This is a genomic window from Pseudoalteromonas sp. NZS127_1 (assembly GCF_015864295.1).
Classification (GTDB): Bacteria; Pseudomonadota; Gammaproteobacteria; order Enterobacterales; family Alteromonadaceae; genus Pseudoalteromonas; species Pseudoalteromonas arctica.
Map to the genome: position 1 here is coordinate 1 of NZ_JADYXO010000007.1, position 115,343 is coordinate 115,343.

At 38.5% G+C, this 115,343-nt stretch carries 107 protein-coding genes and 1 pseudogene; 78 read left to right on the plus strand and 30 right to left on the minus strand.

What is annotated here, in order from left to right:
* The first annotated feature begins 688 nt into the window (after window positions 1-688).
* The 7 genes from I6F50_RS08295 to I6F50_RS08325 all read left to right on the plus strand — a co-directional run bounded on the left by I6F50_RS08295 (window position 689) and on the right by I6F50_RS08325 (window position 9,099).
* Window positions 689-895: a hypothetical protein gene (locus tag I6F50_RS08295; RefSeq protein WP_197175919.1), complete on the plus strand. Its 207-nt coding sequence runs from the start codon at window positions 689-691 to the stop codon at window positions 893-895.
* A 286-nt stretch (window positions 896-1,181) separates the two neighbouring features.
* A complete protein-coding gene (locus tag I6F50_RS08300; RefSeq protein ID WP_165729564.1) occupies window positions 1,182-2,138 on the plus strand; it encodes a phosphotransferase in 957 nt (318 codons plus the stop codon).
* 146 nt (window positions 2,139-2,284) lie between these two features.
* The gene (upp, locus tag I6F50_RS08305; protein WP_007580883.1) at window positions 2,285-2,914 is read left to right on the plus strand and encodes a uracil phosphoribosyltransferase; all 630 of its coding nucleotides are present in this window, start codon (window positions 2,285-2,287) and stop codon (window positions 2,912-2,914) included.
* A gap of 9 nt (window positions 2,915-2,923) precedes the next feature.
* Window positions 2,924-4,162: a uracil-xanthine permease family protein gene (locus I6F50_RS08310; protein ID WP_007580880.1), complete on the plus strand. Its 1,239-nt coding sequence runs from the start codon at window positions 2,924-2,926 to the stop codon at window positions 4,160-4,162.
* Window positions 4,163-4,306: 144 nt separating this feature from the next.
* A complete protein-coding gene (locus tag I6F50_RS08315) occupies window positions 4,307-6,052 on the plus strand; it encodes an HAD-IIB family hydrolase (RefSeq protein ID WP_197175921.1) in 1,746 nt (581 codons plus the stop codon).
* Window positions 6,045-7,265, plus strand: a complete 1,221-nt coding sequence (locus I6F50_RS08320) for a glycosyl transferase (protein ID WP_002958673.1) — start codon at window positions 6,045-6,047, stop codon at window positions 7,263-7,265. The genes I6F50_RS08315 and I6F50_RS08320 overlap by 8 nt, the downstream gene beginning before the upstream one ends.
* Window positions 7,266-7,320: 55 nt before the next feature.
* Window positions 7,321-9,099, plus strand: coding sequence for a sugar phosphorylase (locus tag I6F50_RS08325; protein ID WP_197161345.1), 1,779 nt, complete (start codon window positions 7,321-7,323; stop codon window positions 9,097-9,099).
* A gap of 373 nt (window positions 9,100-9,472) precedes the next feature.
* Here I6F50_RS08325 and I6F50_RS08330 read toward each other — a convergent pair whose 3' ends face one another.
* Window positions 9,473-12,313 carry a TonB-dependent receptor gene (locus I6F50_RS08330; RefSeq protein WP_197175923.1) on the minus strand — a complete coding sequence of 947 codons (2,841 nt, stop codon included), beginning with the start codon at window positions 12,311-12,313 and terminating at the stop codon, window positions 9,473-9,475.
* 571 nt (window positions 12,314-12,884) lie between these two features.
* Between I6F50_RS08330 and I6F50_RS08335 the strand changes: the two genes are divergently transcribed.
* Entirely contained in the window at window positions 12,885-13,274 is a 390-nt protein-coding gene (locus tag I6F50_RS08335) for a cytochrome b562 (RefSeq protein ID WP_197118909.1), read from the plus strand.
* 83 nt (window positions 13,275-13,357) lie between these two features.
* Window positions 13,358-13,744, plus strand: a complete 387-nt coding sequence (locus tag I6F50_RS08340; RefSeq protein ID WP_010553069.1) for an OsmC family protein — start codon at window positions 13,358-13,360, stop codon at window positions 13,742-13,744.
* 62 nt (window positions 13,745-13,806) lie between these two features.
* Here the strand turns inward: I6F50_RS08340 and ykgO are convergent, their stop codons facing one another.
* A complete protein-coding gene (gene ykgO / locus I6F50_RS08345) occupies window positions 13,807-13,941 on the minus strand; it encodes a type B 50S ribosomal protein L36 (RefSeq protein WP_002958669.1) in 135 nt (44 codons plus the stop codon).
* A complete protein-coding gene (locus I6F50_RS08350; protein ID WP_007580864.1) occupies window positions 13,938-14,204 on the minus strand; it encodes a type B 50S ribosomal protein L31 in 267 nt (88 codons plus the stop codon). Before I6F50_RS08350 ends, ykgO begins: the two co-directional genes overlap by 4 nt.
* Before the next feature lie 241 nt (window positions 14,205-14,445).
* Here I6F50_RS08350 and I6F50_RS08355 point away from each other — a divergent pair, with 241 nt between their 5' ends.
* Window positions 14,446-14,715: a hypothetical protein gene (locus I6F50_RS08355; protein ID WP_007580861.1), complete on the plus strand. Its 270-nt coding sequence runs from the start codon at window positions 14,446-14,448 to the stop codon at window positions 14,713-14,715.
* 328 nt (window positions 14,716-15,043) lie between these two features.
* The gene (locus I6F50_RS08360; protein WP_165741646.1) at window positions 15,044-16,006 is read left to right on the plus strand and encodes a sensor domain-containing diguanylate cyclase; all 963 of its coding nucleotides are present in this window, start codon (window positions 15,044-15,046) and stop codon (window positions 16,004-16,006) included.
* Window positions 16,007-16,080: 74 nt separating this feature from the next.
* Here I6F50_RS08360 and I6F50_RS08365 read toward each other — a convergent pair whose 3' ends face one another.
* Complete coding sequence (locus I6F50_RS08365) at window positions 16,081-17,121, minus strand: metal-dependent hydrolase (protein ID WP_197175926.1); 1,041 nt, start codon at window positions 17,119-17,121, stop codon at window positions 16,081-16,083.
* 152 nt (window positions 17,122-17,273) lie between these two features.
* A pseudogene (locus tag I6F50_RS08370) lies at window positions 17,274-17,587 on the minus strand (LysR substrate-binding domain-containing protein); the annotation flags it as partial.
* Between the two features lie 204 nt (window positions 17,588-17,791).
* Between I6F50_RS08370 and dkgB the strand changes: the two are divergent.
* The 6 genes from dkgB to I6F50_RS08400 all read left to right on the plus strand — a co-directional run bounded on the left by dkgB (window position 17,792) and on the right by I6F50_RS08400 (window position 21,343).
* Entirely contained in the window at window positions 17,792-18,607 is an 816-nt protein-coding gene (gene dkgB / locus I6F50_RS08375) for a 2,5-didehydrogluconate reductase DkgB (protein ID WP_197175928.1), read from the plus strand.
* Window positions 18,608-18,685: 78 nt separating this feature from the next.
* On the plus strand, window positions 18,686-18,973 hold the full coding sequence (locus I6F50_RS08380) for a putative quinol monooxygenase (RefSeq protein ID WP_165741650.1): 288 nt from the start codon (window positions 18,686-18,688) through the stop codon (window positions 18,971-18,973).
* A gap of 431 nt (window positions 18,974-19,404) precedes the next feature.
* Entirely contained in the window at window positions 19,405-19,749 is a 345-nt protein-coding gene (locus tag I6F50_RS08385) for a hypothetical protein (protein ID WP_165740778.1), read from the plus strand.
* Window positions 19,750-19,775: 26 nt separating this feature from the next.
* Window positions 19,776-19,934 carry a hypothetical protein gene (locus tag I6F50_RS08390; RefSeq protein ID WP_007378675.1) on the plus strand — a complete coding sequence of 53 codons (159 nt, stop codon included), beginning with the start codon at window positions 19,776-19,778 and terminating at the stop codon, window positions 19,932-19,934.
* 109 nt (window positions 19,935-20,043) lie between these two features.
* Window positions 20,044-20,448, plus strand: coding sequence for a hypothetical protein (locus tag I6F50_RS08395; RefSeq protein WP_197139360.1), 405 nt, complete (start codon window positions 20,044-20,046; stop codon window positions 20,446-20,448).
* A 130-nt stretch (window positions 20,449-20,578) separates the two neighbouring features.
* A complete protein-coding gene (locus I6F50_RS08400) occupies window positions 20,579-21,343 on the plus strand; it encodes a 2-keto-4-pentenoate hydratase (RefSeq protein ID WP_197139361.1) in 765 nt (254 codons plus the stop codon).
* Window positions 21,344-21,352: 9 nt separating this feature from the next.
* Here the strand turns inward: I6F50_RS08400 and I6F50_RS08405 are convergent, their stop codons facing one another.
* A complete protein-coding gene (locus tag I6F50_RS08405) occupies window positions 21,353-22,006 on the minus strand; it encodes a DUF6058 family natural product biosynthesis protein (protein ID WP_197176011.1) in 654 nt (217 codons plus the stop codon).
* Window positions 22,007-22,177: 171 nt separating this feature from the next.
* On the opposite strand from I6F50_RS08405, the gene dapA reads away from it, so the two are divergent.
* The 21 genes from dapA (at window position 22,178) to I6F50_RS08510 (ending at window position 40,726) form a co-directional block, all read left to right on the plus strand.
* A complete protein-coding gene (gene dapA / locus I6F50_RS08410; protein WP_024593027.1) occupies window positions 22,178-23,095 on the plus strand; it encodes a 4-hydroxy-tetrahydrodipicolinate synthase in 918 nt (305 codons plus the stop codon).
* 118 nt (window positions 23,096-23,213) lie between these two features.
* A complete protein-coding gene (locus tag I6F50_RS08415; RefSeq protein ID WP_173585785.1) occupies window positions 23,214-23,927 on the plus strand; it encodes a beta-ketoacyl synthase chain length factor in 714 nt (237 codons plus the stop codon).
* The gene (locus I6F50_RS08420; protein ID WP_197176013.1) at window positions 23,920-24,702 is read left to right on the plus strand and encodes a 1-acyl-sn-glycerol-3-phosphate acyltransferase; all 783 of its coding nucleotides are present in this window, start codon (window positions 23,920-23,922) and stop codon (window positions 24,700-24,702) included. The genes I6F50_RS08415 and I6F50_RS08420 overlap by 8 nt, the downstream gene beginning before the upstream one ends.
* The gene (locus tag I6F50_RS08425) at window positions 24,699-24,956 is read left to right on the plus strand and encodes a phosphopantetheine-binding protein (protein WP_007580830.1); all 258 of its coding nucleotides are present in this window, start codon (window positions 24,699-24,701) and stop codon (window positions 24,954-24,956) included. Before I6F50_RS08420 ends, I6F50_RS08425 begins: the two co-directional genes overlap by 4 nt.
* A gap of 21 nt (window positions 24,957-24,977) precedes the next feature.
* Window positions 24,978-25,223, plus strand: coding sequence for an acyl carrier protein (locus I6F50_RS08430; protein ID WP_002958648.1), 246 nt, complete (start codon window positions 24,978-24,980; stop codon window positions 25,221-25,223).
* A gap of 4 nt (window positions 25,224-25,227) precedes the next feature.
* Window positions 25,228-25,794: a hypothetical protein gene (locus tag I6F50_RS08435; protein WP_165740774.1), complete on the plus strand. Its 567-nt coding sequence runs from the start codon at window positions 25,228-25,230 to the stop codon at window positions 25,792-25,794.
* Entirely contained in the window at window positions 25,787-27,151 is a 1,365-nt protein-coding gene (locus I6F50_RS08440) for an AMP-binding protein (RefSeq protein ID WP_197175930.1), read from the plus strand. Before I6F50_RS08435 ends, I6F50_RS08440 begins: the two co-directional genes overlap by 8 nt.
* Window positions 27,135-27,500, plus strand: a complete 366-nt coding sequence (locus tag I6F50_RS08445; RefSeq protein ID WP_197118917.1) for a thioester dehydrase — start codon at window positions 27,135-27,137, stop codon at window positions 27,498-27,500. The genes I6F50_RS08440 and I6F50_RS08445 overlap by 17 nt, the downstream gene beginning before the upstream one ends.
* Window positions 27,493-28,242 (plus strand): glycosyltransferase family 2 protein, encoded by a 750-nt coding sequence (locus tag I6F50_RS08450; RefSeq protein ID WP_197118918.1) that lies wholly within the window; start codon window positions 27,493-27,495, stop codon window positions 28,240-28,242. Before I6F50_RS08445 ends, I6F50_RS08450 begins: the two co-directional genes overlap by 8 nt.
* A complete protein-coding gene (locus tag I6F50_RS08455) occupies window positions 28,232-29,200 on the plus strand; it encodes an acyltransferase (RefSeq protein ID WP_165740770.1) in 969 nt (322 codons plus the stop codon). The genes I6F50_RS08450 and I6F50_RS08455 overlap by 11 nt, the downstream gene beginning before the upstream one ends.
* Window positions 29,193-30,737 (plus strand): histidine ammonia-lyase, encoded by a 1,545-nt coding sequence (gene hutH, locus I6F50_RS08460; RefSeq protein WP_101216994.1) that lies wholly within the window; start codon window positions 29,193-29,195, stop codon window positions 30,735-30,737. Before I6F50_RS08455 ends, hutH begins: the two co-directional genes overlap by 8 nt.
* The gene (locus I6F50_RS08465; RefSeq protein WP_007580812.1) at window positions 30,730-31,158 is read left to right on the plus strand and encodes a thioesterase family protein; all 429 of its coding nucleotides are present in this window, start codon (window positions 30,730-30,732) and stop codon (window positions 31,156-31,158) included. Before hutH ends, I6F50_RS08465 begins: the two co-directional genes overlap by 8 nt.
* A gap of 23 nt (window positions 31,159-31,181) precedes the next feature.
* Window positions 31,182-31,691, plus strand: coding sequence for an outer membrane lipoprotein carrier protein LolA (locus tag I6F50_RS08470; RefSeq protein WP_101216993.1), 510 nt, complete (start codon window positions 31,182-31,184; stop codon window positions 31,689-31,691).
* 46 nt (window positions 31,692-31,737) lie between these two features.
* Complete coding sequence (locus I6F50_RS08475) at window positions 31,738-33,978, plus strand: MMPL family transporter (RefSeq protein WP_197161318.1); 2,241 nt, start codon at window positions 31,738-31,740, stop codon at window positions 33,976-33,978.
* A gap of 1 nt (window position 33,979) precedes the next feature.
* Window positions 33,980-35,218, plus strand: coding sequence for an NAD(P)/FAD-dependent oxidoreductase (locus I6F50_RS08480; protein WP_197161315.1), 1,239 nt, complete (start codon window positions 33,980-33,982; stop codon window positions 35,216-35,218).
* Window positions 35,206-35,766 carry a DUF3261 domain-containing protein gene (locus I6F50_RS08485; RefSeq protein WP_007580804.1) on the plus strand — a complete coding sequence of 187 codons (561 nt, stop codon included), beginning with the start codon at window positions 35,206-35,208 and terminating at the stop codon, window positions 35,764-35,766. The genes I6F50_RS08480 and I6F50_RS08485 overlap by 13 nt, the downstream gene beginning before the upstream one ends.
* Window positions 35,763-36,932 (plus strand): beta-ketoacyl-ACP synthase, encoded by a 1,170-nt coding sequence (locus I6F50_RS08490; protein ID WP_197161309.1) that lies wholly within the window; start codon window positions 35,763-35,765, stop codon window positions 36,930-36,932. Before I6F50_RS08485 ends, I6F50_RS08490 begins: the two co-directional genes overlap by 4 nt.
* On the plus strand, window positions 36,925-37,380 hold the full coding sequence (locus I6F50_RS08495; protein WP_197161306.1) for a hotdog family protein: 456 nt from the start codon (window positions 36,925-36,927) through the stop codon (window positions 37,378-37,380). The genes I6F50_RS08490 and I6F50_RS08495 overlap by 8 nt, the downstream gene beginning before the upstream one ends.
* Window positions 37,377-38,102 (plus strand): 3-oxoacyl-ACP reductase FabG, encoded by a 726-nt coding sequence (gene fabG / locus I6F50_RS08500; protein ID WP_007580797.1) that lies wholly within the window; start codon window positions 37,377-37,379, stop codon window positions 38,100-38,102. The genes I6F50_RS08495 and fabG overlap by 4 nt, the downstream gene beginning before the upstream one ends.
* Entirely contained in the window at window positions 38,102-39,331 is a 1,230-nt protein-coding gene (locus tag I6F50_RS08505) for a beta-ketoacyl-ACP synthase (protein WP_197176015.1), read from the plus strand. The genes fabG and I6F50_RS08505 overlap by 1 nt, the downstream gene beginning before the upstream one ends.
* A gap of 90 nt (window positions 39,332-39,421) precedes the next feature.
* On the plus strand, window positions 39,422-40,726 hold the full coding sequence (locus tag I6F50_RS08510) for a DEAD/DEAH box helicase (protein WP_002958629.1): 1,305 nt from the start codon (window positions 39,422-39,424) through the stop codon (window positions 40,724-40,726).
* Window positions 40,727-40,757: 31 nt separating this feature from the next.
* On the opposite strand, the gene I6F50_RS08515 is transcribed toward I6F50_RS08510, so the two are convergent.
* Window positions 40,758-42,257 carry an amidase family protein gene (locus I6F50_RS08515; protein ID WP_197175931.1) on the minus strand — a complete coding sequence of 500 codons (1,500 nt, stop codon included), beginning with the start codon at window positions 42,255-42,257 and terminating at the stop codon, window positions 40,758-40,760.
* Window positions 42,258-42,352: 95 nt separating this feature from the next.
* On the minus strand, window positions 42,353-43,960 hold the full coding sequence (locus I6F50_RS08520; protein ID WP_197175932.1) for an NAD(P)/FAD-dependent oxidoreductase: 1,608 nt from the start codon (window positions 43,958-43,960) through the stop codon (window positions 42,353-42,355).
* 194 nt (window positions 43,961-44,154) lie between these two features.
* On the opposite strand from I6F50_RS08520, the gene fdxA reads away from it, so the two are divergent.
* The 4 genes from fdxA to I6F50_RS08540 all read left to right on the plus strand — a co-directional run bounded on the left by fdxA (window position 44,155) and on the right by I6F50_RS08540 (window position 49,463).
* Window positions 44,155-44,478, plus strand: coding sequence for a ferredoxin FdxA (fdxA, locus tag I6F50_RS08525; RefSeq protein WP_002958626.1), 324 nt, complete (start codon window positions 44,155-44,157; stop codon window positions 44,476-44,478).
* A 136-nt stretch (window positions 44,479-44,614) separates the two neighbouring features.
* Complete coding sequence (locus I6F50_RS08530; RefSeq protein WP_197175933.1) at window positions 44,615-46,858, plus strand: carbohydrate binding family 9 domain-containing protein; 2,244 nt, start codon at window positions 44,615-44,617, stop codon at window positions 46,856-46,858.
* A gap of 26 nt (window positions 46,859-46,884) precedes the next feature.
* Window positions 46,885-47,343, plus strand: coding sequence for an Sbal_3080 family lipoprotein (locus I6F50_RS08535; protein WP_007580787.1), 459 nt, complete (start codon window positions 46,885-46,887; stop codon window positions 47,341-47,343).
* Window positions 47,344-47,552: 209 nt separating this feature from the next.
* Window positions 47,553-49,463, plus strand: a complete 1,911-nt coding sequence (locus I6F50_RS08540) for a bifunctional diguanylate cyclase/phosphodiesterase (protein ID WP_165722746.1) — start codon at window positions 47,553-47,555, stop codon at window positions 49,461-49,463.
* A 131-nt stretch (window positions 49,464-49,594) separates the two neighbouring features.
* On the opposite strand, the gene I6F50_RS08545 is transcribed toward I6F50_RS08540, so the two are convergent.
* The 7 genes from I6F50_RS08545 to I6F50_RS08575 form a co-directional block, all read right to left on the minus strand.
* Window positions 49,595-50,296, minus strand: coding sequence for a TorF family putative porin (locus tag I6F50_RS08545; RefSeq protein ID WP_165728043.1), 702 nt, complete (start codon window positions 50,294-50,296; stop codon window positions 49,595-49,597).
* A gap of 9 nt (window positions 50,297-50,305) precedes the next feature.
* A complete protein-coding gene (locus tag I6F50_RS08550; RefSeq protein WP_165728042.1) occupies window positions 50,306-51,523 on the minus strand; it encodes a BCCT family transporter in 1,218 nt (405 codons plus the stop codon).
* 158 nt (window positions 51,524-51,681) lie between these two features.
* Entirely contained in the window at window positions 51,682-53,349 is a 1,668-nt protein-coding gene (betA, locus tag I6F50_RS08555) for a choline dehydrogenase (protein ID WP_197175936.1), read from the minus strand.
* A gap of 11 nt (window positions 53,350-53,360) precedes the next feature.
* Window positions 53,361-54,824, minus strand: a complete 1,464-nt coding sequence (betB, locus tag I6F50_RS08560; RefSeq protein WP_165728040.1) for a betaine-aldehyde dehydrogenase — start codon at window positions 54,822-54,824, stop codon at window positions 53,361-53,363.
* A gap of 1 nt (window position 54,825) precedes the next feature.
* A complete protein-coding gene (betI, locus tag I6F50_RS08565; protein ID WP_010553010.1) occupies window positions 54,826-55,401 on the minus strand; it encodes a transcriptional regulator BetI in 576 nt (191 codons plus the stop codon).
* A gap of 409 nt (window positions 55,402-55,810) precedes the next feature.
* Window positions 55,811-56,116, minus strand: coding sequence for a hypothetical protein (locus I6F50_RS08570; RefSeq protein WP_197175937.1), 306 nt, complete (start codon window positions 56,114-56,116; stop codon window positions 55,811-55,813).
* The gene (locus I6F50_RS08575; protein ID WP_002958616.1) at window positions 56,116-56,373 is read right to left on the minus strand and encodes a DUF3081 domain-containing protein; all 258 of its coding nucleotides are present in this window, start codon (window positions 56,371-56,373) and stop codon (window positions 56,116-56,118) included. Before I6F50_RS08575 ends, I6F50_RS08570 begins: the two co-directional genes overlap by 1 nt.
* Window positions 56,374-56,518: 145 nt before the next feature.
* Between I6F50_RS08575 and I6F50_RS08580 the strand changes: the two genes are divergently transcribed.
* The gene (locus tag I6F50_RS08580; protein ID WP_008169642.1) at window positions 56,519-57,799 is read left to right on the plus strand and encodes a flavohemoglobin expression-modulating QEGLA motif protein; all 1,281 of its coding nucleotides are present in this window, start codon (window positions 56,519-56,521) and stop codon (window positions 57,797-57,799) included.
* A gap of 71 nt (window positions 57,800-57,870) precedes the next feature.
* Here I6F50_RS08580 and I6F50_RS08585 read toward each other — a convergent pair whose 3' ends face one another.
* Genes I6F50_RS08585 through I6F50_RS08600 form a run of 4 tightly spaced genes read right to left on the minus strand, consistent with a single transcriptional unit; the run spans window position 57,871 to window position 62,475 of the window.
* Window positions 57,871-58,674, minus strand: coding sequence for a DUF1338 domain-containing protein (locus I6F50_RS08585; protein ID WP_007580767.1), 804 nt, complete (start codon window positions 58,672-58,674; stop codon window positions 57,871-57,873).
* A gap of 36 nt (window positions 58,675-58,710) precedes the next feature.
* Window positions 58,711-60,177 carry a succinylglutamate-semialdehyde dehydrogenase gene (gene astD / locus I6F50_RS08590; protein WP_197175938.1) on the minus strand — a complete coding sequence of 489 codons (1,467 nt, stop codon included), beginning with the start codon at window positions 60,175-60,177 and terminating at the stop codon, window positions 58,711-58,713.
* Window positions 60,178-60,184: 7 nt separating this feature from the next.
* A complete protein-coding gene (gene astA, locus I6F50_RS08595) occupies window positions 60,185-61,219 on the minus strand; it encodes an arginine N-succinyltransferase (RefSeq protein ID WP_007580762.1) in 1,035 nt (344 codons plus the stop codon).
* Between the two features lie 50 nt (window positions 61,220-61,269).
* Window positions 61,270-62,475, minus strand: coding sequence for an aspartate aminotransferase family protein (locus tag I6F50_RS08600; RefSeq protein ID WP_007580760.1), 1,206 nt, complete (start codon window positions 62,473-62,475; stop codon window positions 61,270-61,272).
* 194 nt (window positions 62,476-62,669) lie between these two features.
* Between I6F50_RS08600 and I6F50_RS08605 the strand changes: the two genes are divergently transcribed.
* Window positions 62,670-63,098 (plus strand): Lrp/AsnC family transcriptional regulator, encoded by a 429-nt coding sequence (locus I6F50_RS08605; protein ID WP_002958609.1) that lies wholly within the window; start codon window positions 62,670-62,672, stop codon window positions 63,096-63,098.
* A 557-nt stretch (window positions 63,099-63,655) separates the two neighbouring features.
* The gene (locus I6F50_RS08610; RefSeq protein ID WP_007580758.1) at window positions 63,656-64,825 is read left to right on the plus strand and encodes a cache domain-containing protein; all 1,170 of its coding nucleotides are present in this window, start codon (window positions 63,656-63,658) and stop codon (window positions 64,823-64,825) included.
* 59 nt (window positions 64,826-64,884) lie between these two features.
* On the opposite strand, the gene I6F50_RS08615 is transcribed toward I6F50_RS08610, so the two are convergent.
* Complete coding sequence (locus I6F50_RS08615; RefSeq protein ID WP_007580756.1) at window positions 64,885-65,817, minus strand: hypothetical protein; 933 nt, start codon at window positions 65,815-65,817, stop codon at window positions 64,885-64,887.
* Window positions 65,818-66,200: 383 nt separating this feature from the next.
* On the opposite strand from I6F50_RS08615, the gene I6F50_RS08620 reads away from it, so the two are divergent.
* The 10 genes from I6F50_RS08620 to rluF all read left to right on the plus strand — a co-directional run bounded on the left by I6F50_RS08620 (window position 66,201) and on the right by rluF (window position 81,764).
* Window positions 66,201-66,503, plus strand: coding sequence for an isoamylase early set domain-containing protein (locus tag I6F50_RS08620; RefSeq protein WP_007580752.1), 303 nt, complete (start codon window positions 66,201-66,203; stop codon window positions 66,501-66,503).
* Between the two features lie 9 nt (window positions 66,504-66,512).
* Window positions 66,513-68,507 (plus strand): 4-alpha-glucanotransferase, encoded by a 1,995-nt coding sequence (malQ, locus tag I6F50_RS08625; RefSeq protein ID WP_197139372.1) that lies wholly within the window; start codon window positions 66,513-66,515, stop codon window positions 68,505-68,507.
* Window positions 68,508-70,715: a 1,4-alpha-glucan branching protein GlgB gene (gene glgB, locus I6F50_RS08630; protein WP_197175939.1), complete on the plus strand. Its 2,208-nt coding sequence runs from the start codon at window positions 68,508-68,510 to the stop codon at window positions 70,713-70,715. It begins immediately after the preceding gene.
* Window positions 70,708-72,771, plus strand: coding sequence for a glycogen debranching protein GlgX (glgX, locus tag I6F50_RS08635; RefSeq protein ID WP_197175941.1), 2,064 nt, complete (start codon window positions 70,708-70,710; stop codon window positions 72,769-72,771). Before glgB ends, glgX begins: the two co-directional genes overlap by 8 nt.
* Window positions 72,764-75,301: a glycogen/starch/alpha-glucan phosphorylase gene (locus tag I6F50_RS08640; protein ID WP_165740240.1), complete on the plus strand. Its 2,538-nt coding sequence runs from the start codon at window positions 72,764-72,766 to the stop codon at window positions 75,299-75,301. Before glgX ends, I6F50_RS08640 begins: the two co-directional genes overlap by 8 nt.
* Before the next feature lie 14 nt (window positions 75,302-75,315).
* The gene (glgC, locus tag I6F50_RS08645; protein WP_002958601.1) at window positions 75,316-76,617 is read left to right on the plus strand and encodes a glucose-1-phosphate adenylyltransferase; all 1,302 of its coding nucleotides are present in this window, start codon (window positions 75,316-75,318) and stop codon (window positions 76,615-76,617) included.
* Between the two features lie 82 nt (window positions 76,618-76,699).
* Complete coding sequence (locus tag I6F50_RS08650) at window positions 76,700-78,235, plus strand: glycogen synthase (protein WP_197175943.1); 1,536 nt, start codon at window positions 76,700-76,702, stop codon at window positions 78,233-78,235.
* Window positions 78,236-78,324: 89 nt separating this feature from the next.
* Window positions 78,325-79,539, plus strand: coding sequence for an HDOD domain-containing protein (locus I6F50_RS08655; protein WP_197139376.1), 1,215 nt, complete (start codon window positions 78,325-78,327; stop codon window positions 79,537-79,539).
* Window positions 79,540-79,569: 30 nt separating this feature from the next.
* Window positions 79,570-80,640 carry a DUF418 domain-containing protein gene (locus tag I6F50_RS08660; RefSeq protein ID WP_197176017.1) on the plus strand — a complete coding sequence of 357 codons (1,071 nt, stop codon included), beginning with the start codon at window positions 79,570-79,572 and terminating at the stop codon, window positions 80,638-80,640.
* An 86-nt stretch (window positions 80,641-80,726) separates the two neighbouring features.
* Window positions 80,727-81,764 (plus strand): 23S rRNA pseudouridine(2604) synthase RluF, encoded by a 1,038-nt coding sequence (gene rluF, locus I6F50_RS08665; RefSeq protein WP_197139377.1) that lies wholly within the window; start codon window positions 80,727-80,729, stop codon window positions 81,762-81,764.
* Between the two features lie 22 nt (window positions 81,765-81,786).
* Here the strand turns inward: rluF and I6F50_RS08670 are convergent, their stop codons facing one another.
* From I6F50_RS08670 to I6F50_RS08680, 3 genes are all read right to left on the minus strand, one after another.
* A complete protein-coding gene (locus tag I6F50_RS08670; RefSeq protein WP_197175945.1) occupies window positions 81,787-82,371 on the minus strand; it encodes a hypothetical protein in 585 nt (194 codons plus the stop codon).
* Window positions 82,372-82,430: 59 nt separating this feature from the next.
* The gene (locus tag I6F50_RS08675) at window positions 82,431-82,688 is read right to left on the minus strand and encodes a MetJ regulator of methionine regulon (RefSeq protein ID WP_197139379.1); all 258 of its coding nucleotides are present in this window, start codon (window positions 82,686-82,688) and stop codon (window positions 82,431-82,433) included.
* 92 nt (window positions 82,689-82,780) lie between these two features.
* Complete coding sequence (locus tag I6F50_RS08680; RefSeq protein ID WP_197175947.1) at window positions 82,781-83,521, minus strand: putative quinol monooxygenase; 741 nt, start codon at window positions 83,519-83,521, stop codon at window positions 82,781-82,783.
* Between the two features lie 344 nt (window positions 83,522-83,865).
* Here I6F50_RS08680 and I6F50_RS08685 point away from each other — a divergent pair, with 344 nt between their 5' ends.
* Window positions 83,866-84,198 (plus strand): PBPRA1643 family SWIM/SEC-C metal-binding motif protein, encoded by a 333-nt coding sequence (locus I6F50_RS08685; RefSeq protein ID WP_197139381.1) that lies wholly within the window; start codon window positions 83,866-83,868, stop codon window positions 84,196-84,198.
* Between the two features lie 109 nt (window positions 84,199-84,307).
* On the opposite strand, the gene I6F50_RS08690 is transcribed toward I6F50_RS08685, so the two are convergent.
* Together I6F50_RS08690 and I6F50_RS08695 are read right to left on the minus strand one after the other, a co-directional pair.
* Window positions 84,308-87,376: an efflux RND transporter permease subunit gene (locus tag I6F50_RS08690; RefSeq protein WP_197175949.1), complete on the minus strand. Its 3,069-nt coding sequence runs from the start codon at window positions 87,374-87,376 to the stop codon at window positions 84,308-84,310.
* 2 nt (window positions 87,377-87,378) lie between these two features.
* Window positions 87,379-88,461: an efflux RND transporter periplasmic adaptor subunit gene (locus I6F50_RS08695; RefSeq protein ID WP_165725477.1), complete on the minus strand. Its 1,083-nt coding sequence runs from the start codon at window positions 88,459-88,461 to the stop codon at window positions 87,379-87,381.
* A gap of 122 nt (window positions 88,462-88,583) precedes the next feature.
* Between I6F50_RS08695 and I6F50_RS08700 the strand changes: the two genes are divergently transcribed.
* From I6F50_RS08700 to I6F50_RS08715, 4 genes are all read left to right on the plus strand, one after another.
* Window positions 88,584-89,486 carry a LysR family transcriptional regulator gene (locus I6F50_RS08700; RefSeq protein WP_197175951.1) on the plus strand — a complete coding sequence of 301 codons (903 nt, stop codon included), beginning with the start codon at window positions 88,584-88,586 and terminating at the stop codon, window positions 89,484-89,486.
* Entirely contained in the window at window positions 89,476-89,781 is a 306-nt protein-coding gene (locus I6F50_RS08705; RefSeq protein WP_197175952.1) for an MGMT family protein, read from the plus strand. The genes I6F50_RS08700 and I6F50_RS08705 overlap by 11 nt, the downstream gene beginning before the upstream one ends.
* A 404-nt stretch (window positions 89,782-90,185) precedes the next feature.
* Window positions 90,186-90,416, plus strand: a complete 231-nt coding sequence (locus tag I6F50_RS08710) for a hypothetical protein (RefSeq protein WP_231609613.1) — start codon at window positions 90,186-90,188, stop codon at window positions 90,414-90,416.
* Window positions 90,417-90,569: 153 nt separating this feature from the next.
* Window positions 90,570-92,021: a flagellin gene (locus tag I6F50_RS08715; protein ID WP_197118941.1), complete on the plus strand. Its 1,452-nt coding sequence runs from the start codon at window positions 90,570-90,572 to the stop codon at window positions 92,019-92,021.
* Between the two features lie 54 nt (window positions 92,022-92,075).
* Here the strand turns inward: I6F50_RS08715 and I6F50_RS08720 are convergent, their stop codons facing one another.
* Complete coding sequence (locus I6F50_RS08720; RefSeq protein ID WP_197118942.1) at window positions 92,076-92,705, minus strand: hemolysin III family protein; 630 nt, start codon at window positions 92,703-92,705, stop codon at window positions 92,076-92,078.
* 185 nt (window positions 92,706-92,890) lie between these two features.
* Between I6F50_RS08720 and I6F50_RS08725 the strand changes: the two genes are divergently transcribed.
* Complete coding sequence (locus I6F50_RS08725; protein ID WP_166376593.1) at window positions 92,891-93,241, plus strand: hypothetical protein; 351 nt, start codon at window positions 92,891-92,893, stop codon at window positions 93,239-93,241.
* Window positions 93,242-93,641: 400 nt separating this feature from the next.
* Entirely contained in the window at window positions 93,642-95,126 is a 1,485-nt protein-coding gene (locus tag I6F50_RS08730; RefSeq protein ID WP_197175953.1) for a cellulase family glycosylhydrolase, read from the plus strand.
* A 61-nt stretch (window positions 95,127-95,187) separates the two neighbouring features.
* Here I6F50_RS08730 and I6F50_RS08735 read toward each other — a convergent pair whose 3' ends face one another.
* Window positions 95,188-96,879: an alkaline phosphatase gene (locus tag I6F50_RS08735; RefSeq protein WP_197175954.1), complete on the minus strand. Its 1,692-nt coding sequence runs from the start codon at window positions 96,877-96,879 to the stop codon at window positions 95,188-95,190.
* 299 nt (window positions 96,880-97,178) lie between these two features.
* On the opposite strand from I6F50_RS08735, the gene I6F50_RS08740 reads away from it, so the two are divergent.
* The 15 genes from I6F50_RS08740 (at window position 97,179) to I6F50_RS08810 (ending at window position 108,460) form a co-directional block, all read left to right on the plus strand.
* Entirely contained in the window at window positions 97,179-97,451 is a 273-nt protein-coding gene (locus tag I6F50_RS08740; RefSeq protein WP_197175955.1) for a hypothetical protein, read from the plus strand.
* A 235-nt stretch (window positions 97,452-97,686) separates the two neighbouring features.
* Window positions 97,687-98,265: an LON peptidase substrate-binding domain-containing protein gene (locus tag I6F50_RS08745; RefSeq protein ID WP_197175957.1), complete on the plus strand. Its 579-nt coding sequence runs from the start codon at window positions 97,687-97,689 to the stop codon at window positions 98,263-98,265.
* A 68-nt stretch (window positions 98,266-98,333) separates the two neighbouring features.
* Complete coding sequence (locus tag I6F50_RS08750; RefSeq protein ID WP_024598117.1) at window positions 98,334-98,957, plus strand: sigma-70 family RNA polymerase sigma factor; 624 nt, start codon at window positions 98,334-98,336, stop codon at window positions 98,955-98,957.
* Window positions 98,950-99,630, plus strand: a complete 681-nt coding sequence (locus I6F50_RS08755) for a ChrR family anti-sigma-E factor (protein ID WP_197175958.1) — start codon at window positions 98,950-98,952, stop codon at window positions 99,628-99,630. Before I6F50_RS08750 ends, I6F50_RS08755 begins: the two co-directional genes overlap by 8 nt.
* A gap of 8 nt (window positions 99,631-99,638) precedes the next feature.
* Complete coding sequence (locus I6F50_RS08760) at window positions 99,639-100,592, plus strand: DUF523 and DUF1722 domain-containing protein (RefSeq protein ID WP_197175959.1); 954 nt, start codon at window positions 99,639-99,641, stop codon at window positions 100,590-100,592.
* Window positions 100,592-101,986 (plus strand): deoxyribodipyrimidine photo-lyase, encoded by a 1,395-nt coding sequence (gene phrB / locus I6F50_RS08765; RefSeq protein WP_197175960.1) that lies wholly within the window; start codon window positions 100,592-100,594, stop codon window positions 101,984-101,986. Before I6F50_RS08760 ends, phrB begins: the two co-directional genes overlap by 1 nt.
* Window position 101,987: 1 nt before the next feature.
* Window positions 101,988-102,416 carry a nuclear transport factor 2 family protein gene (locus tag I6F50_RS08770; protein WP_007580706.1) on the plus strand — a complete coding sequence of 143 codons (429 nt, stop codon included), beginning with the start codon at window positions 101,988-101,990 and terminating at the stop codon, window positions 102,414-102,416.
* Window positions 102,417-102,418: 2 nt separating this feature from the next.
* Entirely contained in the window at window positions 102,419-103,129 is a 711-nt protein-coding gene (locus I6F50_RS08775; RefSeq protein WP_165728008.1) for an SDR family NAD(P)-dependent oxidoreductase, read from the plus strand.
* On the plus strand, window positions 103,126-104,382 hold the full coding sequence (locus tag I6F50_RS08780; RefSeq protein ID WP_197175963.1) for an NAD(P)/FAD-dependent oxidoreductase: 1,257 nt from the start codon (window positions 103,126-103,128) through the stop codon (window positions 104,380-104,382). The genes I6F50_RS08775 and I6F50_RS08780 overlap by 4 nt, the downstream gene beginning before the upstream one ends.
* On the plus strand, window positions 104,375-105,112 hold the full coding sequence (locus tag I6F50_RS08785; protein ID WP_197175964.1) for a DUF1365 domain-containing protein: 738 nt from the start codon (window positions 104,375-104,377) through the stop codon (window positions 105,110-105,112). Before I6F50_RS08780 ends, I6F50_RS08785 begins: the two co-directional genes overlap by 8 nt.
* 37 nt (window positions 105,113-105,149) lie before the next feature.
* Window positions 105,150-106,412 (plus strand): cyclopropane-fatty-acyl-phospholipid synthase family protein, encoded by a 1,263-nt coding sequence (locus tag I6F50_RS08790; protein ID WP_197118949.1) that lies wholly within the window; start codon window positions 105,150-105,152, stop codon window positions 106,410-106,412.
* Window positions 106,390-106,890, plus strand: a complete 501-nt coding sequence (locus tag I6F50_RS08795; protein ID WP_007580697.1) for a DUF2878 domain-containing protein — start codon at window positions 106,390-106,392, stop codon at window positions 106,888-106,890. The genes I6F50_RS08790 and I6F50_RS08795 overlap by 23 nt, the downstream gene beginning before the upstream one ends.
* 54 nt (window positions 106,891-106,944) lie before the next feature.
* Entirely contained in the window at window positions 106,945-107,433 is a 489-nt protein-coding gene (locus I6F50_RS08800) for a chalcone isomerase family protein (protein WP_165725497.1), read from the plus strand.
* Window position 107,434: 1 nt separating this feature from the next.
* Complete coding sequence (locus tag I6F50_RS08805) at window positions 107,435-107,974, plus strand: DUF3833 domain-containing protein (protein WP_024592211.1); 540 nt, start codon at window positions 107,435-107,437, stop codon at window positions 107,972-107,974.
* Between the two features lie 210 nt (window positions 107,975-108,184).
* Window positions 108,185-108,460 carry an HU family DNA-binding protein gene (locus tag I6F50_RS08810; protein WP_002962474.1) on the plus strand — a complete coding sequence of 92 codons (276 nt, stop codon included), beginning with the start codon at window positions 108,185-108,187 and terminating at the stop codon, window positions 108,458-108,460.
* 92 nt (window positions 108,461-108,552) lie between these two features.
* Here I6F50_RS08810 and ilvN read toward each other — a convergent pair whose 3' ends face one another.
* Window positions 108,553-109,050, minus strand: a complete 498-nt coding sequence (ilvN, locus tag I6F50_RS08815) for an acetolactate synthase small subunit (RefSeq protein ID WP_007580691.1) — start codon at window positions 109,048-109,050, stop codon at window positions 108,553-108,555.
* On the minus strand, window positions 109,050-110,774 hold the full coding sequence (locus I6F50_RS08820) for an acetolactate synthase 3 large subunit (protein ID WP_197139392.1): 1,725 nt from the start codon (window positions 110,772-110,774) through the stop codon (window positions 109,050-109,052). Before I6F50_RS08820 ends, ilvN begins: the two co-directional genes overlap by 1 nt.
* A gap of 489 nt (window positions 110,775-111,263) precedes the next feature.
* Here I6F50_RS08820 and I6F50_RS08825 point away from each other — a divergent pair, with 489 nt between their 5' ends.
* Window positions 111,264-114,260 (plus strand): immune inhibitor A domain-containing protein, encoded by a 2,997-nt coding sequence (locus I6F50_RS08825; protein ID WP_197175967.1) that lies wholly within the window; start codon window positions 111,264-111,266, stop codon window positions 114,258-114,260.
* Window positions 114,261-114,317: 57 nt separating this feature from the next.
* Here I6F50_RS08825 and I6F50_RS08830 read toward each other — a convergent pair whose 3' ends face one another.
* Complete coding sequence (locus tag I6F50_RS08830; protein ID WP_007580684.1) at window positions 114,318-115,325, minus strand: isocitrate dehydrogenase; 1,008 nt, start codon at window positions 115,323-115,325, stop codon at window positions 114,318-114,320.
* Window positions 115,326-115,343: the final 18 nt, after the last annotated feature.

Below are 115,343 nucleotides of genomic sequence, written 5' to 3' on the forward strand. Positions count from 1 at the left end.
ATATATTATTAACCTACAAATTAAATTTAATGGCAACATTTTGTTTGTTCAATTAAAGTGGCTGTCTAGTTTATCTGTTTGGCCAGCCTCACAAGAAGCTTATTGTGAAAACTTAAAGCGAAAGCGGCGAGCGAATATCAGTAACTGCGAAAAGCTACTGGCATAAAACGTAAACTACTCAGTAAAACTATTCAATAATAAATCACAACTGCACCATGCAGTCATTTTCATGCGTGCAATTTAGATTAAGAGCGCTAATGACTTATTTGATGGATGAAATGAAAATAACCTGTCGATAAAAGATATATTATTAACCTACAAATTAAATTTAATGGCAACATTTTGTTTGTTCAATTAAAGTGGCTGTCTAGTTTATCTGTTTATCTGGTAAAACACGATGCATTAAGAAGGGTAAGCCCTTTTAACCTAAAATAAAGCCACTCAAGCCCCGTAATTCCTTCCAAAACGCCAATTAAACAATATCAAACACTTCTTTATATTCTGCGTAAAAGTACAGTAATAGATTGAACCAAAATAGGAACTCAGCTATGGTTTGTTTATCAATAAAAACAATTAAAAAACGAGTTAATCTACAGGCTCGTTAGTTTACTAGTGAATTAAAATAGATATGAGTCTAACTAAAATTATATTATTGTCATCTTACTCATTATTCTTTGTTTGTGGGATTTTGACTGGAAGGAATAATATTGAAGATTGGATTGCGTCTTTAATTCTATATAGCATGACTCACTATTATATTTTACCGTTCTGTACGGGTAAGCCAATGTCCTTACCTTATTCAAGTGAAATGGCTAACAAAGATGAAAACGATGGTTACCGTTACTTGTTGTTTGGTATCTCTTTTGTTTTAGCTTTAGCTGTATTAGCAAATTAAATAGATAAGTAAACTAACAAGGCGTTCTAACGGATAATGCTCCTCACCCGTTTTAGTGGACACCTCCTCATCACTTTGATGAGGCTAAAATGCCTAGATATACTCAACCTAGGAAGACATGGTTTTACCCAGTTAATTTCAAAATCAAAGTGCAGTGGCATAGTGATTTTGGCCACTATTTACATACAAACTTGTATAAAACCAAGTGGGGATTTTTTATGCCTTAATTTTATTAAAAACGCCCACTAATGTTAAACTACAAAAAATTTAATTACTTAATATTACCATGGCATTTTACATTCCTTTATTACAACCACATTTTAAGCACATTGAAATTGGCGATACGTTAACATCACTTTGGAGTGGCTGTGGCAGTATTGTGCAGTGCCAGCTTGATGATAAAGCCTGTGTTGTTAAAGCTATTAAAATACCCAGCTATATACACCACCCTAAAATTAAGCAAAGCGAATTTGCGCTTGAAAGAAAGCAGTATTCCTATAGCGTTGAATACACTTTTTATAAGCTTTATAGCCAGCATTTACCAGCACATGCGCAAAGTATTGAATGTATAAGCGCAATTAATAAAGGCGATGAATATGCGCTGGTGTTTAAGGACTTCACCAAACATGGATTTACTCAAGCGGGGCAGCAACATGTTAAAGCTATATTAAAATGGCTTGCACACTTTCATGCGTTTAACTTAAGTAAACCCGCAGATGGATTATGGCAGCAAGGCAATTACTGGCATTTAAGCACGCGCCCAGATGAGTTTAATAAATTAAAAACAACGGATGATAAAAAGTCCGATATTAAAAATGCTGCACATAAAATAGATGAGCAACTACAACGTTGTGCGTACAAAACGCTGATTCATGGCGATGCAAAACTTGGTAACTTTGCAGCAAATGAGAGTGGTAAAATACTCGGTTATGATTTTCAGTATATAGGTGCAGGTTGCGGGATAATTGATGTAATGTATTTTATGACCAGTTGCTTAAGTGATGCACAATTACACGAAAGCGCTGATGAGTATCTTGCTTATTATTTTGATAATTTAAAGAATGCTATTGCTACTTATCACCCTTTAGCACCTGCCGATAAAATAGCTGACGATTGGCTCGCTTTATGGCCTGCTGCATGGGCTGACTTTTATCGATTTTTATCTGGCTGGAGCCCTGAGCATCAAAAAATAAATAGTTATATGCAACAGCAAGTAAACAGCTGGTTAGCGAGTAACATTTAATAAACACAAAGGGTTAATGGCTTGCATAAATATCAAGCAAAACAATACATTTTGGCACGATGTATGAAAATCTCTTTAAAACTACAGGTCAAATGACCTTTTTTAATATAAAATACCGCAAATTCTTCTATCACTAGGTTTACATCATGGCTATTCACGTTATTTCTCACCCTCTTGTTCAACATAAATTAGGCCTAATGCGCGCGCATGGTATTAGCACTAAAAGCTTTCGTGAATTGTGTTCTGAAGTAGGTACTTTATTAACCTACGAAGCAACAAAAAACCTACAGTTAGAAGATAACGAAATTACAGGCTGGGATGGCAATAAATTAAAAGTAGAGCATATTAAAGGTAAAAAAATTACCGTAGTGCCTATTTTGCGTGCTGGTCTTGGCATGATGGACGGTGTAATGCAGTTATTACCAGCGGCTAAAGTAAGTGTTGTTGGTCTTGAACGTAACGAAGAAACACTAGAGCCAGTACCATATTTTGAAAAGTTAGTAGGTAATATTGATGAGCGCTTAAGCTTAGTTATTGACCCTATGCTTGCAACGGGTGGCTCAATGATTGCCACAATCGATATGCTTAAAAAAGCAGGCTGTAAAGAAATCAAAGTAATTGTACTAGTTGCAGCACCAGAAGGTGTTGAAAGAACACTTACAGCTCATCCAGATGTAGAAATATTTACAGCCTCAGTGGATAGCCACTTAAACGAAAAGGGCTATATTATCCCTGGTTTAGGCGATGCGGGCGACAAAATATTTGGTACTGTTTAGGAGTCTTAAGTGCAAAATAATGACACCTTTTCAATAAAAACTATTTTAACGGGCGCGCAAATGCTGTTTGTAGCATTTGGTGCGCTGGTATTAGTGCCGCTTTTAACGGGCTTGGATCCTAATGTTGCGCTTTTTACCGCAGGCATTGGTACCTTGCTGTTTCAGGTAGTGACTAAAGGCCAAGTGCCTATATTTTTAGCGTCATCATTTGCCTTTATTGCACCTATTATTGCCGCTGTGCAAATGTGGGGCGTGCCGGCCACTATGGGCGGCTTAATGGTGGCGGGTTTTGCTTATATGCTTTTAAGTTTATTAGTGAAATTTAAAGGCGTTGCAACGCTTCATAAAATTTTACCACCTGTGGTTGTAGGCCCAGTAATTATGGTTATTGGTTTAGCGCTTGCACCTGTTGCTGTAAATATGGCGATGGGTAAAAGTGGCGACGGCAGTATTCAAATTATTGATTACACCAGCGCTATTTATATTTCGTTGTTCTCGTTAGTGGTTACGCTTATTTTTGCAGTATGGGGAAAAGGCGTATTTAAGCTTATACCTATACTAGCAGGGGTTGTAGCGGGTTATTGTTTATCGCTTGGTATGGGCGTTGTGCAATTTGACGCAGTGACTAACGCACAGTGGTTTGCTGTACCAAACTTTACTTGGCCTGAGTTTAAATGGCAGGCTATTTTGTTTATGGTACCTGTAGCAATAGCACCTGCAATTGAGCATATTGGCGATATGATGGCTATTAGCCAAGTAACCAATAAAGACTTTTTGAAAAAGCCTGGGCTTCATCGTACTTTGTTTGGTGATGGCCTTGCGACTTCTGCGGCATCATTATTTGGTGGCCCGCCTAACACTACTTACTCAGAAGTAACGGGGGCAGTTATGCTTACCAAAAACTTCAATCCTAAAGTAATGATGTGGACAGCTGTTATTGCCATTATTTTAGCGTTTGTAGCTAAAATGGGATCTGGTTTGCAAACTATTCCTGTGCCAGTAATGGGCGGAATTATGATTCTACTTTTTGGCTCTATTGCTGTAGTGGGTTTAAATACATTAGTTAAGTCGGGCGATGATTTAACAGCACCACGTAACTTAAGTATTGTTGCACTTATTTTGGTGTGCGGTATTGGCGGTATGCATATTGGTGGCAGCCAATTTAGTTTAGAGGGCGTAAGCCTTTGCGCTATTTTAGGAATAGTACTTAACTTAGTATTACCAAAAGCAGAGCCTGAAAAAGTTTAATTTTGCACATTAGCTAAATAGATTGCACCATAATAGCGCATTTATAATGCGCTATTTTTTTAACCTATTAATAAATATATAAAAATAATAATGGTCTAGTATCTGCATTTAACTCCCAGACGCATTGTATGCAAAGGAGTAACTATGTCAGAGGCCAATATTGTGGATATAACCCCGTTTTTAGCAAAACACCAACTGCCTTTAAAGTATCAATATTTGAGTGAGCAATATTTTGTTCCACTTGCGCATGACATCCTCGAATCTAAAAAAACAAATACTCCTATTTTTGTTGCCATAAATGGATGCCAAGGCTCAGGAAAAACAACACTCGCTGATTTTTTAGTTACCTGGTTTTCTAAAAACACACCGCTTAACAGTGTTGCATTGTCGATTGATGACTTTTATTTAGCAAAACAAGCACGTACTGAGCTTGCCAAAGATGTACATCCTCTTTTTACTACTCGCGGAGTACCGGGCACTCACGACGTAGCTTTAATGAATAGCACAATAACTAATTTACTGGCAGGAGAGGTAAACGTACCGCTTCCACGTTTTAATAAACACGAAGACGACTGCGTGCCAGCAAGTGATTGGCTAACAAACGAAAAGCCAGTTGATATTGTTATTTTAGAAGGGTGGTGTGTAGGCAGTGAGCCACAACCGCTGTTTTCATTGAGTGAGCCGCTTAACGAGTTAGAGCAACAATTTGATAAAGAGGGCGTTTGGCGCCGCTGTATAAATAGCTGTTTGGCAAACGAATACAAAGCCGTTTTTAACCTAATTGATTATACCGTTATGCTAAAAGCACCGAGTTTTAGTGATGTTTTTACATGGCGGCAAGAGCAAGAACAAAAGCTAATAGCCAAAAAAGGTGAAGGCTCAGGCACCATGACTAACGAGCAATTGGTGTATTTTATTTCTCATTTTGAGCGCATTACGCGTGAGAACTTAAACACACTGAGTGCTAAAGCAAACGCTTTAATTGAACTTGATAGCAATCGCGATATTAGCGGTATGCACCTAACAAGTGATGACACCCTTCAACCTATTATTTTTACAGATTTGGACGGTACATTACTCGATCACGCCGATTACAATACAAATAATATCAGTGAGTTATTACAGCAGCTGCAAAATGCGCATATTCCTGTGGTGTTTAATACCAGCAAAACTTTTTGCGAAGTTATAGAGCTTAAAAACGATTTAAATATTCAACAGCCTTTTATTGTTGAAAACGGTGCAGCGGTATTTATTCCAGAAGACTATTTTGAATTAAAGCCAATTGGTTGTAAAAAAGTAGGCGCGTACTGGTGTTATGCAATGGCAAAGCCGTTATCGAGTTTATTAAAGGACTTAAATACTTTAAAGGCGGATTACAAAGCGCATTACAAATTGTTTAGTGACTTATCGAGTGAGCAAATATCAGAGCTTACTGGTCTTAGCGATGCACAAGCAAGACGCGCACAAACTCGCGATTATTCAGACCCTCTTTATTGGTATGGCAACGACGAATTACTCACAGCCTTTGTAAACGATGTTGAAGCACTCGGCTACGATATAAAAATTGGTGGGCGCTTCATTCATATTGCCAAAAATACCGATAAAAGCGCTGCACAGCAGTGGTTAGTTAAACAGTTTACCCATCATTTCAGAAAGCCTCTCACGGTCATAGCACTGGGTGATAGCGATAACGATAAGCAAATGTTAGAGCATGCAAATATCGCCATTATTATCGCTAATCCGGCGAGTAAAAAACCGGTTAAATTGTCGCACAATAAAGCACGATACTCTCAATCGCCAGCACCGCTGGGCTGGATTGAAGAAATAACATCGTTGCCGTGCATTAGCAGTATTTTAAGTATTTCTGAGGAGCAAACATCTCATGGCTGATTTTTATCAAAATGGCATTATTACAACATTACATAATATTGCCGACAGACCAATAGAAGATCTAGAAAAAGAGCTACTTACTTTTAGCAAGCAGCGCCCAATGGGATTAATACTTCCTTCGTTATTTAGTGAACTTGAAGGCCCTGCGCTGCAAAATATAGTTAGCGAGTTGCGTGAAGTACCGTATTTGTCACAAATTACTATAGGCTTAGATAGAGCCGACGAAGCACAGTACCGCCATGCACTTGGTTTTTTTAAAGAGCTAAACCAAAACCACAAAGTATTATGGAACGACGGCCCTCGCTTACAAGCACTTGATAAAGAATTACAAGAGCTAGGCGTTGCACCGCGTGAGCTGGGTAAAGGCCGTAACGTGTGGTACTGCATGGGCTATAAATTAGCAACAGCGGAAGTGGAATCTATCGCGCTGCATGATTGCGATATTTTAACCTACGACAGAAGCTTACTTGCTCGCTTAATTTACCCCGTTGCGCATCCGCGTTTTAACTATGAATTTTGTAAAGGATTTTACCCGCGCACTGCTAATGGAAAAATTAATGGCCGTGTATCGCGCCTATTAGTAACGCCATTGCTTCGCTCGTTTAAAACAATTCTAGGCAATACCGACTATCTTGAATATATGGACTCATTTAGATACCCACTTGCAGGTGAGTTTTCGTTTAGACGCGATGTATTAAACGATATTCGCATTCCAAGTGACTGGGGCCTTGAAATAGGCGTACTGAGTGAAATGTATCGTAACTATTCACATAACCGCTTGTGCCAGGTAGATATTGCTGATAATTACGATCACAAGCACCAAGAACTTTCACTTGATGACCAAAGTGCAGGTTTGTCTAAAATGTCGATTGATATTACTAAGGCATTGTTTAGAAAGCTGGCAACTCAAGGTGTCACTTTTACCAGCGAAACAATTCGCTCACTAAAAGCAACGTACTACCGTATCGGTCTAGATTTTATTGAAACCTATCACAACGATGCGTTAATGAACGGGCTAACGCTTGATGTACACCAAGAAGAAAAAGCAGTAGAAATGTTTGCACAAAATATTATGGAAGCAGGCCAACACTTTTTAGAAAACCCAATGGAAGCGCCATTTGTACCAAGTTGGAACCGTGTTGTATCAGCAATGCCAGACGTACTTGAGCGCTTAAAAGAAGCCGTAGAACTAGATAACGAAGAATATAGTTAACCTGTACGCAGGTTAACTAGCCTATAAGTCTAAATAATAAATATTAGGGGCGCATGTGATTTCAGTTAGCGAATTATTTTTACAACGAGTAGAGCAACATCTTCATATTATTTATGAGGGAGTTGAGCTGCCTTTATCGGTTACTGAGCTTGCTCAGCAACTTATTAAAATTATATTAGGTAGCAATGCACTGCGCGACCCGACTCCCCATACAAACAGATGGGATGAGCAAGATATAGTATTGATTGCTTATGGCGACTCTATTATTAAACACGACGATAGTGAGTTTGCTGTATCAAGCCCAATAGAAGCACCGCTTAAAACGTTGCACCGCTTTATAAAAGAGCAGTGCGATATGCAGCTAAATGCCCTGCATATATTGCCATTTTACCCGTATAGCTCAGATGAAGGCTTTGCGGTAATGAACTACGTGCAAGTGAATGAGTCGTTAGGTGATTGGGGAGATATTCAAAATATCGCTAAAGACGTAAAGCTAATGGCAGATTTAGTTATTAACCATTGCTCAAGCAGAAGCGTATGGTTTGAGAACTTTTTAAACGATTTACACCCGGGTAAAGACTACTTCAAAACGGCGAGCTTAACGGATGATTTAAGCCAAGTTGTACGCCCGCGAACCTCATCGTTATTAAATACTGTAACTACGCCAAGCGGCGAAAAACATGTGTGGTGTACGTTTAGTCACGATCAGGTTGATTTTGACTTTGGCAATCCTGATGTACTTAAAGAGTTTGTGGGAATAATTAGGCATTATTTAGACAATGGCGTGCGTTTGTTTAGGCTTGATGCGGTTGCATTTTTGTGGAAACAGCTTAATACAAGTTGCATTAACTTGCCGCAAACACATGAAGCAGTAAGGCTAATGCGAACACTTATTGAGCACGCAGAGCCCAGCGTAGTTATAATTACCGAAACCAATATTCCAAACCAAGAAAACCTATCGTACTTTGGTAACGCTAACGAAGCGCACAGTATTTATAACTTTGCATTGCCGCCATTGTTGCTACACACATTACTTAGCGGCGATAGCACAGCAATTAAACATTGGATGATGAGTATGCCGCCTGCGCAAAATGGTACTGCATACTTTAACTTTATAGCCTCGCATGATGGAGTAGGGCTCAGACCCATTGAAGGTTTACTACAACCCAGCGAAGTGGCGTCACTAGTAAGTACAACCATGCAGTTTGGTGGTCGTGTATCTATGCGTACAAGTAACGATGGCACACATACACCGTACGAGCTAAATATTGCTTTATTTGATGCACTACAAGGAACGCACAATGGCCCCGATAAGTTTGGCCTTGAGCGATTTATGTGTGCTCACGCAATTATGTTTGCACTTGAAGGTATCCCAGGGCTTTATATTCATAGTTTGTTGGGTACAACTAACGATTACGACCGATTTGAAAATTCACAGCATAACCGCGCTATAAATCGTCATCGTTGGCAAGAATCAAAGCTACTGGCTGCAATTGGTGAAAAGTATAGTCATCATCATAAAGTGTTTAACGGCATAAAAAGCTTATTGGCAGTACGCAAAAAGCAGAGTGCCTTTCACCCCAATGCTACACAGTTTACGCTACATTTAGCAGGTGGGTTGTTTGGTTTTTGGAGACAAAGCATTGACAGGCGCCAAAGTATATTTTGTGTTTATAACATTAGCGATAAACCACAAACACTCACATTGGCCGACTTAAACTTAATTAACACCCAAAAGTGGTTTGATTTGGTGGCAAATAAAACGATTGAAGAAAGCCAATTAACGATAGAGCTAGAACCATACCAAAGCGTGTGGCTGAGTAATATTAAATAAGACCTATTAAAAAGGCTCGCACTGCGAGCCTTTGTTTTAACTAGGGCGTGTTGATCTTTGTGGATTGAAACTTGTTCAATCTAGGGGCGATTAAATCGCGACGCGAGGTTTGTAACCTAGTGGGCTAAGTAAAAACCGAGCAAAGCTTCCGCGTCCTGCTCACGCCCCTTACCTACATCCATGTAGGCAACAAAGAGTTAATCGTCCCTAGAAAGAACCCTTCGGGCAGCGCATGTTTGGTATTTATGCTGCGTTATCGCCTATTTATGGGGAATAACCACACTACATAGGCTCTGCCTTGCCTAAAAACCAAACATACTGCTGCAAATTCACCCACCAATGATCAACACGCCCTAATAAGTTATTTTATTAATTATAAGCTGTAGCTTAAGTTAATGTAGCCAAAGCGGCCAATGTTATCGTAACTTGCGCTACCCGCGCTTGTACCACGTGAACCGTACGGAAGTTTACGGTTAAATACGTTATCAACACCTACTTTAACGCCTAAACCGCTATCGAAGTTATAACCAACAGTCATATCGGTAATAAAGTATTTACCATAAGACATTTGATTACTTGGGTTAGGGTTGTTTTCAAGTTCAAAATTTGTGTATAGCTCTACTTCACTCAAAAAGCGTGTTTCAACTGTTGAGAAAAAGTTATCCATAACATAACTTACAGATAAGTTAGTTTGCCACTTAGCTTCACCTGTAGTACCTGCGTATTCAATGTAGTTACTAGGGTCGTCTTGGAACGGGTAATCTTTACGTTCAATTAAGTAAGTACCAATTAAGCGTGTTTTAAAGCTACCTTCAAACGCGTCAAAATCGTAACCTAGTTCAAAATCTATCCCTGATGCTTTTTGGCCAGCAACATTTAATACAGAGTTTTGAATTAAAGTAATTTCACCATTAGCATTACGTGTGATTAAGTTACAGTACTGATTGTTTATACCTGTTGCGCTATCTACACAGCGATCAAGAATGTCTTGCGCGTTAATTGTGTCAATTGCATCTTCAAGTTCAATTTCCCAGTAATCAATAGTAAGTAGCGCGTTTTCTAAAAACTCTGGTTGGTAAACAATGCCTACAGTTGTACTTGTTGACTCTTCGCCTTTTACATCGCGGTTACCACTGCTTAAACCATCTAAAGAGGCTGAATCGTAATCTGAGTTAAAGTCACTCGCTACGCCTAATGCGGCACAGTTTGCAGTACGTGTTGCACCGTTTGATAAGTCACCTAAGTTTTCAGCGCGACACGGGTCGTCTACATTGTAGAAAGTTTGGCTTGCTGCACCAAATACTTCACTAATGTTTGGCGCACGAAGTGCTGCAGATTGAGTTACACGTACACGTAGCTCATCATTTACAGTCCAATCAAGGCCAAGTTTCCAGCTAGTTGCTTCGCCAATCGTACTGTAGTCAGCATGACGTACTGCTGTATCAAACACTAAATCTTGAATAAGCGGTAAATCAGTTAAAATTGGCATCGTCGCTTCAAAGAATACTTCGCGAACATTAAACGAGCCCTTATCTTCGCCCAGTGCGTTAAAAAAAGTACCTTCAGCGTTATCAGGCTCTTTAGTTTCGCTTTCTTCTTTACGGTACTCAGCACCAAATGCAACACCTACATAGCCCGCTGGTAATTCAAAAATAGCGCCATTAGCAAGTGAGCCAGAAATAACAGTTTGCTTAATAGTTGAAGTGCCAACAGATACCGTATTTATGTAATCAATCGCTTGTTGAGATGGTGCGCCAAACCCCATAATATTTACAGGAACACAGCCATCAGCTTGGGCTGCAGCACTACGACATACTACGTTACCATTTGTATCTTCAACTGCATCAAGTGCATTAAAGTAGTTGGCTACAATCATGTTAGCGCCATTTTCGCGCTCTAGATCAGTTTGGCCGTATACTATTGAGGTATCTAATTCCCAATCATCAAATACTGTGCCTTTTAAGCCGGTAACAAAGCGCGTTGTTTCACGCGTATTGTTTTCAATGCGGCGGCCAAGGTCGGTCATCATGCGGTTAACCATGATCGAATCAACACCTTGCTCTTCCATACGTGCTTTAATGGCTGGGTCTAGGTAAGGGTTGTCGATTTTGATGCTGTTTTCATCGTCAAAGAAGAAAAACGCAGGTTGACCTATACTTTCGCCTTGGCTATTTACGTATTTTGCATCAAAGTAAACGTTTAAGTCGTCGGTAACATCGTAGTTAACTTTAAAGTTTACGTTGTAGCGCTCAAACTCAGGTTGAATCTCTTCAAATTGACCAAGATTAAACGAATCACAGTTTGCACACGACAAGCCATCTACATTATCACCTATGTATAAGTTGCGAGCGCTGCTGCCGGCATTAAAGCTATTAGTATATCCATCTTCAAGTGCATAAACACCGGCGTTATTAATAGCGTAATAACCTGCATTAGGCGTTAAAATTTTATCAGGGAAAGCTGCGCTATCTTTGTTTTCTTCTGTTTGGGCTTGATTACGTAAACTACTAAACGAAGTGCTAGTCCATGGGTGGTCAAGTGCGTTTAATGAATCCTGGCCTGAGTACTCAATAGCAAAAGCTGCATTACCACGATCGTTATCAAAGTTAGAGCCGTATGAAAACGTCGCTTTTTCGTTGTTGTAGCTGCTTAAATCGGCAAAACCACGTGTAACGCTAAAGTCCATGCCTTCAATGTTGTCTTTTAATATAAAGTTAACAACACCTGTTACCGCATCAGCACCGTATACAGCAGATGCACCACCAGTAATTATCTCTACACGTTCAACCCATACACTTGGAATAGTGTTGGTATCTACAGATTGAGAGCCTGCAGAGCTTGATACATGACGCTTGCCATTTACAAGTACCAAAGTACGATCTGTACCCATGTTACGTAAATCAAGAATATTTAAACCCGCAGTACCAATAAACCGGCCTGAGTTAGCCATAGAATATGTATTGCCAAGTGCAGGTAAGTTATTTAGCGCTTCACCAATGTTTACAGCGCCAGTGTTCATTAGCTGCTCGCCACTGATGACTGTAACAGGTGCAGGCGCAATAGCACCTTCACGTAAAATACGTGAACCCGTTACTTCAACACGTTCAATTTTTGTTGCTTGCTCATCTTGTGCAAGCACAGAATTACTTGCTGTTGCAGCAGCAGTAATTAATGCACATTTAATGCTAGTAGAAAGTAAGTTATGACGTTTCATTTGATTCCCAGAGAACATTTTTAGTAATTAAATACAATGTAGCTTTATTATGAGGGCGGCGATTATTGCATGCTGATTATTTTATTAAAAGTAGCTAACTCACTGTAAAGTAAGTAACTTGAAATAACCTGAAGAAATTTTGTTGTGTTTTTTGGTATTAATTACAAAAGCTTTTTAAATGATTTACTGAGGTTTTTTACATTTAGTTTTTCTTATGTATTTTAGTTATTAACATTGGTTTTTATTTGTTAAATTTTCAGTTGTTTTTTAAGTCAACTTTTTGCGGTTTATAATTATTCATATATAAATTTTTATTTATTTGAAGTTGCCAGTGAGTGTTATATGTACTTATTTGTAAAGGTTATGTGTGTTATTACTCTTTTAAAATGATTTTTATTAGATGTTTTTTATTCAAAAAAAATCGTTATTTGAATATTTTTCACTATTGCAGCTTTAAAATGATTAATTTGTAAACCCCCTTTACAGTTCAAAGTACTCATAACAGCTCGTAAAGTTACTTTACTACGTAAACTTGATACAATTTAGGTGTTTTTAATTAATAGGTTTGACCATGAAGTATTTAGTAATTATTTTTACCTTTGCGTTTAGTTCAATGTCTTTTGCGCAGCAAGAAGTCGATCTTGAAATAAATATGAAAAATACGGGCCTTGCTTATAAACAAGCAGTGCAGGCAACTCAACTTAGTGAATTTAATACTGCGATTGATGAATTTATAAAGCTAGTAAAAGTAAGTAAAACAGCTAAGTTTTACAAAAAACCTGAGCAGTCATTGCAGGGCCTTGATAAAGTGATTGCTCAAGCTGAACTTGCAAAAAAGGCAGCAAACGAGCAGGGGCTAAGTGCGGCAAAAGAACCACTGAAAAATATAGATAACTTACGTAAAAAATATCATGAGTTACACGAGCCTCCAGGGTTCTTTGAATTACTGTTCGGTTCATAAACCTAGACACTATGTATCTTTAGTAGCTACTTTTAAGCTAATTGCGTTAAAGGTATCTGCAGCAATAAATATAAGGAAACACAATGGAAATTTCAGTTTCAATGTTAGAAGGCCAAAAGCAAAGCGCTAAATTTGGCGACCTAGAAGTAATAAGCGATCAAAGCGTAAACGCTGGTGGCAATGCAGAGTATCCAGAACCGTTTGATTATTTTTTAGTAAGTATGGTTTTATGTGCAGGTTTTTATGCGCGTAAGTTTTGCGAGCAGCGTGATATTTCAACGCAAGGTATGACGCTTACTCAAAATAACGAAAATGTAGATGACAACGGTAAAAAGCTATTTTCAATTGAGATTAACTTACCTGATGGTTTCCCTGATAAGTATAAAAAGGCGCTTATTGCAGCTGTAAATACCTGTACGGTAAAAAAAGTAATTCAGGCAGTGCCAGAGTTTTCAGTAGTGGTAAAATAGTCCCTCTAAATTAGGTAGCTTAAGCAAGCTACCTAACTATATGTTGAGCATCCCCGTTTAACTTATTTCTTTTTCATTCCTTGTACTGCTTTAAAGCGTGGGTTGTTTTTACAAATTACAAATACGCGGCCTTTGCGTTTTACAATTTGACACCCCGGACGTTGCTTGGCACTTTTTAGAGAGCTTAATACTTTCATACCTTTTCCTTTTTAACAGTCGATAAACTTTTAAAACGACGATTAAACTGCGCAACGCGGCCATCTGTAGCGGTTGTTTTTTGCTTGCCTGTATAAAATGGGTGCGAGTCACTTGATACATCAATAGGTACGTATGGATATGTATTACCGTCTATTTCTACTGTGCGGCTCGTTTTTATGGTTGAGCCAATAATAAAGTAAGAATCGGCAGCGGTATCGTGAAAAGCAACCACGTGGTAATCAGGATGAATATTTGGTTTCATAATACGCCTCAATAAATGATATGTGATAGTATATCATTTTAATTTAACGTATTTATTCCCCCATTGCAAATTATTTAAATGTTCCTCAAAAAGGCCGTAATTGCTGGCTATTTGCGCAAACAAATCAAAAAATAAGCACTTGAATCAAAAATGCTGGCTATTGGCGTTTAGGCTGTTATAACTATATTTAAGAGTTAAAACGTTAACAAATACGGTTATAAAGTTATTACAGAGGTTATGTATGAGTGACGCAACACAACAACAAGAACAAATTGATCAAGGGGTAATGGAAACCCTAAGAGAGCGCGACCACAGTACCTTGGCGCAACAAGTAAATCCTTTAACCTGCAACCATAACGATATTGTAGAATTACTAGCGCGGTATATGGCACTAAGCGAGCAAGAAGATGATGAGCTGTTTGATGATTGGTTTGATAACCTAACTAAAGAGCAACATACTGTTTTAAAAGTATTTGAAGTTTACCGCGGACAATATGAGCACCAAAATTAAAGTATTTATTTTTGTAAGTATGCCAAATCCAGTGGTTATTTAAATAAAACTAAATAGCCACTACTACTTTTTCATTAAAGGGTAGCTATGTTGTATCAACCACTAATCCCACTTGCTTAAATCATAATTTTTTGCGGATTGAATCTTATCTTTATTTAGGCACGACTTACTGATATTTATAAATATTTATTTATTGCTATTTTTAGGTAATGTTCTAGTTTGAATAGGCAGACTGTTTATAATTTAAATAAGTTTATCGGATTATAAACTCGAAAATATTCGCTCCAGTTTTGTAATTTATAAAATATTTAAAATTAATAGAGCTTTAATGATTAAACCTGAGATTCCAAATAACGAAGCTGAGCGATTACACGCGCTTAGAGCATTAAAAATTCTAGATACGTCTCATGAAGAGCGCTTTGATCGTGTTACTCGTATTGCCAAGCGTATGTTTAATGTTTCTATTTCATTGGTTACTTTGATTGACGAAGACCGCCAGTGGTTTAAATCAAGGCAGGGGCTTGATGCGCCTGAGCTTCCTCGCGAAACCTCATTTTGTGGCCACACCATAAATCAGGACGAGTTATTAATAATCCCAGATACAGCAAAGGACGAAAGGTTTTTTGATAATCCCTTTGTTACAGGCGATCCTAAAGTACGCTTTTATGCAGGCTTTCCTTTAAAATTAAGGGAAGGAGTCATTATAGGCACTTTGTGCCTTGCCGATAATAAACCTAGACAACTCAATGATGAAGAAAAACAATTACTAAGAGATTTAGGCACGTTAGTCGAGCGAGAAATTCAATCAATTCAACTAGCCACAATTGATGAGTTAACAAGAATCTCTAATCGACGTGGCTTTTTAAACCTTGCCGAACATACGCTAAATGTATGTAGGCGAAACAAAGTATCAATGTCGTTTATATTGTTTGATCTCAATAAGTTTAAACAAATTAATGATATTTATGGACACCACGAAGGCGATTTTGTATTAAATAAATTTGCACAAATTATGCTTAGTTCATTTCGTGATTGTGAAGTCATAGGTCGACTTGGCGGAGATGAATTTGTTGCGATGTTAAGCGACTCAGACGAGACAAAAGCAGAGTTTGTTTTACAAAGGTTTGCGGATGCAATAGCGCATGCTAATAATACCTTAAACAAGCCATACAAAATTGATTACAGTGTAGGAGTAACACACTTTAAACACGATACAGGTAAATCAGTTGAGGATATGATTCAAGATGCTGATGTTGCAATGTATCAGCAAAAAAAGCAGCAATCACTTTAGTGAACTATTTAGTTTAATTGCTGCTTGAACTTCACTTAACTTCCTCATGCTAGTACGAATTTTATAATATGCCGTTATTCGCTATTGCAGTCATTTTTTGCTGCGGGTGATGCTAAAGACACATTTGGTTGCCAAACCCTGTTCCATATTTTATGAAGATTGTTTAAGTTTGGTCTTTGACTTATTTTTTCAAAGTTACCAATGCTCACTTCTGAATCATTTTTTTGACCCACTACAAAATTAAACACATAGTTGCACTCCATGCCCATACGTAAATCAGAAAGTACAATATTGCTTTGCTGTTGGCGCACCGAATAAAACCCTCTAGTAAACCACTGCAAGCGTTTTATAGCCCATTCATCGCTAATATTATTTAACAGTGAAGGCGTTGTTTGATAAGCCGTTAATGTTACATCGCTGGGCGCGTCAAATACTGATGCATAACCTTCGTAGTATTGTCCGTCAGACATCACAACAATACGCCACAGCAAAGTGGTTAGCGGAGCAGGCGTACTAACATACGCATTTACTGGTATTTGTCTGTTGTTGAGAGCCGTTTTTACTTTGTCATCAATATTTACTTTTAAAATTAAAGCGCAAAATAAATATAGACTACTTAAAACTAAAGCCGCTGCATTTACACGATAAGCCGTTGCTGCTTTTATTTTGGGTATTAGCGTACATATTACGCCAATTAATAAAGGAAGCGTGTAAGCGGGGTCAATAATAAACACACTAGAAACCGCAAAGGGGTACTCAGTAAAAGGCCAGAGTAGTTGTGTACCGTATACCGTTAGGCTGTCTAATAGGGCATGTGTAGATAAACTTAAAAATACTAGCCAAAACCAGCGCACTTTATAAATTTGCATTCCCGCGTGTACTTTTAATATTAGCCATACAATGAGCGGGCTAATTAATAAATGTATTAATAACGAATGGCTAAAGCCACGGTGATAAGTAAATGCTTCTACAGATCCGCCATATGGCAAAAATACATCTAAATCAGGGAGCGTGCCTAAAATTGCTCCCCATAAAACGGCTTTTCGACCTATTTTATTGCCTAACACCGCATAACCTACAGCACTGCCTAATGCTACCTGCGTTAAAGAATCCATTTTAATTAATACCTTTAATTACTACTTTTGTTATTTATACTTTTCGATTATTAAAAAGCGTCAAAAAATCGGTTAAAACATTTAATAAGTAAATCAATATACAGAGCTTATAAACTAAGCCTAGGCTTTATAAAATCTAAAAACGCTGTAATTCAAGATGATACCGTACTATTTTTTATAATACATGGCTTGTATAATTTCTCGGTTATTTGGCGAGCTAATTGCATTGGGTAACACTTCAACTAATTTACCTGTTTTTAGGTCATTGCCAATCATAAAGTGAGAAAGTAACGCAACACCTTGGTTTGCAATACACCGCTGGCGCACTGTTTCACCGCTGCTTGCGCTAAGCGAAAACGTAAATAAAGCGGGCTTTACTAACGGCCAGGTATTTAATTTAGGGGAGTCACTAAAACCAATTAACTTATGATTTTGTAAATCATCAATTTGCGCAATTGCTGTTACGCGTTACAGCGGTATGCATGATAAACGTGAAATTCAGCAAGTATAAAGTCTTAGCTGTTAAGGTTGAAACTAAAATTAATGACCTCATACCTGTTATGAGGTCATAGATTTTTAAGTGACAGTCGTAATAAGAAGTAAAAGGTGTATTTCGTAAAGCTTCAGTGAAGTTTGTATTTCAAAACCGATTATTTTATAAGGATAAACCATGACACAACGTGTAATAGAAATGCCAGAACTCGGTATGGGAACATTCCGCTTAGAGGGTGACACTGCCTATAACTCAGTAAAAATGGCGCTAGAAGTTGGGTTTCGCCATATTGATACCGCACAAATTTATGGCAATGAAGAGCAAGTAGGTCAAGCTATAAAAGACAGCAATATTCCGCGCAGTGAAATATTCTTAACCACCAAAGTGTGGAATAACAAATTAAATAAAAGCGACTTTATTCCAAGCGTTAAAAAGTCACTTGAAAAGCTACAAGTTGATTCGGTCGACTTACTGCTAATTCATTGGCCATCGCCTGCTAACGACGAGCCAATGAGTGAATATCTTACTGAATTATTAAAAGCAAAGCAGCTTGGTTTAACTAAGCACATTGGTGTATCTAATTTCACTATTGCAAACTTAAATGAAGCAATGCAAACGCTTGACTCACGTGAAATATTTACCAATCAGGTTGAGGTACACCCGTACTTAACTAACACTAAATTACGTGCTTTTTGTGCCCAGCACGATATTCATGTAACAGCTTATATGCCATTTGTTGTAGGTAAGGTGCTTAAAGATCAAACCATTATCGACATTGCTAAAAAGCATGATGCAGGCCCGGCACAAGTTGTTTTAGCATGGGTTAACGCCAATGGCATGACGACAATTCCATCATCAACTAAGCGTAAAAACTTGGAAGATAACTTTAACGACCATGTTAAATTAGATGATGAAGACATAGCCCGCATTGATGGCTTAGATTGTGGCGACCGACAAGCAACACCAGACTTTGCGCCGCAGTGGGATCAGTAAACTTACCTCAAACGCAAAGTTAAACCAAATATTTTAAGGTGTAGATTGTCTATACCTTAACTTTTATAAGGAATACACATGTTAACGGTTATAGCTGCACTGTCGTGCAAAAATATTGATACAGATGTAATGCTTACAGCACTTGAAAATTTACAAAAGTCATCGCGCCAAGAAGTAGGGTGCTTACGTTATGAATTATCGGTAAAAAGTGATGCTGAGCATACTGACTATGTAGTTAGCGAACAATGGGCGTCTGATGAGCACTTTGAAGCGCATAAAAACGAGCCACACTTTAAAGCGTTTGGTACGCAGGTTACTGGGCTTTTAACCAATAGTAGTATTGATGTATATAGAACAATTGGTTAAGCAGTTTTATACCACTTAGCTAAACTACATAACTAAGTAAATACTCAAATAGGTGCTGTTAACTTACATCACCTTTTATTCTTACACTTTAACCAGCCTAAATACTCTACTTCCCCAATATATCAATGAAATCTATTAGAACTCTTTTTTGTTAATTTGCAGTGTGGCGAAATCTAAAGTGCTCCATAAAATTATTAAAAGTCGTTTTTTGTATCACAAATTACTCTAATAAATGGCTTATTTAATTTATTGTTTACATTAAAGTTCTCTGGTGTAAATATAGAAACACTCATAGGCACTATTAAGTGCCTTAGCACATGGAAAGTATAGTGAACGATGTAACATCAATCACTAGAAAATAGCCAGCTAAAAAATCACAGCAAATAAAGCCTTAACAGCTTTAAGTTGTATCAATTTATATGGAAATAATAATGAAAAAATTAATCGCAATAGTAGCGTTGTTAGGCTTTGTTTCATTTGCACAAGCTAATGACAGTTTTGTAGTAAATGCCAAATTTTATGATAATAAAAATTTAATTGGTTCACCTGTTTTAGTAGTAAATTCAAACGAAGAGGCATCAGTTTCAGTTGATAACTCGTATAGTTTTGCTCTTACACTAACGCCAATTGATGACTCGACCGTAAGCTTAGCAACCGACCTGAAATTAGGTGAAAAACATATGGCACCTTCTTTAGTCGTTGAGCTGGGCAAAGAAGCAAGTATAAATATTGATGGTAAAGAGTTTTCAGTTTTAGTAAATAAATCAAGCAGCTAATAAGTTAGAATCGAGGAATATAATTAATGAGAAACTCAAGAAATGAAATAGTAAAATATGGAGTCTCTTTTGGTACAGCCCTAGCAATTGCTATTTCATGGAGTGCTAACGAGTCTGTGTTATGGGCAATTTTGCATGGTTTTTTATCTTGGTTTTATGTTATTTGGCATGTAATTACGCGATAAGTGTTTTCGCGTGTGCACGGATTGATTATGTAGACCGCGGTCAATGTTAATAGTCGAGTAATTACCATTTAAAACGATTAAGTTAAAAATATAAAAGGAATAATTAATAATGAAAGGTGCGGGTGGAAGCTCTGGTGGTATTGGGCATTTTTTTATTGGTTTGATTATGATGTGCGGTGGCTTTTATATGCTGCTAAACGCAATTTCGGTGACCTCTAATTTTGGACTAAGTTCTCGTATTTATAGTGTTAATGCTTTAGGTGGCTTTGGCGTTACAGGCGGCATGGTTATGATCCCCTTTATTTTTGGTGTGGGTCTGATTTTTTATAATTCTAAAAATATTTTAGGCTGGGTGCTATCGCTAGGATCGTTAACCGCACTAATATTTGGCGTTATATCGAGTGTTCGGTTTAGCATGCGAACTATGACGTCGTTTGATTTGATTGTTATTATAGTTTTAGCGTTTGGTGGCTTGGGGCTGTTTTTACGCTCGCTTAAATCTATTGATACTTAAATAATTACCACGCTTTGTTTTAAATACAATTTTAATTATAGGCATTTAACACGATGTACTAATGCCTAAATTAATAATGTAATCCTTCCTATTTACTGATTAACCAGTAACGTATTTTAAAGAGATTTATGTGAACAACTCAATACAGCTAAAACTAATTGCTACTCACTTAATGGCACAAAGAGAAGAAAACCCAGCACGTTCAAACTTTCCTAAAGAGTTGGTATTAGACTCGACTGACGATGCAATAGAAGTACAAAAGTTGATGATTTATTTAAATGATCAAACTGTATATGGCTGGAAGTGTATGCTGCCTTTAGATGATGGCTCAATTATATTAGCACCTCTTTTACATGCACCTATAAAACAAGCTGAAAATTGCCCACTGTATACAACAAAAGATAAAGCGCTGATAGAACCAGAAATTGCATTTATTTTGCAAAGCGATTTACCAAGTAATAAAACCTATACAAATGAAGACGTGGATACTGCATTTGCCAGCGCCCACTTAGCACTTGAGCTTATTCAAAAAAGGTTTGATGAAGACACTCCAAGCACTCACATTGAAAAGCTGGCCGATGGTTTATCTAATCAAGGCGTGTATTTAGGCCCAAAAATAGATAAAGCCAAAGCGTATAACGCAAGTAGTGTAAACATTAACGTTAAGCAAATTGAAGCTGAGTTAAGCTTGGCGGGTATTCACCCTGCAGAACTTGCGCAACTTCCACTTTATTGGGCGGTTAATTACTTATCAGCCAAAGGAATCAACTTAGAAGCAGGGCAAGTGTTTATAACGGGCTCTTACTGTGGTGTTGTTGAGCTTAATACCGATCAGTTAACCACGATTAGTTACGAAGACTTAGGGTCATTTAGCACTACGTTTTTATCAAAGTAAATTTAAACGTTATTTAATAGATAAATCGTACTTTAAAATAAGCGCATCTATGTAACGGGTGCGCAATGTGTGTTGTTTTTCATGGTCGGCGCCGTGTCCTAGTGCTTTGTTTAAAAGCTTCATGGCTGGGTGTAGTAGCGCTCTTTCGTCTTGGTTTAAACTCGCTTTACTGCGCAGTTCGGTAATGTCGTCAACTAATAACCTGCCAATATCTACCGAGACTATTTCGTCTATTAATCCATTTTGAGTAAGCACGCCGTACTTACTGCATAAAAACTGTTGCCAAATTTGCTGCAAGTGCTCGTCTATTTCGCAGCCAAATAGCTCTTCGCTAAACGTAAATCCTTGCTGAGCGAGTTTAGTTAGGCTTGCAGTATATTGCTGTGCAAAATAATTAAAAGCATGGCTTGATGATTCTATTTTTTGTTTTAAAAGACCTTGACCCCAATTAACACAGCCGCGCGGGTAATAGTCGTCATACTCTTCGCATTCATACAAACCTGAATATGAGCTGCAGCTAAGTTGACTTTTAATACAGTAACTTGGTTTTGGGAAAACACTTCGCTCTTGCCAAGCTAAAAGTGTATCTGCATCTATATTTAATGCTTGGCACAGTTCATCGGTGTTATAAAAATGAGTTGCTAAGTAGTCAGATAAACGCATAAAGCCTCTGGTATCGTTAAAGATAAAATACTGTTCATATATACAGTTATTCATTTTGTATTACCAAACTTAATAACACAAGAAATTTTATAATTAAATGTAGGCTTACACCTCCAAAAGTACCGGCAATTATGTTACAAATAGCGCAAGTTTTATAAATAATGATTTTTTATGCGCACCCTAGACCAAATTAAACAAGCAAGCCTTATTACAGCTATTAAAACGCCATACTTAGCAAACGGTGAAATAGACCTAGCAAAGTACGATGAACTCGTAGAAATACAAATTGCAGCAGGCGTTGACGGCATTGTAGTTGGTGGCACAACAGGCGAAGGCCAGTTAATGAACTGGGAAGAGCATTTAATGCTTATAGCGCACAGTGCAAACAAGTATGGTGACAAACTGGTTATTGTCGGTAATACCGGTAGTAACAACACCCGTGAAGCGATTAAAGCAACTAAATATGGCTTTGCCAGCGGTATGGATGCAGCACTGCAAATTAATCCATACTACGGACGTACGTCTATTGCGGGTGTTAAAGAGCACTTTAAGCGTGTACTTGATATTGGACCTGCCTTTATTTACAACGTAGCAGGGCGAACAGGTCAAGACCTAACGCCTGATATTATTGAACCACTCGCTAAACATGAATATTTTATTGGTGTAAAAGAGTGTGGCGGTAATGAACGTATTGCCCATTATGAACAACAAGGTATTGCATGTTGGTCGGGTAACGATGACGAAAGTCACGATGCGCGCCACACACATAAAGCGCACGGTGTTATTTCGGTTACTTCTAACCTTATACCTGGTTTGTTCCGTCAGTTAATGGATACGCCAAGTAGCGAGCTAAATGCGTCGTTACAACCATTGATGAACTGGTTGTTCTGTGAACCAAACCCGATTGCAATTAATACCGCATTGATGATGACTGGCGCAGTAAACCCAGTATTTAGATTACCGTATTTACCGCTTAGTGATGAGCAGCAAGCCCAAGGCGAAGTGTTAATTAATGAGTTAAATAACAACGATGTTGTTGGCGGCACAGCTAAGTGTATAAAGCAGGACGATATAGCCCTCCTTTCCTAGCAATATGAGCAAGCACTGAACAAAGTGTTAGTTCAGTGCTTTTTGTTAATGATTATTTACTTCTATTGCTAAAATCGGTAAAATTCCTTCCCTTATATCTTATAAAATATGCAGAGCTGTGAAATTTGTTGTTGAAGAACTCGCTATATGGATAAAGCCCGAACAGCGACAAATAAAAGAGAGTAATTGGTTTGATTCCTCCGTATTAAATCTTAGTTGGGTGCCTGCTATGCAGCGACGCCGAATGACTTCCTTTATTAAAATGGCACTCTTTAGTGCTCATCAAGTAAGCACTCAAGGTAACTATGTTAATTTACCGAGTGTTTTTTCTTCTCGCCACGGTGATTTTCACAAAACGTCTAACTTACTTATTGATGTAGTAAATGATCAGCCACTGTCGCCCACTGGTTTTGGGTTAAGTGTGCATAATGCCGCATCGGGACTTTTTGGGATAATACAGGGTAATACAAGTGCTACAAATGCTATAGCTGCAGGAGCCGAAAGCTTTATTTATGCACTCGTAGATGGCTTTGTAAGACTTGCTGATAACGATCAGCAACACATGTTAATAGTTCATACCGACGAGACTCTCCCCGATATTTACGCTCAGTACGCCGATGAACAGCAAATAGCACACTCTATTGGTTTAATAATAAGAGCGCCGCAAAAAGGCGAACCCCATTTTAGTTTAAACAAAGTATTTAATACGGGCATGGAAAAAAGCGACTTACCAATGAGTATTCAATGCGCTAAAGCTTTGTATGAGCGAAGCAATACATTACTTGTTCATAACACGCTTGAGCACGATTGGCAGCTTACATACCATGCTTAAAAATGTACAAAGGTTATGTGGGTTGATTTGGCGGATTATTGCTACTGCATTTTGCTTTTCAGTTTTTGGGGTTGGTGGTTTACTATTAGCCTTTATTGTTTTTCCTGCTCAGCGCCTATTTCAAAGTGACTCAGTTAAACAAAAGATTAAGGCTCGAAAAACAGTACATTACAGCTTCAAATGGTTTGTTAGTTTAATGCATGTAACGGGCGTTATTCGATTTCATGTCAACGATAAAGCAAAAATTGAAGGCTTAAAAGGGCAACTGATATTAGCAAACCATCCTTCTTTAATTGATGTTGTTGTTTTAATTTCGGTAGTAAAAAATGCAGATTGCGTAGTAAAGGCGCATTTATTTAAAAATCCTTTTATGCGCGGCGTTATTAAAAGCACCGGCTATATAAGTAATGACGATCCGCAGGAGCTATTACGAGAATGCGAGCGCAGTTTGCAAAAGGGTAATAACTTAATTGTATTTCCTGAAGGGACACGGACAGAGCCTCACAAAACATTAAAGTTTAAACGAGGCGCTGCAAATATTGCAATTAGATGTCATGCGCCCATTACTACTTTTTTAATTAAAATGAAGCCAAACACTTTAACCAAAGGCACACCTTGGTATAAGGTCGCGCCATATCAGGCGCATTTTACAATGGGGCTTGCGAGCCAGCAGTTTAATTGTGCAACGTACGACAGCGATATGCCTGCGATGCAATCACGCCAATTGACTAAAGATTTACAACATTATTTTACACAAGAGCTAAAAAATATATGAGCGAATTAAAAGAACAAATAAAACAACTGATTATCTCAAGCCTTGACCTTGAAGACATGACCACTGCTGACATACAAGATGATGACGCTTTATTTGTAGATGGCCTAGGACTAGACAGCATAGATGCATTAGAGCTTGGTCTTGCGATAAAGAAGCAATTTGATGTGAAAATAGATGCAAACTCTGATCAAACTAAAGCGCACTTTGCCTCAGTTAATTCTTTAGCAAAATTTATTGAACAAGCACGTTCTTAATATATAAAAGTAGGAAGAAAGATGAAAACCGCTGCTGAAATTTATGATGTATTACACGGCATTTTAGAAAACGAATTTGAAATAGACCCAGAAGATATTAGCTTAGAGGCTAACCTGTACCAAGATCTTGATTTAGACAGTATTGATGCAGTTGACTTAGTTGTAAAATTAAGAGAAATCACAGGTAAAAAAATTGAGCCTGATGCCTTTAAGCTTGTGCGCACAGTGCAAGACATAGTCACCGAAATAGAAAAGTTAGTTAACTAATACTATGTTAAAAGCAGTTTTAACAACGTTAATTATGATTTGCTTGGCTTGCTACCCTATTATTGTGTACGTAGGCCTTACGCGTTTTAATAGTCAGATTATTACAGTATTACTGCTATTTTTACTCGGGCTTAGACTTTGGTTAAGCAAAGCCCTGTTTGATAAAATGCCGTGGTTAAAGCCCGCTACATTTTTAGCAGCCATTACTATTTTGATTTCCAAGGTAATGGATAGCGACTTAGGGCTGCGTTTGTATCCCGTAATCATTAATTTAGTTATGTTAGTTGTGTTTGCGTATTCTTTGTATAAAGGGCCTTCTATTATTGAAACCTTTGCGCGCATTACTGAGCCCTCACTTGATGAAAACGGTGTAATTTATACAAAAAAAGTAACGCTAGTGTGGTGTGTGTTTTTTGTATTAAACGGTGGTATTGCCCTGTACACCAGTATTTTTAGTAGCCTAGAAACCTGGGCTTTTTATAATGGTTTTATTGCTTACTTAGCTATGGGCACATTGTTTGCTATAGAGTGGCTAGTCAGACAAAAAGTAAAAAGGAACGCCGGTGTTTAATGCTTTTCAAAGTAATGCGATAAGAACATGTTTTAATCATACTGATAATGATATTTCGGAGCGTCAGTTTGTTAGTGATATAAACGAAGTTTTAGCAAAACTATCAACGTTAAATGCTAAATCATCGGTTGTTTTATACACCACAGACACCTACAAATTTGCCGTGTACTTATTTGCTTTGGCACTACACGGAAACACAGTGATTTTGCCGCCTAATGGGCAACCTGCAACGTTAAACTCCTTGCTTAAACAAACACCTTTTTTTATTGGTGAGTCTGAATTAGTAGCCGATTTAGAGGCTGATTTTTTAGATATAGGCACCTTAGTCAATCAACCTCACTTTGTATCTATTGAAACAATTAAGTGGCCTCAAGAAGGCACAATTGTTTTTTACACGTCGGGCTCGTCGGGTAAAGCAAAGCCAATTGTAAAAACGTGGCAGGTAATAAATAAAGAATTAAGTACATTAATTAATAGCTACGCATTGATTGATAATCCTATTTTTATAGCGAGTGTTTCGCATCAGCATATATACGGCTTATTGTTTAGATTATTGTGGCCATTACGTGCAGGAAAGGTTGTAAATACAGAACTATTGCATTACCCAGAACATATAGCTACAAAGCTCAAGTTATTTAAAAAAGTAGTGTTTGTTTCAAGCCCAGCGCAGTTAAAACGGTTATGTATTGATAATGTTTTAGTGGATGATAAGTCTCATTTACAATGGGTTTTTTCATCAGGTGGACCGCTATTAAACGAAGATGCTGTATCGTTGTTTACGCAATTAAATAAACCAGTTACACAAGTTTTTGGTAGTACCGAAACCGGTGGTATTGCATATCGACAAGTTACTTCACTTGAAAAGGTTAGCCTTTGGCAGCCATTTTCGGGTATTAAAGTACGGGCTTTGGACGATCAGCGTTTAATTTTAAACTCACCGCTCGTTCGCGACAAAAATTACCCTTTAGATGATAGAGGCGAAGTACTTAAAAATGGTCAATTTAGATTATTAGGCCGATTCGATCGAATTATAAAATTAGAAGAAAAACGATTAAGTTTAGATGAGCTAGAACAACATTTGTGTACTAGTGAGTGGGTAAGTGAAGCTAAAGTAATCGCCTTGCCTGGTGAGCGATTAATTGTAGGCGCTATTGTTGTGCTTACGCATAAAGGGCAGATATTTTTTAATGGTGACGGTAAGTTAGCTACAAATAATTTATTAAAAGCGCATGCATTAGCGCGCTTTGAGCGAATTTGTATCCCTAAAAAGTGGCGTTTTGTAGATCAATTACCATACAACTCACAGGCAAAGTTAAATTTAAAAGCATTGGAGAGTCTTTTTGCAAAAGTTGACTAAAACACAGCCTGATTTACTGTCTTGTGAAAAAGCAGAGCAAAAGTATAAATTAAGCTTACTAGTTCCTCATGATTTAGATTATTTCAAAGGACATTTCACTGATGGCCCAATACTCGCAGGTGTTGTGCAATTAGACTGGGCTGTGGCTGCAATTTGTAAATATTATAATGTTCAGCAATCTGTTAAAAATGTTGAAGTATTAAAGTTTCAGGTAGTGATTACCCCAAGTATAACAATCGAATTATTGCTTGAGCAAAAGGCAGAGAATAAATATACCTTTTCGTATAATTCAAACAAAGGACAGCATGCATCTGGCCGTGTTGTTTTTGATAGCCTAATAAATGAATAATTTTTGTATTGTTATCCCAAATTATAATCACATTACGGTTATTGATGATGTACTGAGCCAATTATCGTCATTTAATCTTCCTATTATTATGGTTGATGACGCAAGCAACGTCGAAGCTAAAAATGTGTTTAGTAAGCTTGATGCAAAACACGCGCAGTTGAGTGTAGTTACCCACGACGATAATCAAGGCAAAGGCGGCGCGGTACAAACCGGCTTAAAGCAAGCATATAAGCTAGGTTTTTCGCATGCGATACAGGTTGATGCTGATGGTCAGCATGACTTATCTGATATTGAAAAACTAATAGCGCTTTCAAACGCTCAGCCTAAAGCGCTTATAAGTTGTTGCCCAATATATGACGATTCAGTGCCTAAACACCGTTATTTAGCACGTTATTTAACGCATGTTTGGGTATGGATTGAAACGTTAAGTTTTACAATTGTAGATTCGATGTGTGGCTTTAGAGTGTATCCGCTTGAGCAAAGTACAAAGCTAATTGATGAGGTATCGCTTGGAAAACGCATGGATTTTGACCCCGAAATTTTAGTGCGTTTATATTGGCGCAATGTGCCTTTTGTATTTTTACCTAGCCAAGTAATTTACCCCGAAAATGGGCTTTCTCATTTTCAGCCATTACACGATAACGTGCGTATTTCGTGGTTACACACCCGCTTGTTTTTTGGAATGTTGATTCGCTCTCCTGTGTTAATTTGGCATAAATTAAAGAGGCGTTATGGCCGCTAAACACTGGTCTAAAATGCAAGAACGCGGTAATTTTTTAGGTATTCAAATACTGTTATTTGCTCATAAATTACTGGGTAGAAAAGGGCTGTGGATTGTTTTGTTTCCTGTGGTCTTTTATCTTTTTTTAACAGGAAAAGTAGCGCGTGTAGCATCTAAAGCGTTTTTAGAGCAAGTTAATGTTTACCAAGGCTGCAAACAACCTGTTACGTTTAAAATGCAATTAGCGCACTTTTGTAGTTTTGCAGATAGCGCATTAGATAAAATTGATGCTTGGCTTGGGCGAATAACCCAACGTGATATTAAATACACGAATGAGCATTTATTTGCTGAGCTAGATGAGCAAAATCAAGGGGCTATTTTTATAGGTTCTCACTTGGGTAATTTAGAGGTGTGCAGGGCACTTAGCCAGCACCGCAGCAGTAAAAAAATAAATGTACTGGTGTTTACCCATCACGCTGTTGAATTTAATAAAATGCTTAAAAAGATTAACCCAGATGTGTCGGTTAATTTAATACAAGTGACTGATATGGGGCCTGACTTAGCTATTTTACTAAAAGAAAAAGTAGAGCAGGGAGAAATAATCGTTATTGTTGGCGACAGAACAAGCACAACAACGGCTTCTCGGTCGGTACAGGTGCCTTTTTTAGGCAAAAATGCCCCATTTTCACAGGGGCCTTTTATATTAGCCGCGCTGCTTGATTGCCCTGTTTACTTTTTGTTTTGTTTAAAAGATAAAAAAAGCAAAAAGTATCAAGTGATATTTGAACATTACAGCCAATCATTAAAAATGCCTCGACGAGAGCGACAGCAGGCGCTAACACTTATTATTACTGACTATGCACAGCGTTTGAGTTATTACGCAGCTTTATATCCTTATCAGTGGTTTAATTTTTACGATTTTTGGAAAAGTGATCAGCAGGTAGTGCGCGATCAATCAATGGAGAACAAGTGTGACTGAACAAAACATACAGCTTTTTGGCAATCAGCGATTATCAATTGAAGATATTGTTCGAGTTGCCTTTAATGAAACACAAGTGCAATTAAATAGCTGTGAAAATTTTAGCGTTAAAATTAATAGCGCTTTGCGTTTTTTAGACACACTTTTAAAAGAAGATGGCGTGATTTACGGCGTTACTACTGGTTACGGTGATTCTGTAACGGTGGCTGTACCTCTTGATTTAGTTGATGAATTACCTCTGCATTTAACTCGCTTCCACGGCTGTGGACTCGGGGATGTATTTAATAAAGTGCAAGGGCGTGCAATTTTAGCGACCCGCTTAACATCACTTTCACAGGGCTACTCTGGTATTAGCTGGGAAATGCTGCACCTACTTAAAGATTACTTAAATAACGATATAGTGCCTGTGATCCCGCAAGAAGGGTCAGTAGGTGCCAGTGGCGATTTAACACCGTTATCTTACGTTGCAGGTGCGATGGTAGGCGAGCGTGATGTGTTTTACAAAGACCAAGTACGTAACAGTGCTGAAGTTATGAAAGAAGTTGGCTTAGAACCACTAACACTAAGGCCAAAAGAAGGTCTTGCCGTTATGAATGGCACAGCGGTAATGACTGCATTAGCGTGTTTAGCGTTTGATAGGGCTAATTACTTAGCTAAACTGGCGAGCCGTATTACTGCATTATCAAGCTTAGCGCTTAAAGGAAATAGCCATCATTTTGATGAGATATTATTTTCAGTTAAGCCACATCCTGGGCAGCAACAAATTGCACGTTGGATAAGAGACGATTTAAACCATCACGATCACCCTCGTAATGCAGACAGACTTCAAGATAGGTATTCAATCCGTTGTGCACCCCATGTTATTGGTGTGCTGCAAGACAGTCTTCCGTTTTTTAGGCACATGATAGAAAACGAGCTTAACTCAGCAAACGATAACCCAATAATTGACGGCCAAGGTGAGCATGTATTACACGGCGGGCATTTTTACGGAGGCCATATTGCAATGGCAATGGATAGCATGAAAACAGCCGTTGCAAACCTTGCTGATTTAGCCGACAGACAAATCGCTTCTTTGGTTGATACTAAGTACAACAATGGGCTACCTTCAAACTTGTCTGATAGTGCACCAGAGCGCCGTTATATTAATCATGGTTTTAAAGCGGTTCAAATTGGCTGTAGTGCTTACACAGCAGAGGCATTAAAGCTAACCATGCCGGCCAGCGTTTTTTCTCGCTCTACGGAGTGTCATAATCAAGATAAAGTGAGTATGGGAACTATTGCGTCTCGCGATTGTTTACGTATTTTACAGCTAACAGAACAAGTGTTAGCAAGTACGTTATTAGCAAGTATTCAAGGTGTTAGATTGCGTATAAAACAAGGCGATCTTGAGTTTTCGACTTTAACGCAAGATATGCAAAACATGTATACCGATATAACTGATTACTTTGAAAACCTCACTGAGGATAGACCAATGGAAGCCGTGCTAAGGCAAACAATAGGGTATATTCAAACTAAACGTTGGGCGTTGTATGAATAGTAAAGGTGCATTATTAACGCATGTTGTAGAAATTGAAATTCCATTTCATGACTGCGATCCAATGAATGTTGTATGGCATGGTAACTACCCACGTTACTTAGAAGTAGCGCGCTGCGAGTTACTGCGTTTATTTGATTATGATTACCCACAAATGCATGAATCGGGCTACGCGTGGCCTATTGTTGATATGCAAATAAAGTATGTCGCCTCAGCAGTATTTACTCAAAAAATTAAAGTAGCGGCTTATTTAAAAGAATACGAGAATAGACTACGGATTGATTACGTAATCACTGACTCGCTAACTAATAAGCGCCTTACTAAAGCCTCAACCACGCAAGTTGCGGTTGAGGTTAGCTCCAAAGAAATGCAATTTGAATCACCCGCTATTTTATTTAATAAGTTAAAAGCGGTTTTGAATTAAATTTTTATTTTATAGGCGATTAAATGAATTTTTTAAAATGTTTTACATTGAGCATAGCCATTAGCTTTTTGCTGTTTTGCTCTGTAGTAAATGCAGCAGCTATTAAAGGTGAGTTTAAGCAATATAAGCAATTTAATGGATTTGCTAAGCCTTTTATTTCGTCGGGTGTTTTTTCGTTAATTGATGAAAAGCTAATTTGGCAAGTGAAAATGCCTGTTGAGAGTATGCTCATAATAGAAAACGGCAAAGTGCTTGCACAAAATGCCAATGGTGAGTTAATACCACAACCCGGTAGCGAGCAATTTGTAGGATTACTGAGTGACTTACTTAGCGTAAATATGAGTGCTCTGGAAACACGTTTTGACATTGCTAAAATGCAAGACAGTTGCACACAGTTAATACCAAAAGAAGCGATGCTACAGCAATTATTTAGTGATTTTATTTTATGTGAAACTGCTAAGCAAGTGAGCAGTATTACACTAAATGAGCACTCAGGAAATAACACAAAAATTGAGTTTACTTATTCCAAATAAAATTATGTTTTTAAATAATGCAGTGGTTAATTAAGGGAATAGTGCAGTGACAAAACGAATTACCGTTATTGTAGGGTGGTTTAGCAGTTTAATTTTACTTTTTGCTGCAGCTTTTTGGCTGTCTAAACCAACGTTTAGCGCCGATATGTTTAGCTTATTGCCAAAGTCGCACTCCCAAATTGCACATGCGGAAGATGTTTTTTTTCAGCAAAATGCTAACCGTATTATGTTCTCGTTTGCAGGAAATAATAAAAATAAAGCATTTGATGATTTCCAAAAATGGCTCGACGATAATGCAATTAAAAGCACATTTAACTTTCCGTCCGTTAACGATTTAGCGCAAACATTCTCACCTTTCAAACATGCGTTATTAAGTGATACTTACAAGCAAACATTAAGCAAAAAAACAACGTTTGAACATTATTACCTTGAGCAATTAAATCAGTTAGGCAACCCATTTGTAAGTGCTACCTTAAGCAAAGATACAAGTTTGAGCCTAGCGGCATTTATAGAAGATAACTTAAAACAAAGCCAATTGTTTACGCTTGAACAAGGTCGTTTAACTCGACGTTTAAAAGGCGTTGAATACCGTGTCATTTTGGCAAACTTAGCGCCCGAAAATTTAGGGGTTAATAAATCAATTGATTTAGCTGGCGCGATAATTAAACAGATCAATATACTTAATAAAACCTACCCTGATTTAAGCATTACTTACTCTGGTGTGCTATTTCATACGGCTGAAAATGCTAAACAAGCTAAATACGAGATGAGCCTGTTTGGTGGCATTAGCTTATTAGCCCTTATTGCTATGGTATTTTGGGTGTTTAGGCGTTTAAACAGTATTTTATTAGCAAGCTTTACCGTACTGAGTGCACTTATTGGCGGCGCTATCGCTATGGTGTTGCTGTTTAATACTATTCATTTATTAACGCTTGTTTTTGCAGTTACCTTGATTGGTATTGCCATTGATTATGCATTTCATGGTATGACTGATTTAGCCAAAAAAGAGCATGAAAAAGGCTACAGCAAAGGGACACAATCTGCGCTTTTATTGTCTCTTATTACGACTACGTTGGGTTATTGCTGCTTACTAGGTGCGCCACTAACGTTATTATCTCAAGTTGGTGTGTTTGTTATTGCGGGTTTAGTGAGTGCTTGGCTATTTACAGTTTTAGTTTTGCCATTGTGGCAATCTACACTCACGTTATCGCCTTCGAGTTTATTGATGAGTCAAAAGCTCATTAAGGTTTTTTTATACTGCAATAGTTTAAAAAAACCAATACTCATTACGTTATTAGTCCTTATAAGTGCGTTATTTTTAATAAAACCTATTAGCTTTAATGATGATGTAAAGCTATTAAATGCAAGCTCCGAACATTTAATGCTAAACGAAAAAAAGCATTTGTTATTACTTGGGCAATGGGACACCCAAGTTGTTTTTATGTTTGCAGATAGCGACGAAGCGCTATTACAAAAGCAAGAACAGTTTTTAAAACGCTTAACCCAACTAAACCCTAATTTTAAACATAATAGCATTAGCCATTGGTTGCCTAGTTTACAAAAGCAGAGCGATAACCAAGCCTTGTTTGAACAGGCTAAAAACAAAGGGACTTTGGATATTGCAGAGCGCGTTACAGGGCAAGCGTTAGTAAGTACAAAGGCACCGTTACTCACTTATGAAACACTCGCCACGAGTACATTTAAACCATTACTGCTTTCTCAAATGGTTGTTGAGTCAGAACAATCGATAACGTGGGTGTCTATTTCGGGTATTTCATCTGATCAACTAATTAATGAGGTTGAAAAAAACAATGGAATTTACCTTTATAATAAACCTAAACAAATTAGTGCTTTATTAAGTGATTACCGTGAATATTTACTATTAAGCCTAGTGCTTGCGGGTTTTATTAGTTGGCTGCTTTTTAGTTGGCGATTTACGATTAAGATAGCGCTGCTGCAGGTGACCATTTTATCTGTTGTGGTGTTGAGCATGCTTTGGGTATGTAATGCGATTCAAGGTAGCTTGTCGTTATTTAATTTACTCGGTGCGTTACTTGTTATTGCCTTAGCAATTGATTACCTCGTTTTTTATCAAATAAATAAGTTAGAGCCCAAAAATGTGTTAGCGATTAGCTTATCGGCTGCGTCATCAATGTGGGTATTTGGCATGTTGAGTGCATCTGATACACCCGCTATTTTTAGCTTTGGGCTGAGTGTAATGGTAGGGATTTTAGCTATTTACTTTTTATCACCGCTGAGTGTTTTAAAGCCTCAAAAGGAACAATAATTTGAATAACCTTGAGCAGTACGATGTTGTTGTTATTGGCGCTGGGCCTTCGGGTGCATTGGCTAGTAGTCTTTTAGTTCAAAAGGGATGGCGGGTACTGGTACTTGAACAGCAGGTGTTTCCACGTTTTTCAATTGGTGAAAGCTTACTGCCGCAATGTATGGCGTACTTAGAAGACGCGGGTTTAATCGATACACTACATGACAATGCAGCGGCTTTAGGTTTTCAGTTTAAAGATGGCGCTGCTTTTCATCGGGCAGGGCAAAATACAACTATAAATTTCACTGAAAAATTTACTAAAGGCCCAGGCACTACGTATCAAGTGAAAAGAGCCGACTTTGACAAATTATTAGCAGACAAAGCACAAGGACAAGGCGTAGAAATCAGATATAAGCACACGGTGGTTGACTACTGTGATGAGCCAAATGGTGCATCATTAGTGGTACACAATGAACAGCAGCAAGCTTATCGCGTTAATGCCCGATTTGTATTGGACGCAAGTGGCTTTGGGCGTGTATTACCAAAATTGTTAGATTTAGAGCTTCCTTCTAACTTTCCTGTTCGAAGCGCTTATTTTAGTCACTTTAAAGACAATATTAGTGATACAAGCTTCGATCGAAATAAAATTTTGATTACCGTACACCCTCAATATTCAGACGTGTGGTATTGGCTTATTCCCTTTAGTGATGGTACTGCGAGTATTGGGGTTGTGGCCCAGTCAGAGCGTTTTAATGATGATGAATCTAGCGATTTACTAAATCAATTTATAGAGCAAGACCCTTATTTAAAAACACTATTAGCACAGCGTGAGTTATTAACTCCAGCAAAAAATATAAAAGGCTACTCGGCAAATGTGAGTAAGTTATATGGTAAGCACTTTGCTTTATTGGGTAATGCGGGGGAATTTTTAGACCCGGTATTTTCATCAGGTGTAACAATTGCACTCAAATCTGCAAATTTAATTGCCCCACTTGTTGATCGCTATTTAAAAAACGAAGTCGTCGATTTTGACGCTCACTACGCACAGCCATTACAAGCTGGGGTCGATTGTTTTAGAACATTTGTAACAGGGTGGTACGATACGCGTTTTCAGGATGTGATATTTTACTCTGAACAAAATACTCAGGTGCGAGAAATGATTAGTGCTATTTTAGCGGGTTACGCATGGGATACAAATAACCCATTTGTTGCACAAAGTGAACGCCGTTTAAATGTGTTGGCTCAGTTATGTCAAAATTAATTAAGTATGCGGTGTGTAGTGTATTTATATTTGCTGTATTGAGCGCATGTACGAGTTTTACAGCATCTAAAAATAGAGTGTATCTATCACCTAATATTCAATTAAATATTAATAGCGTGCCAGCACAAATGTTTGATAAGTCTTGGCAGCATGTTTTGTATATTACGAATCAGCAAAAAACACACACTGTATTTGCCCAATTAGCTATAAATGACAAAGGTGCAATTAAGTTATTGTTAATGACAGTGCAAGGCTTTCCGATTATGGAGCTTGAAAAACCTTTAAATGGCCCAGTAAAAACACGAAATATGCTGGCGGTAGAAGGGATAGACCCTCATTATATTTTGGCGGATATTGCATTAGTACATTGGCCAGTAGCATTTTTACAAAAGCAGTTAGAGGGTGCTTTAATAGAGCAGGTTGGCTCTAATCGGCAGGTATTTAACGATGAGGGTACATTTATCACCATTGACTATAGTGATGAGTCGACAACGTTGAACAATATTTTACATCAGTATCAAATAACATTTAAAAAGGTAGAACAGTGACATATTGGCTGAATGATTTAGGCATTGTGAGTGCGATGGGCATAGGCCAAGATGCAACCACAACAAGCTTAAATAAATATAACCCTGCAACTCCTTTATTAACTTTAAATAAAAGTTTAAGTGCTGAGCAAACTCCGCTGTATGTCGGGCAAGTTCAGTCTATTGCTTTATCAAATAATAAACGTATCAATACATTTATTGATCTAGCTTTAGAGCAGATTAAGCCAACCTTAGATAAACTTTCGCATATTAATAAGTCGCGTATCGCAATTGTAATGGGTACTAGTACATCAGGTATTCATGATGGCGAAAGAGCGCGTAAAAGCTATGAAAGTACAAAACTCTGGCCTGATGACTTTAGTTACAGTGATCAAGAGTTAGCAACACCCGCTCATTATATTGCACATAAAATAGGGGCTCTAGGGCCTTGTTACAGTATTTCTACTGCGTGCACGTCGAGTAGCAAAGCGTTAATTAGCGCCCGAGCTTTGCTAAATGCTGATTTAGCCGATGTGGTAATTTGTGGTGGTGCGGATAGTTTGTGCCAATTAACAATTAATGGCTTTGACTCGCTCGCTTCTTTAAGCTCGGGTTTATGCCAGCCTTTTTCTAGCACCAGAGACGGCATTAATATTGGTGAAGGGGCCGCTTTATTTGTAATGACTAAAAATAAGCCAATAACAAATAACGGCGTTATGTTACTAGGCAGTGGCGAAAGCTCAGATGCGCATCATATGTCAGCCCCCGATCCTAATGGGATGGGCGCCCAAGCCTCAATGGAAAAAGCACTAAAAAGCGCAAAGTTATCCTGTGGTGATATTGATTATATTAACGCTCACGGTACGGCTACTGTAAAAAATGACGAAATGGAAGCACTTGCAATTAATCGCGTGTTTGGCAACAATACCCCGCTTAGCTCAAGTAAGCATTTAACAGGGCATACTCTTGGTGCTGCAGGTGCCATTGAAGCCGGTATATGTTGGTTATTATTAAAAGACAGCGGCCAACATATGCTGCCGTATAATGCGATTAAAGAAGGCAGTGATTTGGCTGATATAAAAATAATAAAACAAGCGTTTAAGCCCGCTCTTAAATACTGCTTATCTAATTCATTTGCGTTTGGCGGTAATAATGCCAGCTTAATATTGGGAGTTAACGTTGACTAATTACCCTATAGAGCAAGTAGTCCCGCATGATGCGCCTATGATTTTAATAGATAGCCTTTTAACACACAGCGAAGATGAAGCTCAATGCGGCGTTACTATCACTGAGCAAAGCCCTTTTTTTAGTCCTGTAATTAACGGCGTACCTAGCTATATTGGTGTTGAGTACATGGCGCAGTCTATTGCCGCTTACGCTGGTGCGTTAGCGAATGATGAAAATAAACCTGTAAAAATTGGTTTTTTAATTGGCACGCGAAAATATCAAACTTATCAACCGTGTTTTAAAAACGGCAGTAAGCTGACTATTGAAGTGAAAAAGCTATATCAAGAAGAGTCAGGTTTAAGTGTATTTGAATGCCAAATACTCGCGTGTGAAACTCTACTTTGCCAAGCAAAAATCAATGTATTTCAGCCTGAAAACCCGTTGGAATTTATAAGAGAAAATCAATGACAAAAAGAATTTTAGTTACGGGTTCAAGCCGTGGTATTGGTAAAGCTATTGCGTTAAAACTTGCTGAGCAAGGGTTTGATATTGCAGTACATTGCAGAGCGGGTGTTGAGCAAGCTCAAGCAACATGCGATGAAATTAATGCATTAGGTAGAGCCACCAGTTTATTACAATTTGATGTATGTGACAGAGAGCAGGCCAAAGCACAAATAATAGAAGATATAGCTCAGCATGGCGCTTATTATGGCGTGGTGTGTAATGCAGGTATTACTAACGATATGGCATTTCCTGCTATGCAAGGGGAAGACTGGGATTGTGTAATACGTACAGGCCTTGATGGGTTTTATAATGTAGTACACCCAACTGTAATGCCTATGGTACAAAGCCGTAAAGGTGGGCGAATAATTACAATGTCATCGGTGTCAGGTATTGCAGGTAACCGAGGACAAGTAAATTATAGTGCAGCAAAAGCCGGTATTATTGGGGCCACTAAAGCACTTGCATTAGAATTGGCAAAACGCAAAATCACAGTTAATTGTGTGGCACCTGGTTTAATAGAAACCGCGATGACTGATGAATTACCTATTGATGAAATGATGAAAATGATACCCCTTAAACGCATGGGGAGCGTTAAAGAAGTTGCGGGAACAGTCGCTTTTTTAATGTCTGATGATGCAGCTTACATAACACGCCAAGTGATTTCGGTTAATGGTGGCATGGTTTGATTAAACGCGTTGTTGTAACAGGGATGTCGGTGGTCACTGCATTGGGCGATGATTGGTCTGAATTCAAACAAGCCTTAATTAAAGGCGAAAATGCTGTTGTTACTATGCCAGAGTGGGATATAGCTGACGACCTCAATACTCGTTTAGCCGCGCCAGTTAAACACTTTGAGCGACCAAGTCATTACAAACGAAAACAAGTCCGTTCAATGGGGCGAGTGTCACTTATGTCAACTCGTGCTACTGAATGCGCACTTGAACAAGCCAAATTACTCGAGCACGAAAGTCTAACAGATGGCTCTACGGGCATAGCGTATGGCTCATCTACTGGCTCTACTGAGCCACTACTCGCCTTTTCAAATATGATGGAAACGGGGTCGATGTCAGGTGTAACAGCCACGAGTTACATTAAAATGATGGCGCATACTGCCCCTGTAAATGTTGGTGTGTTTTTTGGTTTAAAAGGGCGTGTTATAACAACAAGCTCTGCTTGTACATCGGGATCTCAAGGAATAGGCTTCGCCTATGAAGCGATTAAGTTTGGCCGACAAAAAATAATGGTGGCTGGTGGAGCTGAAGAGTTATGTATTACTGAAGCCGCCGTATTTGATACGCTTTATGCAACATCTACAAAAAATGAAACACCAAAACAAACACCAAGACCTTTTGATAAAAATCGCGATGGCTTAGTGATAGGCGAAGGCGCGGGTACACTTATTTTAGAAGAATACGAACATGCAAAAGCGCGCGGAGCAACAATATTAGCTGAGGTGGTTGGTTTTGGTTGTAATTCTGATGGACAGCACGTTACTCAACCAACATCAAAAACAATGCAACTAGCGATAGAAATGGCACTGCAAGATGCCAATTTAGAACCAGAAAAAATTGGTTACGTTAATGCTCATGGTACATCAACAGATAAAGGTGATATTGCCGAGTCTCACGCAACGTTTAAAGCATTGGGCAGCAAACCTATTAGCTCGTTAAAAAGTTATTTGGGGCATACATTAGGTGCTTGTGGTGCAATAGAAGCATGGGCAAGCATTAATATGATGGCTGATAACTGGTTTGCACCAACAATTAATTTAGATAACGTTGATGACGAATGTGCTCAGCTTGATTATATAAGGCATCAAGGGCGTGAGATTAATACCGATTACGTGATGAGTAATAACTTTGCGTTTGGTGGTATTAACACCTCTTTAATATTTAAACGCTATAAAGTAGATTAAACACGTTAAAAGATAAGTTATGACTAACTGTTAGCTCGTTTTTACTGTATAATTTGCGACCCTTGATAATGTGGCCGTAGGTTATACAGCATGAATTTTAAATCTTTTAGTTTCGCTCCTGAAATCATCCAGGCGTTGGACGAACTTAACTATCACACCCTTACGCCCATTCAGCGCGCAGCAATTCCTGCTGTTCGTAAAGGTAAAGACGTTTTAGCCAGTGCACAAACTGGTACCGGCAAAACTGCCGCGTTTGCTTTACCTATCATCCAAAAATTGGTTGAGTCTGAACTCAGCACAACTAATGCACCTCATGCATTAGTACTTGCTCCAACACGTGAACTTGCAGAACAAATTGCAAATAATTTTAGAGATTTTGCAAAGCATACATCACTTAAAGTCGTTAGCTTATTTGGTGGTGTTAGCACTGCCGGCCAAGCAAATGCTTTAAAAGAAGGTGTAGATATTGTTGTTGCAACGCCAGGTCGTTTATTTGATCATATTCGTTTAGGTAACTTAAGCCTTGCAAGTGTTAAGCACCTTGTTCTTGATGAAGCTGACCGTATGCTTGATATGGGCTTTATTGAAGATATGCAAAACGTTATTAAAAGCTGTGCAGAAGAGCGCCAGATTTTACTTTTCTCTGCTACATTCCCTGCAGCAATTAAACAATTTGCATCTAAAGTATTGAAACAAGCTGAAATAGTGCGTGTTGATCAAACTAACAGTACAGCAAGCACGGTTGAGCATGTTGTCTACCCAGTAGAAGAGCGTCGTAAGCAAGAGCTACTTTCTGAATTGATTGGTAAGAAAAACTGGCAACAAGTGCTTGTCTTCGTAAACATGAAAGAAACAGCTGATGAGCTTGTTAAAGAGCTTAACCTTGATGGTATTCCGGCAGGCGTTTGCCACGGTGATAAATCTCAAGGTAACCGTCGTCGTGCTTTACGTGAATTTAAAGAAGGCAAGGTACGCGTATTAGTGGCTACAGAAGTCGCTGCTCGTGGTATTGATATTGATGGCTTACCTCGTGTAATTAATATTGATTTACCTTGGCTTGCAGAAGATTACGTTCACCGTATTGGCCGTACAGGTCGTGCTGGTCGCCAAGGCCAAGCAATCTCATTTGTTAGCCGCGAAGAAGAAAATACATTATTTGAAATTGAAACGTTAATCGGTCAAAAAATCAAACGTGTATATTTAGAAGGTTACGAAGTAAGTAATCGCGAAGTGCTAATTGATAAAATTGGTAAAAAGCCAGCGCATTTACGCCGTACACGTTCTAACAAGTTATCAGGACAAGCAACCGGTGAAGCGAGAGCAGTAAATCGCTCACGTATTTCAAGCGTTCGTAAAAGCTTAAAAGGCGAAAAACTGTCACTTAAAAAATCATAGTTAACGCCGTTTAGTTTAAAAAAACCTGAGTTTACTCAGGTTTTTTTGTGCCTGGTGATAACACCTCATCAATAATGTTTGCGTATAAATAAGCCGCTTGCTCGTCCTCTTTATTTGCTATTATGGACAAACCAACCGGTAAACCACTTACTTTGCCGACCGGTAGGGTTATGTGCGTTGTGCCAGCAATAGCAGATAACGAACTACTACTGCCATTAAAATTATCACCATTAACTAAGTCAGTTTTCCAGGCGGGGGATACTGTAGGCGCTATAACAATATCAAGCTTGTTGTTTTTATATACATTAACAATGGCTGTCGTTGCTAAAGTGCGATAGCGTTCTTTAGTCTCTTGGTATTTTTGTTTTTTAGTTAAATCAATAGCCTGCGATTGAACTAGGATATCTTGCTCAAAATGGGGCATTTCTGTTTTTTTATTTTGAATATTAAAATTAACAAGTGCTTTTAGGCTCTTAACAGCCACTTGTGTTGGAGTGCTTGCGAGGTAGTGATTAATTTCGGCTTTGAAGTCATAAAGTAAAATATAGTATTCATCAACAAATAGCGTATCTAAGTTATCAGTAATATCTACATTAATAACAGTGTGTCCAGCCTGTTGTAATGCTTGTAACTGCTTGGCATAAAGGCGCTGCGTTTCAACTGTAAATTTGTCGCTAGGCAGTGCACCAATAATAAGTGACGATTTTGATTTTATATTACCTGTTTTTAATTCAAACCCTGTAGTTGTTGCATCAAGGGAGTCCTCACCTTGCAAAACAGATAAAACCAGCAGCGAATCTTTAAGAGAATGCGCCATCGGCCCTACTGAATCTTGGCTACTTGAAAGAGGCACAACACCTGAGCGTGATACTTGGCCCATACTCGGTTTTATTGCATAAACTCCATTTACTGAAGCTGGGCACGTAATTGAACCGTCTGTTTCAGTCCCTAATGCTATGGGCGCAAAGTTAAGTGCTACCGCAACAGCAGAACCTGCGCTAGAACCACATGGGTTACGTGTTACATCGTGCGCATTATGTGTTTGTCCGCCTACGGCACTCCAGCCTGAAGATGAATAGGATGAACGAAAATTTGCCCACTCACTTAAATTAGCTTTACCTAAAATTATAGCGCCCGCATTACGTAGTTGTTTAACAACAAAAGCATCATTATTAGTAACGTTATTTTTAAGTGCTAAAGAGCCAGCCGTTGTAGGAAGTGTGCCTTTAGTTTCTATATTATCTTTAAGAAGTACAGGTATTCCATGTAATGGCCCAGCCCAAGTTCCATTGACGGCAAGTTCATCTAACGTTTTAGCTTGAGCAATCGCTGTAGGCTCTAAACTAATAACCGCATTATAGTGTGGATTAAGTTTATTAATTCGGTCTATATAATTTTGGGTGAGTTGCTGTGCATTAATAGAATTATTTTTATATGCACTGTGAATTTCATCGATGGTTTTTAGTTCTTGTGCTTTAGCGTTAAAAATTGCCAATACACTAAGCAACGAAAAGGTAAATGTTTTTATCATTATTGAGGTGCTTAAGGTGTTATTATTTTCTATACATTTAGCACAAAAAAGCCTCACAAAGTGAGGCTTTTCGATAAACAGCTTAAAAAAGAGGTTTAAGCGTTTTCTAGCATAGACAGTGCGACCGCTTCAGCCGCTTTAATACCATCAATACCCGCTGATAAAATACCGCCAGCGTAGCCTGCGCCTTCACCTGCAGGGTAAAGCCCTTTGGTGTTAATACTTTGGAATGTTTTATCACGCTTAATACTAATAGGCGACGAAGTACGTGTTTCAACGCCGGTTAATAAACCGTCGTTAGTTGAAAAGCCACGAATTTGTTTATTAAACGCTGGTATCGCTTCGCGAAGAGCATCAATAGCAAATTGTGGTAACACTTTACTCAAGTCAGTTAACTTAATACCGGGTGTGTAAGAGGGTTGTACTTCACCTAAGTTTTCTGATGATTTACCTTTCAAAAAGTCGCCAATTAACTGGGCTGGTGCATCGTAGTTGCTACCACCAAGCTCATACGCTTGCTCTTCAAGTTTACGTTGTAAGTCTATTCCAGCAAGCGGATTACCCGGGAAATCTTGCTCCGGTGATATGCCTACCACAATAGCGCTGTTAGCGTTGCGCTCACTTCGTGAATATTGGCTCATACCGTTGGTAACAACGCGGCCCTCTTCAGAGGTTGCAGCGACTACTGTGCCACCTGGGCACATACAAAAGCTGTAAACTGTGCGGCCATTGTCGCAATGATGAACAAGTTTATAATCGGCAGAGCCTAAAATTGGGTTTCCTGCATTTGTGCCAAAACGACATTCATCGATCATTGATTGTTTATGTTCGATTCTAAAACCGACTGAGAATGGCTTTGCTTCAACATAAATCCCTTTTTTGTGGATCATATCAAACGTGTCACGTGCGCTGTGACCAACGGCTAATACAACATGGCGAGTGTTTAGTTGCTCGCCATTTGAAAGCGTTAAACCTGTTACTTGCCCGTCGTCTAAATGAATATCGTCAACACGTGTGCTAAAGCGAATTTCGCCGCCTAGTTCTATTATACGAGCGCGCATTTTTTCAATCATGGTGACAAGTTTAAACGTACCAATGTGTGGCTTACTTACGTATAAAATTTCATCGGGTGCGCCTGCTTCTACAAATTCAGTAATGACTTTACGACCGTAATGTTTTGGATCTTTTACTTGGCTGTATAACTTACCGTCTGAGAATGTACCTGCGCCACCTTCACCAAATTGTACATTTGATTCGGTATTAAGTGTGCGTTTACGCCAAAAGCCAAACGTGTCTTTTGTACGTTCACGTACCTCTTTACCGCGCTCTAATATAATGGGATTAAAGCCCATTTGAGCAAGTAATAAGCCTGCAAATAAACCACAAGGGCCAAAACCAATCACAACAGGGCGCTCTGTTATATTTTCGCTGGCGTGGGCTACAAATTTATAGTTTGTGTCTGGCGCTACTTTTACATGTTGGTCTTTTTCAAATGCCGCGAGTAGCTCGGCTTCGTTATCAACTTCTATATCGAGTGTATAAATCAGTAAAATAGCTGATTTTTTACGTGCATCATAACCACGCTTAAACACATTAAAACTGTGCAATTGTTCTGGTTGGATTTTTAGTTTATTTACAATTGCTTGACCAATTGCATCTTCGTCATGATCAAGTGGCAGCTTTATTTCGGTTAAACGTATCATTTATATCTCTTTTAGGTGTCATAGCGGGGTATTATTACCGCTCACAATAAGGGGATGCAGGGCACAACGGGTGTGCAAACATAAGGCGCGTATTTTACGTTAAAATAGGGTGATATGGCACTTATTTATTGTATTTTTGGAGTGGATGGGTATGATCCACAACTGTTGTTTAAAATCTTAGGTATTAAAATAGTATGGCGTTTGTAGTCACCGAAAATTGTATAAAATGTAAGTACACCGATTGCGTATCAGTGTGCCCGGCAGATGCATTTTTTGAAGGCCCTAATTTTTTAGCAATTAGCCCGATTGATTGTATCGATTGTGGTTTATGTGTCCCTGAGTGTTCAGCTGATGCTATATATCAAGAAGATGAATTACCAGAATCTCAAAAAGAGTTTACTGAATTGAATGCTGAACTTGCACTGGTCTGGCCGCGCATTACAGAGGTTAAACCTGCACCAGAGGACGCTGATGTATGGAATGGTATAGACGATAAACTTAAACTACTCGAAACATAATACGTAACAATTAGTTACTCCTTTATCATTAAATAGTTAATTTTTTATTTCAAAGTATTAACAAATGTACCTGGATAAATTACAATCCCCAGCTTAAGTTACTCCCTATGAGTAATTACAGTCTAAATGGATGTTTATGCAGTACTTTATAATTATAATAAAAAAGTTTACCTTCCTATTTTTAAGTTGCGTTTTATTACTCTCAAGCCTTGATGTAGCGGCTGGTAAACAGCAAGTATCCTTATCTCGTATTGATTCAAATATCACTATTGATGGTGTTATGGATGAAGCGCACTGGCAAAATGCGACACGTATACCTCTACTCTACCAAGATGAGCCTAACGAAAAAGGCACACCTCCTGTAAAAACTGATGCCTTTATTTACGAAGATGGCACAAACTTATATGTTGCCTTCATTGCAGAGGATCCAAACCCTGAACAAATTCGTGCATCACTTCGTGATCGCGATACGCTATGGGAAGACGACGTAGTCATTCTTGTTATTGATACATTTAATGATGAACGCAGTGGTTATGAATTTCATGTAAATCCCCTTGGTGCACAAGGCGATATACGAATGACCGACACCGATGGATGGAGTTCTGATACCTCATGGAATGCTATTTGGGATAGCGCAGGACAAATTAACGACAAAGGTTACATTGTTGAAATGCGTATTCCTTTTAAAGCACTGCGTTTTCCTGAAAATAAAAAAGAGCTAACGTGGGGTTTTTCAGTCATGAGAAACTACCAACGTGATGTTTTATATCAGCTATCAAATATGGGATTTGATAGAAATATAAAATGTAGCCTTTGTCAGTTTGATAAGTTAGTGGGTTTTAGCGATATTGAATCGAGTAAAAATATTCAATTAACACCTACATTGACAGCACTTCGTAACGATAATAAATCTGAATTACCGGGTAACTGGGATAATGGCGATATAGATACCGAAGTGGGCTTAGATTTGCGCTGGGGTTTAACCAAGGACGCTGTTTTAAATGCGACTATCAACCCAGATTTTTCGCAAGTAGAAACAGACTCTTTAGAGCTCGATGTAAATACAACCTTTTCTATTTATTATGCTGAAAAACGTCCTTTCTTTTTAGATGGAGCTTCTTACTTTAAAAGCAGCTTATTTGAGCTTTTATATACACGTACAATTGCAGAGCCTACTTTAGGTGCAAAATTAACGGGTAAAACGGGTGATCATAGTTATGCGTTAATGCTCGCTGATGACGACAATAGTAATATTTTACTGCCAACGAATCAGGGCTCTGGCTTTGCAAGCTTAAACGAAAAAACGAATGCTGCCGCAGGGCGTTATCAATATGACCTAGGTCAGCAGGGTACTATTGGCCTTTCAAGCACGCACAGAGAAAGTGATGACTATCACAACACTGTATTATCAGTGGATGGTAGCTACTGGTTTAATCAATCGGATACTCTTTTGTATCAAGTATCATCTGCTGATACACGTAACTCTGAATTTTTAATTCAAAATTATAACTTATCTGAAACTCAGTCAGATGAAGCATATGCCCTGGAACTTACCCGCGATAAACGTGATTACAAATTATTTGCATCTTATGAAAATATTGGGCAGGACTACCGCACCGATTTAGGTTATCAAGCTAAAGTTGATTATGAAAAAGTAGGCTTTGGTGGCGGACAAACATGGTACAGAGATGAATCTGATTTACTTACCTCATGGTCATACGAAGCTGACTGGGATAAAACGTGGGCGCAAAACGGCGACTTACTTGAAGAAGAATACGAAGGCTTTTTAAGCTTTAAAGGCCAAAAGCAATCTATTTTTGAAATTGGTTTAGTGCACCGCTATGAAAACTATAACGACAATTTTTATAATCAAAATATTGGTTTTATTTATACGGGCTTTAAACCCTCTAAAGATTTAAAGCTTTCGTTATATATTGAATACGCTAGCCGCATTGATTATGCAAATGAGCAATTAGGCGACGCGTTTGACACTCAAACCCAAGTGGTGTGGGACATTAACGACCATTGGCAGCTCGATGTAAAGCATAACTACAGTCAATTAGATAACCCGCAAGGGGATCGCGTATTTACTGCTAACTTAGTTGATTTTAGACTTCATTATAAATTTAGCATGCGTTCAATTCTTAAATTAATTTTACAATTTGAAGACATTGATAGAGACGAAAACGCCTACTTTTATCAAGTTAGTCAAATCAATAAAGACTACGGCAGCCAGCTTGTTTACTCATATAAAATTAATGCGGAAACACTGTTTTATTTGGGTTACTCAGATAGAGGTTACCAAGACGATTCTCTTAAAAATATTGAGCGAGATCAGCGTACATTTTTTACAAAAGTTAGCTATGCATGGCAGCTTTAAATATTAAAAATAAAAAAGGAATAAATATGAATACGTTAAAAATAACAGTTGCAGCAGCAATGGTTGCCACCTTGGCCGGTTGTGCTGCAAAGCAAGACATTACTCGATTTGAAACAAACATACCTAAAACAGTATGTATTGCTGAACATAAGGCTGTTAAAGCTGGTGTTATAGATGCAATGAAAAAAGGTTTTGCAAAGCATGATGTTGAAACTCGGGTAATTCCAGCCAATTATGTATTGAAACACCAAGACTACCAGACCGAATTACCAGGTGCGGATACGACAGGATGTAATGCAGTGGCTTACTACGTAGCAAATTGGCGTTGGGATATAGCGCTCTATATGGCATACGCAAATATTTGGATTAAAGACGTTGAAACGAATGAAAAAATAGCACAAGCATCTTATCGCACCGGTGGTGGATTGGATAAGTTTATAGACGCTGAAGAAAAAATTATAGAGCTTATTGACGGTATGTATTAAATTTTAAACAATTAGAACCTTTTTGTTTATTTTTATTAATCCCACCTATACTATATCAAATATAATTAGTTAATCCGTTATTGTTACAATTTTTTGTTATTCTAATGGCTTAGGGTTATATCAATGCTTGCGTAGTACTAAATGCAAGCGATATAATCCGTTTTTGGTAATAGGTTTGATAGGAGAAGCAAAATAGATGGATTTTTTTTATGAGTAAACTTAAGCCGCTCGGTTTTATTTTCCTAATCATAATTCTATTTTGTTTTTGCATAAACATAGAGTTAACGAATCAGATTAATCGTATAAATTTATTTAGTACCAGTATTGATATACGAAATTTCGAAATAACGAATACCACTCTTGATATGGCTCCTTGGTATAATCCGATCTTAAATGGCCATTATATAATTGAGCAGCCCACAGCTGATTTTTTGCTTATTAAAACCACTGACACTCAGTTTGTAGCTGCTGATTCAAGTAAGTTAATTATAATGACACTTGCATCACCTATTAATTTTTTACTTTTATGTATCTTAATATTTGGCTCTGGCCTGTACTTACGCAGAGAGCGTAGAAAGCGTCATTATAAAAATCAAATAGCGGAGCTTAATCTTCAAGCCAATAGCTTACTCACTGCATTTAATTTGCAAGTAAAACCGGCAGAGAATCCTTTGGGTGTAAGCAGCTTAAGCCAATCAATAAATAGTTTAAATACGCATGTGGCTAATTATGTAAAACAAACTCAAACCAGTATATGCCAAGATAAACTGACGTTATTAATTGACCGTCATGCATATATTGAACATATCGACAGACAAATTAATCATGCTAATCAAGAAGATCTTAAGTGTGCGCTCCTGTTTATAGACCTTGATGGTTTTAAACAAGTAAACGACTCGTTTGGTCACAGTTTTGGTGATGAAATATTAGTTCAAGTTGCTAGCCGACTTGCGAATGTTTTACGCCACCATAAATTAAGTAACATAAATAGTGCTAACCAATTAGAGCAAAACTTATCAAGGTTAGGAGGAGACGAGTTCTCCATTTTTATAGAATTACTTGATGATAGCGATAGAGTTGTTGAAATTGCTAAGCACGTACTAAGTGAGCTTGAAAAAGACTTTGTGCTTGGCAATAAAATAGTAAAAATTAGTGCCAGTATTGGTATTGCGGCTTACCCAGAAAGTGCATCAACGCCTCAAGCGCTTTTACAATTAGCCGATGTAGCTATGTATAGAGCTAAAAGTGATGGTAAGGGAATATTTAAAGTTTACTCGCCAGAAATGGGTAACAAAATGCGCCGTTACCATTATTTACTTGAAGAGCTGCGTTTAGCGGTTGCGTGTAAAGATTTTTACTTATCTTTTCAGCCAATTGTGCATGTTGAAGATTGTATGATTGATTATTTCGAAGCACTTACCCGATGGGACCACCCAGTTGAGGGCATGATCCCCCCTTCAGAATTTATTCCAATAGCAGAGGAGTCTAATTTAATATTAGAACTTGGCGATTGGATTATGCTTGAATCATGTAGGCAAATGGCTGCATGGCACAATGCAGGTATGCGTAAAGTAAAAATATCAGTAAATGTTTCGGGCATTCAATTAAAGCACCGTGACATTTATGATTGGATAATGAAGAAGCTCAAAAAAACCGGTTTACCCGCTACGTCTTTAATGCTTGAAATTACAGAATCAACATTCATTAAAGCCAGTCCAAGAATTATTAAAGAGCTAAGTAGGCTAAGAGAAGAGGGTATCACTATTGCTATTGATGACTTTGGTACAGGTTTTAGCTCGTTGAGCACATTAGCAGATTTACCAATTGATGTTATTAAAATTGATCGCTCGTTTATAGCTCAAGCTAATAAAAGCCAAAAATATAATGATATATTAAATACAATTAGTGAGCTTGGACAAAAACTTGGCCTTAAAATTGTAGCTGAAGGCGTTGAAGAAATAGGGCAGTTTGAACTTGTTAAAAAAATGGGTGTGAGTTCTGTTCAGGGTTATTTAGTAAGCCGACCTGAGTCATCAGCTAATGTAGGTAATAAAGTATTACGCAATAACACCAGTAACCTTTCAGCATCGGGTACAAGTGCTTGGGATATTGTTAGTTAGTTAGTTAGTTAGTTAGTTAGTTAGTTAGTTAGTTAGTTAGTTAGTTAGTTAGTTAGTTAGTTAGTTAGTTTACAAATAAAAATGCCACTCTAAGTAGAGTGGCATTTTTTGTTTAATCAGTAATTATTGTATTAAAGATCAAATGTGCGTGAAACAGCAAGTACGATACGCTCATCAGCATAATCGTAATCTAAGCTTGTGTTTTCAGCGGCCACTTCAATACCAAACCCTTCATAACTAGTTTGATATGCTAAACGGTAATGGTTGTATGATTTTTTCTCGTTTACGTCCCACGCCCATTTTTGTCCATCAAGCGAGTTTGAAATATCAAAGCTTGCACGTAGTGCATGATTTGGAGCCAGCTCATAGGTGTGTGCAATCATTGAGATTACATGGCCTCCACCTTGACCAAAGTAATCCCAGCTGTACCAAAAATTAAGCTCAGTTTGGCCGTACTCACTTGCGAAACCAAATTTAGTGTAAGCCTCAGCGTAGTTGCCATCGCTGTTATTACCTTGATAAGTGTAATACGCAATACCGTAGTCAACGCTAAATTGCTCATCAAGTTGTACATACTTACCTACATAGGCATCAAGCTCAAAATCAGTGTCGTCACCAAAATCTACATTTGAAGCCCATACACCTGCGTAAACACCACTATCAAAGGCGTAGTCCAAGCTACCTTGAATTGCAGGGTCGCTATCAGTTTGGCTCACACCATTAAAAGTGTAGTCAGACGCTGCCGTGATTGTTGTTGACCAATCAGCTGCTGCAGTCGTTGATAAAAGTGCAAATGGTAGTGCTACTACAAGTTGTTTTAGTTTGTTATTCATTATTAATCCCTAGTGTACTGTGTCTATTTTTGTGTAATCAATTGCGTTTGCTTTTGGTGAGCTATCTATATTCGTTACTGTTTTAAATTTACTGTAACAAATGAAGCCAGCACAGATAAAGAACAAGCCAATAACTAATGCGCCTACCCATTGAATTTGTAAAAATTCTAATTTAAACAATAGTGTAAGTAGTGATAGGGCAACAACATTTCCGATTATGTATTTCATTTTGCCAAAACGCTTTACGGTAAAGTTTAGGTTATCTGTATATAAACGCACTAACGAATCGAGAGAGTTAATTACAAATATGATACCTACAAATACCATGGCAAAGTTTTTAATACCTTGAGTAGGGATGCCCGCCTCATGGTAGTGATAAAGTACGCTAAACCAAATCGCAATCGGAATAGAAGGGAAAATCAACATCGCACCCAATACTTGGTATGTTTTAAGTCCACCAACAAAGCGTGATGTAAATTGACCAATCATTATGCTCCACGCAAACCACCAGAATAAGTAAAACTCATGGTAATCATTAAGCGGTAAAACAAATTCATTAATGTTGGCAAAGTAAGTACCAATAGAGCCTAAGTTATTCGTAAATGCTGACATTTGACTATCACCAATTACAAATGCGCCAGCCCACATAAAGGCGATTAAAGCTAAAAATAACCACGTAGTAGAAATACTTAAAATACGCACATATTTAATATCAGTACTTGAGTAAACCGCAAAACAGATAGCCGCAAACACAATTAAATAAAACTCAGAAACTATGCTTGTTCCATCACCTAATTCGGGTAAATACCACGGTAGGTTTGTAAGCAGTAAATAAGCGGTAAATGCACATGTACCAATAATTACAACATTATTGATAAATTTAACCCAAGGAATTTCGAAAAATTTCACTTTAGGTTCTATTACACAGAAATAAAAGCACGTAAGAAAGTAAAATCCCCAGATCAAAAATCCCCAATAGCCAAACTCAATAGCTAGTGGATTTGCAAACGCGTATTCTGGGCTTGCTTTTATGTCTGCATAACCTGCAAACTCAGTTAAAGGAAACATGATAAGGCCAACATCTAGGCCAGAAGTAAATAGTATTGCTATAAACGTAAAGGTTCGAACTGGTGTTACACCTACTACGCGAACATTACCCCATTTAATTAAAATAGTGATAATGGCAAGTAAGGTAAAAATGATCCCTGCATTAAGCCAAATAGTCATTGTTACCCTCCAGTAATGAATAAAAATAATTCATAAGCACTCCGTATTTTATTGTTTTATTCTCGCATTAACACAACGTAACCTATTTACATCGTGTGCCACTGCAAGGCACGCATTGGTTTAGCCCGACGAGACTAAACCTAAGCATGTGGCTAAAGTTAGATCTCCGAACTACGTTGTGTGTCTTGCCAGTTTGTTGTTATGGCAACATTCACATCCGATTTCTGTAATGGGTCTTTACCTAAAATTATGTCAGCTGCTTTTTCGGCAACCATAATAGTAGGCGCATTCAAGTTTCCGTTAGGAACAGTTGGGAATATAGATGAGTCAACAACACGTAGTCCTTCAATACCATGTACTTGCGTATTTGAGTTAACAACGGCCATATCATCTTCACCCATTTTGCATGAGCAAGAAGGGTGGTAGGCACTTTCTACGGCTTGGCGTACAAAGGCATCTATTTCTTCATCTGTTTGAATATGTTTACCGGGTTGAATTTCTTCATCGCGGTATTCATCAAAGGCACTTTGCTCGATTATGTCGCGTGTTAAGCGAACGCACGCTCTAAAGCCTTCAATATCGTCTTGGTGTTCAAGGTAATTAAATAAAATGGTTGGTGGTTGCTCAGGATTAGCAGAAGCAATAGTCACACTACCGCGACTTTTTGGTTTGTTATGACCAACATGTACCTGAAAACCATGACCTGCAAATGCACTTCTACCATCGTAACGCATAGCCGCTGGTAAAAAGTGATACTGAATATCTGGCCATTCAACACCTGGTTTTGAGCGAATAAACGCACACGATTCAAAATGATTCGTTGCCCCTAAGCCCGAACGCGTTAATAACCAGCGCGCACCAATCAACCCTTTTGAAACAATGCCTAGCTTGCCGTTAAGCGTGATAGGTTGCTTACACTTGTATTGAAAGTAAAACTCAAGATGATCTTGTAAGTTTTGACCAACACCTGGTAGATGATGCTGTACTTCAACGCCTGCTTTTTCAAGCGCTTGAGTATCACCAATACCAGAGAGTTGTAAAATATGTGGAGAGCCAATTGGCCCTGCACTTAGTACAACGTCTTTTGCAGCATGTGCAGTTTTAACGTCGCCATTTACTTTGTATTCAATGCCAGTGGCTTTTTTGCCATCTAAAATCACGCGTTGTGCTAGTGCACCGGTAATAATTGTTAAATTACTACGCGATTTAACAGGGTCTAAATACTCACGAGAAGCAGAGCTGCGCACGCCGTCTTTTACGGTCATGTGCATTGGGCCAAAACCTTCTTGCTGCGACGCATTATAATCATCTGTAGAAGCATAACCGGCTTGTACACCTGCTTTGATAAAGGTACGGTAAAGCGGGTTTTTCATTTCGTTGCCGTTATTAACGCCAAGCGGGCCTTTGCCACCACGGTAAGTATTTTCACCAAGGTAAAAGCTTTCTGCTTTTTGAAAATACGGTAAACACGATTGGTAATCCCAGCCGTTTGCACCGTGTTGCTGCCATTCGTCAAAATCTTTTGCGTGGCCACGTACGTATACCATGCCATTAATAGATGACGAGCCGCCTAATACTTTGCCTCGAGGACAATGCATTTCACGGTTATCTAAATGAGGCTCAGGTTGCGTATGAAACTGCCATGCGTATTTGTCACTATTCATAGGAATAGATAACGCGGTTGGCATTTTTATAAAAATACTTTTATCGCTACCGCCAGTTTCAAGTAGTAACACGCGGTTGCTTGAATCTTCAGATAAACGGTTTGCTAAAACACAACCCGCCGAACCCGCGCCAACAATAATATAGTCGTAATGATTACTCATAGTAGGGCGCCTTAAAATGGGCTTTCTATGTCGGCCATACCAACATAAATAGACTTAGTTTGCGTGTATTGATCAAGAGTTTGTATACCATTTTCACGGCCAATACCCGATTGCTTATAACCGCCAACCGGCATTTCAGCAGGTGAGTTACCGTATGCATTAATCCAACAAATACCGGCTTGTAACTTATGAATCACGCGGTGCGCACGTTTAATATCGCTAGTAAATACGCCTGCAGCTAAGCCTAGGTGAGTCCCGTTAGCGCGTGCAATAACATCGTCTTCGTCGTCAAAAACAAGCACGCTCATTACAGGGCCAAATATTTCTTCTTTAACGATAGTCATATCGTCATTACAATCAATAAACACAGTCGGTGCTACAAAATAGCCATTAGGTGCAGATTTAGGTGAAAGCGTTGTACCACCGGTTAATAGCGTTGCACCTTCTTCGATGCCTTTATTAACGTAGCTCATTACTAGTTCTTGGTGCTTTTTAGAAATAAGTGCGCCAAAGTTAGTATTTAAATCTTGTGGGTCGCCAGCAATAATGTTTTTCTCAGTGCGCGCTTTAAGCTCATCAATAAACTGCTGATATACATTTCTATGAACGTAAATACGTGTACAGTTAGTACAAATTTCGCCTTGCGTATAAAAGTTACCTAACATAGCAGCGCTAACCGCTTGCTCAATGTTGGCATCATCAAATACTAATAGTGGAGATTTACCACCAAGTTCCATCGTGACATCTTTTAAAGTACCGGCAGCACTTGCTACTACTTTTTTACCTGTGCCTACTTCACCCGTAAATGATACTTTATCAATATCGCTATGCTGCGTTAGCCACTGGCCTACATCGCCCGCGCCTTGAACAACATTAAACACACCTGCAGGTACGCCAGCTTCAACAAAGACTTCTGCAAGTTTAAGTGCGCCAAGTGGTGTTTCTTCAGATGGTTTGAATATAAATGCATTACCAGCTGCAAGGGCAGGGCCCGACTTCCAACACGCAATTTGTAGTGGGTAGTTCCATGCACCAATACCCGCACAAATACCTAATGGCTCTTTACGTGTGTAGTAAAAGTCATCACCAACCATTTGTTGTTGGCCTACTTGTGCTGGCGCAAGGCCTGCAAAGTATTCAATTACATCAGCGCCGGTTTCAATATCAACACAATTTGCTTCTTGCATTGGTTTACCGGTGTCAAGTACTTCTACAAGTGCCAGCTCATCGTTGCGCTCGCGTAAAATAGCCACTGCTTTTAATAAAATGCGGCTACGTTCAATGGGTGTCATTGCTGACCACTGAGCAAAACCTTGCTTTGCACTGGCAATGGCTGCGTTTTGAATAAATTCGTCGGCAATTTCTACTGCGTAAATAACCTCGCCCGTTGCTGGGTTTGTTACATCAAATGTTTTGCCGTTCTGGTTTGCAAGAAAATGGCCGTTAATAAAATTTTGATAGACAGGTGTAGTCACGCTAGGCTCCATATTGCTTGATAAGTGAAAGTACATAGCTTTTTGCTAACTTTTCACTGTGTTTAAACTGATTATTGTCTGATTTACTCAGCACTGCTCTTAACCATAGGCCATCGATCATTGCGGCGCTAAGTTCTGCAGCTTGCTTTGCTTGCTCAATAGGCATTAATTGCTTAAAAGAAAATGCTAAATTACTTTGCAAGCGTTTACTGTTTACGTTTTGTAGTCTGTGTAATTCTTCATCATGCATCGATTGCGCCCAAAAACTTAACCACGTTCGGGTTGTATCATTACGCTGTTGTACAAGCGCAAAGTTGGCTTCGATAATAATCATTAAACGTTCAATGGCATTCGTTTGGTTATTTACTTTACTTATTAAGCCTTGTTTTAAGCTTGTTAGTAAGTATCTAACAGTGGCTTCAATTAACCCCTGCTTACCACCAAAATAATGACTAATAATGCCTGACGATAAACCGGCATTTTTACTAATGCTGTTTATAGTTGTGCCTTGTAGTCCATTAGTTGCAACTGACTCTATAGTCGCGTCAATTAGCTGCTGACGTCTGACAGGTTCCATTCCGACTTTAGGCATAATTTTTATTAATTGAACGTTCAATAAACATAAGCTTAAGGTAATAGCTCTAACAATTCAAGGCTGAAGTAAATATCTAGATGCCAAAATGTAGATTAATCATTAATAAAAGCGCAACTAATGCGATAAAGAAGATAAGGTTTTACTTTGTTTTATTTTATTTAAAACAAAGGCTTGTGAATTTTATTTTGAAATTAAATAATAGTAATGATTTGTTTACAGCAATAAATGAATAAAATGATCAATAATCATTAGTGCAGTAATAGTTAGAGTACTAATAGTATTAAATTAATACAAAAGCGGGCTAAACCTGCAATTGCTTAGTGCTCTAATAAATTTATATAGAGAGTAGATTTTGTAGTTTTATCGTTTTAAAGCGCTTGGTTTTGAAGGGTCAGGCATTATTAATAACGCCTTTAAAAAGTAGGGGGTAACGTCTTAGTCTATTGCCAATATAGTCATCAGCTAAAATTTGCTGGCAAATAAAGTCTATATCTTTGCTTGCTTCAAAAACCCAATCAAAGCGCTCTATAGCCAATAAAAAACCACGCTTTAAATGAGTTTGAGCACGGTATTGTTCTAAATTGTCTTGAATAATTGAGATTTTGCTTGGATCAGCTTTAAGCTCTTCTACTACTTGGTTTATAAAAGTAGCATTGAGCTTACTGGTAGGGCGGTTCCTGAGTTTTCGTGGGTGCATTAGCTCTCGTTAGCAATGTTATATAATTTTTTCAAAAAATCATCTTTATGTTTTTCATGCTCATAATCTAGATGATAAGTATTATGAAAACCAAAGCGTAATTCAACACCGCTTCCCTGCAAATATACAGTGTAACCATCTACATCTGAATAAGCAGTAACGCCTTGATAATGTTTACCTTCGTCAGTCATTTCGCCTTTTTGAATGATGCGTTCATACACGGCTAAAATCTGTTTGTTGTCAATTTCGTTTTTCATACTTCACCCTTTTATTTAATACCTCATACGATAATGATATGAGGGTCGATCATCTTAAAAACAATAGCTAAAAATGTGTGATATTGCTTTGTAATTTCGCTTTTTTAAATTATGCTCAAAACTCATTTATTGTTGAGCTTAGAGCATGATAGACAAGGCGTTACTACTAAAAACTCGTGAGTTATCGGATCAATTAATTGCATTGCAAACTCCAATTAGGATACTCGATGCTATTAATTGGGATAAACAAACTAAAGAGGAGTTTTTTAGACAGAAATGTCAAAAAAACCCACTCATCGATCGTGCATATTATCAACAGCGCGACCTTGGTTTTGTACCTAGCGAGTTACGCCAAGCATTTTCTACTTTGCACCGTAACATTATTAACCAATTGGGACAGTTAAATCCGATTGCTCAATATATGGGAAAAATGTGCACCGAGTATAAAACGGTATTAAGTATGCTTGAGTATCGTGGAACGCCAGAGTTTCATGACTTATCGGTGGAGTTATTTGGTCACCCTAAAGACTTATTCCATGCTGGTGAGCCCTCACTTTCTGAGCTAGCTAATATGCTAGATAAACCGCTGCAAAATTTACTTATAGCCGACATACTGCCTGACGACCCTAAAAATATTGATGCTGTTGATGCTGTGCGTATTTTGTCTGAGCAAGTAAATGCCAGTATGGCAGGCATAAACGTAGAGGTAATGCTTAGCGATGGTATTGTCAGTGATGCAGCCGCAGGTGCTAATAATATAAAGCTTAATCAAGATGTTAAGTTTTCTCAGCGTGAACTTGATATTTTAGAAGTTCACGAAGGGTGGATACACGTAGGTACCACTCAAAATGGTTTAGCACAGCCGTATTTAACATGTTTGAGTAAAGGCACGCCTAGCTCAACTATTACCCAAGAAGGCTTAGCAGTATTAACCGAAATTATTACTTTAAAATCGACACCAAGGCGTTTATCTAAATTAGTTAACCGTATTCAAGCGGTTACAAAGGTAATAGATGGCGCTGAATTTGTAGATATTTACCGTGACTATGTAGCGCAAGGTTTATCAAAAGATGACAGCTACACACTCGCGCAGCGTGTATTTAGAGGCAGTACGCCAACAGGCCTGCCTTTTACAAAAGATATTGCCTACATTAAAGGCTTTGTACTGGTTTATAACTTAATACGCGTGGCGATACAGCTTGGTCGAATCGATAGACTCCCTTTATTACTGGTAGGTAAAATATCGATAGATGATTTTAGATTAATATCGCAGCTTCATGATTTAGGTGTAATTGAGAGCCCGCAATTTGTGCCACCACACTTTAAAGACTTACGCGGTTTGGCAACTTGGTTGAGCTTTGGCCGCTTTATTGGCGATTTATCGTTTGAAAAGTTAGAAAACGATTATAAACCGTTATTTTTATAATTAATCAACATAACTTACCGACATAAAAAAAGCCCATAACGGGCTTTTTAAATAAAGTATTTTAGGTTTTGCTATCGAGCGTTGGTGCTTTCAAATATTTTGTCAGCTGAGGCTGCAACAAAACCAGTATAAAGCTCACCGTCGGCTTTAGGGTAACGAATAGCAAACTCATAAAAACAGCTAGGGATGCTCATATCACCGTCACTAAAGGTAACAGAGTATTCATCAGCAAGTGTTGACGATTGCTCTAGTAACACCTCTGGTGAGCCTTTAACTTCGCCGCCTGACGTATTAAGCGAAAAGCCGGCGTCTTTTAGGGCTTGGTTAACATCATGAATGTTATCAAACTTAGCAAGCGTATTAATATTTACGGTAAAGTGATTGGCGCGGTAACCCCACGCCGACATCCACGCTGCATATTCGCTTTCAGCTAGCAGTTGTTTGTAAGTATCGGTGCTTACTTGCCAATGCGTGCCTGAATACAAAAAGTTATCAGCAGTAACAGCACTTTCATCAATTTTATCAACCATGTCGGTTACGATGGCTTGTAACTCAGGCGAGCATTTTTCTACTAGTAGCTCAGAGATAAACACTTTTGGCTGATTCGGATCGCTATGCTCGTAGTGCTTTGCGTAAAGTTTTTTAGCTTCAAAGTGGTACTCACCACATTCTTTGTAACCAATAGCTAAAAAGTGAGCAGCGAGCTTTTCAAGACCCACTTTTTCAATATTAAACGTACGCAGCGCAATATGATCGTTAATAATGTCATCTTTTTGCGTTGACCCTAAAAGGTCATGAATTTTGTCTGCCGATGGTGTTACGTTTAAGTAGTTTTTCCAAAGGCTCTCAAATAATGTGTTTACATCAGTATGCATGTTAAATCCTTAAATCTAAAATTTTGGTTTTATTGCTTATTCAATTACCAAGCCTGGCGCTAGGGTTTGCGGTAAGCTCACTTTGTCTGACTCAACAGATGCTACAGGGTATGCACAATAATCAGCGGCGTAATAGGCACTTGCTCTGTGATTACCACTGGCGCCAATACCGCCAAATGGAGCTGCACTTGAGGCACCCGTAATAGGGCGGTTCCAGTTAACAATACCTGCACGGATGCGCTTTAAAAAGTGAGTGTAATCATCTTCACTGTCGCTAAGTAAACCTGCAGATAAACCAAAGCTTGTGTTATTGGCTTCAATGATTGCGCTGTCAAAGTCGTTGTAACGATACACTTTAATAAGCGGTCCAAAATGTTCTTCATCTGGCATGTCGGTAATGTTTGTTACATCAATAATACCCGGGCTTACAAAACCGGTGCCTGATTTTAATTGCTTAAGTTCAACAAGGATTTGCGCGCCTTTTGACACTAATTCACTTTGCGCAGCGACCATGCCTAATGCTGCTTTTTCGCTTATCATTGCACCCATAAAAGGCTGCTCTGTAGCAAAACTGTCGTCTACAACTATGTTTTTAGTCGCGCTTATTAGCTTTTCTAAAATAGCATCGCCATTGAGCGATTTTTCAATAAATAAGCGGCGTGCACACGTACAGCGCTGGCCTGAGGTAATAAAGCCTGATTGAATAATATCGTGCACAGCAGCGCTTACATCACTCACGTCTTTTACAATAAGAGGATTATTACCGCCCATTTCAAGTGCTAAAATTTTGCCAGGGTGTCCTGCAAACTGCTTATGTAGTAAGTGACCTGTGTTTGAGCTACCAGTAAAAAACAATCCATCTATGTCTTGATGAGAGGCAAGTGCTTTACCTGTTTCAATTTCACCTTGCACAAGGTTAATAACACCTGCTGGTAAGCCCGCTTTTAGCCAAAGTGAGAGGGTGAATTCTGCAACGTGCGGCGTCAGTTCTGATGGCTTAAATATCACGGTGTTGCCTGCTAAAATTGCAGGAACAATATGCCCGTTTGGTAAATGCCCCGGAAAGTTATACGGACCAAAAATAGCCACAACGCCATGCGGTTTGTGTCTAATAAACGCTTTAGCACCTGGCATTGGGTTTTCGGTTGTACCGGTACGTTCATGGTATGCTTTTACAGATATAGCTACTTTGCCTGTCATTGCGCCCACTTCGGTGCGGGTTTCCCATAATGGCTTACCTGTTTCGCGTGCAATTATGGTCGCAAATTCTTCACTGTGTTCTTTTAATTGAGCTGCGAAGTTTTCTAAAATGGCTATACGCTCTTCAAGCGGCTTATCTGCCCATTGTACCTGTGCTGCTCTGGCTGCTTTTATAGCTGAATCTACTTGCTGGGCGTTTGCGCCATTACCTTGCCATACCACATCGCCATTACTTGGATTGATTGACTCAAATGCTGGACCAAGGCCCACATGCCACTGGTTATTAATTAGGTGTGTATTCATAAATAATTTACAGGCGGAAAAATCGCGCTGCATCTCCTTGACTTAAATTAAGTGCTTTAGCCACATCTTGGCTAATGACGAGAGTATGTTTTGCATGATTGTAATGTGCGTCTTTGGTAAATGTTGCTCTAAAGCCACTTACGCCTTGATTACATACAGCCAGCGTATCAGAGCTATTTTGTGATATGTGATCAAGCTCACCAATAGTAATAGGGCAAACTTGAGAGTCGCGAATGCTGCGAATATTACCAAGCTTTGCTTCAACCGTTGGGCCTGCGTCAAATAAGTCAACGTAGCCTCTGTGCTCAAAACCTTCTTTTTCTAATAATTTTAGCGCAGGTTTTGTTTTTTCATGCACATGCCCAATAACTGCTTGGGCTTTTTTGCTAAGCAAGTTCACATAAATAGGGTATTTAGGCATTAACTCGCTAATAAATACCTTATCGCCTAAGCCAACTAAGTGATCCGCTTCTGGAAATTCAATACTAAAAAAGTGCTCTTGCAGCCATTGCCAAAAAGGAGAATGGCCGTCTTCGTCGCTAACACCGCGCATTTCTGCGATAACAGTATCGGCAAAACGCTCGCTATGCTGAGCCATAAATAAAAAGCGTGAACGCGATAAAAATCGACCTGTTAAACCTTTACGGCTATTTTCGCGCAAAAATAATGTGCATATTTCAGAGCAACCTGTGTAGTCGTTACACATGCTTAAAATATCAACGGTGTTATATACATTTAAAGTAGGCGAGTGGTGTACTGTTTTACCTAAATGATAATGATATAAAGGCACCGATAAACCTACCGCGGCTTCTATAGCGGTTGTGCCAATAACGTCACCTGTTTCACTGTCCTCTAAAACAAATAAATAGCTTTCATCAAGTGGCTGGTTAATGTTTTTGGCAAAGCTTTTTTCAGCACGTTCAATTTTTTCTTTAAGCTGTGCATCGTCCACAGGTAAAGAGGTGAACCCATGACCGGACTCAATCGCTATTTGTTTAAGCGCGTCAAAATCATTGGCAGTAATAGGACGTAATACTTGCATTTATTGCTTGCTCCAATAGCACGCCAGTAGGCGTGCTAATTTAAACTATATTAACCGTTTACTACATCGCTAACGGCTTTTTCAAAGCGCGCTAAGCCTTCTTTAATATCTTCAAACGGGATAACTAAAGACGGTGTAAAGCGAATTACATTCATGCCAGCTACAAGGTTCATTAAACCATTATTAGCACTGGCTACTAAAAAGTCGCGTGCACGTCCTTCAAATTTGTCATTTAGTACTGCGCCAATTAATAAGCCTTTACCACGTACTTCGCTAAATACGTTGTATTTTTCGTTGATTGCGTTTAATCCGTCACGGAATAATTGCTCCCGCTCTTTAACACCGTTTAGTACGTCAGGTGTATTTACTGTATCAAATGCCGCTTCGGCTACCGCACAAGCAAGTGCGTTTCCGCCATAAGTAGAACCGTGAGTACCAATTTTTAAATGCTCAGCAATTGGTGTACGAGTGATCATAGCGCCAATTGGAAAACCACCACCCAATGCTTTTGCCGTTGTTAAAATGTCAGGAACAACGCCTAAACCTTCATAAGCGTATAAATCGCCTGTGCGACCAACACCCGTTTGTACTTCATCAAAAATAAGTAACGCGTTATGTTTAGTACAAAGTTCACGTACTTTTTTAGCAAATTCATCTGTTGGTGAAATAATACCGCCTTCACCTTGTAATGGTTCCATCATAACAGCACATGTTTTATCGCTGATCAGCGCTTCAAATGCTGCTATATCGTTAAAATCACAATGTACTATGTCAGCAGGTTTAGGACCAAAGCCGTCAGAATATGCAGCTTGCCCGCCCACAGTTACTGTAAAGAATGTGCGACCATGAAAACCTTTATTAAATGCAATTATTTGCGTTTTTTCAGCGCCATATACGTCCAATGCATAACGACGCGCTAACTTAAGCGCTGCTTCATTGGCTTCTGCGCCTGAGTTTGCAAAGTAAACTTTATCAGCAAATGTTGCTTCAACCATTTTTTGAGCTAAACGAAGTGCTGGCTCATTAGTCATAACATTTGATAAATGCCAAATTTTTTCACCTTGCTCTTTTAATGCTTTAACTAATGCAGGATGACAGTGACCCAAACAGTTAACGGCAATACCACCAGCAAAATCGATAAACTCGTTATCATTTTGATCCCAAACGCGTGAACCTTCACCACGAACTGGAATGATTGCTGATGGATTATAGTTTGGTACCATTACGTCGTTAAATAAGTCTCTTGTTACTTGCATTTTTACACCTAAATTTAATGGGCTTAGATAAAAGATTAGTTGCTAACTCAAAGAAGAATATAGCCTTTATTCTTCAGCAAACACGTTATTATTTCTTGTAGAGGTCATTATCGAAGGTTAGCTATTAAAATTGCAGTGCTATTTTGTGAAAAATGATTAAAATAAAAGACAAAATAACGAAGAAAATAACCATTATGATAACTCCACAAGATGAAAAGCTACTTTCTGTACTAAAAACAAATGCTAGAGCGAGTATTTCTGACCTTGCTCGTATGCTTGACTTATCTCGTTCAACGGTACAAAGCCGTATGCTCAAACTAGAAGAAACGGGTGTAATTAAAGGCTATAGCGTTGATTATGGTGACGACTACCTCAGTAAAATGGTATCAGCTCATGTGTCTATAAAAGTAAGACAAAAATTAACAACTAAAACAAATATCGAGCTTAAGCAAATTGATGCAATTTCGCAGCTCTATGCCATAAGTGGTGAGTTTGATTTAATTGCTGTAGTACAGGCTCAAAATTTAGAGCAGCTTAGCCATTTACTAGACGATATAGGAAATCTGGATGGAGTAGAGCGCACAACATCTTCTGTTATTTTAGAAACTAAATTTAAGCGCTAGAGTCAGTGAGTTTTTGTTTTAGTCGTTAAGTGAACACTCGGTATACTTTAGGTAAGTAATAGAAAGGCTAGGGTTTGTTGATCTTTCAAGGTTGAATTTCAGTAGCCTGTTTAGTATTCAGGCAAGGCAGAGCCTATGCAGTGTGGTTACTCCCCATAAATGGGCGATAACGTAGCATTAATGCCAAACAGGCGCTGCTCAAAGGGTCCTTCCTAGGCGCTATTTACTCTTTGCTCGGTTTTTACTTATTCTTACATGGATGTAAGCCATTAGAACAACGCAGGAGCAGTTATTGAGCCCACTAGGTTACAAATCTCGCGCCGCGATTAAATAGCGCCTAGTTTGAACGAATTTTAATCCTCAAAGATCAACAGACCCTAGATATAAATGCATTAATTTAAATATTTAAGTGTACTTTTTATAAGCTAATAGCAGTAGAGCATAGATTTAAATATTGAAGCCATTGATAAGATACAAAATTTTGTAAGGAGAATTTATGCTTTTTTAATATGGATGACTATACTCATTTTAATTTGTACAATATTTAGTAATGGATTATGCCTGCATATTTTTTTACCCTCTTATTGGGTTTAACTGAGCCTCTTCAGTTTGGAACAAACTTACCCACCACTGCACCTGATAATGCAGTCAACCAAGTTGAGTGTATTTTATTTGAAATGGGAGCCCCTTTTCAGCTACAAACCTTGCCATGGTTACGTGCACGTCGAGAAGTAAAGTTAGACCGCTTAGATGGTTATTTCACAACTCATTTAATGCCTGAAATGAAGGCCTATGGGCGCATATCATCCCCCATCTTTTTAGAAAGCTGGTACTGGTTTACTCATCCAGAGAGCATTAATAAACCAAAAAATAAAATGCGTTATGGTGCAGTAAGAGGGAGTTATCAGGCTAATTGGTTTAAAACTCAGAATATTATTGCTGAGGTAGAAGTAAATTCATTAGAAGAAATAGTAAATGTTATGCACCATAAGCGGATTGATAGAATTCTACTTGATTTAGACGATTTTGAATTAGCAGCCTCTAAGCTAGGCATTAATGAAGATGAGTATCAAAGAGAATTTTTTAGGTATGTGCCTTTGGGATTATTTGCTTCGCATTCACTTATTAAACGCTTCCCTAAATTTATGCAGCAGTTTGATGAAAATATAAATACTTGCGCGCAGGCTCCATTTTCACTATCAAAAAGTGAAGAAAAGCAAATACTTGATAGGTTGTCCAGTAGTGCTAAAACCTTACTAAACTTACCTAGTTTAGTAGAACAAGTTCAAATAAGTAATGAGTCTCCCTTAAGTGAATCTGAAATTAAAAAACTAGACCGGCTATGGATAAAAGAAAGTAAACAAGTTGAGCACCCTGATGGGTTAACTATGCTTAATTTACCGTTATCTAAAGTATTTAAAAAATGGCAATTACAATTTAAAGGTGTTGTTACTGAGCTGATATTGACTGATAACCAAGGAAAAAACATCGCTATTAGTAAGCTAACCAGTGACTACTGGCAAGGAGATGAAAATAAGTTTACTAAAATATTTAAACAGTCAAAAGATTTTAACTTTGATAGCGTCACATATGATGCATCAACACATCATTTTCAAGTTCAGCTAAGTTTTCCTGTTTTAGATGATAATAATAGTCATATTGGAGTGTTAATTTTAGGTGTTGATGTAGAAAAAGCACTTCATTCGTCAAACGCAAAGAGTAATTAACTCATTACCTTTCACATAAGTTAGCTAAGCTTTAATGCTTCAGCTTAGCTAACTATATGCTATGGAAGTGTTTTTTCTGAAATAGGTTTTTTTCTTATAACTTCTTTTTTGGCTTTATCAAGCTTTATAAAATAAGCATTACCGCCTATGCCTTTAAACTCTTCATCTGTAAATACAATCGTATTGTCATCAAAAAAGGTGACTGCTTCTTTTTGAGTAACAATCCCTAAGTCTATTTTTGATACATCACCAGAGAAAAACTTATCACCTTCAAAGTTTTCAAATAACCAAAGACTTGTTGAATCAAGTAAGACTAATTTTTTACGATCGGGGCTGAGCGCCGCAGAGGTTATCCAGCATAGTTTTTCAAGCGTGGTACACGTTTTAAAAGAGTCAATTAGCTCAGCATCAAAATTTGCTGCATGATCGCCCACTTTATACACTTTAGTAATACCATCGAAAGGTTCTGTGCGGTTTTTAGTAAATAAATATAAATGACGACCTAGTGCTACAAATGCTTCTAAATCAAAATTGCGGTCATTGGGTTTTATTGGACTGCCATCCATTTCAGGGTAGGTAAACTTAATTATTTCGGCTTGGGTTGTGTTTGTTTTTATATCTATAGGGTTTTCTATTTTATAAATAGTGAGCCATCTACGATCATTTTTGTTATTACCAAAATCCCCTAAAAAAAAGTGCCCAAATTTGTTTTGGGTCATGTCTTCCCAATCAATGTTTTTAGCGTTTTCAACCAAAATTTCTTTGGCGATAGAACCATCTTTGTTAAGGCGGTAAAGCTTGGGTTCGTTGCCTCCGTCGTTAATAGCCCATAGACGTTTTTGTTTATCAAATTCAATACCTGAGATTTCTTTTAATTTAGGATCAACTGAGATTTCTTTTTTACTATAAAGGGTATAGATTGAAGAACCAACAAGTGTGGCTATTATTAAAAAGATGATGGCTATAGTTATTAAAATGCTTTTTTTCAACATGAAAATTATGATATTTCAGAGTATTAAGATGCTGTGTATTATCGCTGATGAAAGTACAGAACAAAAGAATTTTATAAATTTAGGCAATACTTTTGGATTATTTAACTTTAAATTCGATTAAATAAATAATATGTGATGTACGCTTAGTTGGTTCAAATATTGCTCTGTACTACTGAGCTTTTTAAAAAAGATTGTTTATATACTAACCGCACTTTTTAAGTGCAGAAAAAATGAATTGTTGCACTGTAATAATGCGTAAATAAAGTTTTGGTTAACTTACAACGTGTTTAATGATTTTGAATGGAATCCACATCGCCTTTTTGTTTAGTTGTATGGCCTGTGGCAAAGATTAAGTACCCTTTTTGGTTTAGTTGGAGCCTGCTATGTTGAATAAACGTTTTTTTAAAACAAAAGATGAAGCTGAAGTAACCTTTGAATTTTCTCATCCAGAGGCAGAAGAAGTTTGCTTACTAGGCGAATTTAATGATTGGCAACCTGTGCCAATGAAGCTTAATAAAAAACAAGGTGTGTTTAAATTTAAGCAACGCTTACCTATCGATCAACAATTTCACTTTCGTTATTTAATAAATGGAGACATTTGGGATAACGACCACCAAGCTGATGGTTATATTGGCAATACATTTGGCACAGAAAACAGCATAGTAAATACTCAACGCATTAATTAAGGCGATTCAATGGATGCTCTTTCGCAGTTGTTTTACCTGCATGGTATTGGCTTTGAATTTACTAAGTATACAGGTGAACAGGTGTTCTTTAGCGAAGACACGCGTAAACGTGCTTTGCAATGTTGCGGTGTTGATACAAATAACGAAGCCGAAATAACTCAACTAACTTATGATTTAGATGCATCGCTTTGGCTGGATTTAGTACCCAGTGTGAGTTTGGTTGACCAAAAAAAATGCGCTTTAAAGCTTCGTATAGACGAACGTCAGCAGTATTTAGCCGCCAACATTAATGTCCCTTCTCTTGGGATTAATATAGCGGTTGAGAACCTTTATAATTTGGCAGTTACAGGTGAATATTACTTACATGGCGTTCGCTATATTGAGCTGGCACTACCCATAGATAATATGCCAATTGGCTATCATGACGCCAATGTTCAGGTAGGTGAGCAACACGCTATTACACAAATTTGGTGCGTGCCTGAGCAAGTCTATCAAGTTGAAGACACAAAGCGCACAGGGTTATCTATTCAGCTTTACACATTAAAAAATAAAGCGCATTTAGGTATTGGCGACTTTGACGATTTACTAACGCTTACAAAATTATGCAGCTCGCAAAATATGGATTACATATTACTTAACCCACTGCATTTGTTATTTGCTGATATGCCAGAGCGTGCAAGCCCTTATAGCCCTAGTAGTCGGGCTTTATTAAACCCTCTTTATATTTCTATAGTATTAAGCGAAGACGCACAAAATAACGCAGTTCTACATGACCTCATGCAACGAGACGATGTAATTACACTTATAAAAAGTAATGATCAATTTATAGATTATGAAAATGTAAGCCGTATAAAGTATGCGTTATTTGAAGCGCTTTATAATCAGTTTGAATTAACGGCAAGTGATGAGCGTCGCCAAGCGTTTACTGATTTTTGTAATACTCATTCAACTACGTTAAATACCCTCGAATCAGACAACTTAACATTTGATTATTACCTGCAGTGGCAAGCGCATATGCAATTGGCACTGTGTCAAAAAAGTTGTGCAGAGCGAGGTATGGCTATTGGCTTAATAAACGACTTAGCTGTTGGTTGTGCTGGCGATGGGGCCGAGTTTAAAAATCAGCAGTCGTTGTTTAGCCAAGGTGCAAGTGTAGGCGCTCCACCTGATCCATGGGCCGAAGCTGGCCAAAACTGGGGGCTTCCAGCACTAAATCCTCAAAGTCTTAGTAATAATCACTACCAATTCTATCGCTCGCTCATTCGCGCAAACATGCAAAATGTAGGTGGACTTAGAATTGACCACGTAATGGCTATTAGGCGCCTATGGTGGTGCTTTGAAAGCAATAGTGAACAAGATGGCTGTTATGTTTACTACCCGTTTGAGCACTTACTCGCCATTTTAAAAATTGAATCACATATTAATCAGAGTATTGTTATTGGAGAAGATTTAGGCGTTGTGCCGCCAGAGGTAAGGCAGGCTTTGGCATCTAGCGGTATTTTTTCTAACAGCTTATTTTATTTTGAAAAACAACACAGTGGTGAGTTTTTATCGACTGATGAGCTAGCAACACAGTGTTTGTTAATGATAGCCAATCATGATGTACCGCCTTTTACAGGTTGGTGGCAGCATGCTGATTTAAATATTAAGCAACAATACAAGCTTATTACTTGCAATGAATACGAGCAATTAAAGCAACAACGAATAGAAGAGCAACATAGGATACTACGATTTATTAATCGCCATACCAATACAACCGAGCTTCTATTACATAGTAATTCAGTCGAAGTATATAACGCACTAGCATTATGTTTGGCGGGTTCTCAATCGCGTTTATTTGCAATACAAATAGATGATTTAGATGAGCAGAAGTATCCGGTTAATATCCCCGGGACAGACAAAGAATATCCTAATTGGCGACGTGTATTAACGCATACCAGTGAAGAAATTTTTACCAAAAATGCCTCACTTTTAGCTGCTATCGATTCAATAAGGAAAGGTTAAATGAGCAGTACAACTAATGAAAATAGTTACGATGCACAGGTGCATGCATTAAATACAGGACGATTTAAAGACCCATTTAGCTTTTTAGGGGCACATAAAACGGATGCTGAGGTTGAAATTCGTTTTTACTTACCTTGTGCAATAAGTGTGAGTGTTACATTAAACAATAAAAGTATTAAGGCGCAGCGCTACCAACAAAGTGACTTATTTATAGTCAAAGTTGATGCGCTGCCCACTGCGCCTTATCAATGCATTGCTCAGTACACAAATAGCAGGACTACCTTTTATGATGAATACAGCTTTGAAAGCACACTTGATGCAGAGGCAATGTATTTATTTAACGAAGGCAGCCTTGAACATGCGTACTCTCATTTTGGTGCACATTTTAGCACTCAACAAAATGTAGAGGGTGTGCGCTTTTGTGTATGGGCGCCTAATGCTGCAAGTGTCTCTATTATTGGTGAGTTTAATTTTTGGCAAGCTAATCGCCACTTTATGCGTTTTCATCCTGCAAGTGGTGTATGGGAGCTATTCGTACCAGGCCTTAAAGCCGACATGTGCTACAAATTTGCAATTACCGCCCAAAGTGGAGAAGTACTCGAAAAAGCCGACCCCTATGCATTTAAAATGCAACAAGCACCGGGTACTGCAAGTGTACTGCAGTATAAACCAGAACCTATAACGCTCGGCGCTCAGGCACTTCAAAACAGACAAAAGCGTAATCATATTGATGCGCCAATTAGTATTTATGAAGTGCATTTAGGCTCATGGCAACGCGCTGAAAACAACCGCTATTTAAGTTACACAGAGCTTGCTGACAAACTGGTTAGCTACGCCCTTGAAATGAATTTTACCCACCTTCAACTTATGCCAATAAGTGAATACCCGTTTGATGGTTCGTGGGGTTATCAGCCTGTTGGTTTATTTGCACCTACCAGCCGTTTTGGCGATTACAACAGCTTTAAATACTTTGTAGAGCAATGCCACAAAGCTAATTTAGGTATTTTACTTGATTGGGTGCCTGGGCATTTTCCCAGCGATCCGCATGGCTTACATCGATTCGATGGCACTCATTTATATGAGCATGCCGATAAGCGCCAAGGTTTTCATCCTGATTGGAATACCTACATTTATAACTACGACCGCCCTGAAGTTAAAAGCTTTTTGATTTCAAATGCTATGTATTGGTTACATCAATTTGGTTTAGATGGTCTGCGTGTAGATGCCGTAGCCTCTATGTTGTATTTAGATTACAGCCGAAAAGAAGGCGAGTGGATTGCTAATTGTTACGGCGGGCGCGAAAACTTAGGTGCGATTGAGTGCCTAAAGCAAGTCAATATGCGCAGCTATAAAAACAACCCAGGCATTATGATGGTGGCTGAGGAGTCAACAGCGTGGCCGGGCGTCACCCAAAGTGTTGAGCACAACGGCTTAGGCTTTGGCTATAAGTGGAATATGGGTTGGATGAACGATAGTTTGCATTACATGCAGCACGACCCTTTATACCGTCAGCATCATCATCACGAAATGACTTTTTCGATGGTATACGCTTTTAGTGAAAACTATATATTGCCATTAAGCCACGATGAAGTAGTACACGGTAAAGGCTCGTTAATTGAAAAAATGCCAGGCGATGATTGGCAGAAATTTGCAAATTTACGCGCTTACTACGCATTTATGTGGGCACACCCGGGTAAAAAACTCTTGTTTATGGGCGGTGAAATTGCACAGCGAAAAGAGTGGGGGCACGATCATTCTATCGATTGGCATTTACTTGAGCACCAAAGCCACAGCGGTATAAAGCACACCGTAAAAGCGCTCAATACCGTTTATAAAAACCAACCCGCGTTGTATGAGTTAGATTCGAGCGCGGCTGGTTTTACCTGGATAGATAACAATAATAATCAGCAGAGCATTTTAAGCTTTGTTCGCTATGCTAAAAACGCAAAAGACTTTGTGGTTGTTATTGCTAATTTTACCCCCGCGTCATATGAAAACTACGTTATTGGCGTACCGAGTAAAGGGCGTTATAAAGTTGTTTTAAATACAGACGATACTCAGTTTTTTGGCTCTGGCGTTGAGGTAACTAAAGATTCATCGCAGATAGTTCAGGCAATAAATGAATCAAATCATGGCTTTAAACACAGTATTTCAATTGCCATTGGTGGCTTAACAACTATTTACTTACAAAAGGTTGATGATGAGTAACCAATTTGATGTAGCCCCCGGTAATGTAGAACCGCTAGGTTCTAGTGTTATTAATAATGGGGTTAACTTCGCGCTTTATGCGCCAGGTGCAAGCCAAGCCTATGTGTGTTTGTTTGATAAAAGTGGCCATTCAGAAATCCTAAAAATGGCGATGAATATCAACGAAGGGGGTATTTGGAGTATTCATATTTCGCCATTAAGCGCAGGCGCACTTTATGGTTTTAGAGTGGAGGGTGAATATAACCCTAAAAATGGTCAATTATTTAACGAAAATAAGCTACTTATAGACCCGTACGCAAAAGACTTGTTTGGTGAGTTTACTTGGAGCGAACGCCATTACGGGCAAATGCCAATTGGTACTAAAAGTTGCGTAAATAATGCGATTGATATACCTAAATCAAAAGTAGCGGCTCCGACTTTCTATGCGGATAAAAAGCCAAACCACCGTTGGTCAAACACGGTTATTTACGAGTGTCATGTTAAGGGCACTACGTGTCGTCATCCTAAAATCCCCAAATCTCTTCAAGGAAAGTTTTTAGGGATAAGCCACCCAAGCTTTATTGAGCACTTACAAAGCTTTGGAGTTACAGCAGTTGAGCTTTTACCTGTTCATTCATTTATTAGTGAGCAATTTTTAACAGGGAAAGGGCTGCAAAACTATTGGGGTTATAACACGCTGAACTTTTTTACCCCTCATAAAGACTATTTGGTAAACGACGATATAAACGAGTTTAAGCAAATGGTGCAAGAGCTTCATGCAGCCGACATAGAAGTTATTTTAGATGTTGTTTATAACCATACAGCAGAGGCGGGGGCAGATGGCCCTATATTATCGCTAAGAGGCTTTGATAACTTAGCGTATTACCGCACAGTAGAAGGGCAGCCTGATGTATATATAAACGATACTGGCTGTGGGAATACCATAAATATTGACCACCCTAAAACACTGCAACTGGTACTCGACAGCCTTCGTTATTGGGTTGAAGTAATGGGAGTTGATGGTTTTAGGTTTGATTTAGCGACCATTTTAGGGCGGTCGAAAGCAGGCTTTAGCTCTGCACATACTTTTTTACAAGTGGTAGCTCAAGACCCAGTGCTAAACAAGGTTAAGCTAATAAGCGAGCCGTGGGATATCGGCCCTGGTGGCTATCAGTTGGGTGCATTTCCGCCGCCGTGGCGAGAATGGAACGATCAATACCGCGATGTAATTAGGCGTTTTTGGCAAAGTGAAAAAGGCATTATAGCAAGCGTTGCAAAACGTTTGCATGGATCGTTTGATATTTTTGAGCACAGCCAGCGCGGACCACTCAATAGTATTAACTTTATAACGAGTCATGATGGTTTCACGCTTGCTGATTTAGTGAGTTATGAGGAAAAACATAACGAGGCTAATGGTGAACAAAACAGAGATGGGCACAGTGCAAATCATTCGTTTAGCTGCGGAGTTGAAGGCTTTACCAGTGACTCAAAAATAAACGCACTGCGCTTACAACAACAAAAAAACTTTTTACTTACTTTGATACTCTCAAAAGGTGTACCCATGATTGCCGCTGGCAGCGAAATGGCGCACTCGCAAGGGGGTAATAACAATGCTTATTGCCAAAATAATCGTACGAGTTGGCTTGCCTGGAAAGATTCTCAGCTTAATCATTCGCTAACACGATTTATTGATGACGCGTTAAAAATTAGACGCGCACACCGTGCGTTTAAACACAGTGTATTTTTAGATGATATAGACGAGCGTTTTACCGTTAAGTGGTTTACCGAACAAGGTAAAACCATGACCGACGCGAATTGGCATGAAGATACCAGGCAGTTTTTAATGTATAGCTTACTTGATAAGCAAAATAATCATGCATTACTGATGGTATTTAATGCCAGTAAAAAAACAGTTTTTTGCCAAATGCCGCCTTCGCCTATAAATGCACCGTGGCAAATGGTTTTATCAAGTGTAAATAATGCATCTGTGAGTAGTAATGAAGATGCGATGGTTGAAATTACAGCACAAAGCAGCTGGGTTTTTAGTGCCAATTTAGAGGATGTAAGTCATGGTTAAACAAAGTGATCAAGTATGTGTAGTAAAGGGCTGGCAAGAAGGTCCTGTTATAGATGAAAGTACGCTTAAAGATGACTTAACACGGCATTTTTATTATACCCTCGGCCGCGATAAGGTCGGCGAATCAAGACTGTATTTATACCATGCTTTAGCGCTGACTATTCGCGACAGACTTGTTGCCCGCTGCAGAGAAACGAATCAACAAATTAAGCAAGAGAAACGCCGCAAAACGGCTTACCTTTCTCTTGAATTTTTAATGGGACGTGCGCTAGGTAATGCAATACTAAACCTAGATTTAGACGACCAAGTTGCTGCTGCATTACAAGAATACTGCACAACAGTAGAAACGCTTGAAGATGCCGAGCACGACGCAGGTTTAGGTAACGGTGGTTTAGGCCGCCTAGCTGCTTGTTTTTTAGATAGTTGTGCAAGTCTAGCGTTACCTGTCATTGGTTATGGCCTTCGTTACGAATACGGCATGTTTAACCAATCAATCAAAGATGGCAATCAAATTGAGCAACCAGATAATTGGCTACGCGAAGGACACCCGTGGGAGCTAAGCGCACCAGAGCACGCTAAACGTGTGAAATTTGGCGGCTACGTGCAAAGTTACACAGATAAATTTGGCCGAGAGCATCGCCAGTGGATGAGTTCACAAGATGTATTAGCAGTCCCTTACGACGTTCCTGTCCCGGGTTATAAAAACAATATTGTAAATACGTTACGCTTGTGGAAATCAGAAGCGACGGATGAATTTAACTTAACCGAATTTAATGCCGGTAGTTACTCAGAAGCCGTTGCACAAAAAAACCTAGCTGAACAAATTACCATGGTGCTGTATCCAAATGACAGCAGCGAAAATGGTAAGGAGCTTAGGTTGCGCCAACAATACTTTTTATCATCTGCGAGTATTCAAGATGTAGTAGATCAATGGGTTTCTCAACATGGCGAGAGTTTTAGTGACTTTGCTGATTTTCATGTTTTTCAGTTAAACGACACGCACCCAAGTATTGCCGTTGCAGAGCTGATGCGCATTTTAATTGATGATTACGAACTTGACTGGAACGATGCTTGGCAAATCACTACTAAAACAATGGCCTATACAAACCATACGCTACTTCCTGAAGCGCTTGAAAAGTGGTCAGTTTCGTTATTTTCAAAGCTATTGCCACGTATTTTAGAAATAGTTTACGAGATAAACGCACGCTTTTTAGCACAAGTAGCACAGCAATGGCCGGGTGATGTTGAAAAACAACGTGCCTTATCGTTAATTGAAGAGGGCGACGAGCCGCAAATTCGTATGGCTTATTTAGCCATTGTAGGTAGTTACTCTGTAAATGGCGTAGCAGCACTGCATACCGAACTGTTAAAAGCGGGCTTATTTAAAGAGTTTTACGCGCTTTGGCCAGATAAGTTTAATAACAAAACAAATGGTGTTACCCCAAGACGTTGGCTTGCACATTGTAATCCCGTTTTAAGTAAATTAATCAGCGAAAAAATTGGTCATGACTGGGTTAAAAACTTTTCAACAATTAGCGACCTACGTCGCTTTTACGATGACAAAGCATTTCATGGGCAATGGCAAAATGCTAAACGCGAAAACAAACAGCGTTTAGTTGATTTAGTTAAGGCGCGCTGCGATGTTGATTTTGACGTATCGATGATGTTTGACGTACAAGTAAAACGTATTCACGAATACAAACGTCAGCTATTAAACATACTTCATGTGATTCATTTATATGACCGTATTCGCCGTGGTGATACCCAAGGGCTTGTTCCTCGCTGTGTTTTATTAGGTGGTAAAGCAGCACCGGGTTATTACATGGCTAAAAAAATTATTAAGCTTATTAATAACGTGGCAGAGGTTATAAATAAAGACCCGTTAGCAGCCCCGTATTTACGCGTCGCCTTTTTACCTAATTACAACGTAACCGCTATGGAAGTTATTTGTCCTGCAACCGATTTGTCAGAGCAAGTATCTACCGCAGGCAAAGAAGCGTCTGGTACTGGCAACATGAAGTTTATGATGAATGGTGCATTGACGATCGGCACGCTGGATGGTGCAAACATTGAAATTAGAGACGCCGTTGGTGCAGACAACTTCTTTTTGTTTGGGGCACAAGCTCATCAAATTGATGATATTAAGTCACGTTACAATCCTGAGCATTTAATCGCGCAAAATAGCGATTTAAATAATGTAATGCAACTACTCGAAAGCGGCCATTTTAACTTGTTTGAACCATGCTTATTTGACGATATTACAAATGCAATTAAGAGCCCGCACGATCCATGGCTTGTTGCGCACGATTTTGAAAGTTATGTAGCAGCTCAAAAAGAAGTTGATAAAGCTTACGCAGATCAAACCTACTGGACACAAATGAGTATTTTAAATACGGCAGCCAGTGGAATGTTTTCAAGTGATAGAACCATAAGCCAATACAGTGAAGACATTTGGCATTTAGAACCCCTCAATATTAGTGAAACAGACTTAACGACAACTAAAAGCCATGCCACTAACAGCCTAGACTAAATGGAGAGAGTATTATGCCCAATTATGCAAATCGCTACATAAGTAGCCTAACCAGAGAAACTTACGCGTTAATACTGGCAGGGGGTCGCGGTTCTCGCCTGCATGAGCTAACCGATTGGCGAGCAAAGCCAGCAGTTTACTTTGGTGGTAAACATCGAATTATTGATTTTCCACTATCAAACTGCATTAACTCGGGTGTGAGACGCGTTGGTATTGCCACACAATATAAATCGCATTCATTAATTCGCCATGTAAACCGCGCGTGGGGCCACTTTAAAAAAGAGCTGGGTGAGTCGGTTGAAATACTCCCTGCATCTCAGCGCCAAGGTGATGATTGGTACTGTGGAACCGCAGATGCTGTTTTTCAAAACATAGATATTATTCGTCACGAACTCCCTAAATATGTGATGATTTTGTCTGGAGATCATGTGTATCGCATGGACTATGGCGCTTTATTGGCTGAACATGTGCAAAAGGGCGCAGATATGACAGTGTGTTGTATTGAAGTCCCAGTAGAGGAAGCCGCAGATACGTTTGGTGTAATGACCGTTGATGAAGAAAACAGAGTGTGTCGTTTTGATGAAAAACCAGCAATGCCGAGCTCCGTACCCGGCAAGCCAGGTACATGTTTAGCATCAATGGGGAATTACATTTTTAATACTGAATTTTTGTTTGAGCAACTTAAAAAAGATTCTGAGAATGAAGGCTCTGGCCGAGATTTTGGTCACGATATTATTCCAGCAATTATAGAAGAGCATAATGTATTTGCTTTCCCATTTAGAGATCCAAACCAAGAGGGGCAACCTTATTGGCGCGATGTAGGTACACTAGATTCGTTCTGGGAGGCTAATATGGAATTGGTAATGCCAGAACCACAACTTGATTTATACGACCCAACGTGGCCAATATGGACATATCAAGAGCAACTACCACCTGCTAAGTTTATTTTTGATGACGAAGATAGGCGCGGTATGGCATTAGACTCAACTGTGTCGGGTGGGTGTATTATTTCGGGCTCTGCGGTTAGAAAGTCACTCTTGTTTTCTAATGTCCACGTTCGCTCATTTTGTACCATTGAGCAGTCGGTAATTTTACCCGGTGCGGTTATAAATCGAGGTTGTAAAATTAAGCGTGCGATTATAGATAGGAGCTGTGAAATACCAGCAGGTCTCGAAATCGGTTTTGACAAAAAAACAGATGAAGAAAATGGCTTTAGAGTATCTAAGAAAGGCATCGTTCTTGTTACTCGTGATATGCTCACTGAGCTTGCAAAAAAGTTAGAGCGCCAAGCGCGTGAGAATAAAAAGCTAGCGTAAAATACGTTAAATATTAAGCACGACAACAAAGCTTGCTCATTCATGAGCAAGCCCACACAGGTCTAAAGGAAGTAGTAAATTAATGCATGTATTAATGGTTGCAGCAGAAAATGACGCGTTACCAGGCGCAAAAGTAGGCGGTGTGGCAGATGTAGTACGCGATGCCCCAAGGGCGCTCGCAAAGCAAGGTATAACGGTTGACGTTGTTATTCCTGACTACGGGTTTGAGCCGCTTGAGCGTATTTATATAGGTGAAGTAACCGTTGCATTTAATGCTCAACCGCATGTATTAACAGTTTTTGAAGTACAACAAGCCCAAAATAATGTAAGCCAAATTGTTATTAGCCACCCGCTATTTAGTGAATTAGGTAGTGTATATTGTAACGATGCACCGGGGAGGCCTTTTGCAACTGATGCGACAAAATTTGCTTTATTTAATGCAGCTGTCTGCGAAGCATTATTACAAGGTGTATTAAAGCGCCCTACAGCGCTACATTTACATGATTGGCACAGCGCCTGCGTTGCAGTTTTACTTAAGTTTGAGCCACGTTATAGCTCACTTAATACCTTACCGATTGCCTACACAGTGCATAATATTGCACTGCAAGGTATAAGACCTTTTAAACACGACGACTCAAGCTTAGAGGCATGGTTTCCGTCACTTAGTTATAATGGCCAGCAACTATGCGACCCGCGTTACCCTCATTGCTTTAATCCTATGCGCAGTGCAATAAATCTTTGCGATAAAATACATGTTGTATCACCAACCTACAGCCAAGAGGTTCTTGAACCTAGTAATTACGAGCATGGTTTTTTTGGTGGCGAAGGGCTTGAGCAAGATCTGCAAAATGCAGCAAGCCAAGGTAAGCTTGTCGGTATTTTAAATGGCTGCGAATATCCAAGCAATGCACTTGAAGGAGCAACTCTCGCTGATTTTTATAGCCAAGCAGAGAACACTTTATTTACTTGGATGGCTAATAGCGAGCAGTTACAAAGCGGCTATTATATTGCTCATCAACGACTACAACAATTTAAAGCTGTGGCTAATGATGGGCCACTAGTCACAAGCGTTGGCCGGCTTACAGAGCAAAAGGTTTTGTTATTGTGCCAGCAGGTAAATGGAACTTTAGCGATTGATAAAGTGTGCCAAGTAATTAATGAATATAACGGCAGGCTTATTGTTTTAGGCTCGGGTGACAAAGAACTCGAGAGCATATTTACAAAAGCAATGGCACGTAATTCCAATCTTTTATTTTTGAAAGGTTATGGTCAAGGTGTTGGCGATTTAATGTATCAATTAGGTGACTTATTTTTAATGCCAAGCTCATTTGAACCTTGCGGTATTAGCCAAATGCTAGCAATGCGTGCGGGGCAACCGTGTTTAGTTCACAGTGTTGGCGGACTAAAAGATACAGTTAAACACCACGAAAATGGTTTTAGCTTTAATGGAGATACGTTAGCAACGCAAACGAGTAATTTAATTAGCTGTTTAGACGAAACTCTCTTAATTAAAAAGCAAAATCCTAAAAAGTGGCATAAAATTAAGCACAGCGCAGAGCAAATGCGTTTTTCGTGGCCACAAGTGGCAACTGATTATATAACAACCTTATACCGGTAAATCGTTGCTGTACTTTAAAGTTTAGTGACAAATGTACCTGCTTAGGGTTTAATTACTTAGTATTATATAAAAACTAAGAAGTAGGTAATGTGTCTGTATTTGTTGCAAGGCAAGCAATATTCAATAGAAGTAAAAAAGTAGTAGCCTATGAGCTACTTTTTCGTGATAGTCCTAAAAATTATTTTCCTGATATTGCCGAAGGCCAAGCAACAGCAAGGCTTATTATGGAAAATCAACTTAACTTAGGCACACGTCATATTACATCAGGTAAAAAGGCGCTCATTAATATAGGGCCGGAATCTTTAAAACTCGATTTATGTGCTTTTTTACCATGCCAAGATGTTGTAATTGAGTTACTCGAAACCATCGAACCCACCGACGATAACTATGAACTATGCCGAGGTTTATTTCATAGTAACTACAAACTTGCACTCGATGACTTTGTATATAAACCACAGTGGGATCGTTTTTTAAAGCTTGTTAAACTCATTAAGTTTGATATTGCAATTACACCTCTTAGCGAAATACAGCCCATAATTAATAAGTTACAAGCGCATAAACAAATAAAAATACTAGCCGAAAAAATAGAAACCCAAGACGATTACAAGCTCGCCTTTGATATGGGGTTTGATTATTTTCAAGGCTATTTTTTTGCAAAACCCACCATGATCAAACAAAATGACATTGACTATAACTATGGTTTAGTCGTCGCTATTTACGCCGAGATAATGAAAACAAGTCCAGATATAAAAGCTATATCGGGTCTGTTTGAGCTTGATGCTGCACTTGCATATAAATTACTGCGTTTAATAAACAGCGGTGTGTTTCCTATACAAAGCCAAATATCGTCACTCAAGCAAGCGCTTGTGTATTTAGGGCATGAACGCCTTAAAAAGTTTGTGAGCCTTATTGTTACTGCTCATACCGCAGGTAAAAAACCGGCAGAGCTAATGCAAGTGTGTGTTGTACGCGCACGTTTTTGTGAGTTATTAGCAAAAAAGGTTAATAAGAGCCAGTCAGGCGAAGCATTTTTAACCGGATTATTTTCACTGCTCGATGCAATCCTTGATCAACCCATGAGCTTACTTGTTGAAAAGCTCCCTTTTCCTGATGAAATAAAAACGGCATTATTAGGGGATAAAAACACACTGTATTATATTTTAAATGTTGTTAAAGCATACGAAACAGGAAGCTGGTGGGCACTTGAGCAAGCGGTACTTTTGCTAAATATAGATAGTGCTATACTACCTCCACTTTACCAGCAGTCAGTCGATTGGGCTGACAGTTATAAGAATAATATTTAACGGATAATAGCTTTAATGCGCAATTATAATATGGACTTTATTCGCGGCGTTGCCGTGCTTGGCCTAGTTTACATGAATGCTTACGCCTTCGGCCTTTTTGAATACGGGTATACCTCTTTAACTAATCCTCCTGTTAGCGACTCAATTATTCACACCTTTAGCAGCGTGTTTGTAGATGGGCGTTTTAGAACGCTGTTTAGTTTGCTTTTTGGCGCCGGGCTTTACATTCAATGGCAACGTTATAAGTCTGAGGTGCAATTAAAAAGTAGGCTTTATTGGTTAATACTCTTTGGTTTAGCGCACGGGTTTTTACTTTGGGCAGGTGATATTTTATTTGTTTACGGTGTATCTGGCTGGTTTGTTATTAAATATTTAGAGAGTGATAGCAACGTACTTTTAAAAAGAGGACTTGAGTTTATTTTGTTATCGGGTGTAGCTACCGTGCTTGTTATATCTAGCGTACCCGATGAAGTGATTTACCGCGATTCAGCACAGTTTATAGATTTATATAACCCACACTATATTGATTACTTTATTAGTAACCTCGCCATGAACACATTGATGCTTGTTATGGTGCCAATAATGATAATGTGGATGTGCGTGGGTCTTATGCTCATTGGTATTTATTTATATAAACAAGATGTTTTTAGTAAAGGCTTAACGACTCAGCAATTAATAATTTGCGTTGCAATAACCATTATTTTTTGTGGTGTTAGGCTTTATGCATCACAGCTTAGTGGCAGCTTAGGGTATGGAGTGCAAGAATTTGTAAATATGTTTGCGGCGCTAGGTATGGCTACGCTTTATATTCATTTAATTGTTAAATTTTGCAATAACAAGGCACACGTCGGCACGCTTATTCAACAAGCAGGGCGCTTAGCATTTACTTTATATATTAGCCAAACACTCATCCAATTATTGTTATATAAAGTGCTATTTACGCACTGGGTACTCAGTTTTGATCGTATTGATTACTGGTTAGTAGCAACGGGTTTAGTTGTGCTGCAGCTCATATTTACCTTTATATACAGCCGCTATTTTAATCAAGGTCCGCTTGAATATGTATGGCGTAAATTAACGAAAGCAAAAATTAGTGCTTAAACGTCTATAAATAGTAAATTAGGGGCGAAAAAATAGTGTGGGTGGTTTACACTACTCGCCTTAAAAATTACTACGCTATAAGTGCCATGACCGAATTAAAACGTTTAAATAAATTTATTAGTGAAACAGGATTTTGTTCACGCCGCGAAGCCGATAAATATATTGAGCAAGGTCGTGTCAGCGTTAATGGCTACTCACCAGAAATGGGCGTAAAAGTAGCCGCTACCGATGTTGTATTAATTGATGGTAAGCCGCTTAAAGCCACGCCAAAGCGCGTTTACATTGCCTACAATAAACCCGTTGGTATAACGTGTACTACCGAAAGTAAAATTCAAAGTAATATTATTCGCGCGGTAAATTATCCTACGCGTATATTCCCAATAGGGCGCTTAGATAGACCGTCTGAAGGGCTTATATTTTTAACTAACGAAGGCGATATCGTTAATAAAATTTTACGTGCGGGCAATAATCACGAAAAAGAATACGTTGTTACGGTAGATAAACCGCTTAATCGTCAGTTTGTTACAAAAATGGCGAATGGCGTGCCTATCTTAGATACCGTTACTAAAGAATGTAAAGTAACGCAAAGTGGCCCCAAAGAATTTAAAATAGTACTTACTCAAGGTTTAAACCGTCAAATACGCCGCATGTGTGAATACTTAGGCTACGAAGTTGTAACCTTAAAACGTACGCGCATAATGAACGTAACACTTAAAGGTTTAAAAGTAGGGCAGTGGCGTCACTTGTCAGATATTGAAATGGCGCAAATAAACGATTCGATTTCTGATTCTGGTAAAACCCAAGAGCACTCGCTTGATACTAATAAGCAATCAGAAAATAATGCACCTTTAGCACCTAAAAAACGTGATTTTCAGGGCGAAAACCCACGACGGTTTAATAATGGTGATCGAAATAATGAGCGTAGTACTGAGCGAAATACAAATCGTAACTCTGAGCGCAGCAACGCTAACGGAGAGCGCAAAAATGAGCGCAGTAATACTCCTTACCAAAAGCGTTCTACAACGTATGTGGGTAAGCCAAAAAGCATTAAAGAGAACAAGTCGTCTAATGCTAAATCAGACTCAAAACCAAGCTCGGACCGTATTCTCAGTCTAAAAAAATAATGTGCAGCTAAGTGGTATTCTACTACCACTGTATTTCTTGTACTATATTACCAAGTGGGCTTTTAACGCCCACTAAGTTTACGTTGTTATTTTGCAAACCCACCAATCTACCTTTATCTAAATACCATCTAAAAGTGTGCTTTTTATAGCTTTTTAAATCCAGTACAGTCAGTTTTGCGCAACTGTATTCATAATCAGTTGGACAAGTACCTACTTCGAGTAACTGATATTCTTGCTGCCATATATTATCACCGTATTTATTAGCCAGTAACTTTACTGAAATACATACTGACGTCCACAACCATAAGTAAATTAAAATAAGTAAACCGATTGGTATAAATACTGAGCGGAATTTCCCGTGTTCAACAATATAATCTTTAACCGTATGTTTAAATTCAAAGTTATTATTGTATTTTTTATATAGGTGCCTAAATAAAGCAACTGATAACACGATTGTCATTATTGGAAATAACGTAAATGTTAAAGTGTTATATATACCGTTGGGAATAAAAGCGGGATCGGCTTGTTCATCCCATGCAAGTAAAACCAGTGGAGGAGCCGTTGCTAAAAGTAGCAGAGCGCTGTTGAATAGTTGTTTAAAGGTCACGGGGTATTCACTTATAAAATGCTGCTTGTATAAAGCCCAAACTAGCGCTTAATGTTTAGCTATTGAATGCTAAAGCCAATATAAAATAAGAGTATACCTAAATAAATTGTAATCGCCGATAACGAGTTTTTAGAGCGCAGGCGCTTAACAAGGTCGCGAGTGCCATCGAACATACCGGAAATAACCAGTAGTATGCCCCCTGTAAAACGGTAGTTGTTTAAGTTCACGTTACCATTATCGTCACTTATAAAGCGTAAATAACCAAAAAGTATAAAAAGACTGCCCGCTATTAATACTGCAATTTTAAAGTTTTCCAAGGCTTTTCCATAATATTGAGTTAGATACTAAAATGCCACTGAGTTTAGTCAGTGGCATTTAACTATATTACGAATTTAGTATTTATCCATATTTACTTTGCAAAACCACCTAGAGGCTTTAATAGAAGTGGTGACAGTGCAGCATGTTTATCGGTTAGTTCTTTAGGTAAATCACCCAAATGAACCATACGTGTTGGTGTTGCTGCAGCAATCCAGCGCTCTGCATGATCATCCCAGTTTTGGATGTGTATGTGCGAGGCTTCTAAATCTCTAAAGCGCTCATAAACAATAATATCGCCATCGTCAGACATGTAATATTGGTAATTTAGTGTACCAGGCTCTGTTTTTGCACGTTCTACTTGTGAATTCATTACTTCACGAAAGGCATCTAACTGGCCAGGGTTTAGCTTGGCTTCAACAATCCAGCCAAAATTATCAAATGTCGTATCACCGTTTTTGTTAATTTGACTCGTTTGTTCTTCTTCGCGAGAAAAGCCACCAAATGGTTTTAGCCAAAGAGGGCTTAAAGCCGCATGACGCTCACGAACATCATCAGGTAATTCGCCTAAATGCACCATGCGTGTAGGTGCAGCAACCGCCATCCAACGTGCTGAATGATCGTCCCAATTTTCAATATGTTCGTGTGAAGAGTCTGCATCAGCAAAGCGTTCGTAAACTAAAACATCGCCAGCATCAGACATATAATATTGATAATTTTTAGTGCCAACTTCATTAAGTGCGCGATTAACTTGTGAATTCATCACCGCTTTAAAGTTTTCAAGTTCACCAGCATTAAGTTTAGCTTCTACTATCCATCCAAAATTTTTAAACATGACTTTCTCTACTTAAATAAATTGCCTCTGTATAAGTGAGGCTAAAAAGTTAAAGGCAATTTCTATCGCCCTAGTTAGCATACCTATCGCTTAATTGGTAAGTGCTTAGATAACGAAGCTAAGTGTACAGAGTATTTAAATGTTGATAATAATCGCATTTATTTAATCAGTTTATAGTAAATGTATATAATAGTGGTTAGCCTATTTTGCAGGCCATTTAAATTTTTAAGTTAAAATTGCTTTATAGACGTGTTGTTAAGCTATTTACAAGTACACTTAGTTATATGAAGGGTAAGCTGTTAAGATGCGCCGTCTTAATAATGTAGAAAGGTTATAGAAGTAACATGTCAAAATTTTTCTTTATGGGTAAGCCCGACATAATGGGTAAAAATAACAGTAATGGATTTGCGCCAAATCGTACTGCAAAGGTAGGCACAGAGTTGCACCCGTTAACGCTAATTGTAAACTCAGCTGAACGACAATCGGAAATAGAAGCAATACTAGAAGAGCATTCGCTGTTTGCTTCAATTGAAGTTAAAGCAGACGTACCAGAAGATATTCGCGAACTAGACTTTGCGCTTAGCAAGTCAACACCACAAGTATTTGATAAAGTACCAGAGCGTAACGCACCTTGTGAATGTGGTAGCGGCAAAAAATATAAGAAGTGTTGCGGTTAGTTTCTTAACAACTAAATATGTAGCCTTTCTTTTTTCATCGGTATTAAATAAAAATGCCACTGACCTTGAGCCTGTGGCATTTTTTAATGTTAACCAATTATATGTTTAACTACTTACGTGGCTCGTAATCAATTCTAAATATAACCGTGTACAGTACAGGCACTACAATTAAAGTCAAAATTGTAGCAAAGCCCAAACCAAACATAATTGTTACCGCCATTGACTGAAAAAACACGTCAAATAGCAGCGGGATCATACCCAAAATAGTAGTTATAGCTGCCATTGCAACTGGTCGTACACGGCTCACACCAGAGTCAAACACGGCTTCATAGGGCGATTTACCTTCCCTTAATTCAAGATTTATTTGATCAACTAATACAATACCGTTTTTAATTAGCATACCGCTTAAGCTTAACAAACCAAGTAGCCCCATAAAGCTAAACGGAGCATTCATTGCTAACAAGCCCGCGCTTACACCAATAATAGCCAACGGCACAGTTGCCCAAATAACAAGTGGCTGTTTAAGTGAGTTAAAAAGTAATACCGTGACTGCAAACATCGCTAAATAACCCAGCGGTAATGAGCCAAATATTGCTTTTTGCGCCTTGCTTGATGACTCAAACTCGCCGCCCCATTCTAGTTGGTAACCACGCGGTAGTTCCATGTTTTCTATTGGGCCGCGAATACGCGCAAATAGTTTAGCGGGTGTTTCGTCCCCTAATACATTATTATCGGCCATTACTGTAATAGTACGTTTGCGATCGCGGCGCATTATTAGGCTGTCTTCCCACTGCACATCAAATTCGTCTACAACTTGAGTCACTGGTACAAATACACCAAGAACTGGGCTGTATATTTGAAGGTCGTGTACGCTTTCTACGTTTAAGCGCTCGTTAGCAGGAGAGCGAGCAATAATGGGTAGCAATTGCGTGCCATCGCGATATACGCCCACTTGTTTACCCGATAAGCTCGTTAGTAATACATTGTCTAAGTCTGATTTACTAATGCCTAATCGACGTGCTTTTTGCTCGTTAAATTGCGGGCGAATCATTTTAGTACGTGCGCGCCAGTCATCACGAATATTATAGGCGCCATCGTCGCTACCAATCAATTCTTCGGCTGTAGCAGCGAGTTGTCTTAAAATAACAGGATCAGGGCCCGAAAAACGTGCTTCTATTTTTGCATCAGTAGAGGGGCCAATTTCCATCGGTTTAATTTTAAGCTGTGCAGAGAGTGCATGATTGCTTGAGTAATCACGCACTGTTTGCATTACAGTTGCTACGGCTTCTCTGTCGGCAACACGAATAATTAATTGCCCGTACGCGGGATATGATTTTTCTGGCGCGTAGGTAAGCATAAAGCGCGGTGCACCTTGGCCTGTTGTACTTGTTACTTCTTCAACAAGGTCTTCTTTTTGTAAAAACTCTTCAAGTTTTTTAACGCCCTCAAGGGTTGATCGAATATCAGAGCCTTGCTCTTGCCAGTAATCTACATAAAACATAGGTGTATTAGAGGCAGGAAAAAACGACTGTTTTACAGAGCCAAAACCAATAACCGCAGTACACAGTAAAACAACCATTAATATAAGCGTGGTTTTTCTAAAGTGCAGCGCTAAATCTAAAATCGCTTTGTAACCATTAAAAATAAAGCCTTTGTATGGGTCTTCATCTTCTTGGCCTTCTTCGTTTTTAAATTCGTTTTCTTTAAACATTAAATTGGCAAAAAATGGCGTTAGCGTAATGGCTGTTATCCAGCTTAATAAAAGCGAAATAAACAACACCCAAAACAAGCTACCGGCAAATTCACCACTGGCATCAGAGCTTAAACCAATTGGCGCAAATGCAGTTACTGCAATAACTGTTGCACCTAGTAAAGGCCATTTTGTTTGCTCAACAATATTAACAGCCGCTTTGAGTTTTGTTTGGCCACGTTTGAGGTTTATCAGTATGCCTTCGGTGACGACTATTGCGTTATCGACCAGCATACCAAGAGCAATAATAAGTGCCCCAAGCGATATACGTTGCAAGTCGATAGCAAACAACTTCATAAATATAAACGTACCCAGTACAGTAAGCAGTAAAATACCACCAATTAAAATGCCGCTTTTTAAACCCATAAATAACAGCAGTACAACAATAACAATCGCAATGGCTTCAAGTAAGCTGATAATAAAACCATCAACCGATTTTTGAACCTCTTGTGGTTGGTTGTATACCGAATTTATGTGAATACCATGAGGGCGTTGATATTCAAGTGATGCTAAATGCTCGTCTATGTTTTTACCCACATCAACCACGTTAACACCCGACATAAACGACACGCCAATAAGTAAAGCTTGCTGAGAGTTATAACGAATAATGTTATTTGGTACTTCTGCGTACTCTCTGTAAACCTTTGCTACATCGCCTAAGTAAATAAGCTCATTGGCACCTAATTTTGAAATTAATAAGGTTTCGAGCTCTTTTACATCTTTAAATTCACCAGTAGGATGCAAGCGAATTGATTCATCGCCCACGCGAATTTTACCCGCGTTAGATACCGTATTTTGCGATTGCAATAACTGGAATATATGGCTTGGCGCAATACCTAATTGAGCGAGTTTACGCGTAGAAACTTCAACCATTACTTGCGCTTGTTGTTGCCCCGCAACGGTTACTTTACTAACACCTTTAACCAATACCAGTTCGCGCTTTAAAAAATCGATGTAATCTTTAAGCTCATCATACGAATAACCATCGCCGGTTACCGAATACATAACACCGTAAACATCGGCAAAGTCGTCCAAAATAGTGCTTGGGTAAACACCACTAGGTAATGACGGAGAAAGGTCGTTAATTTTACGACGCATTTCATCCCAAATTTGGCGAAGCTGCTCTTTACGATAATTGCTTTTCATTTCTACAGAAATTTGTGATTTACCGTTAGATGAAATAGACGTAACGTAATCAACATAAGGCAATTGCTGAATCGCGTTTTCAATCGGAAAAGTAACTTCTTCTTCAACTTGTTGCGGCGACGCGCCAGGGTACATAGTAATAACCATGGCTTTTTTAAGCGTAAACTCAGGGTCTTCTAGTTGCCCTAAATCAAAGTACGACACACTACCGCCAATTAATAGCAGCAGCGTAAACATCCAACTGATTACTTTTTTCTCTATGGAGAGTTGTGCAAAGCTCATAATTATAAGCCTCGCTCTTTATTCCATGCTCTTACTTTCATGCCTTCTTTGAGTGAATGCACACCGGCTGAAACCACAATTTGGCCTTCTTCAATACCACTTAATACTTCAATACCATCGCGGTGCAACTGGCCAACCTTTACAGCTTGTTTATGCACTTGGCTAGTTTTTGAATCAAAAAGCCATACGTAGGCGTTATCTTCAATTGATTCTTGCGGCTCAGAAAACACCGACTCGATAGGTAAGATTGTATAAGCAACTTGCGAGCGCGTTACTTTACTTAAATCAATAAGCACGCTACCCGTCATACCGGCTAGTAAATTAAAGTCCTCAGGTACTGGTAGCGAAAATACAACTTTATAAGTAAGTGTTGCAGGATCTGCTTGGGTATCCCACTCTTTAATATCAAGTATGTATTCTTTGTCGTCAAAGCCATCAAACTTTACAGTAGGGTGGTAATCGGTGCCTTTTTTAAAGCGAGCGACTATTTTTTCAGGAACCTGAATTTCTACGTCCATTAAATCGCGTGTTTCTAAGCGTAATATATTTTGCTTTGCTTGAATATTTTCAAAGTTTTTAACAAAAACCTTAGCGACCGTGCCTGAAAATGGTGCGCGTAGTTCACTGTATTCAAGGTTCGTTTGTGCAATTCTAAATGCAGATTCAGCAATTTGCATATTAGCAGTGGCTTGATCTAATTCTGATTGGCTGGTGATTTTTTTCTCAAACAATTGCTCAATACGGCCAAGTTGTGATTTTGCCAATTCAAAGCGCGCTTTGCGCTCATCAAACTGCAACTGAAAATCTTCAGGGTCCAGTTTTGCTAATAAATCACCTTTTTCAACGTGTTCACCAGCAAGCACAGGAAACTTAATAAGTTCGCCGTTTACCCTAAAAGCAAGGTACGAGCCTTGGTTTGCAACAACTTCAGCAGGAAAACTACGAATGTTAATTTGCGTATCATGACCTATGTTGAATAATTTAACAGGGCGAATAGGCTCTTCTTTAACTTGTTGTTCTGGCTCAGAACAGGCTATTAAGCTAAGTAAGGTCGTTGTTAATAAACATAGACGAAAGAGTTTCATGTCTTCTCCGTTGCAATGATGGCAAAATAATTAAGTGCAGCATACGCTGCAAACATATAAAATAAAAATCATTAAATTTTAGAAACTCAATAAGTTTTATTTATGATGTTGCAGAGCGGTATATGAAGCTGAATCAATTAATAATTTTAGATGCCATAGTGCAAAGCGCAAGCTTAAGCGGAGCAGCATTAAAGCTACATAAAACGCAGCCCGCGCTTACACTCGCAATTAAAAACTTAGAAGCCAAAATAGGGTTTGAGTTACTAGACAGAAGTAAGTACCGATTGCAGCTTACTGAAAAAGGGCGTGTTTTTCACCGCGAAGCGCAGCAACTACTGCATGCCAACGACGAGCTAGCACAGCTCGCTAAAGAATTGGCATTAGGTAATGAGCCCCAATTTAGAATTTGTTACGAACAACTTTGTCATATGCAGAGTTACAACGAGATCATAAGTAATACTTTTAGGTTATTTACCAGCACAGAATTTAGCTTAACAAGCGGGAAGCGTTTTATTTCATTAGAGCAAGTAAACAGTGGGCAAGCTGAATTAGGTATTGGCCCGTGGTTTGATTTATTTCATGCGACAGGCGATTTAGAAAGTGTACCCATAGGCAGGCTTGATATTGGCATTGTGAGCGCTAAAGGCGTACTTCCTCGAAAGCTCACCTATAGCGAACTGCAAACGTATCCGTGTTTAGCCATGTTTGAAAGTGACTTGAGTATCGACAGCGACAGGCTATCGTACTCGAAAGGCTCCGCCATGATGAAAATTGATGATGTATCTACCCTAAAATCGTTTTTACTCTCAGGTGCGGGTTGGGCAATGATGAGCCTAGAGCACTGCGACCCTGAAATAAAAGCAGGCTTACTTCAAGAAATACACATAACTGACCGAGAGCATAAATTTAGCGCGCAAATTAGAGCCTTTAGGCAGCATGCAATGCACCACGGCCCTGTAGCGCGTACTATCTGGGAGCAATTTAAACAATTAAGTAAGGAATATTCTAACAACAATGGATATTGATAAAGAAACACTTATTTATACTGTTATCGCAGGCATACCAATAGGTAAAGTAGCAAGCTACGGGCAAGTTGCAGCTCTTGCGGGCTACCCGCAAAACTCACGGTTGGTTGGGCGCTTATTAAAAGTGATGCCAAACGACTCAGTTATACCTTGGCACAGGGTAGTGAATGGCCAAGGTAAAATATCATTCCCTGCAGGTAGCGAAAAATACCAAGAACAGCGCGAAAAGCTACTATCAGAAGGTGTGCTGTTTAAAAACGACAAAGTGAATATGCGCGAGTGCCGGTGGGAGTGATGTGACTATTATTGGCGGATAAATACCAGCAGCTGTCCTTCAAGGCGTGAATCTGAAACTTTGTTGGGTGGCGCCTTCGGCTTAACCAACCTACATTTTGACGTAGGTCGGATAAGTGGCGAAGCCACGCCATCCGACAAAAATGATGAATTTACTAGAAACAGCCCAACTTACCGCGTTGATGACACTGAAGATTACTTTTTAAAGCAAAATATCAGTTTTGAGTGTTTTATAACTTGGGAGTTAAGTGGGTGAGCAAAGAGATGGACGGCTTTGTGCTAACTGCAGACGGTCAGATGTCATAATGTCTGAAGTCAAGATTTGATAACCATATAGAAAGCTCTTTGAGTTTTCCGATACAGTTGTGTTAACCAAAACATAAACTGTACCTCGAGGAACTTAGTATGAAACTATATGGTGGAATTGACTTGCATTCAAATAATAGTGTGATTGCTATTATTGATGAACAAGGTGAAACGCTTAGCTGTAAGCGTTTAAATAATGACATGTCTGTCATTTTATCTTTTTTAGCCCCTTATAAAGACAAGCTAGCAGGACTTGTTGTTGGATCAACATTTAATTGGTATTGGTTAGTTGATGCATTAATGGATGATAAGCTTTGTTGTTTTGTTTAATACTGATTCATCATACTTCACATCTCCTTCAACACATGCTTAGAGAGCCTAATTGTTTTTTATTTTAAGAACTTTTAAAGATAAAGCTTTATAGTGGCTTAAATAATGCGTGTATTTTGTATGAATCATGCTGAAACTTAAAAGGACGTTTTAATGGCGCTATCAGTAGTAACAAATACAGCATCACTCAACGGGCAGCGAAACCTTAATAAATTCGGTAAAGACCTTGAGGTTTCAATGCAACGTCTATCTTCAGGTATGAGAATTAATAGTGCAAAAGATGATGCAGCTGGTATGCAAATATCAAATCGTTTGACTTCCCAAATTAATGGTATATCAGTTGCTCAACGCAATGCCAATGATGGAATATCTATATCGCAAACTGCTGAAGGAGCTATGGAAGAGTCTTCGAGTATCCTACAGCGAATGCGAGTATTGTCTTTACAATCTGCGAATGGCTCAAATAATGGAGATGATAGGGCTGCACTACAAAAAGAAGTGACAGCGTTGCAGCAAGAAATAACCCGCATAGCGGAAACTACTCAATTTGGAAGTATTAGTTTACTTGATGGTACGTTTGGTACAAAGCAGTTTCAGGTAGGTGCTAATGCAAATGAAACAATTAATTTAAATTTGAATGATGTTTCTGCTGACGCTATTGGAATTTATAAAATTGAACCAATTTATTTTCCTGCAGCACCATACCCTTTAGATACAATTACATCGTTGAGGTTTTCAACTTCTGATTTATGGACCTTAAATGGCGAAAGTATCAGTATTCCAGCAGGTACTGGAGCTAGTATTGTTGCTGACGTTATTAACAATAGTGGTGCTGATGTACTTGCCTCTACAAAGTTAGAAGCTCGGATAGAAGGACTAACTTCAGCAGATGATGGTGTTATGAGCTTTAAGAAGGGAGGCATAGTTATAGATAGCTATGATCTGAGTAAATATAGCGGTAACTTTGACAGATTAATGGAAGATCTTCAGTCTGATGGTTATGAAGTGATAGAAAGAGATAATGTAGCAGGGGCTACATCCACTTCATTTGATGTGTTCGGTGTTGATGTTGATGGCTTAGATATGACATCATCTCCAACAGTTAAGCTAGGCCAACTTGTTGATGGCGCTCCAGTTGGTGCTCTACAGTCACCAGTAAACCCTAACAATGGAGCATCTGTTTTCTCTAAATTAGAATTGTCCTCTTCAGATGAAATTAGCGTCAATGGAGGAGATGTTAATCGTTACTTAAATGTACCTCAAACTGGTGGAGTAAGTATATTAGATCATGTTGATGACATAGATATCTCAGGTGAAAACTCTGATGGGGCACAATCAGCTATCGAGGTAATTGATGCTGCTTTAAAACAAATAGATGCAAATAGAGCAAATTTAGGTGCAATACAAAATCGACTTAATCATACGATTAATAATTTAGCAAATATTTCTGAGAATGTTTCTACTTCCCGCAGTCGTATACAGGATGCCGATTTTGCTATTGAAACAGCTATAATTACAAAAAATCAGATATTACAACAAGCTAGTACTACGGTTCTCGCTCAAGCAAATCAGGTTACTCAAGCAGCCATTAATTTACTTGGCTAAATTACGTAGTCATAAATTTGAGCTATTCGAATTATACAAGTAGTTCTAGCTTATTTAATAAACGTAATTGCTAATTGAAATATAATGGCAAATACACCCAGCAATAACGAATAAGTGCCAAATAGCGTGGCTAAATTGGGTGCTTTTAGCGCTGTAGAATAATGTACCCAAACTATAAAAAATACCGCCGGCAAGTAGCCAGTAAAGTGCTTTTACATCAACACTAGAATAAAGTGGATATACAATAGCTAGTGCAAACCAGCCCATGAGTAAGTAGGTGGCGAGTGATATTTTTTTATTGCCGTTGCGTACAAATACTTTGTACGCAACGCCTGCTAGTGCCACCGCCCAAATAAATGTAAGTGTTGCCCATGACCAAGCACCGGTTAATGAGATTAATAAAAAGGGAGTGTAGGTGCCGGCAATTAATAAGTATATGGCGCAGTGATCGCACTTTTTATAAAAGGCTCTTAAGCGCGGTTGAATACTGGCATGGTACAAAGTGGATGACAAAAACAGCACAAATAGGCTGCTGCCATAAATTGCAGTACTAATATACGCTTTAGTGCTGGTGGCTTGGCTAAATAAATCCCACATAACAAACGCGGCAAATATAATACCGAGTGCATGGCTGATTACGTTTAATTTCTCTTCTTTACGGGAATAAGGCGTTTCTAACGACATAACTGTTCCTACCACTATTGGAATTAATTTCAGTGTACAACTGTACGCTGAAGGTTTCAATCTTAGCTGTGAGTAATTCTAAATAACTTTATTTGATACGCTACTTTATCTTTTACTTGATTTTAAAGAGAATTAATTCACTATGTTGGTGTCTAGTGTAATACATATTACGAGCTGAAATAACCATGAAACAAGATCTAAAAGCTGCTTTACTTACCGCCATTGTTTATCCTGGAGCGGGGCATTTTTCTTTAAAAAAACACCTTATAGGCGCTATTTTTGCGGGCGTATTTTCTGTTCTTTTAATTTTAACCCTACAAGATATATTTGCGATTGCACAGTGTACTGCAAATGAAATTGTAAACGGAAAAATCCCCATGTCGGTTACGGCCATTTTAAAAGCTGCGCAACAACCATCTGACGCTTGCGCTCAACTCGCTGAATATAAATATTTACCTTTAATGATTATAATTTGGGTGCTGAGCATGATGGATGCATACCGTTTGGGCAGAAAAGCGCTGCCCACTAAAAAATAAGCCACTTAATTAGAACTCGGTTTGGTTGGCTTATTAATTTTCTTCCCGCATATTTATCCCTGATATTTAGCTATTATTGATGACGGTAATAATTATTATTACCGCCTTTTCATTTTTATACATATTTTTTGTAACCGAAATTTTTTGCCCGCATCATGTAAACATCGTGTAAATGCCTGTATATACCCAGTAAAATCCTCAAACCTCGTTAAATCGCTCACTTGTTGATATTTAGTTAACTAAAATCCTTATCTTTGTACCTTTTTATTCATTTAATGTTAATAAATAAATGGTACTTTCTGCTCGCCAAATTAACTTTATTTGACTATTAAGTATTGGTTTGGTGTCAATTTATTACGTCAAGCAATGACGACTGATAATTTCAATTTAAGGAAATACGATGAATAACAGTTCAAATAATCACAAAAGAAAGGATTTTAAAGTGGCGAGCTTATCGTTAGCTTTATTATTAGGATGCTCAACAATGGCCAATGCCGCTGTTGAAAAGTTAACGGTGAGTGGAAATCAAATTCTTGCAGGTGGGGAAAGCACAAGCTTTGCAGGACCTAGCCTATTTTGGAGTAACACGGGGTGGGGCGCTGAAAAATTTTATACAGCAGAAACAGTAGCAAAGGCAAAAACTGAATTTAATGCAACATTAATTCGTGCCGCTATTGGCCATGGTACGAGTACTGGTGGTAGTTTGAACTTTGATTGGGAGGGCAATATGAGCCGTCTTGATACTGTTGTAAACGCAGCTATTGTTGAAGATATGTACGTTATTATTGATTTTCATAGCCATGAAGCACATACCGATCAAGCAACTGCAGTTCGCTTTTTTGAAGACGTAGCTACCAAATATGGGCAGTACGACAATGTTATTTATGAAATTTATAACGAGCCGTTACAAATCTCTTGGGTTAACGATATTAAGCCTTACGCAGAAACAGTTATTGATAAAATTAGAGCAATCGATCCTGATAACTTAATTGTGGTTGGAACGCCTACGTGGTCGCAAGATGTTGATGTGGCATCACAAAACCCAATTGATCGCGCCAATATTGCTTACACTCTGCATTTTTATGCTGGCACGCATGGTCAATCGTATCGAAATAAAGCACAAACAGCACTCGATAACGGCATTGCACTATTCGCCACAGAGTGGGGAACAGTTAATGCTGATGGCAATGGTGGTGTTAATATCAATGAAACCGATGCATGGATGGCATTTTTTAAAACAAACAATATTAGCCACGCTAACTGGGCTTTAAACGATAAAAACGAAGGTGCTTCGTTATTTACTCCAGGCGGTAGTTGGAATTCACTAACATCGTCAGGCTCTAAAGTTAAAGAGATCATTCAAGGTTGGGGTGGTGGTAGTAGCAATGTTGATTTAGATAGCGACGGAGATGGCGTAAGTGACAGCCTTGATCAGTGCGATAATACTTCCGCAGGTACAACGGTTGATAGTATTGGTTGTGCAGTAACTGACAGCGATGCCGATGGAATAAGCGATAATGTTGATCAATGCCCTAATACACCTGCAGGTGAAACTGTTAATAATATAGGTTGTGTTGTTGAAGTAGTTGAGCCACAAAGCGATGCGGATAACGATGGTGTGAATGATGATATTGATCAGTGCCCAGATACACCCGCTGGTACAAGTGTTGATACAAACGGATGCAGTGTTGTAAGTTCAACAGATTGTAACGGTATTAATGCATACCCTAATTGGGTGAACAAAGATTACTCAGGTGGTCCGTTTACTCACAATAACACTGACGATAAAATGCAATATCAGGGTAATGCATACGGCGCAAATTGGTATACAAACAGCATTCCAGGAAGTGATGCTTCGTGGACGCTTCTTTATAGTTGTAATTAAGCGCGTTTAATAAAGTAAACGAAGAAGGTAAATGATGTATTTACCTTCTCTTTTTATAAAATCAGCCTTTATAAACACTTTGGTGTTGAGCAGCAATGTTGTAACTTGGGGAATCTATATTATCTATATAGCGCCAATCGGTTGTGATTTGCTCTTTAGTAATAGTCAGTAACATATATCCACGGTGTGATAAGTCACAATAATTTAAGTCGTTTATTAGCAATGAAAGCGAGTCAGCCATTTGCTTTGCTTGTGCTGTATTAAGCGCTAAATAATGCTCCATACCCGGGGATGTAACACCAGGTGTTGCAAACTCTACTCCTACGCTTTCGCCTTTTGCATTTTTTAATGTGCCATGCCACGCATTGTGCGTATCACCTGCAACCACTACTAACTTTTTATTTAATGCAGTAACGCTTTTGTATAATGCTTCGCGCTCGATTGGGTAACCATCCCATGCATCTAAGTTGTAAGGCATTAAAGTATTTACGCGTGCTAGTTGCTCAGGAGTTACCACTTTATTGGTTAACACCGCTTTTTTAATAGCGACTAGCTCTTTTAATACCTCGGGTATTTTAGTGCGATCGGATTGCGAAAATATTTCAGTAGGTAGCCACATTTTAGTCATCAACACTTGCTGACCTAATACTTGCCACTTTGCATTTGATTGAGTTATTGCACTCGTGAGCCAGTTTAGTTGTGTGTTACCTAGTAACTGCCTTTTTGGACTATTTAAATCGCTAGCAAAGCGCGCAACATCCATTTGTTTGGTCTCTGGATTTTTGTAGTCACTGTAAGCGAGTTGTTTATCGCGTGCTATTACGCGCGTATCTAGCATGTGTAGGCTTATTAAATTACCAAAATCGAAGGTGCGGTATATTTGCGGGCTTTGCTCGCCCCTAGGCGGCCTAATTGGCAGCCATTCGTAATAGGCTTGAATGGCTACTGCACGGCGTTTAAAAAAGTCACCTTCATCAGGGGTGTGATTTTCAGCTCCTTCTTTATATGTGTCATTTGCAACTTCGTGGTCATCCCATATAGCAATAAAAGGTGCTGCGGCATGCAGTGCTTGTAGGCCTTTATCTGTTCGATAAATAGCATAACGTTTACGATAGTCACTAAGTGTAATAATTTCACCGCTGTTATCGGCGGCTAATTGGCGACCAATTTTTTCTGCATTTTGTGTGGCATATCCGCCCATTGGGTATTCGTAAATATAATCTCCCAAATGTAGCACTACATCTAAATCTTTTTGCTTAGCGGCATCTGTGTAGGCGTTGAAATACCCCGCAGGATAGTTTGAGCAAGACACAACAACCATTTTTATTTGTTCAACATTACTAACCGGCAGAGTTTTAGCACGGCCAATAGGGCTTTGTGTATTTAACCCAATAAAGCGATAAAAGTATTCTGTATTTGGAGTAAGGTCTTGCACATCTATTTTTATTGTAAAGTCGCGGCTTTTATCGGTTTGTTCGCGCCCGCTGTGAATAATATTTTTAAATTGAGAGTCACTTGCCAACTCCCAAGCAACAGTTACTTCTGACGTTAATTGAGAAGTCGTTGCGCGTGTCCATATTATTAAAGCATTACTGAGCGGATCGCCACTTGCTACCCCATGTTTAAATTCAATTGCTGATAGAGGCTTGCTCATTAATGTTTGAGCACAACCTGTAATGGCGCTCGATACCGCAACTGTAAATATGCTTGCTGCTGAGGTTTTTAAGAAATTTCGACGAGATGAAAGAGTCATACTGTACTTTTTTAATTATTAATAGTGGTGCGCACTTTAACGATTAGATATGACGTTTTTATAAACGATAAATGTATTTACTGTGACCGTATCAATACACTTAAAACTCTTTTATTTATTAACTAAAAAATAGTCAAAAAATTAAGTTAAATGGTTAAATTAACGAGGTATGAATTACTCAAATTAAACAACCGTACATAAAGTCTTTTAATTACATCGGTTTATATTTTATTTTTATATTGGCACAACCCTTGAGTATATAACTACGTCTAAACAATACACAAACAAGGAATACCATTATGAAACATTCAATTAAAATCGCTATGGCAAGTTTATTAGTATTAGGTTCTGCGCAAGTTCATGCAGTAGAAGTGGACCTAGATGTAACTGATATATTAACTCAAAGTGTAACAAGCTACGTTAAGCAAACCACAATTGAGCTTGAAAAATCACTAAAGGAAACGCTTTATTTTGATGCTAAAACTGTTTTAGAGAGTTTACTAGATGAGCCAGTTTTAACAGATAGCGCAACGATTAAAAATACTGATGTTAGCGTTAAAAACGTAAAATAAACCACTTAAAGGATTAAGACGATGAGCAGTGAACTTGGATTATTTGCATTAATGTTAGCACCCGTAGTAAGCATGATTAGCGCTTATTACTCGGTTCAAGTGTTTAAAGCTATGGGAGGTTGGTTTAATCTTTAACCAATTATATAGCTGGTAATTAATTCGATTCATACAAAGCTGATCGACTTAGCAAAAGCGCACGTAAATAAAGGCAGAGTGTTTGAAATAAGTAGACTTTATGAAACGTGCGATTTTTCCATTACCCATTTTTATGTTACCTGAAGGTTTTACGCGATTACGCATATTTGAGCCTCGTTATTTAAATATGGTTAAAACCGCATTAAAAAATAATTCAGGGTTTGTGCTTTGTACATTTGAGCACGACACGCCATTTAATATAAGTGCGCAAGGTTGCCTTGTCGATATTATTGATTTTGACCAAGACGACAACGATGTACTATTAATTGATGTATTTGCATCTAAAAACGTGCAAATTAATGATGTTTATCAAGACGAAGACGAATTACGTCATGGCTTAGTGTCGCCTTGTAATACGCCGTATTGGTACAAAGATTCTAACAATCAAATTGGTGAACATTACCTACTACACGACGCGCTTAAAAACGTGTTTCAAGGTAATCCGGAACTTAATTTGTTGTACAAGAAAACTCATTTTGACAAGCTGCCTTGGATTGCAGCACGTTGGCTTGAGCTCCTACCTATATCAATTGAGAAAAAACAGCAACTTGCGTTTGAAACGAACTTTGATAACTTGCTGAGTTTCCTCCATACTGTGATTAATAACGAATTTGCCTAAATTTTATGATCCTAAATTAATTATTGCCCGTATTACTTAATACAAAAGCAATAACGGGATAAATTATTATGGTAAGTCAACAACAGTCACCACGTTGTGAACCTAATACAGGTAAGTACACTGCCATGCCAGAAACGCCGAGTAAAGAGCTCATGCAAGCGCTTATTGATGTTGCGCAATCACGCGACAAAAAAGCATTTTCTTATTTATTTGAATACTTTGCGCCAAAAATTAAACGCTTTGGAATTAAGCAGTTTGGTGTTGAAGCGCAAGCTATGGAGCTTGTGCAAGAGACACTGACGTCAGTTTGGCGTAAAGCACATTTGTATCACAGTGATAAAGGTGCGGCGACTACGTGGGTTTATACCGTTATGCGTAACGCTTCATTCGATATGCTTCGTAAAATGAAAAGTAATAAAGAAGAAAACATAAGCGAAGACATTTGGCCGTTATTAAACGACTCACAAGATACTCATCACGAATACAGTGATCATTTAGAAGATAAACAAATTAAACGCTACCTCGATAAATTACCTATTGCTCAACGCGAAGTGGTAAGAGGCGTTTATTTTCAAGATATGTCGCAAGAGCAACTTGCACATCAACTTAATATTCCAGTAGGCACGGTAAAATCACGATTACGTTTGGCCTTGCAAAAATTACGTAATGAAATGGGAGATCAGCATGATTAAACATCACCCGAGTGAAACTTTACTGAGACAGTATTGCGATGCATCACTTGCTACATCACTAAGTTTAGCCGTATCTATACATGTAGATATGTGCCCTGAGTGTCAAGCTAAAGTGGCCAAAATTGAAGCAAGTAATGCGGACGCATTATTTAGTGAAGAGCCAGCCAAATTTGAGAAACCTCAAACTGAGCAATCTGAATTACTTGAAGAATTTGAATTAAATGTACTTGATATGATCATGTCTGATGATTCTATCGATGAAGTTTATGAAGTTGAGCCTGTGTCTGTAAGTATTAACGAACACAATTATCAGCTGCCGCGTGCTTTAACACGTATTTCTCATAGCAAATTTACACAAGTTGGTAAGCTAGCGCGTTCTCGCGTTGCATTAGATGATGGTGCGCTGCGTTCAAGCTTATTGCATATTGATGCGGGTGGTGAAATTCCTGAGCATACGCATACAGGTTTTGAAATTACCTTATTATTAGATGGTGAATTTAGTGATGAAGATGGAAGCTATGTGCCAGGTGACTTTATATGGCAAGATGGTAGTCATCAACATACTCCTTTAACGAAAAATGGATGTTTGTGCTTTACAGTTGTCAGTAGTGCGCTACATTTTAATAAGGGCTTCAGCAAGTTACTAAATCCAATCGGTAATTTGATTTACTAAGAGAATATATGCAAACAGATATAATAAAAATAGGTATAAGCGCCTGCTTAGCAGGCGAAAAAGTCAGATTTGATACGGGTCACAAAAAGTCTAATTTTTGTATGGATGAATTAGGAAAACATGTTGAGTACACACGTTTTTGTCCAGAGGTAGCAGTAGGTTTACCGATACCTCGCCCAACTATTCGTCAAGTTAAAGTAGGCGATACAATTAAAGTATGTCGCCCAGATGGTAGCGGCGAAGTAGGCCAACAACTTACCGAATATGGTAAAAAAGTTGCAACTGAACAAGCTAAAGAATTAAGCGGATTTGTATTTTGTGCAAAAAGCCCAAGCTGCGGCATGGAGCGCATTAAAATATACAATGAAGCAGGAACAGGTAATACCTCAGAAGGCGTTGGTTTTTTTGCGGAGCAAATAATGAAGCACAATCCATTATTGCCATGTGAAGAAAACGGACGTTTAAACGACATGCATTTACGTGAAAACTTTGTAATGAGAATTTACGTATTTAAAAACTGGCAAAAATTAGTACAAGAGCCGCTTACGGTTCATAAGCTTACTCAATTTCACTCTCAGTATAAGTACTTGTTGATGGCTCATAACTATCAAGCTTATCGTGATTTGGGTAACTTGCTGGGGACTTATGTAGGTGACGATATAAGCGCAGTTGCTGATGAATATATTTTAGGTTTGATGACCGGTCTTAAAAAGCCAGCTTCTCGAAGAAATAACTGCAACACGCTAATGCATTTACAAGGCTACTTTAAAACATTTTTATCGAAGGTTGAAAAACAAGAACTTCGTGATGCAATAGACGAATATCGCGAAGGGTTGGTGCCATTGTATGTACCACTTACTTTACTAAAACATCATTTGAAGGTTCACCCAAATGAGTACCTTGAAAAACAAGTGTTTTTTAACCCTTATCCTCACGATTTAAAATTACGATTTGGTATTTAATGGATACATTATTTTGGTTTAGGCGCGATTTGCGCCTTTTTTCTAACGAGGCGTTAATTCAAGCGCTTAATAATGGCGCTAAACACGCCATTTTTTTTGTGTCTGAAAAACAGTGGCAACAACATCAAGCTGCGCCTATTCAGATTGACTTACTCAAGCGCCGAGTTACTTACCTTCAATCACAACTTGCTGGTTATGGTATTACTTTACACATTATTGAAGCGCCAAGCTTTTGCGATTGTGAGCGTGAGCTTATTAATTTTTGTAAGTTAAACGATGTAAAACATGTAATAGCTAATACAGAGTACGAACTTAACGAAGTAAATCGTGATAAAGCAATTTTGCACGAATGCGATGAGCTTTCTATTACTTTTACTTTGTACGAAGGTGATTTGATTGCACCTGTTGGGACAGTTAAAAACCAAAGCAATGAAATGTACAAAGTGTTTACTCCGTTTAAGCGAGCGTGGTTAAAGCAGTACCAAGATACGCACTTTAGTTTGCCACAATGGCCTCTCAGCTCTGAGCCAATAAAGTTTGATGAAAGCGATTTACTAAAAAGTGATGGAAGCTCTGATAAGTGGCCGGTTGACGACGAAACACTTGCAACTGTGGTTGATAACTTTATATGCGATAAGCTGACAAGTTACGACGATCAGCGTGATATACCTAGCATAAAGGGTACATCGGGCTTAAGTCCTTATTTAGCATTGGGTATTGTAGGCACTAAGCAGCTACTTATTAATATTCAACAGCGCTACCCAGATATTTTAACTACGTCGAAAAGTAAAACCTTTACGTGGATTAACGAGCTTGTTTGGCGCGAATTTTACAGGCATTTAATTGCTGAATTTCCTAAGCTTTCGCGCGGCGATAACTTTAACGAAAAGTATAACGCGGTAGTGTGGCGTAAAAACGAAAGTGAATTTAAAGCATGGTGCGAAGGGCGTACAGGGTATCCGTTAGTGGATGCAGCAATGTTACAACTAAAGCAAACCGGCTGGATGCATAACCGTTTACGCATGGTTGTTGCGAGCTTTTTAACTAAGCATTTATTAATAGATTGGCGTGAAGGTGAGCGCTTTTTTATGCAGCACTTAATTGATGGCGATTTAGCGTCAAATAACGGTGGTTGGCAGTGGGCAGCTAGTACGGGGTGTGATGCTCAGCCTTATTTCAGAGTTTTTAACCCTATCAGACAAAGCGAGCGCTTTGATCCAACAGGCAAGTTTATCCGTAAGTATCTACCAGAGCTTGAAAACGTGCCAGATAAACACATTCATTTCCCACACACTTATTTAGCCACGATAGGTAAAGATAAAGAATGTTACTGGCCAGCAATAGTTGATCATAAAGCGGCACGAGAACGTGCACTTGCTGCATTTAAGGTGTGATATGGATAACCAGTTACCAGTAGATAAATTTGTTGAAATATACCAACAGCTTGATAGTACAAATCTTGATTTATTAAGTGATATTTACTGTGACAACATACAGTTTATAGACCCCATGCATGAAATTAATGGCATTGTGGAATTACGCAGATACTTTGCTAACTTGTACAGTAACGTTAAACATTGCCAGTTTGATATTAGTGATTCGTTTAATAGCGGCAATAACGCTTTCATCTATTGGACTATGCACTACGCACATCCAAAACTTTCATCAGGTAAAACCATATCAGTGGAAGGTCATAGTAAGCTTATTTTTGAAAATGGCAAAATTATCAAACACCGAGATTACTTTAATGTAGGCGAGTTGTTATATAAGCATATTCCTTTACTTGGTAGTGTTATAAAGCTAATTGATAAAAGGGCAGGTTAATTATGATCACACTTATAACGGGAGCTACTTCAGGTATTGGTGAGCAGCTAGCAATTAAATATGCGCAGTTGGGAGATACGGTTATTGCCTGTGGTCGTAATAGTGAAAAGCTCGCTGAGCTTGCTAAATACGACAATATTCAAGCATGCAAATTTGATGCAACTAATCTACAAGACATTAAAGAGTCTACTATTGGCTTTCCTCATTTTGACCGTGTTATTTTAAACGCGGGTAACTGTGAATATATAGATGACGCGCGAAATTTTGATAGTGCATTGTTTGAACGTGTAATAAACGTAAATTTACTCTCTATGGGGTATTGCCTTGAGGCGCTACTTCCTAAAATAAATTCAGGTGGTCAGCTTGTTTTGGTCAGCTCAAGTGTTACTTACCTTGCGCTACCTCGCTCAGAAGCTTATGGAGCCTCAAAGGCTGGCGTTAGCTATTTAGCCAAAAGCTTAGCTGTTGATTTAAATGATGTTGATGTGACTTTAGTTCATCCTGGTTTTGTGAAAACTCCGCTTACTAATAAAAATGATTTTCCAATGCCGATGGCAGTTACCGCACAAAAAGCGGCTGACTACATGATTAAAGGAATACATAAACGGCGTAAAGACGTTCACTTTCCGTATCGTTTTACACTTATATTAAAAGCACTGCGCATTTTGCCGCTCCCGATTTGGCTTAAAATCGCAAAAGGATTAGCCCGTTGAAAAAAATAGCAATAATAGGAACTGGTGTATCTGGTTTAACATGTGGGCATTTGCTTCACAAACATTACGATGTAACCGTATTTGAAAAAAATGATTATATTGGTGGTCATACAGCAACTTTTGATGTTGATGTATGTGGTATAAAATACGCAATAGACACCGGTTTTATTGTGTTTAACAACAGAACTTACCCTTATTTCGAAAAGTTACTTTCACGAATCGGCGTAGACAAACAAGAAACACAAATGAGCTTTAGTGTTCATAACGAAGCTACTGGTTTTGAATATAACGGCCATACGTTTACAAGTTTATTTGCACAGCGTCGCAATATTTTTAGACCTAAGTTTTGGCGTTTATTGTACGACATTGTTAGGTTTAACAAGCTATGTAAAGCTTTGCACGAAAAAGATGATTACCAATTAGACCAATCATTAGGGCAACTGTTAATTGACAATCACTTTAATGACTTTTTTAAATATCATTACATTCTTCCAATGGGAGCTGCTATTTGGTCTACCAGCATTAAAGAAATGGAAAATGTAGGCGTAGAATTTTTTGTTAAGTTCTTTTTTAATCATGGCCTGTTGGACGTAACAAACAGACCTCAGTGGTATGTAGTACCGGGTGGTTCTCGTCAGTACATTAAGCCGTTGATCAGAGGCTTTGCCGATAAAATTAACCTCAATACAAACATCAAATCTGTTACGCGTCAAAATGATGAAGTAACTATTGAGTTTGAAAACGGTGAGCAAAGTAAGTTTGATAAAGTGATTTTTGCTTGTCATTCAGATCAAGCGCTTGCACTACTTGGCGATGCTACGGAGCAAGAAAAGTCAGTATTAGGTTCAATAGCCTATACCGAAAATTCAGTAGTGCTGCATACTGATACTAATCTTTTACCAGATAGAAAAGCGGCATGGGCAAGTTGGAATTACCTACTTAATAACAACACAGATAAAGCTGCTGTTGTTACCTACCAAATGAATATATTACAAGGGATACAATCGGATACACAGTTTTGTGTAACGCTTAATCACCTTGAAGGGATAAACCCAAGTAAAATTTTGCGCGAGTTTACTTATCACCACCCTGTATTTAACCAAGAGTCTATTGCTGCTCAAAAACTTAAACACAGTATTGACGGGCACAATAATAGTTATTTTTGTGGTGCTTATTGGTACAACGGTTTCCATGAAGATGGCGTACACAGTGGTGTAGATGTGGCTAAACAGCTTGGGGTTGAATTTGACTAGTGCAGTGTATTTAGGCGATGTAAAACATCGCCGTTTTGCTGTTAAAGAACATCGTTTTAGTTACCCGTTATATATGATGTGGGTAGATTTAAATAATCCTCAGCAATTAAATGGTGTACATAAACAGTTAGGTACATCAGGCTTAAAAGCCTTAAAGTTTAATGAAGCAGATTATCTTAAAAATATATCAGCCCCTTACCAACACCCCATTATTAAACGCGCACATGAACAACTTGCTGCATTAGGTGTAAATGAGACGTTTACTCATGTTTATATGCTTGGGCAACTTCGTTGTTTTGGTGTGTATTTTAGCCCTGTTAATTTTTACTTTTTTGGTAATAACGACACCCGCTTTAAGTACATGATTGCTGAGGTCAGTAATACACCCTGGAACGAGCGTCATTATTATTTAGTACCTTTAGAAAAAAAAGTGAACTTTAAGAAGGCTTTTTCCGTATCACCTTTTATGAATCTGGATATGAACTATCATTGGCATGTTAAACAATCGCCTGATAAAACATTGATACATATTGAAAACAAGCGAGATGAAGAGTTACTATTTGATGCAACACTTCGCTTAAAACGTAAAGAACTCACTAATGAAGAACTAAGTAAGTTGTTTAAACGTTTTCCGGCCATGACATGGTCTATTTTCAAAGGTATTTATTATCAAGCGTTAAAGTTGTTTATAAAGCGAGTGCCTTTTTTAGGTCACTCAGGTAAGCCATAAAGCACATAGGTAGTCAGGACAATTAATAGGTATTTTAATGGATAAAGTGTCGAGCTTAAATTGCGAACAAAGCACTAGTTGGTTAACTAATATATATAAAAAATTAGTGACTAAAGCCTTTTCGTCAATTGAAACAGGTCAAGTTGTTTTAATTGAAGGAAATGAGCGTACAGTTTTTGGTGATGTATCGTCTGCGTTAAAAGCAACAGTAACAGTTAATGATAAAGCTATGTATAAAGCGTTTGCGTTATCTGGAAGCGTTGGCGCTGGCGAAGCGTATATTTTGGGACATTGGTCTTGTGACAACTTAACTTCATTCATTGAGATATTTGCTATAAATGAAAAGCAACTTGATGAGTTTGAAAACAAATTCGCATTTTTTAGTAATATCGCACACCGGTTTAATCACATAAAAAACAAAAATTCAGAATCGGGTTCTAAGAAAAATATTGTTGCTCATTACGACTTAGGTAATGATTTGTACGAATCATTTTTAAGTAAAGAAATGCTCTATTCAAGTGCTGTATATCCTACAAAAGAAGCCACACTTGAAGAGGCTCAGCAATACAAGCTTAAACGCATTTGTGAGCAAGTTGAGCTTCAAAAAAATGATTCAGTAATTGAAATTGGTACAGGGTGGGGGGCATTTGCTATATATGCTGCCACACATTACGATTGCCATGTAACAACAACAACCATATCTGATGAGCAACATGATTATGTAGCTAACAAGATTGTTGAACTTGGTCTTGAAAGTAAAATAACATTACTTAAGCTCGATTACAGACTACTAAAAGGTAAATACGACAAGCTTGTTTCTATTGAAATGATAGAAGCGGTTGGTCATGATTATTTGCCGAGCTTTTTCACTCAGTGTGGTGAGCTCCTAAAAGACGATGGCGCCATGCTTATTCAAGCAATTACTATTGGCGATCAGCGTTATAAGCACTACTTAAAAAACTCTGACTTTATTCAGCAGTATATTTTTCCGGGCGGATGTTTGCCATCGCTTAACGAAATGAGTGAGCAGATTAAAAATAATACCGATATGGTTATCCATACTGTTAATGATATTGGCGCTCACTACGCAAGAACATTAGCAGATTGGCGAACTCGTTTTATAAAAAGCTGGCCTGATTTAGACCGCTCTAAATTTGATGAACGCTTTTATCGTTTATGGTTATTTTATTTTGCTTATTGTGAAGGTGCGTTTAGAGCCAGAGCAACAAGTACAGTACATTTAATGGCGCGTAAACCTCGTTTTACTAGTGATAACGATGATATTGCGCTCGGTTACTAATTTTGTTTTATTTCAAGCAGTGTGGTTTTTATCACTGCTGCTTGAAGCCAATTCGCTACTTTTTAGTGGCTTGATTATTGTTTTAATGTTTTGTTTGTCAAAGCAGAAAAAACAAGACTCTTTACTGTTAATTAAAGCCCTACCTTTAGCACTATTGTTAGAATTTATAGCGGTAAAGTTAGGCTTGTTAGAATTTAAAGTTTATCCCTTCCCTCTATGGCTCGTCTTTTTATGGGCTGCATTATTACTTTCTTTGAATACCTCTATGGTTTTTTTGAGTAAATTAAAGCTTTGGCAGGCCTTTTTGGTATGTATGGCATTTGCACCAGCAAGTTATTGGGCTGGAGCGCGCTTTGAAGTAATAAGTTTAGGTTTACCTTTATGGCAATTCTGGCTCGTTTACGGGGCGCTTTGGTCTACAGTGTTTACTGTTATTCTTTTTATAAACCAAAAAATCAAGTTATTCATCAATCGCTGATCTTCCACAATTTCTATTTCGTAACATTACCCATTGACTCAAAGGGAGCTTATTTTGAAATTTTTACTAAAGGCAGTTACTTTTTATTTGCTTACCACTTCAATTGTTTTAGCTAACACACAATTTAATAAAGTAGGCGAAGCACGAATGGAGTATTTATTTTGGGATGTATATGACGCTGTGCTATTTACCCCTTCAGGTAATTACAGCGCAGGAACACATCCTGTTAAGTTTAAGCTTACCTATTTACGTGACTTTGACGCTAAAGAAATAGTAAAAGCAACAAATGAGCAGTGGCAACATCTTGGAAAAGCAGGGCTGGCAGATAAATACGACCGTAAATTGTTGTCTATTTGGCCTGATATAAAAAAGGGTGACTCACTAACATTGGTGACAAATGAGCAAGGTATGAGCACTTTTTATCATAATGATGAAAAAATGGGTGAAATTGATGAACCTCAATTTTCGAGTGACTTTTTAGCTATTTGGCTTGATGAAAAAACCTCTGAGCCAAAACTACGAAAGCAATTATTAGGGAATTAATATGAACATATTAAACACGTTAAAAGCAGCTGTTATGAGCCTCTCGGCTCTACTTTTAATTAGCTGTTCGGCACCAAATGTTGAACATTATAAAAATACATCGCCAAATTTCGACTTTAAAACGTTTTTTAGCGGAAATTTGAAAGCCTATGGTGTTGTACAAGACTTTAAAGGCGAATTGACCCGAAAGCTTGTCGTAGATATGAATGCGACTTGGGACGGTAACCAGGGCGTTATTGAAGAAGACTTTATTTATGATGATGGCGAAACCCAAAAGCGAATCTGGAAAATAACGTTAAATGAAGACAATAGTTTAACGGGGACAGCAGCTGATGTTATAGGTACAGCAAAAGGCAAAAGTGACGGCAGCGTATTTCATTGGAATTATGATGTAGAGCTTCCATACGATGGCAGTACTTTAGAAGTGAATTTTGACGATTGGATGTACCTGGTTACACAATCGCGCTTGATAAACCGCACATCTATTGTTAAGTTTGGAGTCGAGGTCGGGGAAGTGACCTTAGTTATCGAAAAAATATAGCTTATTTACCCAGTTGCTTAACTTGCGCCAAAATTGTACTCAAATTAAGTCTTTGTTAACCCAACACGCTGTATTCTACCGAGAATTATTTAAATTTTACTCATTTTTTAAGAATTTAAGCAAAAAATGCAATTTGCTGTTGCTAACTCTTTAAAAATGCATAAAGATAGGTTTTGCGAAGGCAAAATAATAACGAATAGGAATCTAACAATGAATAAAGCTCAATTAGTTGAAAAAATTGCTACTGATGCAGAAATCTCTAAAGCCGCTGCTACTCGTGCTCTTGACGCGTTTACAGGTGCTGTAACTTCTTCTTTAAAAGAAGGTGATTCAGTAGCATTAGTTGGTTTTGGTACTTTCTCAGTAAAAGAACGTGCAGCTCGCACTGGCCGTAACCCACAAACGGGTGCTGAGATCCAAATCGCAGCGGCAACTATCCCAAGCTTTAAAGCAGGTAAAGGTCTTAAAGACCAAGTAAACCCTTAATAGGTTTAACGAATTAAAATAAAAAAAGAGCTATTTAGCTCTTTTTTTTTATGTTTAATAAAGACATCAATTGATGCCTTTATATTATAAATTTATGCTTTTAAGGCTTTATCGCCTCGGCCAATGCCAACAGCACCAGAACGTACAACTTCAATAATATCGGTTTCATGGCGAAGTGTGTCTAAAAACGATTCTATTTTGTCTGTACTGCTCACTAGTTGCAGGCTATAGCTTTGCCGGCCCATATCTAAAATAACACCCTGGAACACATCAACTACGCGGGTAACCGCTGCACGAGTCGTCTCGTCTTGAGCAAATACCTTAACAAGCAATAACTCTCGCTCAATGTGACTCATTTCTGTTAAATCGATAATTTTAAGCACGTCGACTAATTTGTTAACTTGCTTTGTGATCTGCTCAACCACTCTGTCATCACCCATGGTGGTAATGGTAATACGTGATAACGACTGATCATCAGTTGTGCCAACAGTTAGGCTGTCAATGTTGTATGCACGTTGTGAAAAAAGCCCAACAATACGCGACAGTGCACCTGGTTCGTTTTCCAATAGAATAGATAAAATACGACGCATTATGCTTTTACTCCTTTACGTAACCACATCTCATCAATGCCACCTAACTTGATTTGCATTGGGTATACATGTTCTTTCTCGTCTACAAGAATATCTAAAAAGACTAAACGATCGTTTATGCTCATAGCTTTATCGATAGCAGGTTGTAACTCATCAAGTGTGTTTACTTGTATGCCTACATGCCCGTAGCTTTCAACTAACTTAACAAAATCAGGCAGTGAGTCCATGTAAGATGATGAATGACGACCGCCATAAACCATGTCTTGCCATTGGCGTACCATACCTAAAGAACGGTTATTTAGGGATACAACTTTTACCGCTAAGTTGTACTGCAAACAGGTAGATAACTCTTGAATGTTCATTTGAATAGAGCCATCACCTGTAATACATACAGACTCTTTATCAGGAAAAGCAAGCTTTACGCCCATAGCTGCAGGTAAGCCAAAGCCCATAGTGCCTAGGCCGCCTGAATTTATCCACTGACGAGGATGCTTAAATGGGTAATATTGCGCTGCAAACATTTGGTGCTGACCAACGTCAGAACTTACGTAAGCATCGCCATTAGTGGCTTTATAAACAGCTTCAATTACGGCTTGTGGCTTAATTTTGTCGCCATCTGTGTTGTAGCTTAAACATTTTTGTTCACGCCAGCTGATAATTTGGCGCCACCAATCTTCTTGCGCGCTTCGATCTATTTTAATTGGGCTTTTATCAATACCCGTTTGTAGTTGTTCTAGTACTGTTGCTAAGCAACCTACAACCGGTATGTGCGCTTTGATTGTTTTTGAAATTGAAGTTGGATCTACATCTACATGGACAATGGTGGCATTTGGACAAAACTTTTTAACGTTATTAGTTACTCGATCATCAAAACGAGCACCAAGCGCTAAAATCACATCGGCGTTTGCCATTGCTTTGTTAGCCTCAAGCGTACCGTGCATGCCTAGCATACCTACAAAGTTTGGATGTACACCTGATATGCCGCCAAGCCCCATTAGTGTATTGGTAATGGGCGCATTTAACGACTCAACTAAATGCGTTAATTGCTCTGACGTATTTGAAATAACAATACCACCGCCAGAGTAGATAACCAGTTTTTTGGCTTCTAAAATAGTTGTTACCGCTTTACGAATTTGTTTTGAATGCCCTTTAGTATTAGGGCTGTATGTTCTTAGCTCTGTTGTTTTAGGAAATTCGTATTCAAACTTAATAGCAGGGTTAAGCATATCTTTAGGAAGCTCAACTACAACAGGTCCAGGACGACCTGTACTGGCTATATAAAAGGCTTTAGCTAAGATTGTTGGGATTTCTTTAGCACTTCTACAGTTAAAGCTGTGTTTAACTATAGGGCGAGAACAGCCAACAATATCAGTTTCTTGGAATGCATCGTCACCAATTAAACTTGTAGGCACTTGGCCTGACAATACAACCATAGGAATTGAATCCATGTAGGCCGTTGCAATACCCGTTATACAGTTTGTAGCGCCAGGGCCTGAGGTTGCAAGTACAACACCAACGTCTCCAGTAGCACGAGCATAACCATCAGCCATATGTGTGGCAGCTTGTTCATGACGTACTAATATATGCTCAATATCATCTTGCTGAAAAAGTGCATCATATAAGTCTAAAACCGAACCACCGGGGTAGCCAAATATGTATTTTACCTTTAACTCTTTTAATGCCTGAACTACTAGTTCAGAGCCATTATATTCTTGTTTGCTCATCCTCATTCCTCTGTGCGCTTTTTTATGCATAAAAAAACCCCCGCGTAGTGCGAGGGTTTTTAAAAAGCAGTATCACCTTTTAATACATCCCCGCTGGGCTTATAACTAAGACCAGTACGAGTACGACTAAAAGGTTAATTTGTGTGTTCATAGTTTTTACTCTACTTAGCAAAACACTGCTTTTAAATTAAAAATTCTGTATAGGTTTATTTTTAAGGGTTTTGAACCCTTATGTCAACCTTGAAAGTGGTTTTTTGCATTTTAAATTCGTTTTGTAGCTTTTTTTAATTTAAATCTGCAGAAATACTGTATTTAACTGAGTTAACTAGCAGAAATTATGCGTTTTAGGTTGTGTGTTTGATTTTAGTTATAAAAGAGTGTGAAAGACCATTAACTTTTATTGCACATGTTAACTATATGTTTTTATCGCATGTTTAAATTTCTATTATTAGGTATGATTACTACATAATTATGTTTGAGGAAAACACAGTGAAAAAAGTGACGTTAATTGCGCTTTTAACTACGCTATTAAGCCCTATAGTAGCGGCTAATAATTTAAGCCCGCATGATGTTGGTATAACTAACGAAGAACGTATTTTATATTGGCTTAAAAAAAGAGACCAAATATCCTCTAGTGAGTTAGATAGTTCATTTAAGTCATATATGAGTAACAAAGAAGTTGCCAATCACTCAATTAAAAATGGCTTTAGGCGATTTAAATCTTCCTCTACGGATTTTTCAAACACAAATAAAAAACAAGCCGCTTTTTCAACGTCGCTAGTGCCTGATCAAAGCGTTAATGATGTAAAAGTGTTAGCTATCTTAATTGATTTTCCTGACCTCAAACATGACGATGATCGACTTGTACAGCAAGACACCGACATGTTTTACGCTGATTATTCAACTGAACACTATCAGCAAATGCTTTTTAATACTCAAGGTTATGCGGGCCCTGATGGACAAAGCTTATCAACGGCTGCAGATTATTATAAAGCAGCGTCTGGTAATAGCTTAAACTTTAACGGGCAAGTATATGGCTGGGTAACCGCTGATAGTAATGCAAAAACATATGGTGAACGCCAAGGCAGTACGCGTGATAAAAATGCGCCCGCTTTAGTCAAAGAAGCGGTAGAAAAAGCCGTTGCACAATTTAATATTAATTTAGCCGATTATGATTTAACCGATTTAGATGATATTGATGGCGATGGAATTATTAACGAACCCAATGGCATTATTGACCATGTAATGATTTTTCATTCAAGTATTGGCGAGGAAGCGGGTGGTGGCTACCTAAGCACCGACGCTATTTGGTCGCACCGCTACTATGTATTTGATGAAAGTAGCGGGCCGAGCGAGATTGCAGGCAGCAATATAAAGCTCTTTGGTTATACAATTAATCCAATTGATGCTGGGATTGGCGTGGTGGTACATGAGTTTGGGCATGACTTGGGATTATTAGATGAATACGACTTACAATCTAACACGGTAGGTGAGCCTGTCGCGTCTTGGTCAGTTATGTCGACAGGAAGTTGGGCAGGTTCTCCACGAGGCTCAGAGCCTGTTATGTTTAGCCCTTATGCGCTTGAATATTTACAAAATCGATACCAGGGTAATTGGGTTAATCAGCTCACGCTTGATATGGATGAGATAGATGCTAACGCACAGCAAACATTAATTAATACTGCGAGTACTTCACAACTACAAAGCCAAATAAAAATAACACTGCCATCTCGACTCGAAAAATTTAAAACGCCAGTAGAAGGCGATTTTCAATACTATTCAAATACGGGCGACAATGTTAGTAACAGCTTAGTTAATACAGTAACGCTACCAAACACAACTGAGGCACTTACTTTAAGCTTTATTGCTTATTACAGTATTGAGCGCGACTATGATTTAGTACAGGTAAAAGTAAATGGGGAGCCTATTGCTAGTAATTATACGCAAGCAATTAACCCATACTATGGTGACATTGGTCCGTATATATCAGGTGATTCATTTTTTAATAGTGATGCTAAGCAACCTAACGGCTATTTAACTCATAAGTTTGATTTATCAGCTTATGCTGGGCAAATCATTGATCTAAAAATTGAATACATAACAGATGCGAACACACATTATTATGGTTTTGTTGTGGATGATATGCGTATTGTGCAAAGTGATACTTTAATTTGGCAAAATAATGCACAAGATCAAATTAACACCGAGTTTAATGGCTTTGAAAAAATAGGTAGTTACACATATGCATCGCCATCACATTACTATTTACAATTGCGTTCATACACAGGCGTTGACAGTAGTTTGCAAGCAGAGCAGTACTCACCGGGATTATTATTGTGGTATAGCAATGAATCTCAAGCAGATAACAACACGACAGAGCATCCAGGTAGTGGTTTTGCATTAGTGGTAGATGCTGATCAGCGCTCGATAAATAAAGGCAGTACGCAAACTCCGGCTGCTTCAGCAATTCAAATTCGTGATGCTGCTTTTAGTTTATATCCACAGCGAGCTGGATTAGGTGATGATGATTTATCTGCTATTACAGAGTTTACTGATAAAACCGACTATAGCTTTTCAGCGCAACAGTCATCGGGCGTTGCCCTCCCACAGGTTGGCTTTGGGTTTAATATTATAAGCCAGTCAGCTGATAGTGAAGATATAGAAGTAGAGCTTAATTACGATGTTACTAAAGGTATTAATTTTACCAAAACAGGTTTAATCGTTAATTTTAATGTAGAAGGTTTTGCACTCACGCCTGCGGATAAATTCACGTGGAGTTTTGACGATGGTAGCTCAAGCACAGAGTTAACGCCTACTCATGAATATCAAGACTATGGCACCTATAGCGTTGAGTTTATGGCAAGTAATGATACTTCACAGCAAGTAGCTATAGCTCAAGTTACATTAGTTGGGCCATTATCTGTAAATGAAATTGAATATGAAATAAACCAAGGAATATTAACAGCTCAAGCTTCGTTTACAGGTGGAGTCGCACCGTATACCTATAATTGGCAGCTAGGGGATGGAAGTACTTTAACGACGCAATCGCTTACTTATAATTATTTATACTCTGGTGATTACCAAGTAACGCTTACAGTGACAGATAACGAAGGCACGGAGCAAACTAAAGCGGTTGATGTAACGGCAACTGTTCCGCTTAGCATAGACGCAAACGTTACAGTAAATGATTTAAGCGCTCAATTTAATGCGCAAGTAACTGGCGGCTTTAATAGTTATACTTACAGTTGGGATTTTGGTGATGGCAGTGCGGTATCAAACTTACAAAACCCAAGGCATACTTATCAGACTGGCGGTGCATTTAGTGTAACGTTGAATGTTACTGATACTCAAACAAATGATACTTTTACTAAAGAGTTATCTCTTACAGTGCAAAAGCAACAAAGTAGTTCGGGTTCAAGTGGCGGATCATTGGCAGGTTTATTAGTGTTATTACTTTTATGCTTACCTAGGATAAAGCGCAGCTAGCAAATAAAAAAAAGCCCGCTAAATTAGCGGGCTATTTAAATTAATAACAAATATTAATTATAAACGGTCAATTACTGATTGAGTGAAATCAGTTGTACCGTGGCTGCCGCCTAAATCGCGAGTTGTACGGTCGCCTGATTTAATTACATCAGCAACAGCACTACGAATACGCTCTGCTGTATCGCCCATATCTAAATGCTCAAGCATTTGGATAGACGCTAAAATTACAGATGTTGGGTTAGCTAGGTTTTTGCCAGCAATATCTGGTGCACTACCGTGTACAGCTTCAAAAATTGCAGCGTCTTCACCAATGTTAGCACCTGGAGCCATACCTAAACCGCCAACTAAACCAGCACAAAGGTCAGATAAAATATCACCAAATAAGTTAGTCGTAACAATTACGTCAAACTCTTCAGGTGTCATTACCAGTTTCATACACGTTGCATCAACAATCATTTCATTTGATTCAATTTGTGGGTAACGCTCAGCTACTTCACGTGCTACTTTTAAAAACAAACCAGATGTTGATTTTAAAATGTTAGCTTTATGAACAGCAGTTACTTTTTTACGACCTTCACGTACCGCTAGCTCATATGCAAAAGTTACGATTTTTTCTGCGCCTTCACGCGTAATTATCGATTTTGCTTCTGCTTCATTACCGTCTTCACTTACTATTTGGCCTGCACCTGAGTACATACCTTGCGTATTTTCACGAATAGTAATGATATCAATATCGTCGTAACGCGCTTTAGTGCCAACAAATGATTTAACAGGGCGTACGTTAGCGTATAAACCAAATTGCTTACGAAGTGTTACGTTAATAGACGTAAAACCTTCACCTACAGGCGTTGTTAATGGGCCTTTAAGAGTGATTTTGTTTCTAGCTATTGTATCAACCGTGTCTTGTGGAAGTAACTCACCTGTTTTTTCAAGTGCAGCTAGGCCAGCATCAACAAATTCATAATCAAAGTCGCAACCTGCGGCTTTTAATATTTCAAGTGCTGAGTCGATAATGCTCGGACCGATGCCGTCGCCTTTGATCACTGTGATGGTTTGTTTGGCCATTGACTTTTCCTTTAAAGA

Bases quoted from the DNA above. Each gene is read 5' to 3' on its own strand.
- astA (WP_007580762.1), bottom strand. From the start codon at position 61,219: ATGCAAGTATTACGTCCTATTACTGCCAATGATTTTGACGCGCTTAAA.
- I6F50_RS08725 (WP_166376593.1), top strand. From the start codon at position 92,891: ATGAAACAAGATCTAAAAGCTGCTTTACTTACCGCCATTGTTTATCCT.
- glgC (WP_002958601.1), top strand. From the start codon at position 75,316: ATGCCCAATTATGCAAATCGCTACATAAGTAGCCTAACCAGAGAAACT.
- I6F50_RS08790 (WP_197118949.1), top strand. From the start codon at position 105,150: ATGGATAAAGTGTCGAGCTTAAATTGCGAACAAAGCACTAGTTGGTTA.
- I6F50_RS08605 (WP_002958609.1), top strand. From the start codon at position 62,670: ATGATAACTCCACAAGATGAAAAGCTACTTTCTGTACTAAAAACAAAT.
- I6F50_RS08395 (WP_197139360.1), top strand. From the start codon at position 20,044: ATGAAAGGTGCGGGTGGAAGCTCTGGTGGTATTGGGCATTTTTTTATT.
- I6F50_RS08690 (WP_197175949.1), bottom strand. From the start codon at position 87,376: ATGAGCTTTGCACAACTCTCCATAGAGAAAAAAGTAATCAGTTGGATG.
- I6F50_RS08720 (WP_197118942.1), bottom strand. From the start codon at position 92,705: ATGTCGTTAGAAACGCCTTATTCCCGTAAAGAAGAGAAATTAAACGTA.
- I6F50_RS08515 (WP_197175931.1), bottom strand. From the start codon at position 42,257: ATGATAAAAACATTTACCTTTTCGTTGCTTAGTGTATTGGCAATTTTT.
- dkgB (WP_197175928.1), top strand. From the start codon at position 17,792: ATGACACAACGTGTAATAGAAATGCCAGAACTCGGTATGGGAACATTC.
- I6F50_RS08365 (WP_197175926.1), bottom strand. From the start codon at position 17,121: ATGGATTCTTTAACGCAGGTAGCATTAGGCAGTGCTGTAGGTTATGCG.
- I6F50_RS08695 (WP_165725477.1), bottom strand. From the start codon at position 88,461: ATGAAACTCTTTCGTCTATGTTTATTAACAACGACCTTACTTAGCTTA.
- I6F50_RS08450 (WP_197118918.1), top strand. From the start codon at position 27,493: ATGAATAATTTTTGTATTGTTATCCCAAATTATAATCACATTACGGTT.
- I6F50_RS08585 (WP_007580767.1), bottom strand. From the start codon at position 58,674: ATGCATACTGATGTAAACACATTATTTGAGAGCCTTTGGAAAAACTAC.
- I6F50_RS08430 (WP_002958648.1), top strand. From the start codon at position 24,978: ATGAAAACCGCTGCTGAAATTTATGATGTATTACACGGCATTTTAGAA.
- I6F50_RS08650 (WP_197175943.1), top strand. From the start codon at position 76,700: ATGCATGTATTAATGGTTGCAGCAGAAAATGACGCGTTACCAGGCGCA.
- I6F50_RS08620 (WP_007580752.1), top strand. From the start codon at position 66,201: ATGTTGAATAAACGTTTTTTTAAAACAAAAGATGAAGCTGAAGTAACC.
- I6F50_RS08810 (WP_002962474.1), top strand. From the start codon at position 108,185: ATGAATAAAGCTCAATTAGTTGAAAAAATTGCTACTGATGCAGAAATC.
- I6F50_RS08580 (WP_008169642.1), top strand. From the start codon at position 56,519: ATGATAGACAAGGCGTTACTACTAAAAACTCGTGAGTTATCGGATCAA.
- I6F50_RS08315 (WP_197175921.1), top strand. From the start codon at position 4,307: ATGTCAGAGGCCAATATTGTGGATATAACCCCGTTTTTAGCAAAACAC.
- I6F50_RS08425 (WP_007580830.1), top strand. From the start codon at position 24,699: ATGAGCGAATTAAAAGAACAAATAAAACAACTGATTATCTCAAGCCTT.
- fdxA (WP_002958626.1), top strand. From the start codon at position 44,155: ATGGCGTTTGTAGTCACCGAAAATTGTATAAAATGTAAGTACACCGAT.
- I6F50_RS08830 (WP_007580684.1), bottom strand. From the start codon at position 115,325: ATGGCCAAACAAACCATCACAGTGATCAAAGGCGACGGCATCGGTCCG.
- I6F50_RS08745 (WP_197175957.1), top strand. From the start codon at position 97,687: ATGAAACGTGCGATTTTTCCATTACCCATTTTTATGTTACCTGAAGGT.
- I6F50_RS08405 (WP_197176011.1), bottom strand. From the start codon at position 22,006: ATGCGTTTATCTGACTACTTAGCAACTCATTTTTATAACACCGATGAA.
- I6F50_RS08680 (WP_197175947.1), bottom strand. From the start codon at position 83,521: ATGTTTAAAAATTTTGGATGGATAGTAGAAGCTAAACTTAATGCTGGT.
- I6F50_RS08355 (WP_007580861.1), top strand. From the start codon at position 14,446: ATGAGTGACGCAACACAACAACAAGAACAAATTGATCAAGGGGTAATG.
- I6F50_RS08390 (WP_007378675.1), top strand. From the start codon at position 19,776: ATGAGAAACTCAAGAAATGAAATAGTAAAATATGGAGTCTCTTTTGGT.
- I6F50_RS08320 (WP_002958673.1), top strand. From the start codon at position 6,045: ATGGCTGATTTTTATCAAAATGGCATTATTACAACATTACATAATATT.
- fabG (WP_007580797.1), top strand. From the start codon at position 37,377: ATGACAAAAAGAATTTTAGTTACGGGTTCAAGCCGTGGTATTGGTAAA.
- I6F50_RS08615 (WP_007580756.1), bottom strand. From the start codon at position 65,817: ATGTTGAAAAAAAGCATTTTAATAACTATAGCCATCATCTTTTTAATA.
- I6F50_RS08760 (WP_197175959.1), top strand. From the start codon at position 99,639: ATGCAAACAGATATAATAAAAATAGGTATAAGCGCCTGCTTAGCAGGC.
- I6F50_RS08660 (WP_197176017.1), top strand. From the start codon at position 79,570: ATGGACTTTATTCGCGGCGTTGCCGTGCTTGGCCTAGTTTACATGAAT.
- I6F50_RS08795 (WP_007580697.1), top strand. From the start codon at position 106,390: ATGATATTGCGCTCGGTTACTAATTTTGTTTTATTTCAAGCAGTGTGG.
- I6F50_RS08510 (WP_002958629.1), top strand. From the start codon at position 39,422: ATGAATTTTAAATCTTTTAGTTTCGCTCCTGAAATCATCCAGGCGTTG.
- I6F50_RS08600 (WP_007580760.1), bottom strand. From the start codon at position 62,475: ATGCAAGTAACAAGAGACTTATTTAACGACGTAATGGTACCAAACTAT.
- I6F50_RS08775 (WP_165728008.1), top strand. From the start codon at position 102,419: ATGATCACACTTATAACGGGAGCTACTTCAGGTATTGGTGAGCAGCTA.
- glgX (WP_197175941.1), top strand. From the start codon at position 70,708: ATGAGTAACCAATTTGATGTAGCCCCCGGTAATGTAGAACCGCTAGGT.
- I6F50_RS08705 (WP_197175952.1), top strand. From the start codon at position 89,476: ATGGATATTGATAAAGAAACACTTATTTATACTGTTATCGCAGGCATA.
- I6F50_RS08455 (WP_165740770.1), top strand. From the start codon at position 28,232: ATGGCCGCTAAACACTGGTCTAAAATGCAAGAACGCGGTAATTTTTTA.
- ykgO (WP_002958669.1), bottom strand. From the start codon at position 13,941: ATGAAAGTATTAAGCTCTCTAAAAAGTGCCAAGCAACGTCCGGGGTGT.
- I6F50_RS08545 (WP_165728043.1), bottom strand. From the start codon at position 50,296: ATGAATAACAAACTAAAACAACTTGTAGTAGCACTACCATTTGCACTT.
- I6F50_RS08350 (WP_007580864.1), bottom strand. From the start codon at position 14,204: ATGAAACCAAATATTCATCCTGATTACCACGTGGTTGCTTTTCACGAT.
- I6F50_RS08435 (WP_165740774.1), top strand. From the start codon at position 25,228: ATGTTAAAAGCAGTTTTAACAACGTTAATTATGATTTGCTTGGCTTGC.
- glgB (WP_197175939.1), top strand. From the start codon at position 68,508: ATGAGCAGTACAACTAATGAAAATAGTTACGATGCACAGGTGCATGCA.
- I6F50_RS08710 (WP_231609613.1), top strand. From the start codon at position 90,186: ATGAAACTATATGGTGGAATTGACTTGCATTCAAATAATAGTGTGATT.
- I6F50_RS08360 (WP_165741646.1), top strand. From the start codon at position 15,044: ATGATTAAACCTGAGATTCCAAATAACGAAGCTGAGCGATTACACGCG.
- I6F50_RS08485 (WP_007580804.1), top strand. From the start codon at position 35,206: ATGTCAAAATTAATTAAGTATGCGGTGTGTAGTGTATTTATATTTGCT.
- I6F50_RS08730 (WP_197175953.1), top strand. From the start codon at position 93,642: ATGAATAACAGTTCAAATAATCACAAAAGAAAGGATTTTAAAGTGGCG.
- I6F50_RS08685 (WP_197139381.1), top strand. From the start codon at position 83,866: ATGTCAAAATTTTTCTTTATGGGTAAGCCCGACATAATGGGTAAAAAT.
- I6F50_RS08755 (WP_197175958.1), top strand. From the start codon at position 98,950: ATGATTAAACATCACCCGAGTGAAACTTTACTGAGACAGTATTGCGAT.
- betI (WP_010553010.1), bottom strand. From the start codon at position 55,401: ATGGAACCTGTCAGACGTCAGCAGCTAATTGACGCGACTATAGAGTCA.
- dapA (WP_024593027.1), top strand. From the start codon at position 22,178: ATGCGCACCCTAGACCAAATTAAACAAGCAAGCCTTATTACAGCTATT.
- malQ (WP_197139372.1), top strand. From the start codon at position 66,513: ATGGATGCTCTTTCGCAGTTGTTTTACCTGCATGGTATTGGCTTTGAA.
- I6F50_RS08385 (WP_165740778.1), top strand. From the start codon at position 19,405: ATGAAAAAATTAATCGCAATAGTAGCGTTGTTAGGCTTTGTTTCATTT.
- I6F50_RS08575 (WP_002958616.1), bottom strand. From the start codon at position 56,373: ATGAAAAACGAAATTGACAACAAACAGATTTTAGCCGTGTATGAACGC.
- I6F50_RS08535 (WP_007580787.1), top strand. From the start codon at position 46,885: ATGAATACGTTAAAAATAACAGTTGCAGCAGCAATGGTTGCCACCTTG.
- I6F50_RS08715 (WP_197118941.1), top strand. From the start codon at position 90,570: ATGGCGCTATCAGTAGTAACAAATACAGCATCACTCAACGGGCAGCGA.
- rluF (WP_197139377.1), top strand. From the start codon at position 80,727: ATGACCGAATTAAAACGTTTAAATAAATTTATTAGTGAAACAGGATTT.
- I6F50_RS08735 (WP_197175954.1), bottom strand. From the start codon at position 96,879: ATGACTCTTTCATCTCGTCGAAATTTCTTAAAAACCTCAGCAGCAAGC.
- I6F50_RS08520 (WP_197175932.1), bottom strand. From the start codon at position 43,960: ATGATACGTTTAACCGAAATAAAGCTGCCACTTGATCATGACGAAGAT.
- I6F50_RS08610 (WP_007580758.1), top strand. From the start codon at position 63,656: ATGCCTGCATATTTTTTTACCCTCTTATTGGGTTTAACTGAGCCTCTT.
- I6F50_RS08465 (WP_007580812.1), top strand. From the start codon at position 30,730: ATGAATAGTAAAGGTGCATTATTAACGCATGTTGTAGAAATTGAAATT.
- I6F50_RS08550 (WP_165728042.1), bottom strand. From the start codon at position 51,523: ATGACTATTTGGCTTAATGCAGGGATCATTTTTACCTTACTTGCCATT.
- I6F50_RS08570 (WP_197175937.1), bottom strand. From the start codon at position 56,116: ATGCACCCACGAAAACTCAGGAACCGCCCTACCAGTAAGCTCAATGCT.
- I6F50_RS08340 (WP_010553069.1), top strand. From the start codon at position 13,358: ATGGAAATTTCAGTTTCAATGTTAGAAGGCCAAAAGCAAAGCGCTAAA.
- I6F50_RS08530 (WP_197175933.1), top strand. From the start codon at position 44,615: ATGCAGTACTTTATAATTATAATAAAAAAGTTTACCTTCCTATTTTTA.
- ilvN (WP_007580691.1), bottom strand. From the start codon at position 109,050: ATGCGTCGTATTTTATCTATTCTATTGGAAAACGAACCAGGTGCACTG.
- I6F50_RS08540 (WP_165722746.1), top strand. From the start codon at position 47,553: ATGAGTAAACTTAAGCCGCTCGGTTTTATTTTCCTAATCATAATTCTA.
- I6F50_RS08700 (WP_197175951.1), top strand. From the start codon at position 88,584: ATGAAGCTGAATCAATTAATAATTTTAGATGCCATAGTGCAAAGCGCA.
- astD (WP_197175938.1), bottom strand. From the start codon at position 60,177: ATGAATACACACCTAATTAATAACCAGTGGCATGTGGGCCTTGGTCCA.
- I6F50_RS08470 (WP_101216993.1), top strand. From the start codon at position 31,182: ATGAATTTTTTAAAATGTTTTACATTGAGCATAGCCATTAGCTTTTTG.
- betA (WP_197175936.1), bottom strand. From the start codon at position 53,349: ATGAGTAATCATTACGACTATATTATTGTTGGCGCGGGTTCGGCGGGT.
- I6F50_RS08640 (WP_165740240.1), top strand. From the start codon at position 72,764: ATGGTTAAACAAAGTGATCAAGTATGTGTAGTAAAGGGCTGGCAAGAA.
- I6F50_RS08420 (WP_197176013.1), top strand. From the start codon at position 23,920: ATGCTTAAAAATGTACAAAGGTTATGTGGGTTGATTTGGCGGATTATT.
- I6F50_RS08380 (WP_165741650.1), top strand. From the start codon at position 18,686: ATGTTAACGGTTATAGCTGCACTGTCGTGCAAAAATATTGATACAGAT.
- I6F50_RS08770 (WP_007580706.1), top strand. From the start codon at position 101,988: ATGGATAACCAGTTACCAGTAGATAAATTTGTTGAAATATACCAACAG.
- I6F50_RS08330 (WP_197175923.1), bottom strand. From the start codon at position 12,313: ATGAAACGTCATAACTTACTTTCTACTAGCATTAAATGTGCATTAATT.
- I6F50_RS08300 (WP_165729564.1), top strand. From the start codon at position 1,182: ATGGCATTTTACATTCCTTTATTACAACCACATTTTAAGCACATTGAA.
- I6F50_RS08740 (WP_197175955.1), top strand. From the start codon at position 97,179: ATGAAACATTCAATTAAAATCGCTATGGCAAGTTTATTAGTATTAGGT.
- I6F50_RS08820 (WP_197139392.1), bottom strand. From the start codon at position 110,774: ATGAGCAAACAAGAATATAATGGCTCTGAACTAGTAGTTCAGGCATTA.
- upp (WP_007580883.1), top strand. From the start codon at position 2,285: ATGGCTATTCACGTTATTTCTCACCCTCTTGTTCAACATAAATTAGGC.
- I6F50_RS08750 (WP_024598117.1), top strand. From the start codon at position 98,334: ATGGTAAGTCAACAACAGTCACCACGTTGTGAACCTAATACAGGTAAG.
- phrB (WP_197175960.1), top strand. From the start codon at position 100,592: ATGGATACATTATTTTGGTTTAGGCGCGATTTGCGCCTTTTTTCTAAC.
- I6F50_RS08335 (WP_197118909.1), top strand. From the start codon at position 12,885: ATGAAGTATTTAGTAATTATTTTTACCTTTGCGTTTAGTTCAATGTCT.
- I6F50_RS08805 (WP_024592211.1), top strand. From the start codon at position 107,435: ATGAACATATTAAACACGTTAAAAGCAGCTGTTATGAGCCTCTCGGCT.